At 44.0% G+C, this 115,343-nt stretch carries 104 protein-coding genes and 1 riboswitch (2 of these 105 cut by a window edge); of the genes, 67 read left to right on the top strand and 37 right to left on the bottom strand.

Going from position 1 to position 115,343, the window contains the following annotated elements; genetic code table 11:
• Both CWI32_RS03210 and CWI32_RS03205 read left to right on the top strand, forming a co-directional pair.
• Window positions 1-22 carry the final stretch of a TatD family hydrolase gene (locus CWI32_RS03210; RefSeq protein ID WP_100357524.1) on the top strand. Its footprint begins 803 nt before the window's first position, so the window shows 22 of its 825 coding nt (coding positions 804-825); its start codon lies beyond the left edge, outside the window; the stop codon is at window positions 20-22.
• A 127-nt stretch (window positions 23-149) separates the two neighbouring features.
• Complete coding sequence (locus CWI32_RS03205) at window positions 150-956, top strand: enoyl-ACP reductase FabI (protein ID WP_005095616.1); 807 nt, start codon at window positions 150-152, stop codon at window positions 954-956.
• A gap of 212 nt (window positions 957-1,168) precedes the next feature.
• Here the strand turns inward: CWI32_RS03205 and secB are convergent, their stop codons facing one another.
• The 4 genes from secB to rsgA form a co-directional block, all read right to left on the bottom strand.
• Window positions 1,169-1,627, bottom strand: coding sequence for a protein-export chaperone SecB (gene secB / locus CWI32_RS03200; RefSeq protein WP_100534613.1), 459 nt, complete (start codon window positions 1,625-1,627; stop codon window positions 1,169-1,171).
• 38 nt (window positions 1,628-1,665) lie between these two features.
• Window positions 1,666-1,923, bottom strand: a complete 258-nt coding sequence (gene grxC / locus CWI32_RS03195; RefSeq protein WP_100534758.1) for a glutaredoxin 3 — start codon at window positions 1,921-1,923, stop codon at window positions 1,666-1,668.
• 18 nt (window positions 1,924-1,941) lie between these two features.
• Window positions 1,942-2,349: a rhodanese-like domain-containing protein gene (locus tag CWI32_RS03190; protein ID WP_005095619.1), complete on the bottom strand. Its 408-nt coding sequence runs from the start codon at window positions 2,347-2,349 to the stop codon at window positions 1,942-1,944.
• 93 nt (window positions 2,350-2,442) lie between these two features.
• The gene (gene rsgA, locus CWI32_RS03185; RefSeq protein ID WP_005095621.1) at window positions 2,443-3,501 is read right to left on the bottom strand and encodes a ribosome small subunit-dependent GTPase A; all 1,059 of its coding nucleotides are present in this window, start codon (window positions 3,499-3,501) and stop codon (window positions 2,443-2,445) included.
• A 124-nt stretch (window positions 3,502-3,625) separates the two neighbouring features.
• On the opposite strand from rsgA, the gene orn reads away from it, so the two are divergent.
• The 3 genes from orn to CWI32_RS03165 all read left to right on the top strand — a co-directional run bounded on the left by orn (window position 3,626) and on the right by CWI32_RS03165 (window position 7,344).
• A complete protein-coding gene (gene orn, locus CWI32_RS03180) occupies window positions 3,626-4,183 on the top strand; it encodes an oligoribonuclease (RefSeq protein ID WP_004278381.1) in 558 nt (185 codons plus the stop codon).
• Between the two features lie 456 nt (window positions 4,184-4,639).
• On the top strand, window positions 4,640-5,410 hold the full coding sequence (locus CWI32_RS03170; protein WP_005172727.1) for a tRNA threonylcarbamoyladenosine dehydratase: 771 nt from the start codon (window positions 4,640-4,642) through the stop codon (window positions 5,408-5,410).
• Between the two features lie 98 nt (window positions 5,411-5,508).
• A complete protein-coding gene (locus CWI32_RS03165; protein ID WP_100534612.1) occupies window positions 5,509-7,344 on the top strand; it encodes a tetratricopeptide repeat protein in 1,836 nt (611 codons plus the stop codon).
• Between the two features lie 67 nt (window positions 7,345-7,411).
• Here CWI32_RS03165 and CWI32_RS03160 read toward each other — a convergent pair whose 3' ends face one another.
• Genes CWI32_RS03160 through CWI32_RS03150 form a run of 3 tightly spaced genes read right to left on the bottom strand, consistent with a single transcriptional unit; the run spans window position 7,412 to window position 12,184 of the window.
• On the bottom strand, window positions 7,412-8,830 hold the full coding sequence (locus CWI32_RS03160) for an efflux transporter outer membrane subunit (RefSeq protein ID WP_005172720.1): 1,419 nt from the start codon (window positions 8,828-8,830) through the stop codon (window positions 7,412-7,414).
• Window positions 8,831-8,840: 10 nt separating this feature from the next.
• Complete coding sequence (locus CWI32_RS03155; RefSeq protein ID WP_005095636.1) at window positions 8,841-10,817, bottom strand: MacB family efflux pump subunit; 1,977 nt, start codon at window positions 10,815-10,817, stop codon at window positions 8,841-8,843.
• Between the two features lie 2 nt (window positions 10,818-10,819).
• On the bottom strand, window positions 10,820-12,184 hold the full coding sequence (locus CWI32_RS03150) for a MacA family efflux pump subunit (RefSeq protein WP_100534611.1): 1,365 nt from the start codon (window positions 12,182-12,184) through the stop codon (window positions 10,820-10,822).
• A gap of 578 nt (window positions 12,185-12,762) precedes the next feature.
• Here CWI32_RS03150 and CWI32_RS03140 point away from each other — a divergent pair.
• Window positions 12,763-13,212 (top strand): bacteriohemerythrin, encoded by a 450-nt coding sequence (locus CWI32_RS03140; RefSeq protein ID WP_005172715.1) that lies wholly within the window; start codon window positions 12,763-12,765, stop codon window positions 13,210-13,212.
• On the opposite strand, the gene holA is transcribed toward CWI32_RS03140, so the two are convergent.
• The 4 genes from holA to CWI32_RS03120 form a co-directional block, all read right to left on the bottom strand.
• Entirely contained in the window at window positions 13,209-14,207 is a 999-nt protein-coding gene (gene holA, locus CWI32_RS03135; protein ID WP_005095645.1) for a DNA polymerase III subunit delta, read from the bottom strand. The two genes, CWI32_RS03140 and holA, sit on opposite strands and share 4 nt — an antisense overlap.
• Before the next feature lie 9 nt (window positions 14,208-14,216).
• On the bottom strand, window positions 14,217-14,750 hold the full coding sequence (locus CWI32_RS03130; RefSeq protein WP_100534609.1) for an LPS-assembly lipoprotein LptE: 534 nt from the start codon (window positions 14,748-14,750) through the stop codon (window positions 14,217-14,219).
• 274 nt (window positions 14,751-15,024) lie between these two features.
• The gene (gene leuS / locus CWI32_RS03125) at window positions 15,025-17,646 is read right to left on the bottom strand and encodes a leucine--tRNA ligase (protein ID WP_100534608.1); all 2,622 of its coding nucleotides are present in this window, start codon (window positions 17,644-17,646) and stop codon (window positions 15,025-15,027) included.
• Between the two features lie 122 nt (window positions 17,647-17,768).
• Window positions 17,769-18,122: a DUF4124 domain-containing protein gene (locus CWI32_RS03120; RefSeq protein ID WP_100534607.1), complete on the bottom strand. Its 354-nt coding sequence runs from the start codon at window positions 18,120-18,122 to the stop codon at window positions 17,769-17,771.
• A gap of 688 nt (window positions 18,123-18,810) precedes the next feature.
• On the opposite strand from CWI32_RS03120, the gene CWI32_RS03115 reads away from it, so the two are divergent.
• From CWI32_RS03115 to der, 15 genes are all read left to right on the top strand, one after another.
• The gene (locus tag CWI32_RS03115) at window positions 18,811-20,538 is read left to right on the top strand and encodes an acetolactate synthase 3 large subunit (protein ID WP_100534606.1); all 1,728 of its coding nucleotides are present in this window, start codon (window positions 18,811-18,813) and stop codon (window positions 20,536-20,538) included.
• Window positions 20,535-21,026: an acetolactate synthase small subunit gene (gene ilvN / locus CWI32_RS03110; RefSeq protein ID WP_004278369.1), complete on the top strand. Its 492-nt coding sequence runs from the start codon at window positions 20,535-20,537 to the stop codon at window positions 21,024-21,026. The genes CWI32_RS03115 and ilvN overlap by 4 nt, the downstream gene beginning before the upstream one ends.
• Before the next feature lie 103 nt (window positions 21,027-21,129).
• Window positions 21,130-22,146 (top strand): ketol-acid reductoisomerase, encoded by a 1,017-nt coding sequence (ilvC, locus tag CWI32_RS03105; protein ID WP_005172704.1) that lies wholly within the window; start codon window positions 21,130-21,132, stop codon window positions 22,144-22,146.
• A 652-nt stretch (window positions 22,147-22,798) separates the two neighbouring features.
• Complete coding sequence (locus CWI32_RS03100; protein WP_100357514.1) at window positions 22,799-24,070, top strand: glycosyltransferase family 4 protein; 1,272 nt, start codon at window positions 22,799-22,801, stop codon at window positions 24,068-24,070.
• A 30-nt stretch (window positions 24,071-24,100) separates the two neighbouring features.
• On the top strand, window positions 24,101-24,652 hold the full coding sequence (locus tag CWI32_RS03095; RefSeq protein WP_005095663.1) for a phosphatase PAP2 family protein: 552 nt from the start codon (window positions 24,101-24,103) through the stop codon (window positions 24,650-24,652).
• 87 nt (window positions 24,653-24,739) lie between these two features.
• The gene (iscX, locus tag CWI32_RS03090) at window positions 24,740-24,940 is read left to right on the top strand and encodes a Fe-S cluster assembly protein IscX (RefSeq protein ID WP_005172695.1); all 201 of its coding nucleotides are present in this window, start codon (window positions 24,740-24,742) and stop codon (window positions 24,938-24,940) included.
• Between the two features lie 110 nt (window positions 24,941-25,050).
• Complete coding sequence (gene ndk, locus CWI32_RS03085) at window positions 25,051-25,482, top strand: nucleoside-diphosphate kinase (protein WP_004647460.1); 432 nt, start codon at window positions 25,051-25,053, stop codon at window positions 25,480-25,482.
• Between the two features lie 122 nt (window positions 25,483-25,604).
• Complete coding sequence (gene rlmN / locus CWI32_RS03080) at window positions 25,605-26,840, top strand: dual-specificity RNA methyltransferase RlmN (protein WP_100534605.1); 1,236 nt, start codon at window positions 25,605-25,607, stop codon at window positions 26,838-26,840.
• Window positions 26,841-26,854: 14 nt separating this feature from the next.
• A complete protein-coding gene (gene pilW / locus CWI32_RS03075) occupies window positions 26,855-27,655 on the top strand; it encodes a type IV pilus biogenesis/stability protein PilW (RefSeq protein ID WP_005172689.1) in 801 nt (266 codons plus the stop codon).
• Window positions 27,646-28,437, top strand: coding sequence for a helix-turn-helix domain-containing protein (locus tag CWI32_RS03070; RefSeq protein ID WP_074384029.1), 792 nt, complete (start codon window positions 27,646-27,648; stop codon window positions 28,435-28,437). The genes pilW and CWI32_RS03070 overlap by 10 nt, the downstream gene beginning before the upstream one ends.
• Window positions 28,438-28,460: 23 nt before the next feature.
• Entirely contained in the window at window positions 28,461-29,582 is a 1,122-nt protein-coding gene (gene ispG, locus CWI32_RS03065; RefSeq protein ID WP_100534604.1) for a flavodoxin-dependent (E)-4-hydroxy-3-methylbut-2-enyl-diphosphate synthase, read from the top strand.
• A gap of 3 nt (window positions 29,583-29,585) precedes the next feature.
• Window positions 29,586-30,881, top strand: a complete 1,296-nt coding sequence (gene hisS, locus CWI32_RS03060) for a histidine--tRNA ligase (protein ID WP_005095678.1) — start codon at window positions 29,586-29,588, stop codon at window positions 30,879-30,881.
• Window positions 30,882-30,911: 30 nt separating this feature from the next.
• Complete coding sequence (locus CWI32_RS03055; protein ID WP_005095680.1) at window positions 30,912-31,607, top strand: YfgM family protein; 696 nt, start codon at window positions 30,912-30,914, stop codon at window positions 31,605-31,607.
• Window positions 31,604-32,752: an outer membrane protein assembly factor BamB gene (gene bamB / locus CWI32_RS03050; protein WP_005095682.1), complete on the top strand. Its 1,149-nt coding sequence runs from the start codon at window positions 31,604-31,606 to the stop codon at window positions 32,750-32,752. The genes CWI32_RS03055 and bamB overlap by 4 nt, the downstream gene beginning before the upstream one ends.
• A 171-nt stretch (window positions 32,753-32,923) precedes the next feature.
• A complete protein-coding gene (der, locus tag CWI32_RS03045; protein WP_005095683.1) occupies window positions 32,924-34,333 on the top strand; it encodes a ribosome biogenesis GTPase Der in 1,410 nt (469 codons plus the stop codon).
• A 59-nt stretch (window positions 34,334-34,392) separates the two neighbouring features.
• Here der and CWI32_RS03040 read toward each other — a convergent pair whose 3' ends face one another.
• Window positions 34,393-34,962: a hypothetical protein gene (locus CWI32_RS03040; RefSeq protein ID WP_005095685.1), complete on the bottom strand. Its 570-nt coding sequence runs from the start codon at window positions 34,960-34,962 to the stop codon at window positions 34,393-34,395.
• 325 nt (window positions 34,963-35,287) lie between these two features.
• Between CWI32_RS03040 and CWI32_RS03035 the strand changes: the two genes are divergently transcribed.
• Window positions 35,288-35,881 carry a 4'-phosphopantetheinyl transferase family protein gene (locus CWI32_RS03035; protein WP_370982283.1) on the top strand — a complete coding sequence of 198 codons (594 nt, stop codon included), beginning with the start codon at window positions 35,288-35,290 and terminating at the stop codon, window positions 35,879-35,881.
• A gap of 22 nt (window positions 35,882-35,903) precedes the next feature.
• On the opposite strand, the gene CWI32_RS03030 is transcribed toward CWI32_RS03035, so the two are convergent.
• Window positions 35,904-36,674: an SDR family oxidoreductase gene (locus CWI32_RS03030; protein ID WP_100534603.1), complete on the bottom strand. Its 771-nt coding sequence runs from the start codon at window positions 36,672-36,674 to the stop codon at window positions 35,904-35,906.
• A 90-nt stretch (window positions 36,675-36,764) separates the two neighbouring features.
• Here CWI32_RS03030 and mazG point away from each other — a divergent pair, with 90 nt between their 5' ends.
• The 16 genes from mazG to CWI32_RS02950 all read left to right on the top strand — a co-directional run bounded on the left by mazG (window position 36,765) and on the right by CWI32_RS02950 (window position 53,925).
• Window positions 36,765-37,577, top strand: coding sequence for a nucleoside triphosphate pyrophosphohydrolase (gene mazG, locus CWI32_RS03025; RefSeq protein ID WP_100534602.1), 813 nt, complete (start codon window positions 36,765-36,767; stop codon window positions 37,575-37,577).
• Window positions 37,537-37,950 (top strand): ComEA family DNA-binding protein, encoded by a 414-nt coding sequence (locus tag CWI32_RS03020; RefSeq protein WP_005172659.1) that lies wholly within the window; start codon window positions 37,537-37,539, stop codon window positions 37,948-37,950. Before mazG ends, CWI32_RS03020 begins: the two co-directional genes overlap by 41 nt.
• Window positions 37,951-38,086: 136 nt before the next feature.
• A complete protein-coding gene (gene pcnB, locus CWI32_RS03015) occupies window positions 38,087-39,559 on the top strand; it encodes a polynucleotide adenylyltransferase PcnB (RefSeq protein ID WP_100534601.1) in 1,473 nt (490 codons plus the stop codon).
• Complete coding sequence (folK, locus tag CWI32_RS03010) at window positions 39,556-40,041, top strand: 2-amino-4-hydroxy-6-hydroxymethyldihydropteridine diphosphokinase (protein WP_100534600.1); 486 nt, start codon at window positions 39,556-39,558, stop codon at window positions 40,039-40,041. Before pcnB ends, folK begins: the two co-directional genes overlap by 4 nt.
• 53 nt (window positions 40,042-40,094) lie before the next feature.
• Complete coding sequence (panB, locus tag CWI32_RS03005) at window positions 40,095-40,904, top strand: 3-methyl-2-oxobutanoate hydroxymethyltransferase (protein WP_074384037.1); 810 nt, start codon at window positions 40,095-40,097, stop codon at window positions 40,902-40,904.
• Window position 40,905: 1 nt separating this feature from the next.
• Window positions 40,906-41,754: a pantoate--beta-alanine ligase gene (gene panC, locus CWI32_RS03000; protein ID WP_100329221.1), complete on the top strand. Its 849-nt coding sequence runs from the start codon at window positions 40,906-40,908 to the stop codon at window positions 41,752-41,754.
• 18 nt (window positions 41,755-41,772) lie between these two features.
• The gene (rapZ, locus tag CWI32_RS02995; RefSeq protein WP_005172647.1) at window positions 41,773-42,624 is read left to right on the top strand and encodes an RNase adapter RapZ; all 852 of its coding nucleotides are present in this window, start codon (window positions 41,773-41,775) and stop codon (window positions 42,622-42,624) included.
• Window positions 42,621-42,890: an HPr family phosphocarrier protein gene (locus tag CWI32_RS02990; protein ID WP_034608740.1), complete on the top strand. Its 270-nt coding sequence runs from the start codon at window positions 42,621-42,623 to the stop codon at window positions 42,888-42,890. Before rapZ ends, CWI32_RS02990 begins: the two co-directional genes overlap by 4 nt.
• A gap of 2 nt (window positions 42,891-42,892) precedes the next feature.
• Window positions 42,893-43,426, top strand: coding sequence for a ribosome biogenesis factor YjgA (gene yjgA / locus CWI32_RS02985; RefSeq protein WP_005172645.1), 534 nt, complete (start codon window positions 42,893-42,895; stop codon window positions 43,424-43,426).
• Window positions 43,427-44,130: 704 nt separating this feature from the next.
• A complete protein-coding gene (locus tag CWI32_RS02980) occupies window positions 44,131-45,399 on the top strand; it encodes a sensor histidine kinase (RefSeq protein ID WP_100534599.1) in 1,269 nt (422 codons plus the stop codon).
• An 84-nt stretch (window positions 45,400-45,483) separates the two neighbouring features.
• On the top strand, window positions 45,484-48,234 hold the full coding sequence (gene glnE / locus CWI32_RS02975; RefSeq protein WP_100534598.1) for a bifunctional [glutamate--ammonia ligase]-adenylyl-L-tyrosine phosphorylase/[glutamate--ammonia-ligase] adenylyltransferase: 2,751 nt from the start codon (window positions 45,484-45,486) through the stop codon (window positions 48,232-48,234).
• Window positions 48,235-48,258: 24 nt separating this feature from the next.
• A complete protein-coding gene (locus CWI32_RS02970) occupies window positions 48,259-49,185 on the top strand; it encodes a branched-chain amino acid transaminase (protein ID WP_074384043.1) in 927 nt (308 codons plus the stop codon).
• A 128-nt stretch (window positions 49,186-49,313) separates the two neighbouring features.
• Entirely contained in the window at window positions 49,314-50,036 is a 723-nt protein-coding gene (locus tag CWI32_RS02965; RefSeq protein ID WP_074384044.1) for a glycosyltransferase, read from the top strand.
• An 11-nt stretch (window positions 50,037-50,047) separates the two neighbouring features.
• Window positions 50,048-51,658, top strand: coding sequence for a glycosyltransferase family 2 protein (locus CWI32_RS02960; RefSeq protein ID WP_171304327.1), 1,611 nt, complete (start codon window positions 50,048-50,050; stop codon window positions 51,656-51,658).
• A gap of 23 nt (window positions 51,659-51,681) precedes the next feature.
• Entirely contained in the window at window positions 51,682-53,094 is a 1,413-nt protein-coding gene (locus tag CWI32_RS02955; RefSeq protein WP_100534597.1) for a mannose-1-phosphate guanylyltransferase/mannose-6-phosphate isomerase, read from the top strand.
• Window positions 53,095-53,097: 3 nt separating this feature from the next.
• Complete coding sequence (locus CWI32_RS02950) at window positions 53,098-53,925, top strand: glycosyltransferase family 32 protein (protein ID WP_100534596.1); 828 nt, start codon at window positions 53,098-53,100, stop codon at window positions 53,923-53,925.
• Between the two features lie 2 nt (window positions 53,926-53,927).
• On the opposite strand, the gene CWI32_RS02945 is transcribed toward CWI32_RS02950, so the two are convergent.
• From CWI32_RS02945 to CWI32_RS02930, 4 genes are all read right to left on the bottom strand, one after another.
• On the bottom strand, window positions 53,928-54,794 hold the full coding sequence (locus CWI32_RS02945) for a lysophospholipid acyltransferase family protein (RefSeq protein ID WP_100534595.1): 867 nt from the start codon (window positions 54,792-54,794) through the stop codon (window positions 53,928-53,930).
• 18 nt (window positions 54,795-54,812) lie between these two features.
• Window positions 54,813-55,034: a hypothetical protein gene (locus CWI32_RS02940; protein WP_004733007.1), complete on the bottom strand. Its 222-nt coding sequence runs from the start codon at window positions 55,032-55,034 to the stop codon at window positions 54,813-54,815.
• Between the two features lie 114 nt (window positions 55,035-55,148).
• On the bottom strand, window positions 55,149-56,933 hold the full coding sequence (aspS, locus tag CWI32_RS02935; protein WP_100534594.1) for an aspartate--tRNA ligase: 1,785 nt from the start codon (window positions 56,931-56,933) through the stop codon (window positions 55,149-55,151).
• Window positions 56,934-57,095: 162 nt separating this feature from the next.
• Window positions 57,096-57,860 carry a DUF4184 family protein gene (locus CWI32_RS02930; RefSeq protein WP_100534756.1) on the bottom strand — a complete coding sequence of 255 codons (765 nt, stop codon included), beginning with the start codon at window positions 57,858-57,860 and terminating at the stop codon, window positions 57,096-57,098.
• A gap of 137 nt (window positions 57,861-57,997) precedes the next feature.
• On the opposite strand from CWI32_RS02930, the gene znuD reads away from it, so the two are divergent.
• Window positions 57,998-60,127 carry a zinc piracy TonB-dependent receptor ZnuD gene (gene znuD / locus CWI32_RS02925; RefSeq protein ID WP_100534593.1) on the top strand — a complete coding sequence of 710 codons (2,130 nt, stop codon included), beginning with the start codon at window positions 57,998-58,000 and terminating at the stop codon, window positions 60,125-60,127.
• Window positions 60,128-60,232: 105 nt separating this feature from the next.
• Window positions 60,233-61,696 carry a phospholipase D-like domain-containing protein gene (locus CWI32_RS02920; RefSeq protein WP_074384052.1) on the top strand — a complete coding sequence of 488 codons (1,464 nt, stop codon included), beginning with the start codon at window positions 60,233-60,235 and terminating at the stop codon, window positions 61,694-61,696.
• An 83-nt stretch (window positions 61,697-61,779) separates the two neighbouring features.
• On the opposite strand, the gene CWI32_RS02915 is transcribed toward CWI32_RS02920, so the two are convergent.
• Window positions 61,780-62,232, bottom strand: coding sequence for a hypothetical protein (locus CWI32_RS02915; RefSeq protein WP_005095738.1), 453 nt, complete (start codon window positions 62,230-62,232; stop codon window positions 61,780-61,782).
• A 179-nt stretch (window positions 62,233-62,411) separates the two neighbouring features.
• On the opposite strand from CWI32_RS02915, the gene CWI32_RS02910 reads away from it, so the two are divergent.
• On the top strand, window positions 62,412-62,867 hold the full coding sequence (locus tag CWI32_RS02910; RefSeq protein WP_005095740.1) for an RcnB family protein: 456 nt from the start codon (window positions 62,412-62,414) through the stop codon (window positions 62,865-62,867).
• A 38-nt stretch (window positions 62,868-62,905) separates the two neighbouring features.
• Here the strand turns inward: CWI32_RS02910 and CWI32_RS02905 are convergent, their stop codons facing one another.
• Window positions 62,906-63,403: a phosphate-starvation-inducible protein PsiE gene (locus tag CWI32_RS02905; protein ID WP_005172599.1), complete on the bottom strand. Its 498-nt coding sequence runs from the start codon at window positions 63,401-63,403 to the stop codon at window positions 62,906-62,908.
• Window positions 63,404-63,576: 173 nt separating this feature from the next.
• Here CWI32_RS02905 and CWI32_RS02900 point away from each other — a divergent pair, with 173 nt between their 5' ends.
• Window positions 63,577-63,783: a hypothetical protein gene (locus tag CWI32_RS02900; RefSeq protein ID WP_005095746.1), complete on the top strand. Its 207-nt coding sequence runs from the start codon at window positions 63,577-63,579 to the stop codon at window positions 63,781-63,783.
• A 62-nt stretch (window positions 63,784-63,845) separates the two neighbouring features.
• On the opposite strand, the gene CWI32_RS02895 is transcribed toward CWI32_RS02900, so the two are convergent.
• From CWI32_RS02895 to CWI32_RS02885, 3 genes are all read right to left on the bottom strand, one after another.
• A complete protein-coding gene (locus tag CWI32_RS02895) occupies window positions 63,846-65,627 on the bottom strand; it encodes an acyl-CoA dehydrogenase C-terminal domain-containing protein (protein ID WP_100534592.1) in 1,782 nt (593 codons plus the stop codon).
• Window positions 65,628-65,795: 168 nt separating this feature from the next.
• Window positions 65,796-67,598: an acyl-CoA dehydrogenase C-terminal domain-containing protein gene (locus tag CWI32_RS02890; protein WP_005095752.1), complete on the bottom strand. Its 1,803-nt coding sequence runs from the start codon at window positions 67,596-67,598 to the stop codon at window positions 65,796-65,798.
• Between the two features lie 303 nt (window positions 67,599-67,901).
• Window positions 67,902-68,513: a hypothetical protein gene (locus CWI32_RS02885; RefSeq protein WP_100534591.1), complete on the bottom strand. Its 612-nt coding sequence runs from the start codon at window positions 68,511-68,513 to the stop codon at window positions 67,902-67,904.
• Window positions 68,514-68,648: 135 nt separating this feature from the next.
• Here CWI32_RS02885 and baeS point away from each other — a divergent pair, with 135 nt between their 5' ends.
• The 4 genes from baeS to CWI32_RS15220 all read left to right on the top strand — a co-directional run bounded on the left by baeS (window position 68,649) and on the right by CWI32_RS15220 (window position 73,632).
• Entirely contained in the window at window positions 68,649-70,301 is a 1,653-nt protein-coding gene (gene baeS, locus CWI32_RS02880) for a sensor histidine kinase efflux regulator BaeS (RefSeq protein ID WP_100534590.1), read from the top strand.
• A 13-nt stretch (window positions 70,302-70,314) separates the two neighbouring features.
• On the top strand, window positions 70,315-71,001 hold the full coding sequence (locus CWI32_RS02875; protein WP_004278304.1) for a response regulator: 687 nt from the start codon (window positions 70,315-70,317) through the stop codon (window positions 70,999-71,001).
• A gap of 93 nt (window positions 71,002-71,094) precedes the next feature.
• Window positions 71,095-72,501: a hypothetical protein gene (locus CWI32_RS02870; RefSeq protein ID WP_227554897.1), complete on the top strand. Its 1,407-nt coding sequence runs from the start codon at window positions 71,095-71,097 to the stop codon at window positions 72,499-72,501.
• A gap of 54 nt (window positions 72,502-72,555) precedes the next feature.
• Entirely contained in the window at window positions 72,556-73,632 is a 1,077-nt protein-coding gene (locus CWI32_RS15220) for a DUF5723 family protein (RefSeq protein WP_171304322.1), read from the top strand.
• Window positions 73,633-73,687: 55 nt separating this feature from the next.
• Here the strand turns inward: CWI32_RS15220 and CWI32_RS02860 are convergent, their stop codons facing one another.
• From CWI32_RS02860 to CWI32_RS02840, 5 genes are all read right to left on the bottom strand, one after another.
• On the bottom strand, window positions 73,688-75,133 hold the full coding sequence (locus tag CWI32_RS02860) for a protein adenylyltransferase SelO (RefSeq protein ID WP_100534589.1): 1,446 nt from the start codon (window positions 75,131-75,133) through the stop codon (window positions 73,688-73,690).
• Between the two features lie 135 nt (window positions 75,134-75,268).
• Window positions 75,269-76,432, bottom strand: coding sequence for an acyl-CoA desaturase (locus tag CWI32_RS02855; RefSeq protein WP_100534588.1), 1,164 nt, complete (start codon window positions 76,430-76,432; stop codon window positions 75,269-75,271).
• 441 nt (window positions 76,433-76,873) lie between these two features.
• Window positions 76,874-77,587 (bottom strand): glycerophosphodiester phosphodiesterase, encoded by a 714-nt coding sequence (locus tag CWI32_RS02850; protein WP_005095772.1) that lies wholly within the window; start codon window positions 77,585-77,587, stop codon window positions 76,874-76,876.
• A gap of 142 nt (window positions 77,588-77,729) precedes the next feature.
• On the bottom strand, window positions 77,730-78,314 hold the full coding sequence (locus tag CWI32_RS02845) for a cob(I)yrinic acid a,c-diamide adenosyltransferase (RefSeq protein WP_100534587.1): 585 nt from the start codon (window positions 78,312-78,314) through the stop codon (window positions 77,730-77,732).
• Window positions 78,315-78,405: 91 nt separating this feature from the next.
• A complete protein-coding gene (locus tag CWI32_RS02840) occupies window positions 78,406-80,229 on the bottom strand; it encodes a TonB-dependent receptor plug domain-containing protein (RefSeq protein WP_100534586.1) in 1,824 nt (607 codons plus the stop codon).
• Window positions 80,230-80,266: 37 nt separating this feature from the next.
• Window positions 80,267-80,478, bottom strand: a riboswitch (cobalamin riboswitch).
• A 144-nt stretch (window positions 80,479-80,622) separates the two neighbouring features.
• Between CWI32_RS02840 and CWI32_RS02835 the strand changes: the two genes are divergently transcribed.
• Entirely contained in the window at window positions 80,623-81,267 is a 645-nt protein-coding gene (locus tag CWI32_RS02835) for a phosphoribosylanthranilate isomerase (RefSeq protein WP_100355724.1), read from the top strand.
• Window positions 81,248-82,492 carry a tryptophan synthase subunit beta gene (gene trpB / locus CWI32_RS02830; protein WP_005095779.1) on the top strand — a complete coding sequence of 415 codons (1,245 nt, stop codon included), beginning with the start codon at window positions 81,248-81,250 and terminating at the stop codon, window positions 82,490-82,492. Before CWI32_RS02835 ends, trpB begins: the two co-directional genes overlap by 20 nt.
• A gap of 123 nt (window positions 82,493-82,615) precedes the next feature.
• Here trpB and CWI32_RS02825 read toward each other — a convergent pair whose 3' ends face one another.
• On the bottom strand, window positions 82,616-84,256 hold the full coding sequence (locus CWI32_RS02825) for an acyl-CoA synthetase (protein ID WP_100534585.1): 1,641 nt from the start codon (window positions 84,254-84,256) through the stop codon (window positions 82,616-82,618).
• Between the two features lie 233 nt (window positions 84,257-84,489).
• Between CWI32_RS02825 and CWI32_RS02820 the strand changes: the two genes are divergently transcribed.
• The 4 genes from CWI32_RS02820 to infC all read left to right on the top strand — a co-directional run bounded on the left by CWI32_RS02820 (window position 84,490) and on the right by infC (window position 89,656).
• A complete protein-coding gene (locus CWI32_RS02820; RefSeq protein ID WP_100534584.1) occupies window positions 84,490-85,773 on the top strand; it encodes a D-arabinono-1,4-lactone oxidase in 1,284 nt (427 codons plus the stop codon).
• A gap of 12 nt (window positions 85,774-85,785) precedes the next feature.
• On the top strand, window positions 85,786-86,952 hold the full coding sequence (locus tag CWI32_RS02815) for an alanine racemase (protein WP_100534583.1): 1,167 nt from the start codon (window positions 85,786-85,788) through the stop codon (window positions 86,950-86,952).
• 224 nt (window positions 86,953-87,176) lie between these two features.
• Complete coding sequence (gene thrS, locus CWI32_RS02810; RefSeq protein ID WP_005095787.1) at window positions 87,177-89,099, top strand: threonine--tRNA ligase; 1,923 nt, start codon at window positions 87,177-87,179, stop codon at window positions 89,097-89,099.
• A gap of 5 nt (window positions 89,100-89,104) precedes the next feature.
• Window positions 89,105-89,656 (top strand): translation initiation factor IF-3, encoded by a 552-nt coding sequence (infC, locus tag CWI32_RS02805; protein ID WP_064094722.1) that lies wholly within the window; start codon window positions 89,105-89,107, stop codon window positions 89,654-89,656.
• Window positions 89,657-89,699: 43 nt separating this feature from the next.
• Here infC and CWI32_RS02800 read toward each other — a convergent pair whose 3' ends face one another.
• Both CWI32_RS02800 and CWI32_RS02795 read right to left on the bottom strand, forming a co-directional pair.
• Window positions 89,700-90,251 carry a hypothetical protein gene (locus tag CWI32_RS02800; RefSeq protein WP_100534582.1) on the bottom strand — a complete coding sequence of 184 codons (552 nt, stop codon included), beginning with the start codon at window positions 90,249-90,251 and terminating at the stop codon, window positions 89,700-89,702.
• 102 nt (window positions 90,252-90,353) lie between these two features.
• Complete coding sequence (locus tag CWI32_RS02795) at window positions 90,354-90,809, bottom strand: Hsp20 family protein (RefSeq protein ID WP_100534581.1); 456 nt, start codon at window positions 90,807-90,809, stop codon at window positions 90,354-90,356.
• A gap of 281 nt (window positions 90,810-91,090) precedes the next feature.
• Between CWI32_RS02795 and CWI32_RS02790 the strand changes: the two genes are divergently transcribed.
• The 5 genes from CWI32_RS02790 to rplT all read left to right on the top strand — a co-directional run bounded on the left by CWI32_RS02790 (window position 91,091) and on the right by rplT (window position 93,269).
• Window positions 91,091-91,711, top strand: coding sequence for a glutathione binding-like protein (locus CWI32_RS02790; protein ID WP_100355717.1), 621 nt, complete (start codon window positions 91,091-91,093; stop codon window positions 91,709-91,711).
• A 74-nt stretch (window positions 91,712-91,785) separates the two neighbouring features.
• The gene (locus tag CWI32_RS02785; protein ID WP_100329202.1) at window positions 91,786-92,076 is read left to right on the top strand and encodes a hypothetical protein; all 291 of its coding nucleotides are present in this window, start codon (window positions 91,786-91,788) and stop codon (window positions 92,074-92,076) included.
• Window positions 92,077-92,083: 7 nt separating this feature from the next.
• Entirely contained in the window at window positions 92,084-92,506 is a 423-nt protein-coding gene (locus tag CWI32_RS02780) for a YqaA family protein (protein WP_005095796.1), read from the top strand.
• 197 nt (window positions 92,507-92,703) lie between these two features.
• Complete coding sequence (gene rpmI, locus CWI32_RS02775; RefSeq protein WP_004278281.1) at window positions 92,704-92,898, top strand: 50S ribosomal protein L35; 195 nt, start codon at window positions 92,704-92,706, stop codon at window positions 92,896-92,898.
• 11 nt (window positions 92,899-92,909) lie between these two features.
• Window positions 92,910-93,269, top strand: a complete 360-nt coding sequence (gene rplT / locus CWI32_RS02770; protein WP_005095799.1) for a 50S ribosomal protein L20 — start codon at window positions 92,910-92,912, stop codon at window positions 93,267-93,269.
• 455 nt (window positions 93,270-93,724) lie between these two features.
• Here the strand turns inward: rplT and CWI32_RS02765 are convergent, their stop codons facing one another.
• Window positions 93,725-94,747: a hypothetical protein gene (locus CWI32_RS02765; protein ID WP_100534580.1), complete on the bottom strand. Its 1,023-nt coding sequence runs from the start codon at window positions 94,745-94,747 to the stop codon at window positions 93,725-93,727.
• A 158-nt stretch (window positions 94,748-94,905) separates the two neighbouring features.
• On the opposite strand from CWI32_RS02765, the gene pheS reads away from it, so the two are divergent.
• The 3 genes from pheS (at window position 94,906) to CWI32_RS02750 (ending at window position 98,697) form a co-directional block, all read left to right on the top strand.
• Window positions 94,906-95,886, top strand: a complete 981-nt coding sequence (pheS, locus tag CWI32_RS02760; protein ID WP_005095803.1) for a phenylalanine--tRNA ligase subunit alpha — start codon at window positions 94,906-94,908, stop codon at window positions 95,884-95,886.
• A 136-nt stretch (window positions 95,887-96,022) separates the two neighbouring features.
• Window positions 96,023-98,404, top strand: a complete 2,382-nt coding sequence (gene pheT, locus CWI32_RS02755) for a phenylalanine--tRNA ligase subunit beta (RefSeq protein WP_100534579.1) — start codon at window positions 96,023-96,025, stop codon at window positions 98,402-98,404.
• Window positions 98,401-98,697: an integration host factor subunit alpha gene (locus CWI32_RS02750; RefSeq protein WP_004783565.1), complete on the top strand. Its 297-nt coding sequence runs from the start codon at window positions 98,401-98,403 to the stop codon at window positions 98,695-98,697. The genes pheT and CWI32_RS02750 overlap by 4 nt, the downstream gene beginning before the upstream one ends.
• Window positions 98,698-98,801: 104 nt before the next feature.
• Here the strand turns inward: CWI32_RS02750 and CWI32_RS02745 are convergent, their stop codons facing one another.
• The 3 genes from CWI32_RS02745 to trxA form a co-directional block, all read right to left on the bottom strand.
• Window positions 98,802-99,089: a hypothetical protein gene (locus CWI32_RS02745; protein ID WP_100534578.1), complete on the bottom strand. Its 288-nt coding sequence runs from the start codon at window positions 99,087-99,089 to the stop codon at window positions 98,802-98,804.
• 401 nt (window positions 99,090-99,490) lie between these two features.
• Window positions 99,491-100,759, bottom strand: a complete 1,269-nt coding sequence (gene rho / locus CWI32_RS02740) for a transcription termination factor Rho (RefSeq protein WP_005095808.1) — start codon at window positions 100,757-100,759, stop codon at window positions 99,491-99,493.
• A 322-nt stretch (window positions 100,760-101,081) separates the two neighbouring features.
• On the bottom strand, window positions 101,082-101,408 hold the full coding sequence (gene trxA, locus CWI32_RS02735) for a thioredoxin (protein ID WP_004278266.1): 327 nt from the start codon (window positions 101,406-101,408) through the stop codon (window positions 101,082-101,084).
• Between the two features lie 259 nt (window positions 101,409-101,667).
• Between trxA and ppx the strand changes: the two genes are divergently transcribed.
• From ppx to CWI32_RS02710, 5 genes are read left to right on the top strand one after another with little or no spacing between them, the layout of a single operon-like run.
• Entirely contained in the window at window positions 101,668-103,188 is a 1,521-nt protein-coding gene (ppx, locus tag CWI32_RS02730; RefSeq protein ID WP_005095810.1) for an exopolyphosphatase, read from the top strand.
• A 30-nt stretch (window positions 103,189-103,218) separates the two neighbouring features.
• Complete coding sequence (locus CWI32_RS02725) at window positions 103,219-104,043, top strand: acetyl-CoA carboxylase carboxyltransferase subunit alpha (RefSeq protein WP_005095813.1); 825 nt, start codon at window positions 103,219-103,221, stop codon at window positions 104,041-104,043.
• Complete coding sequence (gene tilS / locus CWI32_RS02720; RefSeq protein ID WP_100534577.1) at window positions 103,980-105,356, top strand: tRNA lysidine(34) synthetase TilS; 1,377 nt, start codon at window positions 103,980-103,982, stop codon at window positions 105,354-105,356. Before CWI32_RS02725 ends, tilS begins: the two co-directional genes overlap by 64 nt.
• Before the next feature lie 2 nt (window positions 105,357-105,358).
• Window positions 105,359-106,198: a pyrroline-5-carboxylate reductase gene (proC, locus tag CWI32_RS02715; RefSeq protein ID WP_005095818.1), complete on the top strand. Its 840-nt coding sequence runs from the start codon at window positions 105,359-105,361 to the stop codon at window positions 106,196-106,198.
• 19 nt (window positions 106,199-106,217) lie between these two features.
• Window positions 106,218-106,787 (top strand): YggT family protein, encoded by a 570-nt coding sequence (locus tag CWI32_RS02710; RefSeq protein WP_005095820.1) that lies wholly within the window; start codon window positions 106,218-106,220, stop codon window positions 106,785-106,787.
• Window positions 106,788-107,090: 303 nt separating this feature from the next.
• On the opposite strand, the gene polA is transcribed toward CWI32_RS02710, so the two are convergent.
• The gene (polA, locus tag CWI32_RS02705; protein ID WP_100534576.1) at window positions 107,091-109,853 is read right to left on the bottom strand and encodes a DNA polymerase I; all 2,763 of its coding nucleotides are present in this window, start codon (window positions 109,851-109,853) and stop codon (window positions 107,091-107,093) included.
• A 161-nt stretch (window positions 109,854-110,014) separates the two neighbouring features.
• Here polA and CWI32_RS02700 point away from each other — a divergent pair, with 161 nt between their 5' ends.
• The gene (locus CWI32_RS02700; protein ID WP_100534575.1) at window positions 110,015-112,723 is read left to right on the top strand and encodes a DUF2339 domain-containing protein; all 2,709 of its coding nucleotides are present in this window, start codon (window positions 110,015-110,017) and stop codon (window positions 112,721-112,723) included.
• A gap of 47 nt (window positions 112,724-112,770) precedes the next feature.
• Here CWI32_RS02700 and CWI32_RS02695 read toward each other — a convergent pair whose 3' ends face one another.
• Both CWI32_RS02695 and CWI32_RS02690 read right to left on the bottom strand, forming a co-directional pair.
• A complete protein-coding gene (locus CWI32_RS02695; RefSeq protein ID WP_005095828.1) occupies window positions 112,771-113,694 on the bottom strand; it encodes a mechanosensitive ion channel family protein in 924 nt (307 codons plus the stop codon).
• A gap of 9 nt (window positions 113,695-113,703) precedes the next feature.
• Window positions 113,704-114,483, bottom strand: coding sequence for a DUF432 domain-containing protein (locus CWI32_RS02690; protein WP_167381259.1), 780 nt, complete (start codon window positions 114,481-114,483; stop codon window positions 113,704-113,706).
• 144 nt (window positions 114,484-114,627) lie between these two features.
• Between CWI32_RS02690 and gspE the strand changes: the two genes are divergently transcribed.
• A protein-coding gene (gene gspE, locus CWI32_RS02685; RefSeq protein ID WP_005172539.1) for a type II secretion system ATPase GspE crosses the window boundary here: on the top strand, window positions 114,628-115,343 show its beginning. The gene runs 772 nt beyond the window's last position; the window shows 716 of its 1,488 coding nt (coding positions 1-716); the start codon lies at window positions 114,628-114,630; its stop codon lies beyond the right edge, outside the window.

The raw sequence follows: 115,343 nt of genomic DNA, 5'->3' as shown, positions 1-115,343 counted from the left end.
TTTGAATTTGGCCGATGAATAATGCCGGTTTTTATTGCCCGGCTGTATCTGCTGTAATTTGGTATCTGTTAAAAAAAGATGCATTATGCAATTTCTAAAATGCCTCAGACTTGGCATCATGCATATATATTATTTTAGGTGAGATTCACATGGCACAAGGACTTTTGGCGGGTAAGCGCTTCTTGATCGCGGGTATTGCGAGTAAATTATCCATTGCTTTTGGTATTGCTCAGGCATTACATCGTGAAGGTGCTGAATTGGCTTTTACTTATCCAAATGAAAAGCTGAAAAAGCGGGTAGATGACTTTGCTGAACAGTTTGGTTCAAAACTGGTTTTTCCTTGTGATGTGGCGGTAGATGCTGATATTGATAATGCATTTGCTGAGCTGGCAAAACACTGGGATGGTCTGGACGGCGTAGTGCATTCTATCGGTTTTGCACCGGCACATACACTGGATGGTGACTTCACCGAGATCACGGATCGTGAAGGCTTTAATATTGCGCATGACATCAGTGCCTATAGCTTTATCGCAATGGCACGTGCGGCAAAACCTTTGCTGCAAGTCCGTCAAGGTTGTTTGCTGACATTGACCTATCAAGGTTCTGAGCGTGTAATGCCAAACTATAACGTGATGGGTATGGCCAAAGCCTCTTTAGAAGCAGGGGTACGTTATTTGGCGTCTAGCTTGGGTCAGGAAGGTATTCGTGTCAATGCCATCTCTGCAGGTCCAATCCGTACTTTGGCAGCTTCAGGTATTAAATCATTCCGTAAAATGCTCGACTTAAATGAAAAAGTTGCGCCATTAAAACGTAATGTAACGATTGAAGATGTTGGTAATGCCGCATTATTCCTGTGCTCGCCATGGGCCAATGGCATTACCGGTGAAATCCTGTATGTCGATGCCGGTTTCAATACCGTGGGTATGAGCGCTGATTTAATGGCGGATGCGGAATAAAAGTCTATTCTCTGCCGTGGGGGGGAAGAGTTCCTCCCTTTTTTAAAGGAAGGTTAGGAGGGATTATTTTTCTTTAATCTTGCTAAACCCTTTCTTTAAAAAAAGAGTAAATGAGCAAAATCCCCTCATTCCCCCTTTGATAAAGGGGGAATTCACTCAAGGCCATAAAAAAGACCGCATATGCGGTCTTTTTTAGATTTGCAGGACAGCGATTAAGCCTGACCATCTACAACGGCAGTTTGTGCACGTTGCATATTGGCTTCAAATTCAGCATCGAAGTTGATTGGGGTAAGCAGCAACTGTGGGAAGCTACCTTTAGTCACCATATCATTCACTGCTTCACGCAGGAACGGGAACAGAATGTTCGGGCAGTATGCGCCCAGGATGTATGGAAGACGCTCTTCTTCAACGCCATCTACCAAGAAGATACCGGCTTGAGTCACGTCGACGATAAAAGCAGTATCACCTTCATTGGTCGCTTGAACAACGACTTTTAAAGCCACTTCAAAATGAGTCTCATCAATTTTTTCTGCAGAAGAAGAAAGATTGATGTTGAGCTCAGGTTGCCATTGCTTGGTAAAAACTTGTGCCCCAGGAACCTCAAAAGAAATATCTTTGGTGTAAATACGCTCTAATGCCAATTGTGGTTGAGCTTGTTGTTCTTCACTCATTCTTTGATCCTTAATATAAAGTGATGATTTTAGTAGAATTAAGTCAGTAATTCATCAAGTTTGCCTTCACGCTCTAAAGCATAAAGCTGGTCGAAACCACCGATGAATTGATCCTTAATAAAAATTTGTGGCACAGTGCGGTGATTGGTACGCTGCATCAATTCAAGACGTACTTCAGGTGCTTCTTGAGATAGATTAATTTCTTTATATGCGACACCTTTACGCTCAAGCAACTGTTTTGCACGCACGCAATAAGGACACACAGTCGTTGAATAAACAATAACGTCAGCCATGATCAATCTCCTGTTCGTGGATTATTTGCTTTTCACCAAAGGTAAACCTTGGGCTTTCCAGTTGCTGATGCCGCCATCAAGACGGTATGCATCGGCATGACCCACTTGTTGTAGCGCAGTACCAGCCACCTGTCCAAGGTTGCAAATGAACACCAAAGGGCGATCAGATGCTTTCAGCTCTTCAACATGCTTTGTAATCTGGCTATATGGAATGTTACGGCTGCCGCTGATATGACCTTCACGGAAGTCTTTGGCATCCCGTAAATCAATCAGCATGGCATTTTTTGCTTTGACTAAAATTCCCAGCGACTGCGGAGAAATTTTACGACCGTTACGTTGACCTTCGATAATGAAGAACAAAACTACCAATACCGCGAGTGTTCCAAATAAGAAGGGGTGATTCCCCATAAACTCGAACCAACGTTCCACAATTCACCTAATTACAATTTTAAAATTGCCAAGAGTATAGCTCATAAATATGGTGATCAAAATCACCGCTTCAAGGGTTGAGGCACAAGAAAATTAATTTTTTTGCTGTGCTTCAGTGATTTCATCGATTAAACGCAAATAGCTGTCCAGTCGGCGCGGTAAAATTTCACCCGCACTCGCGGCCTGACGTAAAGCACATTGTTTTTCATGCTTATGCGTGCAATTCCGGAATTGACAGTGTCCGAGCAGGTTTTCAATTTCAGGAAAACCGATTTGTACCTTATCTAAAGGCAGATGCCACAGGCCAAATTCACGAATTCCCGGAGAGTCAATCAGGGCAGCGCCTTCACCAAAACCGATCAAACGGGTTGAGGTGGTGGTGTGCTGACCGAGTGCCGAGTTTTCCGAAATAATATTGGTTTTCTGGGCAGCATCCGGCACGATCGCATTGATCAGCGTGCTTTTACCGACACCCGATTGACCGACAAAGGCCACCGTTTCATTTTCCAGACGATTGGACAATACAGTCAGATCACCATCGGACTGGGTTTGCATTACTTCATAACCGAGGTCTTGATATTCTTGTAGCAGAGTCAGAATCGGATCATTTTCTTTGAGCAAATCGGCTTTATTCATCACCAGCAGTGCGGGAATATCGGCATCGGCACAGGCCACCAGATAACGGTCGATCAGGCCCGGTGCTGGCTCAGGCAATGGTGCAAACACAATCACAATCAGTGAAATATTGGCCGCTACCGGTTTAACCTTGTGATAGCGGTCAGGACGGGTCAATAAGGATTTACGTGGATGAATCGCCGTAATAATCCCCAATCCGGTATTCGGATCGGCTTGCCATTTAACCCGGTCACCCGTGACCAATAAATCCAGATTGGTTCGGGTATGACAGCGCCAGACACTGCCCAATTCAATTTCTTTCCAGAAAGGTTCAGGCTCGCCATCGGCAACCACAGGTTTTTCAGGGTGAATGTCAGGAGTAGACAAAGCTTGCACTTCAAGTTGGCGGCCGTAGTGTTGCACTACCAAACCTTCCAGATCACTGGAGGTATCGAGATCTTCTTGACGTGTTTTCTGTTGTTTCTGAATGCGGCGCTGTTGTTGCTCTGTCAGACGACGCTTACGTATTAAGGCCATTCATATCCTAAAAAACCGGGTAAATCAGATGGCAAAAATAGCATGAAGCAGCCCCCGAATGACACCCAAGATGTAATTAATTTGCTACTATAGTTGTTTTTAAACCCAATAAGATTGCACATTTATGAGCAGCACCGCTGATACCCGCCTGATTTGGATTGACCTTGAAATGACAGGTCTAGACACAGACAATGACCAAATTATTGAAATTGCGACGATTGTAACCGATGACAATTTGAATATTCTGGCAGAAGGTCCTGTGCTTGCGGTGCATCAGCCTGCACGTCTGTTAAATGCCATGGATGAGTGGAACACCCGTCAACATGGTCAATCGGGTCTGATTGAACGGGTGCGTCGCAGTAAACTGACGGCTCAGGATGCAGAACAGCAAACTATTGAATTCCTGAAGAAATGGGTCAATCCAAAATCATCCCCGATGTGTGGTAACTCGATCTGTCAGGATCGCCGTTTCTTGCATCGCCTGATGCCTGAGCTGGAGCAGTATTTCCATTACCGTAATCTGGATGTCTCTTCAGTGAAAGAGCTGGCAAAACGCTGGCGTCCAGAAATTATGAGTGGTCTCAAGAAAAATGCTTCGCATCTGGCGATGGATGACATTCGTGATTCAATTGCCGAACTGAAATACTATCGTCAATATTTCTTTATCATGAATAAAGACTAAGTTTAGATGGATTGAAAGAGGCGCAAGCCTCTTTTTTTATGAGATTGATGCTTTTTTCTTTTGATATAAACTCTCAATCAGTTCAAATATCACCCAGGATATCAGTACCAAAATCAGATGGGTCTGGGTTTCATGGCGATCTAGGATCACATATCCGAATAGGCCTAAAATCAACAAACGAATAAAAATACTCAGCGCATAGTTTTTCTGTTTTTGGCTACTGTAAAAATAAAAATGTAGAGTGATCAGTATAAAATTGAGAGCCAAAAGAGCATTGATCAGCACAGTGTTTGACTCCCATATTTAAAGTTTTATGTATGAATTTTATCCAATTATAAATGTTCCTGAATTTATCTTTCTGATTTTGCTGATAGATTTTGTATCAAAATTTTAGAAGCAGTAAAAAAATACTGACTTTGCTAAAATAAGCCGTGATTTAACAGCTATTGATGACTTATGACTGAACTGCTTCAAGACGATGAATATGAGCGCCGCTTTGCGGGTGTTGCCAAAATTTATGGAGAAGACAGCTTCAGTCATTATGAAAAAAGTCATGTGATGGTGATTGGCATCGGTGGTGTCGGTTCTTGGGCAGTAGAAGCGCTGGCACGTAGCGGTGTGGGCGAGCTGAGTTTGGTCGATATGGATGTGGTGGCGGCATCCAATATTAATCGTCAATTGCCTGCCATGAGCACGACTTTGGGCCATGAAAAAATTGCAGTGATGGCCGAGCGTTGTCATGCCATTAATCCACGGATCAAGATTAATCTGATTGATGACTATCTGACGCCGGAAAATATCAAAGAAATTTTAGCAGGTAATCCTGATTTAATTCTCGACTGTATTGACGATGTAAAGGCCAAATTTGCCTTGATGCTGCATTGTCGCTTTAACAAGATTCCCTTGATTGTGTCGGGTGGGGCAGGCGGTAAACTGGATCCACTGAAAATTCGTGTCGCAGACTTATCTAAAACCGAACAGGACCCGATGCTGGCCAAATTGCGTGCCCAGTTACGCGGCAAAGGTATTTGTAAAAAACCTAAAGAAAAATTCGGCATTACCTGTGTCTATTCAATCGATAATCCGTTCTCGAGTGCCGATGTCTGTGCCAGTGCCGGCTTGCGCTGTGGTGGTTATGGCTCTGCCGTGGTGGTGACTTCAAGCTTTGCCATGGTCGCTGTGGCAGAAGGCTTGAAGAAGCTGGATAGTAAAAGAGCAAAAGCCTGATTTACAAAATAAAAAGCACAAGATATGTGCTTTTTTTGAGACGGCGTTTAGAATGAAAGGATTCATTTGCAGAACAAAAATAATGTTTTGGAGCAGTTATGTGGTTCTTGCTGGTATTGATTTTGGGGATAGGGGCCTTGGGGATTTGGATGTGGAAACGTCCGGATCCGGTAAAACGTGATCAGGCCAAAGCTGTGCAGCATGATCTATGGATTGAGCAGCTTGATGCACAGCTCAAGCATGCGGCGCGCTTGAGTTCAGATCCTGAACATCCGAATTATGCACGCGCCTATCAGATTTACCAGAATCTTGCCCAGCAACAGGAAATTCCACAGGCTTATGTCGGCATGGGGCTGATGCATTTGCAGGGTCTGGGACATGCGCAAAATACGGAAACAGCCATCAGTTATCTCGATAAAGCCTTTCATCTGGGCAGTGATGACGCAGCTTATCATCTAGGGCAGATTCATGAGGAGCAACGCTATCAAATGGCTGACCCGGAAAAAGCGCTGTACTGGTACCGACATGCCGTAGCCCGTGGCAATCTGGATGCCCAGTACCGCATCACTGAACTTTCTTCCACTACAGAAACAAATCCAGAAGAGAAGAACGCTGAACAGCAGCGCTTGGCCTTACTCATTCAAAATGCCGGGCAGGGACATAGCAATTCGCAGTATCAACTGGCGCAGTATTATTTAACAGATTCAGCGGCTCAAGATTTGGTTCAGGGAATTCATTATCTGTTTTTAGCTGCGCAGCAAGATCATCTGGCTGCCAATCAGCAGATCGCCGATGATTATGCGCGTGGACAGAGGCTGCCCCAAGACCAGACTCAAGCCCTGCAATTTATTAAACGCTGTATCAGTCTTGGTGATCAAAAAGGTCTCTATGATTATTATGCTGGCGTACTGCAAGGCCGTATCGATACCGACCAGCGTCAGCGCGTGTTCCAGCATTTGATGCAGCAGTCCAAAGAACATGCCGATGCGCATTCCAAGACTTTAATTGGACTGGCTTATTTTCATGGCTGGTATGTCGATAAAAATGAAACCATGGCGTTTCGTTACTGGTCTGAAGCTGCCAATACTCAGCATCCGCCCGCTTTATGCATGATTGCTGCGCTGTATTTTGAACAGCATCTAGTGGCTTATGAGCCGCAAAAGGCATTTGAACTGTATCAGGCAGCATTTCAGCTTAGTCCCGATGATACTTATGCACAAATGGGTCTGGCACTGTGTTATTTAAATGGCATCGGTACTGTAAAAGACACAGCCAAAGCCACCCGCATGATTCAGGCAGTGGCCCAGCAATACTGGCAGATCGAGGCTCAGTCTGAGGCAGATTTAATTTATGTGGTCGGGCGTTTTTATAGTCTGGCGGAATATCCATTGCCGACACGCGACAAAGCCATTCAATATCTGAATCAGGCGGTTGCGAAAGGCTCCAAGGAAGCAGCCTGGTTCCTGTATCAGGCTCTGTCAGGTATTTATCCGGTCTTTATCTGTCATCCAGAGCAGGCCAATCGTTATCTGCATCAGGCTGCACAACTGGGACATGCACAGGCACAGGCAGAATTGGGCTTGGAGTATCTTAAGGGACAACAGATTGCGCAGGATATTGCCTTAGGCTTGAGCTATCTGCAAAAAGCGGCTGCTCAGCAGAATGGTGTGGCACTGAATGCGCTGGGGGAAGCGTTTGAAAATGGCATAGGCACTGAGGCAAATATTGAACAGGCGGTACAGTATTACCGTCAGGCGGCAGCGCAGGTCAATGCCGATGCCTATAGTCATCTGGGGCGCTTATATACCAAAGGCATTGGTGTAGAGCGGGATATTGGGCGCGCGCGGGACTGGCTGGAAAAAGGCAGTTTGCTCGGGCATGAGCGATCAACTGAATTATTGAAAAATGTACATGCCTATTTAGAAATGAAGTAATTCTATTGAAATAACACCATAAAAAAACCGCTGTCTGGCAGCGGTTTTTTTATGGTTCAAGCTTTGTTTAAGGTAATTGCTGGATTGGACTGCCACCTAATGCCTGCATTAAAGTCACATAGGCATTGTACTGGTTCTGTCGGGTTTGTACCAAAGACAGCCGTGCATTCCGTGTGGTTTCCTGCGCATCCAGCAGGTTCTTTAACGCCACCGCGCCATTACGATAACGTACTTCAGTCAGGCGTTCGGTACGTTCAGCCAGTTCGACATTACGTTGCTGCAAAGTGACTTGCTTACTGATTTCAGTCCGGTTCGATAAGGCATTTTCCACATCGGCAAAGGCTTCATACATGGTCTGGCGATATTGCATAATCGCTTTTTCATATTCCAGCTCATTGACTTGCAGATCACGTTTCATGTCATTCCATTGCAGGAAGGGCAAGGTCAGACCCGCACCTAAAGTCGCCACCGGATTCTTTACGGCATTTGAGAGCGAGGTACTGCTGCCAATACCTGTGGTCAAATTCCCAGTCAGACTGATTGAAGGATAATAACTGGCTTTGTTGGCATCCTTATTGGCCAGCGCTTTACGCAAACGTAGTTCAGTCGCTTGGAGGTCGGGACGACGGGACAATAAACTCGCGGGTAAGTCGGCCTGAATACTCGGTAATTGAATATTCGGTAAACGGCTTGGCTCCTGAATAGAAAGCTGTTGTACTGGCATATGCAGCAATACTGCGAGGCCGGTACGCGTTTCCACCCGTTGCTGCTCAATCTGGCTTAAGGTGGCTTGCTGGCTTTGAATCGCCTGTTCGGCCTGGGTTAAATCTAGACCGGACACCGCACCGGCACGATATTGTACCTGCACCAGATCATAGGTTTTTTGCGCTGTTGCCAGATTTTGCTGTACCACGCTATAACGCTCGTTTAAATAAGCCAATTGCCAGTAAAGCTGTGCCGTGGTGCCAATCAGGCTCTGCGCCGTCGCCTGTAAGTCCTGTGCAGATGCCAAGGCTTCCCAGCGCGCCGCTTCAGTCTGATTGGCCAGTTTGCCAAACAGATCCAGTTCATAGCTTAAGCCCGGATAGCCCAGTGAAAGACCCGTCGAAGCATTGCTGCCACCCTCCAGATCAAAACGCTGACCCGTTGAAATTCGTGCATCACCGACACGGACGCCTTGCTGGCTTTGTGCCTGTCTGGCCTGAATGCGCGCCTGCTGTAAACTGATGCCAGCCACCGCCAGATCTGTATTCTGCGCCAGCACTTGATCGACCAGACTGTTCAATTGCGGATCTTTAAATAAGGTCCACCATTGATCTGCCAGAATGTCGGCATGGATCTGCTGACTTAAAACCTTATTATTTTGAAAATTGCCAGGCATATTAATCGCAGGCTGCTCATAAGGTGTTTTTACCACTGCCGCACAACCGGTCAGCGAGCTTCCCAGCAACAGGGCACTGGCAAGCTTGGTTAAATTCATTTGCATATCAGGTTCCTTATTCGCGAGAAAGCGCATCGACTGGATTCAGACGAGCGGCATTACGTGCCGGGATAAAGCCAAACACAATTCCAATCAGGCTTGAGCAGACAAAGGCAGCCACAATCGAAGTGGTTGAATAGGCCATCTGGAAAGTACCACCAGCAAAGTGTGTAATTAGCTGGCCAATCCCGAGCGAGAGCAGCACACCCAAAATACCGCCTAAAATACACACCAGCACTGCTTCAATCAGGAATTGCTGCAAAATATCACTTTGACGTGCACCTACTGCCATACGTACCCCAATTTCCTGAGTACGTTCAGTCACGGACACCAGCATGATATTCATCACCCCGATCCCGCCGACCACCAGTGAAATCACAGCAATCGCCGAAATTAAAAGCGTCATAGTCGCTGTGGTCTGCTGAATGGTTTCACGAATACTGTCGGCATTCTGGGTAAACACATCCTGCGCACCATGGCGCTGTACCAACAGGTTTAAAATTGCATTTTCAGCCGCCGCACTTGGATATTCATCCTTAATCCGCACAATGATGCTGCGAACGTTAGATTGCCCCAGCATACGACTCATCACGGTAGAATACGGCAGGTAGACATTCAGGCTGTCATTATTGCCCATCATGCCTTTTTGCGCATCAATCACCCCGATAATCCGGCTCGGGACGCTACCCAGTAAAATCACCTGACCCACCGGATTAGTACCATCCTTAAAGAAAGTGTTTTTGGTATTGGTATCAATGACAACATCTTGTGCCTGTTGCATGACGCTACTGCGGTCAAAGGGCTGACCGGACTGGAAAGTCATGCCACGCACATAGAAGAAATCTTCACTGACGCCATTGACCGTGGTTGAGGCTTCAATTTCTTTATAACGGCCGGTAACACTGCTGTTCACAGAGGGACTGACGCCATCGACATACGGTTGTTCGGCCAGCGCATCGGCATCGGCTGGAATCAGGGTTTTGGCTTGTGAAGATCTGGAATTGTCTCCGAAGCCCCGCCCCTGAAATACGGTAATGGTATTGGTGCCCAGACTGCTGATATTTTCCAGAATCTGCTTCTGTGAACCATTCCCCAAAGCCACCACTGAAACCACCGAAGCGATACCGATAATGATCCCGAGCATGGTCAGGAAAGTCCGCATGCGATGCGCATTCATGGCCAGCAAAGCCATACGGAAGGCCTCACCGAGGCGGTCAACCGCCGAACGCCATGAAGAAATCTTCTTTTGTTGATTACGGATCAGCGGCTGCTTTTCCAGATGGTCTTCGGCTTCAGGCACATTCGGCTGATCGGAAATGATATTCCCGTCTGAAATTTCAATGATTCGTGTCGCGTTTTTTGCCACATTATGATCATGCGTAACCAGAATGATGGTATGACCCTTGGCATTCAGTTCGCGCAAAATACGCATCACCTCAATACCGCTGTTCTTATCCAAGGCACCTGTCGGCTCATCGGCCAGAATCACATCACCGCCATTCATCAGCGCACGGGCAATCGATACACGTTGCTGCTGACCGCCTGACAGTTGACTCGGACGGTTCTGGGTTTTTTCGCCCAGACCCAGATCGGTCAGAATCTTGACCGCACGCGCATGCCGTTCCGATGAATCTGCACCCGCATAAATGGCAGGGACTTCGACATTGCCTGCTGCGTTTAAATCGCCGAGCAGATGATAACGCTGAAAGATAAAGCCGAAATACTCACGGCGTAACTGCGCCAGTTCATCTGCTTCCAGTTCCCGGGTTTCACGGCCTTTGACCTTGTAGCTGCCGGTGGTCGGTTTATCCAGACAACCCAGAATATTCATCAGGGTTGATTTACCCGAACCGGACTGGCCGACAATCGCCACCAGTTCACCCGGATAAATCTCCAGATTCACCCCTTTTAAAATCTGGACTGTGCCTTCACCCGCAGGGAATTCACGTACCAGATTTTTCACCTCGAGCAGAGGCTGCTGTTGTGAATTCATGCTTACATTCTCATTGGGCCACGGCTATTACCACCGCGTTTTGCTGCATCATTGGAAGTATCAGAACCATCGGCAATCACCACCTGATCACCACGTTTTAAACCTTTCAGCACTTGTGCAGTGGCACGGTTATTCAAACCGATCAGCACAGGGGTTGGTTTTGCAGTACCATCGGCTTGCAAGACACGAACCATGGCACGTTGCGCTTTGCCTTGTTCAATCAGCGCAATTTCAGCGTCAGACAGATTTAGGCGGGCAGGGCGTTCAGCGGCAGGACGATTGCCTTGAGTTGATTCAGTTTCAGGACGTGCTGCTGGATTAGCTTCGCTACGGGAACCTTCTTCGCGAGAACCTTCACCCCGATTGGCACGTGCCGGACGATTTGAGCTCTGAATCGCAGCGGCTGGAATGGTCAGCACATTTTTAGCTTCATCCAGCACGATATAAACCTGCGCCGTCATATCAATACGCAGTTTGCCGTCTTCATTTGGCACATCAAATAAAGCGTTGTAATACACCGCAGAACTTGACGATGAACCAGATGTATTTGAATCGGTATTAATCGAATTGGGTGCAGGTTCAACCTGACGCAGTTTGGCGTAAATCTTTTTCTCGTTATTGCCCAGCGTGGTGAAATAAACGGTTTGGCCTTCTTCCACTTTCATCACATCTGCTTCAGAAATTTCAGCTTTGATGGTCATAGTGTCGAGCTTGGCCAGTTTCACAATGGTCGGTGCACTTTGATTGGCATTCACGGTTTGACCTTCTTCGGTCACAATCGCCACAATCGTGCCATCCATCGGTGCCACAATCTGGGTATAACCCAAGTCTTCTTTGGCAGTTGCCAAGGTCAGGCGCGACTGTTCGATCTGTGCATTGATTGCCGTGATATCGGCCTGAGCCGTTTTATAACTGGCAAATGCAGATTCCAGCTCTGAACGGGAAGTCGCATCCTGTGCATACATGGCTTTCTGACGATTGTATTCAGCTTCAACTTTGGCCAGATTCGCCTGTCTCACCGCAAGCTGTGCCATCTGGTTTTTAATGCTGGCTTCAGCAGTTTTTAAATCATTTTCCTGACGAACAGAATCAATTCGTGCAATCAGCTGACCCTGTTTAACCTGATCACCGAGTTCCACATACATTTGTCTCACTTGGCCAGAAACCTGGGCACCTACGCTGACCATTTTGGTGGCTTCTAAAATACCGGTCGCCAGTACAGAACTTTCAATATCACCCTGCGTCACTTCAGCAGTAATATACTGTGGCGGCTGTTCTTTAGGTTTGAGGAAATACCACCCCGCAACGATTAACACAATGGCAATCACGGCGGCCATAATTAGTTTCGTCGGTTTTATTTTTGGCATATTGAGTACGAATTCGGATCAAAGATAGGGATTGATTATAAAAGCGAAATTGGGATAAATCGTGAATTTTTTGAATTATAATGAGAATTATTTTCTATTGGCTGATTTCTGAAAATATCGTCCATACAGACCATTTTAAAATGCTCCATGAATTGCTTGTTCTGACATTCATAACAAGACTTTGATCCTCTCTAGATAACATCGATCCTGTTTAAAAGATCATCAGGTGACTCTTGAATAAAATGATCACTGTCCCCAACAGTATTTTTTCAATCAAAGCGCTGCACAAATAAAATCGAGTGTGAATCAATAAAGACATAAGACCAAACATACTAGATTTGTTGTGTGATATTTGTTTTAAGGCTGTTTCTGGCTTAATTTTCCTCCCTTTAGTCCCAATAGCAAAAACCAGTTGAAAATTAAGTAGAAAAAAAATTAAAAACCCATGTTTTATATATGGATTTAAATAAATAAAGCTTGTAAGATTTAATTCCATAAAAAAATTATGGTTTTACCGCTTAACAAGAAAATGCACATTTATTGTGCAAAAATAATACAACTTTGATGAGGGTTTAACGATGGAATGGAATGAAAGCTATAATATTGGAATCGACGTAATCGATAATCAGCACCGTCAAATTTTAGATTATATCAATGCTTTGGAGCAGGTAAAAAGCACAGGAGATCGCGATCGAATCAAAGAGGTCTTGGAGGATTTAATCGATTATACCCAGTCACATTTCAGCTTTGAAGAAAACCTGCTGGAACAGGTCAGTTATCAATACCTACCTTCGCATCGCGGTATACATGAATTATTTGTGAAACGACTCAATGATTATCGTCTCAAGTTCGAGAAGGGAGAATCGATTGAAAATGATTTATATCGTTTATTGTCCAAATGGCTGATCAATCATATTCAACATGATGATCAGGACTATGTCGATGCAGTGCGCGATAATATGTTGAGTTATTTACGTGCTCAGGAAAGCAAAAAAGGCAAGGGCTGGTTTGCACGTTTCTTTGGTTAAGCACTCGGCGCTAAAAATAAGCGTTGACCGCACATTTCAGCAATGGCCTGTAAGATGAGATGTTCAGGGTTCTCTTTGGACATTCCTTTAATGGCTGCATCAATACGGATTAACAGCTGGGGCCAGCTCAAAAAGCGTTGGGGGCTGAGACGGCGTAAAGCTTGCTGATATAGCCCGACTTTGGTTTTCCAGATTCCAATTTGCAAGGCATTTTGCGGCTGTTCAAACAGTTGCATCAACAGACGCATTTCCTTGCTCAGGCTCCATAAGATCAGGCTCATCGGTTCACCTGAAGCGACCAGATACTGGAAAATCTTGATCGATTGCGAGAGATTGCCTTGCAGCAGGGCATCACTCAAATCATAGGTGCTATAGCGTGATTGATCCTGTAAGCAGGCATATAAATGATCAATCTGAATCACATCAACTTCAGCAAAGGTGTCACTGACCCGCATCAGGCTGTTTTTGGCTGCCAGCAAGTTGTGCTCATGATGCTGTTCCAGCCATTGCCAGGCATCATGGGCCAGTTTAATCCCCAGTTTCTCTGCTTCAACTGCCAAAATTTGCTGACGATCGCGTGGATAATTTGCAGTAAGCGCAACGCAGACACCATTGGCCTCAACCGTCTGGAAGAAGCTGGATTTGAGGCTGCTCGCATCTTGCTTGGGCATAACGACCAATAGCAGATTATCACTGTCTTGTTGTAAATAGCTTTTCAGCAGTTTGAGGCTACTGGCATCTGGTTTGATATTGCCATGCACTTCAACTGCCAGTTGGGTTGAGAACAATGACAAACTGTTCAATGCATTAAAGACATTTTTCCACTCAGAAACTGAACTGACATCATAACGTTGACGTTCGATGTCTTTGGCTTGCCAATGTGCGCGAAAGGCATCGATCAGGTTTTGTTCTAGCAAAGGCTCTTGACCATGCAAGACCCAGGCACCGCGAGCTTCATCGACACGTTTTAGGGCTTGCAGATAGTCAAGTTTCATAAGGTGTTCTTATTGAGCAGGTTGCGCTGGGGTATTTTGTTTGGCCAAGGGTAGGCGGTTCGATGAAATCTGACGCGCGATCTGCTGTGCCACATCATCAATAATCACCTGATTGAGAAACTTTTGTTCCTGGTCATCAGTGTTGACTGTTTCAATGTCATATTGATAAGTACGCGTTGCCACCACAGTGCGTGGTTTAGTGATCGGATTGCCTTGCGCATCTTCAATGCGGAAGGTTACATTTAAACGCAGCAAGGTTTCTACCAGCTTGCCGTTTAATTCTAAGCGGCGCGGCGTGTAATCGAGAACACGTAAAACATAAGCTTCTGGTGCATTACTGAGTTGTACGCCCGCAGCACCTAAATAAACCGCCAGCTTTTCTTGTAATTCTTCAGTATTGGGGGGTAAAGAAAGGCTCATAACAGAATAGGCCACAGGTGCCGAGCTTGGGTTGGTGCCTTTCAAATGGAAGCCACAACCGACTAAGCCTGCACTTAGACCACAAGTTAAAACAATTGCTGCTAAACGTTTGCCTAAATGCATGAGTATCCTCTTTTTCCCTCAGGGAAATATTTGAAATCCTGAACCGGATTGTAAAGTCAAAGCCCGCTGGCTGGCAACGGGCTTTGTGTTTTTTAAGCCTCCCTTTGGCAAAGGGAAGTTTGGAGGGATTATTTCTTAAAGTCCTTCTCCTGAGTGAGGTTTTAAAGCAGCGCTTTTAAAACTGAACGCAAGTGAGGGTTAGGGAGAGGTGAATTATTCGCCCTCATCCCCTTGCAGAATTGTTTAAAGCAGTGCTTAAACAATTCCTCAGGATTTAAACCACCAAATTCACCAATTTATTCGGTACCACAATTTCTTTCTTGGTTGGACCAGTCAGGAATTGTTGAACTTCAGGCAATGCTTTGGCTTGAGCCAAGATGTCATCTTTAGAAGCATCTACAGATACTTCAAGCTTGCCACGAAGTTTACCGTTGACTTGAACCACGATGGTTTGCGTATTACGTGTCAGCGCAGATTCATCTACTGCAGGGAATAAAGTTGAATTCAATTCAATCCCAAATTCAGCCAATAAAGTCTGGCTTAAATGCGGTGCAAATGGTGCAAGTAAAGTTAATAGCGTTGTAATCGACTCACGTGCAACAGCAACGTCATTGTCATCTCGGGCTTCAAACTTGTTGTTCGCGTTTAGAAGTTCCATCAATGCAGCAATTGCAGTGTTAAATGCATGACGACGTTCGATGTCATCACCGACTTTTTGGATGGTTTCATGAGTTTTACGACGTAGGTCTTGTGCAGCCGTAGACAGTGCCGCTTTGTCGATGTTTGATGCACCGTTACCTTTTTCAAGGAAGCCTGTTGCTAAACGCCATACACGTTTCAGGAAGCGGTTTGCACCCTCAACACCGGCGTCAGACCATTCTAGTGATTGATCTGGTGGAGCTGCAAACATCATGAACACACGTGCCGTATCTGCGCCGTACTGGTCAATAATTGATTGCGGGTCGATACCGTTATTTTTCGATTTCGACATTTTTTCCTGACCACCAACAATTACGTCCTGACCATCACCTTGGTATTTCGCAGACAGAATACGCCCTTTTTCATCACGTTCGAGGTCGATATCTGCAGGGTTAAACCAGGTTTTCTTGCCTGATTCAGCTTCACGGTAATAAGTATCTGCCAAAACCATACCTTGAGTTAACAGGTTGGTAAATGGTTCATTACCTTGTACTACACCTTCATCACGCATCAATTTGTGGAAGAAGCGTGCATAAAGTAAGTGCAGAATCGCGTGTTCAACACCACCGATGTATTGATTTACTGGAAGCCATGTTTGAGCAGCTTCAGGTTTAACTAAACCATTAGTAAAATCAGGAGATGCATAACGTGCATAGTACCAAGATGACTCTACAAAGGTATCCAGCGTATCTGTTTCACGACGCGCATCACCACCACAGCTTGGGCAAGTGGTTTGATAAAACTCAGGCATCTTGTTCAATGGATTACCTGAACCGTCTGGAACCACGTCAGTCGGAAGTACAACAGGAAGTTGCTCTTCAGGCACCGGCACTTGACCACATGATGGACAGTTAATCATTGGAATTGGACAACCCCAATAACGCTGACGGGAAACACCCCAGTCACGTAAACGGAATTGAACTTTAGAGCTTGCCAGACCTGTTGCTTCTAGTTTAGCTAGGAATGCATCGTATGCACCCTGAAAATCTAGACCATCAAACTCGCCTGAATTCACTAGTTTGCCTTCTTTCGAACCGTACCATTCTTGCCATTCTGTTGCAGAAAAGTCGCTATCGTCAGCGCCTTTGGCATCAATGACTTGTTTGATGCTTAAGCCATATTTATTGGCAAATTCGAAGTCACGCTCATCGTGTGAAGGCACCGCCATCACCGCACCTGAACCGTAAGACATCAACACATAGTTGGCGATCCAGACCGGAACTTCTTCACCAGTCACAGGATGCTTAACAGACAGGCCTGTTGCCATACCTTTCTTCTCGGCAGTCGCAAGATCCGCTTCAGCAACTGAACCCATACGACATTCTTCAATGAATGCAGCCAATTCTGGGTTTGTTTCAGCCGCTTTCAGCGCCATCGGGTGTTCTGCTGCAACTGCAACATAGGTCACGCCCATCAAGGTATCGGCACGGGTAGTGAATACCGTTAAACCGTCTGCATAGATTTCTGGATTTGCTGAAGGGAAGGTGATGTCCATCCCTTGTGAGCGGCCAATCCAGTTACGCTGCATGGTCAGGACCTGTTGTGGCCAGCCATCTTTAAGCGTGTCTAGGTCGTCAAGTAACTCTTGCGCATAATCGGTAATGCGGAAGTAGTACATTGGAATATCACGTTTTTCTACCAATGCACCTGAACGCCAGCCGCGACCATTTTCAACCTGTTCGTTGGCAAGCACAGTCTGATCAACTGGATCCCAGTTCACGGTTGAAAGCTTACGGTAGATCAGACCTTTTTTATAAAGCTGAACAAATAACCATTGTTCCCAGCGATAGTATTCTGGGGTACAGGTCGCAAATTCGCGATCCCAATCGACAGCTAGACCAAGTTTTTTCAACTGGTCACGCATGTAGGCAATATTTTCAAAAGTCCATTTTGCCGGAGCCACCTGGTGGGCAATCGCTGCGTTTTCAGCAGGCAGACCAAACGCATCCCAACCCATCGGTTGCAGGACAGTTTCACCCTTTAAACGGTGGAAACGGCTGATCACGTCACCAATGGTATAGTTACGCACATGACCCATATGCAGCTTGCCACTTGGGTAGGGGAACATCGAGAGAATATAACGACGTGGACCTTCTACTTTGTCGGCAACTTTAAAGGCTTTGCGAGATTCCCAATCCTGTTGGACTTGAGGCTCAATCGCACTGGCTTGATATTCGGAATCAATGTGAGTAGTCATAAACGTATCAGTGAATTACGGTGAAAAAGTCTGTTGCACAGCATAGCGCAAAATGCACCTAAAAGTGAATTTTGCGCCGGCATTTCCCGAAGAAAAAACACGCTGTTCTATATAGAGGTGTCTTATAAAGCAACTGCACGATTTTTAGATTGCTGCAAGGCTTCGTTGGCTTCACGTTGTTGCTGGTCCTGATTCGCAGGAACTTGAGGGGCTTGTTGCTGTTGTTCTTGAGGTGTGTTCTCGGTTTGAACTTCAGTTTCAGCTGTTCTTGGAGATGCCGGTGCTGAATTTTTCCAGCCATAAGTATCCACTGTGGTGGCTTTTTTCGCAGATTTCGGGGGCGGTGTTTTCGTATAGTGCGTGGTGCCCTTGGCATCGACCCATTTATAATACTGGATTGCTGAAGCACTGCTGCTACAGGTGCCCAGAGAAATTGCACAACTCAGACTTAAGGCAGTTAAAAAAGATATTTTCATTGTTTTTGAGCCTCTGTGTTCTAGCCATAAAATACTACAAAACATTGTAGTGATTTTCACAGTAAAAATAATGAATTTTTTATCCGCTCTATTCATGATTAAGGGTCGAACAGCTTCTGCATCTCGTTTGTAGAAGTGGTGAGCGAATTTTCAGACACAAAATTTATTGATAAACAACTTCACTGGATTTATTAAAAATTCATTCATTTTTTTTATATAAGACATACTAAAAATTTATAAAATTAAATATATAAGTTTATGAATTTTATTGGATTAAATATTATTAGATTAATTCTTTATTACTGTCCTTGCTCTAGATTGCTGTTAAAAACAGCAAATCAGGTATTTTAAAGCGCATATTGCCTGTTTTTTAAACTTGACTTTAAAGCCTGAAAACACAAGAATGCTGCAATAGTTTTATATGCCTTAATCGATCACCCTTCGACTAAGTGTCATTTCATGCAGTGGGCGATTTCTCTAGCCGAGAAATTGAACAAAGCTAAGCAAAATATGTTTATCCCAACATGTTTTAGGTCTTGTATTGCTCGAACAGCCAAGAGATCAGATTTTTTTCCTATTGCTATGAAAACTATGAAATTTGTGTGCTATAACAGTGCAGACAGTTAACAAATGAAACACTGCAAATGCCTCCCATTTGTGCAGTGTCATAATATTAGGGTGAATCACGTTGGAACTTCTATCTGGTGGTGAAATGCTTGTTCGCGCATTAGCGGACGAAGGCGTTGAACATGTTTTTGGATATCCAGGCGGCGCAGTTCTTCATATTTATGATGCGCTATTTCAACAAGACAAAATCAATCATTACCTCGTACGTCACGAACAAGCTGCCGGTCACATGGCGGATGCTTACTCACGCGTCACAGGTAAGACCGGTGTGGTGCTGGTGACCTCAGGTCCGGGTGCAACCAATACGGTAACGCCAATTGCAACGGCCTATATGGACTCAATCCCGATGGTGATTTTGTCAGGTCAGGTTGCGAGTCATCTGATTGGTGAAGATGCATTCCAGGAAACCGATATGGTCGGCATTTCACGTCCAATCGTGAAGCATAGTTTCCAGGTGCGTCATGCCAGCGAAATTCCTGCAATCATCAAAAAAGCATTCTATATCGCGTCATCTGGTCGTCCAGGCCCTGTCGTAATTGATATTCCTAAAGATGCGACCAATCCTGCAGAAAAATTTGCTTACGAATACCCGGAAAAAGTGAAGATGCGTTCGTATCAGCCACCGTTTCGTGGTCACTCAGGTCAAATTCGTAAAGCGATTGAAGAATTAGTCAATGCTAAGCGCCCAGTAATTTATTCGGGTGGTGGTGTGGTTCAAGGCAATGCATCTGCACAATTGACAGAGCTTGCGCATCTATTGGGCTATCCGGTAACCAATACCTTAATGGGCTTGGGCGCATTCCCGGGTGATGATGAACAGTTCATCGGTATGCTCGGTATGCACGGTACTTATGAAGCCAACATGACCATGCACAATGCAGATGTGATTCTGTGTGTAGGCGCGCGCTTCGATGACCGTGTCACCAACAATCCGGCAAAATTCTGTCCGAATGCCAAAGTGATTCATATTGACATCGACCCGGCGACGATTTCAAAAACCATTATGGCGCACATTCCAATTGTCGGTGCGGTAGAGCCGGTATTGACTGAAATGTTGAACCAGTTGAAACAGCTCAATGTTTCCAAGCCAAATCCTGAAGTGATTGCGGCATGGTGGTCTCAGATTAATGAATGGCGCAAAGTGCATGGCGGTCGTTATGCAGCAGGTGTTGATGGTGTGATGAAGCCACAACAAGTGGTTCAGGTATTGGATAAAGTGACCAATGGCGAAGCGATCATTACTTCGGACGTAGGCCAGCATCAAATGTTTGGTGCGATGTATTACAAATACAAGCGTCCGCGTCAATGGATCAACTCAGGTGGCCTAGGCACTATGGGTGTAGGTCTGCCATATGCGATGGCGGCGAAGCTTGCCTTCCCGGAACAGCAGGTGGTGTGTATTACTGGTGAAGCATCGATTCAGATGTGTATCCAGGAACTTTCGACCTGTAAGCAATATGGCCTGAACGTCAAAATCCTGTGCCTGAATAACCAGTCTTTAGGGATGGTGAAACAGTGGCAAGATATGAACTATGAAGGACGTCATTCAAGTTCTTACGTGGATTCATTGCCTGATTTTGCCAAATTGATGGAAGCTTATGGTCATGTAGGCATTCAGATTGACCATGCCGATGAGCTTGAATCCAAGCTTGAAGAAGCGATGGAAATTAATGACAAATGCGTATTTATTAACGTAATGGTTGACAAAACCGAACACGTATATCCGATGTTGGTCGCAGGTCAATCGATGCAGGATATGTGGTTGGCAAAAGGGGAGCGCACGGAATGAGACATATTATCTCTGTACTCGTAGAGAACGAATCAGGCGCACTTTCCCGTTTAGTCGGCTTGTTCTCACAGCGTGGCTATAACATCGAAACATTAAACGTTGCGCCAACTGAAGATCCAACACTTTCTCGTTTGACTTTGACCACTTATGGCGATGATCACAAGATTGAGCAAATCACCAAGCAACTCAACAAGCTTGTTGAAGTGGTGAAAGTGGTTGACCTGTCTGAAGGTGCGCACATTGAGCGTGAACTGATGCTGATCAAAGTCAAAGCATTGGGTTCATCTCGCGACGAAATTAAGCGTACCGCAGATATTTTCCGTGGTCAGATTGTCGATGTAACGCCGACAACCTATACCATTCAAATTGCAGGTACGACTGAAAAAGTTGATGCATTTATTGATGCACTTGCAGAACACACCATTTTAGAAGTGGTTCGTTCAGGTGTTTCAGGTATCGCGCGCGGCGAAAAAGTTTTAACCATCTAATTTAAATATTTCCTCATCCTAATAAGAAGGGGGTATCAGGCAATGTAAATACAAGGGTCATTGCCTGATTTAACGGACAAACAAGCATTAAGCGGAGACAGCAATGCAAATTTTTTACGATAAAGACACTGACTTATCTATCATCCAATCTAAGAAAGTAGCGATCATTGGTTACGGTTCACAAGGTCACGCGCATGCGCTTAACCTGAAAGATTCTGGCGTTGATGTCACTGTAGGTTTACGTGCGAACTCTACTTCTTGGAAAAAAGCTGAAAATTCAGGTCTTAAAGTTGCTGAAGTTGCTGCTGCTGTAGCGCAAGCGGATGTAGTCATGATCTTGACGCCTGACGAATTCCAATCTCAACTTTATCGTGACGAGATTGAGCCAAACATCAAGCAAGGTGCTACTTTAGCGTTTGCTCACGGTTTCTCGATTCTTTACAACCAAGTTGTTCCACGTGCTGACCTTGACGTAATCATGGTTGCGCCTAAAGCACCTGGTCACACAGTACGTTCTGAATACCAGCGTGGTTCAGGTGTTCCTGACCTAATCGCAATTCACCAGGATGCGTCTGGTAACGCGCGTAACGTTGCACTTTCTTATGCTTCAGGCGTAGGTGGCGGCCGTACTGGTATTATCGAAACTTCATTCCGTGAAGAAACTGAAACTGACCTTTTTGGTGAGCAAGCAGTTCTTTGTGGTGGTGCAGTTGAGCTGGTTAAAATGGGCTTCGAAACTTTGGTTGAAGCTGGTTATGCGCCTGAAATGGCGTACTTCGAATGTCTACACGAACTTAAATTGATCGTTGACTTGATGTTCGAAGGCGGTATCGCGGACATGAACTACTCTGTATCGAACAATGCGGAATATGGTGAATATGTAACGGGTACTGAAGTAATTAACGAGCAGTCTCGTGAAGCGATGCGTAATGCGCTTAAACGTATTCAGTCTGGTGAATACGCGAAGATGTTCATTCAAGAAGGTGCGTTGAACTACCCATCTATGACTGCTCGTCGTCGTCAAAACGCTGCTCACGGTATCGAAGTAACGGGTAACAAACTTCGCGCGATGATGCCTTGGATTCAAGCGAATAAGATTGTAGATAAAGAAAAGAACTAAGTTACGTGCCTCAAGAAAAGTAAAGCCATGCTTTAATTTTCTTTCGTACCTTGGATTCAAGCAAACAAAATCGTAGACAAAGAAAAGAACTAAGTTCTAATGTCTAAGTCAAAAAGCCCCTGTTTTTAACAGGGGCTTTTTGTGTGTGATAATGATGTTAGTATTAACGTTAAGTGCCTCAAGAAGAATAAAGCAGTGCTTTATTTTTTTCGTACCGTGGATTCAAGTAAACAAAATCGTTGATAAGGAAAAGAATTAATACTCCTTTTGGTTGAATTTTATGCTATAAAGGCCTCGTTATTATGGGGTTTTTTATTGGAAAATGCATGAAAGTTAAATGCTTAGGATTTGAGATTAGTACAGAAAAGAATCTAATAAATATTAATGATTTTATTGAGAGCAATTTAGTTTTTTGAGATAAAAGATATTTTTAAGCGTGATGTATTTATTGATTGTAATGACCCTAATTACTACAAAGGATTAATTCTAACTATTAAAGATCAAAAAGCTTTTACAGCCAAAATGATATTCAATTCAGAAGGCTTATTTTGGGTTGCATAGCACCCATTATTAAGTTTTTGCTACTTCATCAAACAGTCACACAGAACACCTATGCTTTGCTTAAAACATAAATAAGTAAGATAGGTGCGACATGAATCAGCCCTACAGCCAAGCCTTAACAAAACAACAAGCACTCCTTGATGGCTTTCAATTTGACTTAAAACAGCAACGTCTGAAAAGTCCTCAAAAATCATCTGCGCTTGCAGATTTGGTACGCCCCCGCTTAAAAATTGCCATAGTGACCGAAACATGGCCACCTGAAATTAATGGGGTAGCAAATTCATTGTTACAACTCTGCAAAGGGCTGAAAAAACAGGGGCATAAAATTTTATTGATTCGACCCGAGCAAAAAGGCATCTGTGCTGAATTTCAACCCTATCGGGAATGTTTGGTTAAAGCACAGCGTATTCCCAAATATTCAGGCTTACAGTTCGGTTGGCCGCAGTTTCTAAAGGTTCGCCATGCGGTAGAAGCCTTTGCACCCGATGTAGTGCATATCGTCACAGAAGGCCCATTAGGGCTTGCCGCGCAGCAAACTGCAAGATTCCTTGAAATTCCTGTATCGAGCGGTTTTCATTCACCATTTCAGGAATTTAGCCGTTTCTTTGATTTGGCATTTTTGGTTAAACCTATTCAGCATTATCTCAAATGGTTTCATAATCATACCGCAATTACCTGTGTACCGAGTCGTGAGACTGCCGAAGCACTCCGCAAATTTGGAGTGACGTGTCCACTGGTTGTGGTGGGACGAGGGGTAGATACACAAGCCTTTTCACCTAAATGGCGTTCTGATTCCCTACGCCAGAGCTGGGGAGCTTCCAAAGAGACCCGTGTCATGTTGTATGTCGGGCGTTTATCGCCTGAAAAAGAAATACCAGTGGTGATTCAGGCATATTTCACATTGCGTCATATGCATTGTCAGGATGTGCGTCTGGTGGTGGTCGGAGATGGTCCAGACCGACAGCGCTTAGAGCAGTTGAATCATGATGCTTCGATTGTGTTTACCGGGAGTTTGCGTGGTCAACAGCTTGCTGAAGCCTATGCCAGTGCCGATGTGTTTTGCTTTGCGAGTCAGGTTGAAACCTTTGGCAATGTGGTATTGGAGGCGATGGCCAGTGGACTACCGGTTATTGCTTATGATTATGCTTGTGCACATCTACATGTACAACACGACCGAACAGGCTGGCTCAGCTCACTGGGTCTGCAAGAAGATTTAACAGCCAATATCTTAAAGTTACCAGATTATCACACACTTAGAAGAATGGGTGTGTATGCTTCACACTGTGCACAGAAGGTCGGATGGCAACATCCTGTAGAGCAGTTTGAACAGGTTCTGTACTCAATCACAAGGCAAAATAAATGACCTAATTAAAACAAGAGCGGGAGCAACATGATGAAAATCCACAATGCCAAACTCAAATTTTTAGAAATAGATTTAAAAGGCTGTGTCTACCTCAATCATCTCTCCCACTCAAATCGAATCGCTGCTTTTTTTAAAATCATTAGCCGTTTGGGGGATGGCGTGTTTTGGTATGTGATGTGTTTTGCTGCATGGGGACTTCGTGGCTTGGAGTATGGGCTACAGATGCTCTATATCATTTTGGGCGGAACGTTCGGTACGCTGATTTATAAAATTCTCAAAACAAAAACTGTACGTCCAAGACCTTATCAGGTGCATCAGGTGATTCGACTGGGTGAGCGGCCGCTGGATCATTTTAGTTTTCCGTCTGGACATACCTTGCATGCGGTAATGGCAACCACGGTCTTGGGTTATGTTGCACCGCTATTATTGCTGTTGATGCTCCCTTTTACGCTGCTGGTGGCTTTATCGCGCATGATTCTGGGGTTGCATTATCCAAGTGATGTCGCAGTTGGGGCAATGATCGGAGGTATGATGGCCGTGGTCATTGTGCTGAGCGCACCTTATCTCAATATTATGTTGTAAAAATAAGTGAAAACTGAGGCGAAAGCTCGCAGATTTTTATAAATTTGCTAAAGTACAGCATTAAAGCAAATATGGTGAGAAATAGAGATGGGTTTACGTTGGACTGATACCCTCGATATCGCGATTGAACTCTACGAAGCGCATCCAGATGTGGATCCGCAGTGGATTCGTTTTACTGATTTACACGCCTGGGTATGTGCCTTGCCTGAGTTTGCAGATGACCCGACTAAATCCACAGAAGGTCTGCTGGAAGCGATTCAAATGGCATGGATTGACGAAGCGCGTTAAGTGCCCGATTGAAAAAAGCATATTTTTACAGTGTAAAAGCAGAAAAGTGCGCATTATCTCGGTATAATGCGCCAAATTTTCATGTCAACAATTGACTTAAGGAGCCTATCATGGCTATCGAACGTACTTTATCTATCGTAAAACCAGACGCAGTTGCTAAAAACCACATCGGCGACATCTTTGCTCGTTTCGAGAAAGCTGGTCTTCAAATCGTTGCAACTAAAATGAAACACTTGACTCAAGCTGAAGCTGAAGGCTTCTACGCTGAGCACAAAGAACGTGGTTTCTTTGCTGACCTCGTTGCTTTCATGACTTCTGGTCCAGTGGTTGTTTCAGTTCTTGAAGGCGAAAACGCTGTTCTTGCTCACCGTGATATCCTTGGCGCGACGAATCCTAAAGAAGCTGCTCCTGGTACAATCCGTGCAGATTTCGCTGTAAGCATCGACGAAAATGCTGCTCACGGTTCTGATTCTGTAGCATCAGCTGACCGTGAAGTTAACTACTTCTTCGCTCAAACTGAGATTGCTCCACGTACTCGTTAATTCGCAGTATTCAAACCAGATAAGTGTTATTATACTTATCTGGTTTTTTTATTCTTTGAATAATTCTTTGCTCACATATTGAGCTTCTCCTTTGATCTTTAGACATGGTTTAGGTAATACACATGAGTACTGAAGTCGTCGCTGTATCTGCAGTTTCAGCTGCACAGCAACCATCTCCGTCCACTCCCACACAGCAGAATGCTGTGGAAAAAGTGAACCTACTCGGCATGTCTCGTCCGCAAATGGAGAAATTCTTTGAGGATATGGGGGAGAAGAAGTTTCGTGCCGGGCAGGTAATGAAATGGATTCACCAATTTTTCGTGACTGATTTTGCCGAGATGACCAATATTTCAGGCAAATTACGTGAAAAATTGGAAAAAATTGCTGAAATTAAAGCGCCCGAAGTGGTGCATAAAAATTATTCTAAAGACGGTACCCGGAAATGGGTCTTCCGTGTCGGTGATGGTGACGGCTCACTCGTCGAAACTGTGTTGATTCCTGCTGAACATCGTAGTGGCCTACGTCGTACCTTGTGTATTTCGTCTCAAGTGGGCTGCGCACTGGACTGTTCATTCTGTTCAACCGGTAAACAGGGTTTTCAGCGCGATTTAGATCAGTCAGAAATCATTGGTCAGTTGTGGGTGGCGAACTATTCCTATATGGAAGATGTGCCTGTGGCAGATCGTGAACGTTCAGTCACGAATGTGGTCATGATGGGCATGGGCGAACCACTGCTTAACTACGATGCCGTACTCAATTCAATGCGCATTATGCTGGACGACTTTGCTTATGGCATGTCGAAACGTCGCGTGACCTTATCGACATCAGGTGTGGTGCCGAAAATTGATCAAATGGTCAAAGACATTGATGTGGCACTGGCCATTTCATTGCACGCACCAAATGACGAACTGCGTAATGAACTGGTGCCAATCAACAAGAAATATCCGTTAGAACAACTGATTGCAGCGTGTCAGCGTTATATCGCCAAAGATGGTAATGAAAGTTCACGTAAACACGTCACCATTGAATATGTGATGCTGGATGGTGTGAATGATCATCCTGAACATGCACAGCAAATGATTAAGCTGCTGAAGAACTTGCCTAGCAAGATTAATTTGATTCCATTCAACCCTTTCCCGCACGCGCCTTATGGGCGTTCAAGCCGTAACCGCATTATTTCTTTCCAAAAAACTTTGTCTGATGCCGGTTTTGTGTGTACGATTCGTCAGACACGCGGTGATGATATTGATGCGGCGTGTGGACAGCTTGTAGGTCAAGTGGCTGATCGTACCCGTCGTGCGGAACAGTGGAAAAAGAAAATTGCGCAGTCAAATGAGATTATGCGTTCACAAGGATAATAAGAGGTCGCCAGTTGAGAAATCTAACATCTAAAATTGCTTTGATTTCAACAGTATGTGTGTCTTTAGCTTTGGTTGCATGTCAAACGCCAGATTTAGGTCAGAAAGATCCTGAAAAAGCCACCAAAGTCCGTACCCAATTGGCGGCAGAATATTTAAGAACAGGTGACCTAGATGCAGCCAAACGTGCGCTGGATCAGGCACTCGAAACGACTCCGCGTGATTCGCAAGCGAATATGATGATGGGCGTGCTATTGCAACAGGAAGGTAGTCAGCTCAATCTTGAGAAAGCAGATGCTTATTTCAAGCGTGCAATTTCGGCAGATCCGAAAAATGCACAGGCACGCAACAACTATGGCACGTATTTATATCAGCTAGAACGCTATAATGATGCGATCGAGCAGTTTAACATTGCCGGTGCAACTTTAGGTTATGATCAGCGTTTCCGTGCGCTGGAAAATATGGGACGTATTTACCTGAAAATGGGCGATGTGGTGAATGCTGAAAAATCATTCAAACAGGCGCTTCAGGCGAATCGCGATTCATATATATCAATGTTAGAGTTGTCAGAAATTTTTTATTTAAACCAGCAGTTCCCGGCAGCGACACAACTGTATCAACAGTTTGCGCGTGGTGTGGGACAGAAAAATCAGGGTGCCCGTGCGCTCTGGGTTGGCATTCGCACTGCGCGTGCCAGTGGTGATCAGTTGGGGATGCAGGTATTGGTGAACCAGTTACGTGCATTGTTTCCTGAAAGCCAGGAATACCAACGTTATTTGCAATTACAGTACAGTACTGAGGCCGTATGGAAGTAAATCCTAATTCACCTTCGAATCATTCGAGCGTAGCTCCAAATGCGTTAGGAAATATTCAACGTCCGGGCGAGTACTTGCGCCAGATTCGTCTCAATCAGCAACGTGATCTGGAAAATGTGGCCAAAGAGCTGAATATTCCGGTCAAAACCCTGACTGCACTTGAGCAGGATGAATATAAGTCTTTGCCTGAGGCGACTTTTATCAAAGGCTATTACCGGATCTATGCCAAACTTTTGGGTGTAGATGCGTCGACTATTATTCAGCGTTTTGATGAAATTTATACCAATGATACGGGTTTGTTGCCCAATCATGCGCTGAATAATTCCCCCATCAAAATTATGGGGAAATTGCCAGGTTCCAAGCGTGACCGTAACCGTAAATGGTTAAAGCGCATTTTTATTACGCTGGTCTTGCTGCTAATTTTGGGCGCACTGTTTGCCATGATTCAAAACTGGTCGAGCAGTAATTCGCAAAATAGCAGTGAAGTTTCTGGAGTCGGTGCTTCCAATATCGAGATTCTGAATCTGGATGCAGGCGCCGCACTGTCTGGCGACCAGCTAAAACTCGATTTTAACCGTCCGACCTCTGTGCATATCGTCGATTCAGCCGGTAACGTTTTAGCGACTGGCCGTCAGGCATCGAGTTTGCAACTCAATGGTGAAGCACCATTCCAGATTCGTCTTGATGATGCGGCAGCTGTATCACTCAGCCTGAATAATGAAAATATTTCATTGTCACCTTATACCGTAAACGGAAAAGCAGAATTCCGTTTGTCACCTTAACAGATCAAGAGTAGAGCAAAACCATGATCGTAAATCCAATTAAACGTCGTCCAACACGTAAAATTCGTGTCGGTTCAGTTTATGTGGGTGGTGATGCACCAATCAGTATCCAGTCTATGACCAATACTGAAACCTGTGATGTGGCAGCCACGGTTGCACAGATCCAGCGCTGTGTCGATGCCGGTGCAGACATCATGCGGGTTTCTGTGCCTACGATGGAAGCGGCGGCAGCATTTGGTGAAATTCGTAAGCAGGTGAATGTGCCTTTGGTGGCCGATATTCACTTCGACTATAAAATTGCTTTGGCAGTTGCGGACTTCGGTGCAGACTGTTTGCGGATTAACCCGGGCAATATCGGCTCAGAAGCAAAGATTCGTGAAGTGGTGGCAGCAGCACGTCATAATGATATTTCAATGCGGATCGGTGTCAATGCCGGTTCACTCGAAAAAGACATTCAAAAGAAATATGGCGAGCCGACAGGCGCAGCATTGCTTGAATCTGCGATGCGTCATATCGACATTTTAGACCGTCTGGATTTTCAGGAATTTAAAATTTCAGTTAAAGCATCCAATGTGTTCCTGACCATGGATGCGTACCGTTTGCTGTCACAGCAAATTGATAATCCGCTGCATTTGGGTGTAACCGAAGCCGGTATTTACCGTACAGGTTCGATTAAATCTGCAATCGCTCTGGGTGGTTTGCTGATGGAAGGCATTGGCGATACCATGCGTATTTCGCTTGCTGCCGAGCCTGAAGAAGAAATTAAAATCGGTTTTGATATTCTAAAATCGCTGGGTCTGCGTTCCAACGGCATTAACTTCATTGCCTGCCCAAGCTGTTCACGTCAGGAATTTAATGTGATTTCAGTGATGCAACAACTGGAAGAGCGTCTGGAAGATATCCGTACCCCGATGGATGTCTCGGTGATTGGCTGTAAAGTAAATGGGCCGGGCGAGGCTAAAGAAGCCGATATCGGTGTCGTAGGTGCAGCGCCACGTTCACTGGTGTATCGTAATGGTGAAAAGAGCCATCTAATTGATACCAATCAACTGGTTGATGAGATCGAAAATATGGTTCGTCAACGTGTTACCGAGCTTGAAGAAGCTAAATCTAAAGAAATTATTCGTACAAGTTTTTCTGAGTAGATCATGAGTTCAATCGTCGCAATCAAAGGTTTTAATGACATTCTCCCAACGCAAAGCCCAGCTTGGAGACGTCTTGAACAACATCTGTCGGGTTTGATGGATGCTTATGGCTATCAACAAATCCGTTTGCCTATCGTTGAACAGACCAATCTGTTCAAACGTTCGATCGGTGATGCCACCGATATCGTTGAAAAAGAAATGTATACCTTTCTGGACAAAGGTAATCCGCCTGAGTCTCTGACACTACGCCCTGAAGGAACTGCAGGCTGTGTACGTGCCATGCTGGAGCATAATCTGCTTCGTGGTGCAACTCCTCGCGTCTGGTATATCGGGCCAATGTTCCGTTATGAAAAACCACAGAAAGGCCGTTACCGTCAGTTCCACCAGTTTGGTGTAGAAACCTTTGGTGTGGCGACTCCGGACATGGATGCAGAGCTGATTTTGATGACTGCACGTCTGTGGAAACGTATGGGCGTAGCGGACAAGGTTCAACTTGAATTAAATACTTTAGGCGAATCGGATGAACGTGCAGCCTATCGTGCAGCCTTGGTTGAATTTTTAGAGTCACATAAAGCCGATCTGGACGAAGATTCTCAGCGCCGTCTGACCACAAATCCACTGCGTATTCTGGATTCTAAAGATGCCAAAACCCAAAGCATCCTAGAAAATGCACCGAAACTGCATGACTTTATGGGTGAAGAAACTCTGGCGCATTTTGCCCAGTTACAACAGTACCTGACTGATGCCGGCGTGAGTTTTGTGATCAACCAAAAACTGGTACGTGGCTTAGACTACTACAACAAAACTGTGTTTGAATGGACCACAACACATTTAGGTTCACAAGGAACCGTGTGTGCCGGTGGCCGTTATGACGGTCTTGTTGGTCAATTGAAGGGCAAGCCTGATCAGTCTGTACCTGCGGTTGGTTTTGCCATGGGTATCGAACGTTTATTGCTTCTGCTTGAACAGGTTGAAGACAATACACCAACGCGTGATTGTGAGGTATTCCTGGTGGCTGAACCGGCTTCTCAAGGTCAAGCCTTGGTCATTGCTGAACAGATCCGTGATCAGCTTGAAGCAGCGGGGAGTCAGGTGCGTTTGAAAGTGGGCTCTCAAGGTTCAATGAAGTCGCAAATGAAAAAGGCCGATCAGGCCGGTGCTTTGTTTGCTGCGATTTTAGGTGAGCGTGAACTTGAAGCGCAGACTTTTACGGTGAAAGAACTGGCAACCGCAGAGCAATCGAATGTGCCATTTACGGACTTCGTTGCATTTTTTAGTGCTAAAATTTCTTTAAAATAATCGATAAAACATCAGGAAAAGGGTAGTCTCATGAGCGCAGTGGGTGATGAACAGTTTGAAAGCTTAAAATCCTTTACGAAGAAATATGGTTCTTCGATCATTACAGGGATTTTGATTGCGCTGATTGCCTTTTTTGGATGGGAATATTGGCAGAAGAAAAACCTGGCAGAGTCGCAAATGCACACTGCCAAGGTTCAGCAGTTGATGGATGATGCACAGGCGACGCAGGGCGATGCCTTTGCCAAGCTGTCTGAAACTGCGGACAAAATTGTCAAAGAAGCACCAGATTCAGCTCAGGCCATTCAGACTCAGCTGGTCATGGCGAAACTGGCCTATGACAAAGAAGATTATGCTGCGGCTGAGAAAGCGCTACAAAAAGTTGAAAACTCGACACTAGACGATAAAGGTCTGGTTCAGGTGGTCAAACTTCGTCTGGCTTATGCGCAACTGGCACAGAAAAAATATGATGCTGCATTGAAAACTTTAGAAGCAGTGACTGAACCTGCGTTTAAAGCAACTGCCGATGAAGCACGTGGCGATATCTATGTTGCCAAAAATGATATTGAAAATGCGAAAAAAGTATATCAAAGTGCATGGGATGCCTTGATTGAACGTAAAGAAGAACGTCAGATTTTACAAATTAAGCTCGAAAGCGTAGGCGTGTTGGTCGATGATCCAGAAATCGAACGCCCAATTATAGAAACACAAGCGGAAGAAGCTGCATGAATAGAAAATACAAAATTACCTGTGCCTTGACTGTTTTAACGCTTGCACTGGCTGGCTGTGCAGGTAAAACAAATAAAGTTCCAGAAGTAAAACCGAACCCACTTCCAAAACTGACCCAAGCCAAAACACTGGTTCCTGTATTTTCCACCAGTGTATCTGCGACAGATGCTGCCGATCCATTGCGTTTACGTCTGGATGCAGACAATGGTGTGGTTTTTGCGATTGATCCAAAAGGTGAGGTGTCTGCATTTAAGGGCAAACAGCGTCTTTGGCAGAAAAAAGTCAGCAAAGATAATCTAAGTTCTGGTGTTGAAGCGGCCGAGGGTCTGGTTGTTGTGGGTAGCCAGAAGGGCCAACTGTTTGCACTCGATCAGCAAACCGGTGAGCAAAAATGGACTGCACAATTGACGGGTGCTTTACTGGCGCCTTCACTGATTCATGCAGGTCGTGTGATTAGTGTGAGCAATGACGGTATGGTCTATGCGCATGAAGTGGCAAGCGGTGCACAAGTTTGGACTTATAACCTGCCTAATGTACAATTCAGCCTGCGTGGTATGGCGGCTCCTGTGCCATTAGATGCGCGTAATGTGCTGATTGCATCTTCAAATGCGTATATTTATGCACTGGATGCCTTAAGTGGCGTACCAAAGTTACAGCGTCGTGTCGCCGTGTCGGATGGCCGTTCTGATATTCAGCGTCTGGTCGATATCGACGGTGAGCCGGTCGTTGCAGGTCAGTTTGTGGTGACGACCAGTTATCAAGGTCAGGTGACTGTACTGGACTTGGCTTCACAGCAAGTCATCTGGAGTGAAGATGCCAGCAGCATCCAGCGTCCAGAAGTTGTCGGAAATGGCGTATTCGTGGCGCAAACTGATGGCAAAATTAAAGCTTTTGAGATTAGCTCGGGTCAACCGCTTTGGGAAAATGATCAATTGCTGAATCGTCAGCTCAGTAATCCAGTGATGTTAGGCACGGATTTGGTGGTCGGTGATCTGGATGGTGTGTTGCACCTGATTGACCCGCGTACCGGACAAATTACTGGTCGTTCGAAAACCTCCGGTGAAGTGCGTAACTTACGCGTGATCGACAACCAGCTTTATGTTTCTACACGCAAGGGCGCATTAAGCATTTGGCAGAACCGTTAATTTTAACGAGCCTTATGTTAAACTAGCCGCAACCGTATTTTTGTGAACGCGGGGTGATTGAAAAATCAATGCCCCGTGTTTTTATTTAGGGTATTTTTCCCCTTATATCTTCCTATACTTTCTGATGTTCAGGCCACTTTGACTGCCTGATTATTGAATAAAGGTTACTCTATGAAACCCGTAATTGCGCTCATTGGTCGTCCGAACGTCGGAAAATCAACTCTGTTCAATCAGATTACCAAGAGCCGTGACGCATTGGTGGCAGACTTTGCTGGTCTGACACGCGACCGTAAATATGGCGATGCAACCTATCAAAATAAATCTTTCATTGTGGTTGATACCGGTGGTATTGGTGAAAATGAAGGCGGTATTGACTCGTACATGGCAGAGCAATCTAAAACTGCCATTCATGAAGCCGATATTATCATTTTTGTGGTCGATGCGCGTGCTGGACTACTGGCTTCCGATGAGCAGATTGCACGTGAACTGCGTACTTTAGGCAAAAAGGTCTTTCTGGCGGCCAATAAAGTCGATGGCGTACATGCTGAAGCTGCCCTGGTTGAGTTCTACAAACTGGGCATGGGCGAGCCGCTACAAGTCGCTGCCAGCCATGGTCGTGGTGTTCAGCAAATGCTGGAAGACGTGCTTGCCGATGTACCGGAAGATGAAAACCCGGAAGAGCATGATAAAAACACTGGTCTGCGTTTAGCGATTATTGGTCGTCCAAACGTGGGTAAATCTACGCTGGTGAACCGTTTGCTCGGCGAAGAGCGTGTGGTGGCATTTGACCAGCCGGGTACAACACGTGACTCGATTTATATTCCATTCGAGCGTGATGGCCGTCAATATACCCTGATTGATACTGCAGGGGTGCGTCGTAAAGGTAAAGTGGATGAAATGATTGAGAAATTCTCGATTGTTAAAACTTTACAGGCGATGAAAGATGCCAACGTGATTGTGGTTGTGGTCGATGCACGTGATGGTATCGTTGAGCAAGATTTGCATCTGATTGGCTATGCGCTTGAAGCGGGTCGTGCCATGGTCATTGCTGTCAACAAATGGGATAACATGACTGAATATGATCGCAAGCAATGTAAGCTCGATGTAGAGCGTCGCTTCGATTTCATTCCATGGGCAAAAGTGCATTTGATTTCTGCATTGCATGGAACGGGGGTGGGTGAGCTTTATCCTTCGATTCACCGGGCCTATGATTCATCTCGTTTGAAAGTATCACCGGCAAAAATCACCCAGATTTTAAATGATGCAACAGATGCCCACCAACCACCTATGGTTCAGGGGCGTCGTATTAAAATGCGTTATGCGCATATGGGTGGACAAAATCCACCAACCATCGTGATCCATGGTAACAAGGTCGATAAAACCCCTGCAGATTACCGTCGTTACTTGGAAAACGTGTTCCGTAAAGTATACAAGCTGGAAGGTACGCCGATTAAAATCGAGTTTAAAACCTCTGAAAACCCGTTTGAAGGGCGTAAGACGGTGATGGATGAGCGTATTGCAGCGCGTAAACGTCGTTATGTACAGAAGTTCAAGAAAGCCGAGAAGAAATTTAAGCGTTAATTTTTTGTGTTAAGTTTTCGATAAAAAGCCTGCTGATGCAGGCTTTTTATCGGCTACATTTAGATAGTGCATTTTTTTGCTTTTTGATAAATACGGATATTTTCAAGATTAGCTAAAGCAACATCTGCATCGGCTTGAGAAGCGGCTAAATTATTTTGATTATTATTGCCAGAAAAGGCATTCGTAATTTCACTTGCACGTGCAACTGTTTGTGATTGACCTGCAAAAGCAGACAATGCACCACTTGCAATACCAGCTAATTTTGAAACAGGATTATTGGCTTGAGCATTTGCCTGGTTTTGTGCATTTTGACTGGCTTCTAGAGTGCGTTCAAAGCTGCGTGCTTCTACAGCTAAATCAGTACAATCTAAACCTTTTAAGTATGCGGTTGAGTAGACGCTATTATTCTGCTGTGAAGCATTATTATAGTTAAAAGCATATGTGCGGTCTGCTCGTGCCACAGCAGCATTCGCCTGTGCACGGCTACGCTCCATATTAGCTTCGGCCTGATCCATAATCGCGCCATTTTTTGCTCCCATCACCGCTGTTGCAGCTTCTAACCAAGAGGCGGCCTGTATTGAAAATGATGATACTGCAAGAGTAGTGCTGAGTATGATTTGTTTAAACATGTGACCCTCTGTTTTTGTATGTGTGAAATTGTAATTGAATTGTAACTAATGTTTGTATAAATTTTAAATGACATTTAATAACAGTATTTTAATTTTAATTTTAATTTTAATTTTAATTTTTTAAATAATTTTAATAAGCATTGATTTTTGTGTGGGAGATTAACAGATGCTTGAACAATACTTAGGATTAGATAATGCGACGTCAGATACAGCTATCTAGGAAATTTTATGTTAGAAATAAGCTTTGTAATAAGCCTGTAGGCATTTAATATTGAAACGAAATATCAATATTCATTGGACTCCTCTAGAGCCTTTATTGGCAAATTTGATCCAAAATAATCGTAAAGACTATATTCAACAGCGTAAAAATATTATTTATGCCCATCGTAACCAATTGCTTTCAGATCAACTTAATTATCTTATCCAGTCTTCAGATTTTAGCATTACTGAATTCGGCAAACCCTATCTCCACACTCATCCAGACTTCAACTTTAACCATAGCCATAGTCAAAATTTCTATGCTCTGGCAACGAGCAATAATGTCCAAAATTTGGGAATTGATATTGAAGAGCTGAGCCGTAAGGTTCGATTTGAAGCCATGGCACAACATGCCTTTCATCCTGAAGAGCTTAAACAGTGGCAGGCACTGGACTATGATTCCGAATACTGGTTTAAGGTCTGGACCACCAAGGAAGCTGTATTAAAGGCCTCAGGACTGGGCATACGCATCAACCTGAATGAGTTAAATACCCAGATTCATCCAGATCAGAATGGTGGAAGATGTGAACATCCAGAGATCGGCGTCTATGCCTATCAAAATTATAATATGGCAGGATGTATGCTCACCGTGGCCTGGCAAAGTGAGCATTCATGCAAGGGTTTCAGATTTCCGCTAATCCAGATTCACCAATCTGTTTAAAGCAGCAGAGTAGAAATAGACTCTATTGTCTGGCAATCAACAGGTTGCTGATTCGGTTCACAAACTGTGGACTCATACGTGATAGATGAAATAAAAATTTACTTTTTAATCCAACCGGATGGTGCGTAGCGTGCCAGATAGAGTCTTTAAGCTGTACCAGTTTCAGAATATCTTGTGCGACATCCTCTGCTTTCAAATGTACGCCCATTTTTTTAATACTTTCTGCCTGCATATCTTTCACCATGGCTGTACCGACGAAAAGTGGCATCACATCAAGCACCCGAATCCCATAGGGTTGCCATTCAATATCCAGACTTTCAGTCAGACCGCGCACGGCAAATTTACTGGTCGCATAAGAGGCTAAATCGGCCTGTCCATAAATGGCGGATGCCGAAGATAAATTAATGACACGAGCAAATGAAGATTCTTTTAAATAAGAGAAAGTGGCATGACAACCATTGAGGAGGCCTTTAACATTAATATCCAGCGTGCGATGATGCGCTACAATTGTGGTGTCTTCAAAAGGCCCTGAATATAAAATTCCGGCATTATTTACCAGAATGTTGATTTCACCGGCCCAGGCTGAAAACTCCGCCAAAGCTGTTTCCCAGGAAGCATAGTCTGCCACATCCAGAAAGCCTGCTTTGGCATGTTCGCCCAGTTGCTGGGCCAGCTGTTCGGCCTGTACCACATTGATATCATAAATACCGACTTTATAGCCGTGCTGGTAAAATAGCATGGCTGTCGCTGCGCCAATTCCTTGTGCTGCCCCACTAATCAATATACTGTGCATGTGCTTGATCTCCTTATTGTCTTTTTTTCTTGAGCATAACAAGAAACAGGCAGCTTGACGCGACTATTTGGTAAAGAAGAGGTTTTAAAAGTGGAACAATTGCTTAATATCATGCGTGAATTACGTGAAAAATGTCCATGGGATCAGCAGCAGACTCCCGAATCTCTGACCCAATATGCGATTGAAGAAGCTTATGAAGTAGAAGCTGCGGTACGTTCTGGAAATGTTGATGAGATTCGCGATGAACTGGGCGATCTGCTGTTACAGGTGGTGTTCCAGTCGCAAATGTACAGCGAGCAGGGCGCTTTTGATTTTCAGGATGTGGTGCAGGCCATTAGCGACAAGCTTATCCGCCGTCATCCGCATGTATTTCAGGCTGAACAGTTTGTAAAATTGAGCCCGGAAGATGTCTCTCAGCTCTGGCAAGAAATTAAACAGCAAGAAAAGCAGGGCAAGCCAAGTTCCCGTTTAGATGAAATCAAGCATGCACCGGCCTTGGTACAGGCAGATGAAATCCAGAAAAATGTCGCAAAAATCGGCTTTGATTTTCCCGATGTCACTGGGGCATATGACAAAGTAGAAGAAGAGCTGGCCGAGTTAAAAGAAGCTTTGGCAAGCCAGAATTCCGATGAAATACAGGAAGAATTTGGTGACTGCTTATTTTCTCTGGTCAATGTTGGCCGTAAACTTGGAATCTCGAGTGAAATGGCATTATTAGGCACGATCCATAAGTTTCGTACTCGATTTGCCTTGATGGAACATCAGGCGGAAAAACAACAACTCAATATAGACCGCTTGTCACTGGCTGAATTGGATCAGCTCTGGGAACAGGCCAAATTAGAATTAAAACAAAGAGCGGCGCATGAACAAACAACAACATCGAACAAGTCCGGCGTGGATTAATCTTCTTCTGGGTTTATGGCTAGGCTATATTGCTATTGGAACTGCACATGCAACTGCGACCGATTATATGGAATGGAAGACCAGACAACAGCAACATGATGCGCGGCTCAAACAACAGAATGCATCGACTAAAGCAGATCACTATCTGGCAAAACCGGCACTTTCGGTACAAGCGACAGGTGATAGAATTAGTTTAAATAGTGCAAATATTGAACAATTGCAACAGTTGCATGGCGTGGGACAAAAGAAAGCCCAAGCCATTGTTGAGTATCGGCAGAAAAATGGGAAATTTAAAAGCATTGAAGATATTCAGCTGGTCAAAGGCATTGGGCCGGCATTATTTGCCAAAAACAAGGCCAGACTCGCGTTGTGAATAGACGGAATTGATGCTGAATACAGAATCAATCTGAGCTGCAGGATTGACATAATCAAATTGCCCTTTAGTCGTGTAAGCGATATGATTAGCGTCATCTTAGAATTTTACGTTCAGACGTAGGAGACAGCGTCTTTTGCAAACTTTGCGCGCGTCAAAATGTGGTTTATCAACCGCTCAATTACCTTCTTATATTCTCGATGTGATTGATGCCTTAAACAAGGCAGGCTATGAAGCTTATATCGTGGGTGGTGGTGTTCGAGATCTGATGTTAGGTTTGAATCCTAAAGATTTCGATGCAGTCACCAATGCAACCCCGGCTCAGGTCAAGGAAGTATTCGGACGACGTTGTCGAATTATCGGACGGCGTTTTGAACTGGCGCATGTCTATTCAGGGCGGGAACTGGTCGAAGTGGCCACCTTCCGTGCACCTCCAAAAAAAGCAGTCACCTCGGCAGCGGGGATGATTCTGCGTGATAATAACTGGGGCAGCATCGAGCAGGATTTTGCCCGTCGCGACTTCTCGATCAATGCAATGTATTACCAGCCGCGTAAAGCGATTGTGCTGGATTTCTGCAATGCTGTAGATGATATTCACAGCAAAACTTTACGTTTGCTCGGTGATCCGGCCTTAAGATTTGAAGAAGATCCGGTGCGGATGTTACGTACTTTACGTTTTGCTGCCAAGCTGAATTTCAGTATTGATGAAGCCATTCTGGATATTTTCACGCCGGAAATGACCCAGCTGCTGCGTGATGTCTCTCCGCATCGACTCTATGATGAATCACAAAAGTTATTCACCATGGGGCATCTAAATCGTGTGTTGCCCATGCTGATTGATTTCGGAATCTGGCATCAGCTGTTCGCCGATATCAAAGCTGAAATCACGCCGTTTATGGAGCGTGCCGCGAAAAATACCGATCAGCGTATTTCGATTGGCAAGACCATCAATCCTGCATTTTTCTACGCGGTACTATTATGGCAGCCATTCCTCGAGCGTTGTGAGTTTTATCTGAATAAAGGCGTGGTCGCAGCAGAAGCACGTGCCCAAGCGGGTCTGGATGTTTTGAAACGTCAGGCAACCCGAACCATTATTCCTCGCTTCGCCGAGACTTTCATTCGTGAAGTCTGGGAAATGCAGACCCGTTTACTGAATCCAAAACCGCAACAAATTGAGGCCTTGTCTAGTCATGCGCGTTTCCGTGCCGGATTTGACTTTTTGCTGTTGCGCGAAAAATCAGGCGATGCAACGGCGCAAGGCATGGGCAGTTGGTGGGATGCTTACCAGCAAATGAGCGGTGATGAGAAAGAACGGGCGATTAGCCAGTACAACCGTCAGCGTGCCAAGAACCGTCGTAAGGCGAGTCAAGAAGAACATCTGGAACAGAAACTGACGGCACAACAGGATCTCGCCGAGATTGAGCCTTTAGTCAATGAACCTGAACCACGTAACCGCCGGGTGCGTAAAGCCAAGTTTGAAGACAAGGCGAAAACTCTGTCACATGTGGCAGCCAGTGCCAGTGGTGAAATTGGCGCAGATCATCCGATTATGAAACGTAAGCGGGTGCAACGTGATTTAAGCCAGGTGGTGTTTGGGCCAACACAATGATCGTGACGTATATTGGCTTGGGCAGTAACCTGGGTGATTCACGCCAGATTTTGGCAGAAGCTGTACAGAAACTGGCGACATTGGGTCAAGTAAAAACCTCGCATCTGTATCAAAGTCCACCGATGGGGCCACAGGATCAGCCAAATTATCTGAATGCTGTGGTGCAGTTGAATACTGATCTGGCAGCTTTAAGCTTGCTGGATTATTTGCAAGCCTTCGAGCAGGAAGCCGGTCGGGTACGTTTGCGTCATTGGGGCGAGCGTACGCTGGATCTGGACTTGCTGATCTACGGAGATGAACAGATACAGAATCAACGCCTGACTGTACCGCATGTCGGCGTGTTAGAGCGTGACTTCGTACTCATTCCGTTGCTGGACATTGATGCTGAAATACAGGTTCATGCTACATCCTTAAAAGACCTGGACATCGTCAAGCAATCGACCTTAACGGTACTCGATGACACAAACTGGGCAAATATTTAATTTTTGAGTTATGGGTATGTTCGCGAGAACTTCAATCATAGAGGAACATCTTCATGGTCAGTCTGAGTGACTTAAGACGCTTCAAAGCAGATGGACGCAAATTTTCATGTCTGACTTGCTATGATGCCAGTATGGCCAAAGCCATGGAAATTGCAGAAGTAGACAGTATTCTGATTGGCGACTCTTTGGGAATGTCAATTCAGGGCCGCGATTCGACTTTGCCAGTGACTGTTGCAGATATGGCCTATCATACCGCTGCGGTACGCCGTGGTAACCAGCATGCCTTTATCATGACTGACTTGCCGTTTATGAGTTATGCCACCTTAAATGATGCCTTGCAAAGTTCGAAAACCGTGATGCAGGCCGGTGCGCAAATGGTGAAAATGGAAGGCGGTGCATGGCTGGCAGAAACCGTGCAGGTGCTGACTCGTAACGGTATTCCAGTCTGTGTGCACTTGGGATTGACGCCACAATCGGTACATGTCTTTGGCGGTTATAAGCTGCAAGCTCGTACCCGTGAAGCAGCGGATCAACTGATTGCAGACTGTAAAGCAGTGGTTGATGCAGGTGCTGCACTGTTACTGCTGGAATGTGTACCGGCACAATTGGGTCAGGAAATCACAGAACTGTTTCCACAAATTCCGGTGATTGGTATCGGTGCAGGCGCAGCCACTGATGGTCAGGTCTTGGTAGTACAAGACATGCTGGGTTTAACCTTTGGCCATACTGCAAAATTTGTCCGTAATTTTATGCAGGAACAATCGGGTGCTACTGCCATTCTGGATGCTTTTAAAGCTTATCATGCTGCAGTTTTAGATGGATCTTTCCCGGCACCCGCACAAACTTTTCAGGTTGAATTGTAAGATGAAAACAGAAACCACCATTCAGGGATTAGCGGCCTCACTTAATCCGGCACGTGCCAACCGCAAGATTATTGGTTTTGTACCCACCATGGGCAATCTGCATCAGGGTCATTTAAATCTGGTACGTGAAGCGCGTAAGCTGTGTGATGTGGTGGTGGTCAGTATCTTTGTCAATCCGATCCAGTTTGGACCCAATGAAGATTTTGATAACTACCCGCGTACGCTGGAGCAGGACCAGCAGCTTTTGGCAGACGTCGGTTGTGATATCGTCTTCGCGCCAACGGTTGAGCAAATGTATGGCAAAAAACCGCGTCTGACTAATATCAGTGTCTCTGACATTACTGATGACTTGTGTGGTTTGCAGCGCCCCGGCCATTTTGATGGTGTAGCGGTGGTGGTGACCAAATTGTTTAACATTGTTCAGCCAAACTATGCTTTCTTTGGGCAAAAAGATTATCAGCAGTTGGCAGTGATTCGCCAGTTTGTACAAGACCTGAATATTCCATTAGAAGTGATTGGTGTGCCGATTGCGCGTGCAGAAGATGGTTTAGCCTTAAGTTCTCGAAATGGTTACTTAAGCCAAGAGCATCGTGCAATCGCACCGGTCATTTATCAAAGCTTACAAAAGGCTGAACAGCAGCTCCATGCTGCGATTGAACTGGATACGGTATTGGCCGAGCTTCGCCAGACTTTAACAGATGTCGGGTTTGTCGTAGACTATGTTGAAGCACGAACGCCAGAATTACAAAAAATTCATACGTTTAATCAAGATGTTGTGTTATTTGTAGCTGCAAAGATAGGTAATACACGTCTGATCGATAACCTGCAGGTCAAATACACTGCCGGATAGGATGAAAGGGTAGCATGTATGAAGCGCATTTTAATTGTCACGGGACAATCTGGTTCAGGTAAATCATCTGCATTGCAGGTGCTTGAGGATCTGGGTTATTACTGTATTGATAATCTGCCTTTGGCATTGCTTCCCGAAATCGTGGCGAAACTGCACAGTGAGAACAATCTGGAGCAGTTGGCCTTGGGTGTTGATGTACGCAGTACCCGTGCCGATTTGCAGGAATTTGATCATGTGTTCGAGCAGTTGCAACAGCATGGCTCGGTTGATATTATCTATCTGACCACGCAGGATCAGGAACTGATTGCGCGCTTTAGTGCCTCGCGTCGGCCGCATCCTCTAGCCTCGCGCTTTAAGAGTCTGAACGAGTGCATTCAGGAAGAAAAAATCCTGCTAATGCCCATCCAGCTGCGTTCTACCGTGCACATCGATACTACAGATAAAAGCGTGCATGACCTGAAACATACCTTATTGACCAAGTTGGGACAGACCGATAACCTGATCCTGATTTTGCAGTCTTTTGGTTATAAGCATGGCATTCCACTGGATGCCGATTATGTCTTTGATGTCCGGCATTTGCCGAATCCGCATTGGGAACTGGAATTACGCAAATTTTCAGGACTCGATCAACCGGTGCAGGAGTTTTTGCAAAAGAGCGATCAGGTCGAAGATATGTTTAATGATATTTACCATTTTCTGGACAAATGGTTGCCAACCTTTTCTGAAGGGCATCGTCATTATATGACTGTGTCAATTGGCTGTACCGGTGGCCAGCATCGTTCTGTTTACATTGTGGATAGACTAAAAAAAGCCCTTGAGGCAAAATGGTCTATTCAAGTCCTCCATCGAGAAATGAAGCACTGGTCATGATTGATACCACTGTTGACGTAATTAATAAACTGGGTTTACATGCACGCGCATCTGGTAAACTTATAGAAGTGACTACCAAATTTCGTTCCAGTATCCAGATTGGGAAAACGGACAAACTGGTAGATGCAAAAAATATCATGTCCTTGCTGATGCTCGGTGCGGGCAAAGGAACAACTTTACGCTTGGTGATTGAAGGAGCGGATGAGGACAAAGCCTTATCTGAAATTCAGGCACTATTTGCAGCAAAATTTTATGAGGCAGATTAATCGTGGCACGTCGACCGAACAGTTTAACTGAAGAAGATTTCGATTCTTTAGAGGGACGCGCAAGTAAAACCGAACAGAAAAAAGCAGTCCAGCGTATGGCGGCTTTGGGTGCACAGCTGGCTGAGTTGAGTGCTAAACAAATTAAAAACTTGCCTGTTGAAGAGCGTTTGATTGAAGCATTGCTCGATGTACAGGAATTTACCTCACATGAAGCACGTCGCCGTCAATTTTCACGTATTGGTAAATTACTGCGCAATGAAAATGAAACGGTGATTTTATCTTATTTAACACCAAAACAAGGTCTTAAAAAGACAGCCCAATTACAGCGTTGGGTCGATCGAATTGTCAAAGATGGTGACCCGGCCATTAATGAATTTACCAAAACCTATAATGCCACAGAACGTCATACCTTGCGTCAGCATTATCTTCGCGTACATCGTGATTTAAAGAATCAGGCACCTGAAGCAGAGGTCAATGCGTCTAAGTTAAAGTTATTTAACTATGTACAGCAAGTGGCGTTAATTTCAGACAATTAATTCTTCGTTAAAAAGCGGTCTTTTTAGGCTGCTTTTTTTTGTCTTTACCTTAAGTGCACTGTTTCTTGTGTAAAAAATACCCTGAATTGGATTCATTCTTCCTCAGCATGAAATTTCCATTTTTAATGTAAGCTTGAGTGATAAAAAATCACAAAATTTTCGCAATTAATTTGTTAAAGACTGTAATTTCTTTACAATTCAAAGGCTATCTTTCAGACAGTTTTTTTGAGACTTTAAGTTGAGACTCAAGATCATTGTTAAGTATTTTTTAAAAATAAAAAATGAATTTTGAGCGTTATTAGAGAGTGAAGCCAATCTAATTTATTTTTTTAAACGAAATTTAAATCTATATAGTTGAAAAACCATTAACTTTTATTTAAAAGGGGATAAAAATCGATGCTGAGTATTTTTTGGTCAAGAGTATGTTAAAGTAAATACAAATAAACATGCTTAATTTTAGCTTAGATATTGAGTTTCAAATACTTAAGCAGACTTTTTTTGAAGATTAAATTTTCAAGTTATTCTTAATTAATTAAATATCAGTGCCTTGCGGTTATGAGTGTATTTGGATAGAAACAGATTAACAAATCCTTTAACCTATAGGTGAGTTTTCAGCGTTCAGTAAATATAGAATCTTTGTTATTGATTGTATAAATTTGGTCGACAGTGTTTTCTATATTCCATACATATTCAGAGAGGCAGACATGGAACTAAAACTGCTAGAGGTCGGTCAGAATACGGAGCTTTTAAGCTCATGTCGTATATCTCTCATTTTAGGCGTCTATACCTCCAATAATTTACTAGACACCTTCTGTAAGGTTGCCCGTAAAGTCCTAGGCGTTAAAACCAGTATTATTGGATTCCATATGGAGCCGTATATCTGGTACAGCTGTCCGCACGGTTTTCGGGCCTTGCATGCTCCGCAGGAAATTGCCATCCCTACATATCTGCAACAGGCAGATGTCATCGACCAGACTCATCCTGCTTATGCAGAATTGTCGAATTATGTGAAAGAGCTGGGTGTGGCGCATCACCGACTGGTCGCATTTAATTTAAAAGCGAATGCTGGTCAGCCGCTAGGTCAGGTGATTTTTTTTGATGATCAAACTGACATGTTTGATCAGGATGATATTGAGACCGTTAAGCAATTTGCTGAAAGTTTAGTAATTCGAATCCAACTCAATGAAGAACATACTGAGCTGAAAGAGCTATACGAACAGCAATGTGCACAAAACTTTAGTACAACCAAATTTTTCCAAATCATCGCACATGATCTGCGTGCGCCATTTCATGGACTGCTGGGCTTTTCCGAAGTTCTGGCGCAGGAACGCGATACCTTGGATGAGTCCAGTATTCAGAGTATCGCGGATTATTTATATGATAATGCACAATCGACTTATAACTTGCTGGAAAGCTTGCTGACCTGGGCCATGGCCGAGGGCGGACGCTTTGTATATCATCCGATTAATTATGAACTCAAGCAATCCAGTAAAATTGTCTGCAGTGTATTGCACAGTCTGGCGTTGAATAAAAAAATTGAATTAATCGACAATATTCCCGAAGACATTAAAGTCCATGCGGATATCAATATGATTACTTCAGTGTTGCAGAATCTGGTTTCCAATGCGCTGAAATTCACCCCGGTTAATCAAGGCGGTAAAGTCATTTTAGAGGCAGAAATGGACGGTGAGCAGGTTAAAATCACCATTCAGGATACCGGTCTGGGCATGACTGAAGAGCAGATACAGAATCTGTTCAAGCCGACGTTGATGGTGAGTGTCCGAGGTACCGCTGAAGAGAAAGGTGCTGGTTTAGGTTTGGTATTGTGCAAGCGCTTTATTGATCTGAATCATGGTCAAATCGCGGTGGATTCAAAAGAAGGTCGAGGTACGACCTTTACGGTGCGTTTGCCAATGGTCACCAATGATCATCAGGCACTGGTGCTTGAAGATCTGCATGCTGAGAAATCCTAAAAGATAATTTCAAACTAAAACCCTCCCCCTGAGACAAAACTCCTGCTATAACTAGGCAGAATGTTTCAGGGGAAGAGTTGAGTGATGAATGCGGCACAATTGCAGAAAACCTTAAGAGCCAGCCAATATGCCGAACAGGTATTGGCCAATCACCAGAGTTTACTGGAACAGGATTATGCAATTGACCAGTTTCAAGGCTCACTCAGTCGGGAATATATTGATCAGCTGGTGCAGCATTGCATCCTGAATATAAGCGATGAAGCAACGTGGATGCGCGCAATGCGTATTCTGCGGGCTCGTTTGATGTTTCGCTGGATCTGGCAGGATGCCAATCAACTCACCGATGTCATTACTCTCACCCAAGAGCTCTCCGATTTTGCCGATGCCTGCATCTGTGCGGCGAAAGATTTTGCCCGTATTCCAGTGGCTGCCAAGTATGGCCAGCCAATTGGCTATAACGGAAAAGTCCAGGATCTGATTGTCATTGCCATGGGGAAACTCGGCGCCCAAGAACTCAATCTTTCTAGTGATATCGACCTGATTTTTGCCTTCGATGAGCAGGGTGAAACCGATGGACGCAAATGTATTGATGTGCAGCAGTTTTGCATCCTTTGGGGACAAAAATTGATTCATTTGCTGGATCAGATCACGGCGGATGGTTTTGTATTCCGGGTGGATATGCGCCTGCGTCCCTGGGGCGATGGTTCAGCGCTGGCCATTAGCCACGCGGCCTTGGAAAAATATCTGAGCCAGCATGGGCGTGAATGGGAGCGTTATGCCTGGATTAAAGCACGGATTGTCAATCCAAGCCTGGAAGGCGATGAGCTGATGGAGATGACTCGTCCATTTGTATTCCGCAAGTACGTCGATTACAGCGCTTTTGAAGCCATGCGCGAAATGAAAGCCATGATCGAGCGTGAAGTACAACGCCGGAATATAGAAGATGATATCAAGCTCGGAGCTGGCGGCATTCGCGAGGTTGAATTTATCGTGCAGGTGTTTCAGCTGATTTATGGTGGAGCCAAGCTTGAATTGCAGGATCGCCAGTGTCTGGTGAATCTGAATCATCTGGATGATGCCGAGTTACTGGATGAACAGGCGGTGCAGGATCTGGAAGATGCCTATCTGTTCCTGCGCCGGGTGGAACATGCGATTCAGGCCTTAAGCGATCAACAAACCCAATCTTTACCGACTGAGCCTGATTTACGCCAGCGAATGGTAGAGACCTTAGGTTTTGCAGACTGGTCAGAGTTTATGACTGTCCTGAACCAGAAGCGAGCCAAAGTCATTTATCAGTTTGAGCATCTGATTAAGGAAAATGAACCGGAAGCCCAGGTCGAAAGTTTTGTCCAGCTGGAAAAGAAGCTCAACGATGTTCTGGATGATGCCGCCAAGAATCTGGTTCATGAATTCTGGCATGGTCATGCATTGAAAAAGTTGCCAGCCAAGGCGATTCAACGTTTAAAAACCTTTTGGCCTTATCTGATTGAAGCGATTCTGGAGTCTGCCAAGCCGCAAATGGCGTTGTTGCGTCTCATGCCCTTGGTTGAGTCGGTGATGCGCCGTACTGTCTATCTGGTCATGCTGATTGAAAGTAAAGGCGCACTGCAACGACTGGTGAAAATGGCCACGGTGAGTCCCTGGATTTGTGAAGAACTCTCACAATATCCGGTATTGCTAGATGAGTTTCTGTCGATGGATTTTGAGTTACCGAAACGACAGGATCTGGAAGATTCTTTACGCCAGCAACTACTCCGTATTGAGATTGATCAGGTTGAAGATCAGATGCGGGTATTGCGCCTGTTTAAAAAATCCAATGTCTTGGCCGTCGCAGCCAGTGATGTTCTGGCTGAAAGTCCTTTGATGAAAGTTTCTGATGCCTTAACCGATATTGCTGAAGTATCTGTCAATGCAGCCCTGCATTTGGCCTATCAGATGGTGGCCAAAAGACATGGTTTTCCACTGGATGCCGAAGGCAAGCGCTGTTCAATCGAGCATACTGCCTTTGCGGTCATTGGTTATGGCAAGGTCGGTGGCATTGAACTGGGTTATGGCTCGGACTTGGATTTAGTGTTTATTCATTTTATGGGGGAACAGGCCGATACGGATGGACTCAAGCCGATTAGTGGTTTTGAGTTTGCCATGCGTGTAGCACAAAAATTCATGTCATTGATGACCACGCAAACCCTGGATGGGCGGGTCTATGAAGTCGATACCCGTTTACGTCCTTCAGGTGAAGCAGGCCTTTTGGTCACCAGTCTGAAAGCCTTTGAACAATATCAGCTTAAGAGTGCCTGGTTATGGGAGCATCAAGCCTTGGTGCGCGCGCGTCCAATTGCGGGTGAGTTAAGCCTAAGACAAAAATTTGAAATCTTACGCCGTAATATTTTGATTCAGCCTCGTGATGAAAATTATGTGCGGGCAGAAGTGCTGAAAATGCGTCAGAAAATGAAGGATCATCTGGGCTCCTCCAAAGCGCAGAAAAAAGATGGAATTTTTCATTTAAAACAAGATACAGGTGGTATCGTAGACATCGAATTTATGGCACAGTATGCGGTGTTGGCCTGGAGTGGGACGAATAAAGATCTCGCCCATTTCTCCGACAATGTAAGAATTCTTGAGGATACCGCAAAATCAGGTTGCTTATCCAGCGACGATGCGACTGCTCTGATTCAAGCTTATCTCAGTGAACGCGCCGAGAGCCACCGCTTAGCCCTTGCAAATCAATCCATGCAAGTGTCTGCAAGCGACTGGCACGATACCCGAATGACCGTTTGCAAGTTATGGCAAAGACTAATTGATCCAAGTGCAAGCTTTGCGCTGGATAGTGAATAATTGTGAAAAATTGGAGTTTGTGGCATGAATTTGGCTGATCGTGATGGTTTTATTTGGCAAGATGGACAACTGGTTGACTGGCGTGAGGCGAAAACCCACGTATTAACCCATACTTTGCATTACAGCATGGGTGTGTTTGAAGGCGTCCGAGCTTATGAAACTCCGAATGGAACGGCTATTTTCCGTCTAAAAGAACATACCAAGCGTTTGTTGAATTCTGCAAAAATTTATCAAATGAAAGTTCCATTTGATCATGCAACATTAGAACAAGCGCAAATTGATGTGGTGCGTGAAAATAAACTGGCATCTTGCTATTTACGTCCAATCCTTTTTATTGGTTCTGAAAAACTGGGTATTGCTGCAACTGATAACACGATTCATGCTGTGGTTGCGGCATGGAGCTGGGGTGCTTACTTGGGTGAAGAAGCCATGGCGAAGGGTATTCGCGTGAAAACTTCATCATTTACCCACCATCATCCAAACGTGACCATGTGTAAAGCCAAAGCATCTGGGAACTACACGCTGTCGATTCTGGCGCATCAGGAAGTCGCGCATTCGGGTTATGATGAAGCCATGTTGCTCGATCCACAAGGCTATGTATGCCAGGGGTCAGGCGAAAACGTATTCCTGGTGACTGACGGTGTAATTCATACCCCTGATATTGCCGGTGGTGCGCTGGATGGTATTACCCGTCAAACCATTATTACCATTGCCAAAGACTTGGGTTATGACGTGGTTGAACGCCGTATTACCCGTGATGAATTCTATATTGCCGATGAAGCGTTCTTTACCGGTACTGCTGCGGAAGTGACACCAATCCGTGAATATGATGACCGTCAAATTGGTGAAGGTGTCCGTGGCCCAATCACGACGCAAATCCAAAAAGCTTATTTTGATGCAGTTCAGGGTAAAGATCCTAAATATGCACATTGGCTAACTTACGTGAAATAAGTAATAATTTACTGATTGAAAAAACCTCTCATTTGAGAGGTTTTTTTTAAGGGATATACTTATTCTGCCGAACTTATGTCATCATATTCGGTATCCAGAAGATTTTAAGATGAGCTTAGGCATACGCAATGAGTAACATCGTTATTTGTATGAAATGGGGAACCAAATACGGTTCTGAATACGTCAATCGTTTATACAACATGGTTAAACGACATACGACAGTCGATTTCAAAATGGTCTGTCTGACGGATCGTACGGAAGGAATTAATCCTGAAGTACAATGTTTCCCAATTCCACCTTTGGCATTGCCTGAAGGTGCGCCTGAACGTGGCTGGAATAAGCTGTCCACTTTTGAACCTGATCTGTATGGTTTAGAGGGCAATGCGCTATTTCTCGATCTTGATGTGGTGATTGTCGATAACATCGATGAGTTCTTTAGCTATCCGGGTGATTTTCTGATTATCCATGACTGGAAACGTCCTTGGCGGATTACCGGCAACAGTTCGGTGTATCGTTTTAAACTGGGTGCATTTCCGGGACTTTTACCGTATTTCCGTGAAAATTTTGATGAAATCCGTCAGAAATTCCGTAATGAGCAGGCTTATTTGTCTTGGTATGTAGATAAAGAGGGCAAGCAGACTTATTGGCCAGAAAGCTGGTGTAAGAGTTATAAATATCATTGCCTGCAAAAAATTCCGATGGCTTATTTCAAGCCCCCAGTGAAGCCTGAAGGTGCCAAAATTATTGTGTTTCATGGTGAGATTAATCCACCTGATGCAGTGAATGGTGGTGGTGGGAAATGGTACCGTTATGTATTGCCATCGCAGTGGATTAAGGATGCTTGGCAGTAATCATGGATAAACTGAATACATTAGAACGACCGTATCGTTTATCTGTGGTAATGATGGTTAAGAGTGAAGCTAAAAATCTTGCGATTACTTTACCAGCGTTAAAAGGATGGATTGACGAGCTTATTGTTTTGGACTCGGGTAGTACAGACCAGAGTCAACAATTAGTGGAAGAAGCAGGTGGTCAATGGTATGTAAATACAGAATGGCCAGGCTTTGGTAAACAACGTCAACTTGCTCAAAGTTATGCGACAGGTGATTGGATTCTCGCCTTAGATGCAGATGAAGAAATTACTGAAGAACTCAAAACAAGCATTCTTCAGGTGATTCAGGCTAAACCTGAAAATACAGTCTATGGAATTAAGCGAATCGATTGTATTTTTGGACATGAAATTGACAATCAATATTGGGCCGTTAAAGCACATTGGCGCCTGTACCCAAAGACGTTTCAGTATAATGACAATTTAGTACATGAATCTGTCCTGATTGAAGGTGCTCAAAAAGAAACGTTAAAAGGTTTTATGCTGCACCATACAGCAGATACACCTGAGTTTTGGTTAAGTAAGCGTTTGCAATATGCACATGCCTGGGCAGTAGATCGTTATCAGCGTGGTAAAACCGTCTCGATACCGTCGGTTATCTTACATGCTTGGTGGGCATTCTTTAAGCAATACGTGGTAGATGGCCGATTTTTAAAAGGTACGTATGGCTTTATTTATTCATTATTGTTTACCCAATATACCTTTAATAAATATGCCATTTTGTACGATTTACACCATAATGAAGCTGAAAAAACATTCTTAGAGTACAAAGCTCATAATGCTGAGCTCAAACCTATTGTATTTAAAAATAAACAAGCCAGTCTGTCGCTTGTGATTATTTTAAAAAATGAATCTCGTCATTTGGCAGATTGTTTAGATACGGTTCATGACCTTGTTGATGAGATTGTTATTCTTGACTCTGGAAGTGCCGATAATAGCAAAGAAATTGCAGACCGTTACGGTGCAAAATGGTTTGTAAATACAGATTGGCAAGGCTTTGGTAAGCAACGCCAACTTGCTCAAACCTATGCAACAAAAGATTATGTTTTGGTCATGGATCCAGATGAGCGTCTAGAGCAGCCTTTGCGTGAGTCAATTGCGCAAATTCTAGAACAACCATTACAAACAGATAAGGTTTTTGGTTTAGCCCGAGTGAATTTATTCTGTGGTATCGAAGTGCAAAAACGTTTCTTCTATACAGATAAATTGGCACGCTTATATTCAAGAGCACATTATCAGTATTCGGCATTAGAAGTACATGAATCTTTGGATCAAAAGAATGCGCCAATGCAGAAGCTAGAGGGCTTTTTGCCACATTTAACCAATGATGATTTGCATCATTTCTTGCTTAAAAATGTCCGTTATAGCCATGATTGGGCAAAAGATAAATTCAAACACGGCAAAAGCGTTTCATTGATCGCATTATTATTCCGTTCGATATTTTCTTTTATTCGTGAATATATCATTCGTGGTGACTTTGCTGGTGGAGCTTATGGTCTGTTCTTAGCATTGGCATCAATGGGTTATACATTTGATAAATATTTGATGCTTTGGCAGATGAATAAACAAAATAAAGATCTTTAAAATTTAGCAAAATGGTGCTTTAAATGTCAAAAAAAATTAGACCAGTAATTCTTGCGGGTGGAAGTGGAACTCGTCTTTGGCCATTATCTAGAAAACAAAGTCCTAAGCAATTTTTAAAACTTGGCTCAACGAATTACACATTATTGCAGAATACGGTATTACGTTTAAAAAATTTAGAATGTGATCAGCCAATTCTAATATGTAATGAAGAGCATCGTTTTATCGCTGCAGAGCAAATGCGTGAGATAGGGATCGATGCAACAATAATTTTGGAACCAGAAGGTAAAAATACAGCGCCAGCAATTGCCTTAGCTGCATTATTATTAGAGAAAACTGAGCCAAATCAAATACTGTTGATTTTAGCTGCTGATCATTTGATAAAAGATACTGCAGTATTTGAAAATGCAGTTTTAGATGCGGTGTCTTTAGCAGAAAAGAATAAATTGGTGACTTTTGGAATTGTTCCTTTGCAGCCTGAAACAGGGTATGGATATATTGAAAAAGGTACACAATTTGAGCGTGGTTTTAAAATACAGCAATTTGTAGAAAAGCCGAATAGAGAGACAGCTGAGTTGTACTTAGAATCCAAAAAATACTTGTGGAATAGTGGGATGTTCGTTTTTAAAGCGAACCATTATTTGAATGAGTTGGAGCAGTATGGCACTGATATATTAGATAACTGCCGACTATCAATGATTAAAACTGAATATGATAAAGATTTTATTAGAATAGATCACGATCAATTTAAAAATTGCAGGTCAGAATCAATTGATTATGCTGTGATGGAGAAAACAAGTAATGCTGTTGTAGTTGAACTTGATGCAGGGTGGAGTGATATTGGTTCATGGTCTGCCTTATGGGAGGTTTCAGAGCAAGATCATCAAGGTAACGTTTATCAAGGTGATGTTATTTCACATAAATCTAGTGAGAATTATTGCTACAGTGAAAAGCGCTTGGTTTCTTTGCTTGGTGTAAATAATATGGTCATTATTGATACGCAGGATGCAATATTAATTGCTGCAAAGGACCAAGTTCAAGAAATTAAAGCGATTGTTGATGATTTAAAATCACAAGATCGAGGTGAAATATCATCGCATCGTGAAGTTTATCGTCCATGGGGTAAATATGATTGTATTGATCAATCTGAACGCTATCAGGTCAAGCGTATTACTGTAAAGCCGGGTCAAAAGCTTTCTACGCAGATGCATCATCACCGTGCTGAACATTGGATTGTTGTTAGTGGTACAGCAAAAGTATCTAAGGGTGCAGAGACATTTTTATTAACTGAAAATCAGTCAGTGTATATCCCTGTGGGTGAAGTTCATGCACTCGAAAACCCAGGTAAATTACCTTTAGAATTAATTGAAGTTCAATCAGGTAGTTACCTTGGGGAAGATGATATTATTAGATTTGATGATATTTATGGAAGAGTATAAATAATGGCTATACCTAAAATTATTCATCAAACTTACAGAACTGAAAAGTTACCAACAGAAATTGCTGAAATTGTAGGTCAATTAAAAACTAGAAATACAGATTGGGAATATCGATTCTATACAGATGATGATATTTATAAATATATTCAATCTAATTTTGATGAGCGTACATTACAAGCCTATTTGAAAATTAATCCTGTTTATGGTGCTGCTAAAGCAGATTTATTTAGATACTTAGTTTTATATAAAGAAGGTGGAGTGTACTTGGATATTAAAAGTACATGTGTTTATCCTCTAAATGAAGTTATTAAACCTAATGAACATTTTATTATTACACAATGGCAGAATGAAGAAGGGGAAGTAAATGAAGGGGCTGGATTGTTTGAAGAGTTAACACATAAATTAGGTATTAAAAATGGTGAGTATCAGCAATGGTTTATTATTTCTGAGGCTAATTCTCCTTTCTTGAAGGAAGTGGTAAATACAGTAGTAAATAATATCTTGAGTTATCGACCATGGCATTATAAATTACATAGCTATGGGAAAAGAGGTGTGCTATTTGTAACTGGGCCTGTGGCATATACTAAAGCTATTCATAGTGTTATGGATAAATATCCTCATAGATTTGAACGTTATGATAGAGACCTAGGTTTTGTTTATAATGCTTTAGTTGATCAATCTCATACTAAGGTGCTTTCTAATCATTATGCTAGTTATAAAGGGCCTATTGTTAGGAAAAATAATATATCGAATTTAATATTTAATGCTTATATATTAGGTGTACGTTTGGTTAAAAATACTTTAAAAACTTTTGGTTTGTGGAGAAATTAACGTTATATTTCATAATAATTTTTATTACCAATAATCTTCCTAAACCGTTTATATCCCCATAAATACTGTTCTGGAGCGACATTAATCATGCGCTCCATTTCTTTATTTAAAGTATCCACGGAAAGCTGTAAATCCTTCGATAAAATATCATCTGATAACTTAGTGACGTAAATATCATAACCAGATAAATCATCACGTCTTAAGCAACTCAGTCCAATCACAGCACATTGGGTTTTAGCTGCCAGCTTAGAAAGCAGCGTAGAAGACAGGGCATTCTGGCCATAAAAATAAGAGTAAATTCCACCAGACTCTTTAGGAACATGATCTGGTAAAATCGCAGAAAACCCACCTTGCTTAAGATGCTTAAATAAAGCACGTACCCCAGAATCATCTGTCGGAACCAGTGTGGCATTCAGGCGTTGCCGAGCTTCCAGCATAAAGCGATCGACATCTTCATTTTTGCTGGGCTTATACATAATCACAGGGGAGGTATGTTGATTGACCCAGACATTCAACAGCTCCCAAGTACCAAAATGAGGCACTACCGCCAAGCAGCCATGCGGGTTTTTTAAAGCCTGAATAAATAAATCTGCACCATGTACATCTCGAATCAAAGACAGCGCATAATCTGGTGATGAACCCCAAATCTTGACCGATTCCGCATAGGTCATACACTGACTTTTCAGGCTGCGTTTACTTAAATCAGCGCGTTCAGATTCCGAAAGTTCAGGATAGGCAGAGGCCAGATTAATCTCAGTTACTCGGCGTGCAGAAGAATGGCTGAGATACAAAAGAGATCCAGCCAGTTGCGCAAGATTTTGAATAAATCTTAATGGAAATTTGGAGAAATTTTTGAGTAAGGTGTACATGCTATCCAGAGCGTCAGATTATAGGTCTTTATCTGGATTGCCCTTCAGCACCATATAAATCAAACCGACGAAAATCAGTAAGGCACCTAAAATACTGCTCAGGCAGAAATATACAATACGTTCATTGGTATCGAGGTTGAACAGGTTGTTGGCAAGGATATAACGCATGAACAGCCATTGAACCACTGAAAATACAATAAGCATAATGCTGCGATTACGAACTGCAGGACGCATAGCCATTGCGAATTACCTTAGATTAAAAACTATCGCTATTATGCCACTGTTCCAGAGTCGACTCAATCACACAAAAAAAGCCCCGCGCAAGGCAGGGCTTTTCACTTAAATCTTCAAGAATTATTCTTGAGATTCAGCTTTTGGTTTTTCACGTAAGCGAATGCCAAGGTCACGCAGTTGGTTTGATTCAACTGGTGCCGGTGCTTGCGTCAATGGACATTCCGCAGTTTTGGTTTTCGGGAATGCGATCACGTCACGGATTGAAGATGCACCAGTCATCAACATTACCAGACGGTCAAGACCGAATGCCAAGCCACCATGTGGAGGCGCGCCATAACGTAAAGCATTGAGCAAGAAGCTGAATTTCTCTTCCGCTTCTTCTTCATCAATGCCTAAAGCTTCAAAAATCGCTTTTTGCATTTCAAGGTTATGAATACGCAGCGAACCACCACCCACTTCAGTACCGTTCAATACCATATCGTAAGCAACAGAAAGTGCAGCACCTGGATTGTTCTTCACCTCTTCAACGCTTGATTTCGGTAGCGTGAATGGGTGATGCACAGAGGTCCATTTGCCATCGTCAGTTTCTTCGAACATCGGGAAGTCAACGACCCAAAGCGGCGCCCACTCACATGTTGCCAATTTCATGTCATGGCCGACTTTAATACGTAAAGCACCCATCGCATCGTTTACGATTTTGGCTTTGTCCGCACCGAAGAATACGATGTCGCCATTTTCAGCACCCACACGTTTCAACAGATCCAGCACGATTGGCTCGATGAATTTCACGATTGGAGACTGAAGACCTTCGATACCTTTTTCAAGTTCGTTGACTTTGATGTAAGCCAAACCTTTCGCGCCATAGATGCCTACAAATTTAGTGTATTCATCAATTTGGCTACGCGGAAGCGAGCCTGCACCCGGTACGCGAAGTGCAACAATACGACCTTTAGGATCTTTTGCCGGACCTGCGAATACTTTGAACTCAACGTCTTGCATCATGTCTGCAACGTCAACAAGTTTCAAAGGAATACGCATATCTGGTTTGTCAGATGCATAGTCACGCATTGCATCTGCATAGGTCATACGTGGGAATTTGTCGAATTCAACATTAAGAAGTTCTTTGAACATCTTCACTGTTAAAGTTTCCATCAAATCCATGATGTCATCGTCACTCATGAACGATGTTTCAACGTCGATTTGGGTGAATTCAGGCTGACGGTCAGCACGTAAGTCTTCATCACGGAAACATTTCGCGATTTGATAGTAACGATCGATACCGCCCACCATCAGCAACTGTTTAAACAATTGTGGTGATTGTGGAAGTGCGTAGAAGCTACCGTTTGATACACGACTAGGGACTAAGTAGTCACGCGCACCTTCTGGTGTTGCACGTGTCAAAATCGGTGTTTCAACGTCTAGGAAGCCATTTTCTTCGAAATAGTTACGAATCAAGTTGGTCAATTTAGAACGGAAACGTAAACGATCGATCATTTCAGGACGACGAATATCAAGGAAGCGATATTTCAAACGTACTTCTTCAGAAATATTGGTGTTTTCGTCATTCAAAGGGAATGGCGGAGTGTCTGACTGAGCAAGAACTTCAATTTCTTTACCCAAGACTTCGATCTGACCGCTCACCATATTGGCATTTTCTGTGCCTTCATAACGGCGACGTACACGGCCTGTAATTTTTAATACGAATTCTGAACGTACTTTGTCCGCAGTTGCGAATGCTTCAGGGGTATCCGGGTCAATAACCACTTGAACAAGACCGTCACGGTCACGCATATCAAGGAAAATCACACCACCGTGGTCACGGCGACGGTGAACCCAGCCGCATAATGTTACAGTCTGGTCAATTTGAGTTTCGGTTAAAGAACCGCAGTAATGAGTTCGCATCATAGCGTTAGAAATCCAACTATATGGGTTAAGGTCAGCGAATACGTAAACAGCGTACCGCTTTGAGTAGAGGTAGGATTATGCCTCTTTGGGCATGTTGTCACAAGAACTTGGGTCAAAAACAATATCATTTTAAAGTGAATGAGATAAAAGCCAGCACTTTGCTTAGCCCATCCGGCGATCGCGATCTAAAAATAAAAACAGCAAACAGCCCAGACTAAAGGTGATCAGAAAACCCTGACTGAATTGATTGATGGAACGGCCGGTAAAATAGTACAGATCGTATTGCCAGACTTCTGTAGAGATATAACGTGCATAATCCCAGACTGAAAATAGGCCAGTGAATATCGAAAACAGCAATAATCCGCAGGCATAAGCTTTGATTTTCAGGTTCACTGCCAGATATTGCTGATGTTTTTTATAGTAATGCACGCTCATCCACAGCATAAACGGTAAGGCCAGAAAGGAAGTGCCGATTTGTAAAATTCGATGCAGCGGATAACTGTGTCCAAAAAGCTGAAATGGTCGTGCTAGAAAATCATGAAAAGCAAAAGTACGAAAGTCTACATGAGTCAAACCATCCCAGATTAAATGCGTGGCAGTACCGATGATCACCGCCAGACAAACTGCCAGAAAAAACTTGAATGCTGAAATGAGAGTGTGAATATTTAGATCATGCTGAATTCCGACAAAGCGGTAAATGGCTGGCCGATATAGAGCATACCAGATTGCACAAAAGCCCAACCCGATCCACAGGTCTGGATGAATCAGCGAGGACCATAAATGCGTAACATTCGAATTGCTGGAACTAAACAGACGATGTAAATCGGGCACCATACAGCCAATCGCCAATGCAGCAATCGGAAGCCGGTTTCCGCTTAAACGTGAAAGAGGTGGCGCAAGTACAGCATGAGACAGGGTAAAGGGCATAAAAGTTTTTTTAAAGATGAAAATAACCAGAAAACACATTTTAATAAAATATGCGAAGGATTATCGTAAAGGATTGCAAAAACAATGAAATGTTATATTATAACATTCATCCAAAATGGTGAATTTGAGCTTCAGTCATGTCCTTCCCTAAGAATCTAATAACACTTTCAATTTTTGCTGTAGCTGCCCCTACAGTTTTTGCAGAACAGACCTCATCTTCCATTCCCGTGCAGACCATGGACACCATTCAGGTGCAAGCTCATCCACTGGTGCAGACTGCAGCGGACTTTGCGGTAGCGGATCATGTTGTAGATCAGAAAGCCTTGTCTGAACGTGCAACCACCATTGGAGATGCATTGGCAGATGAACTGGGCGTATATTCTAACCAGTTTGGTACGGGGGCCAGCCGTCCGGTGATTCGTGGTCAAGATGGGCCACGTGTCAAAGTCTTGCAACATGCTTCAGAAACGGCTGATGTCTCTACGCTATCTCCAGACCATGCCGTAACAGTCGATCCAATTTTAGCGAAACAGGTGGAAGTGATTCGTGGACCATCTACTTTGCTCTATGGTGCAGGGACAGTAGGTGGTCTGGTCAATGTCACCGATCAAAAAATTCCAACGCAAATGCCTGAAGATGGTCTGGAAGGTACAGCAGGTCTACGCTATAACACGGGCAGTGATGAAAAACTGGCAAGTGCGGGTATCACTGCAGGAATTGGTGAGAACTTCGCCTTACGTGTAGAGGGTTCAAAGCGTAAAGCCAATGATTATATTGCCCCGGATTATTGGGTTGAGCATCATGATGATGAATTAGAAAAAGCCCGCCGTGTAGACAATACCTTTGTAGAAGGACAAACGGTGAATATTGGCGGTTCATGGATTCATGACCGTGGTTTTGTTGGTTTGTCTTATAGCAATCGTCAGGATCAGTATGGCTTGCCCGGCCATAGCCATGAATATCATGGCTGTGAAATTCATGGCGACCATTTTCACTGTCCAAAACCGGGCGAAGATGAGCATGATCATGAAGAAACAGCGGGGCCGTGGGTAGATTTAAACTCTGAGCGTTATGATGTTCGTACCGAGCTAGAACAACCTTTTGCCGGTTTTGACAAGTTGCGTGCGTATGCCAGCTTTACCGATTATGAACATGATGAACTGGAAGAAAATGCAGTCATCAGCAACTTTAAAAGTAAGGGTTATGATGCACGTCTAGAACTGGTGCATGTTCCTGTTGCAGGTTGGGAAGGTGTCATTGGCACCCAGCTTTCACAGCAGAAAATTAATTTATCGGCTCCAGAATCGCATAGTCATGCAGAACACGATCATGAAGGACATGAACACGATCATAGTGAGCATGCGGATCATAATCATGATGTGTTGATGGCAGATACCAAAACCCAAAAATACAGCCTTTTTGCTTTAGAACATAAGCAGTTCGGCGATGTTCATGTTGAACTTGGAGCACGTGTCGATCATCAAAAAGTAAAAGTGGATTCGGAGCAAAAAGATTATTCCGGTACGGGTGTTTCTGCCTCTGCCGCTGCGAATTGGGAGTTTGCACCGAATTACAAACTGTCTGTAGTGGGATCACATCAACAGCGTTTGCCTCTAGCGCAAGAGCTGTATGCTGATGGTCTGCATTTTGCGACCAATACCTATGAAGTGGGGAATCCTGATCTTGATAAAGAAAGGTCAAATAATCTTGAATTAGGTCTGCACTATGCAGGGGATAAACTGGATTACCATGTGCATGTCTATCACAACTGGTTTGATGATTATATTTATGGCGAAACGGTAGCGCAGAAAGGTAATTTGCGCGGCGTGCAATATACCCAAGACCAGGCCAGATTCTATGGCACTGAGGCTCAAGCCGGTTATCAGATCAATGATATGTACAAGCTGAGTGTCTTTGGCGATTATGTGCGTGGCAAAATTGAAGCTGAGAATGCACCACGTATTCCTGCCGGTCGCTTAGGCAGCAAAGTGGAAGCAGATTTTGCCGATGGCTGGTCAGGTCTGGCTGAATATTATCATGTCTTCAATCAGGACAAGATTGCCAGCTATGAAGAGGAAACCCAAGGCTACAACATGGTCAATGTGGGCTTAAGCTATACCAATACCCTTGCAGATAAAAATGCTTATCGGGTGTATTTCAAGGCCAATAACCTGCTCGATGATCAGGTCTATTCCCATACTTCATTCCTGTCGAATATTCCGCAAGTCGGTCGTAACTTTAGCGTCGGTGTGCAGTATGATTTCTAAAGTAGTGATGAAATAACTGACCAAATCAAAGAGATGTCACTGAAATTGACTTGAAAAATCATCTGATAAAACCTAGCCTGAGCATATTGGGTTAGGTTTTTTCTTATGCGTATCTTTCAACGAATTCACAATAAACTGAACTGGTCAAATCGCCGTTATGCGGCATTGATTATCAGTCTACTGGCGGTCAGTTATCTGGCATCTGCTGTTTATCATACTTATAAGCCTTTACCAGAAGGTCTGAATTACACCGGCAAGCTGCGCCATGCCGAAGTCAAGTTTCTGGCCGATCGGACTTATCTGGATGCCGAAGGAAAACAGCACTTAGATCATCGTATTTTTAATGAAATGCTGAAGATGATTGAAGAGGCCAAATCACTGATTGTACTGGATCTGTTTTTATTTAATCAGCAAACCGGTGCCTCGACACAGGAACATCAGGCATTGAGTCAACAGTTGAGCGATGCCTTAATCAGTAAACGCCTGTTGCAACCGCAAGTTGAAATCAAGTTCATTACCGATCCGATCAATTCAGTCTATGGCGGAATTCAGTCCGAGCAGTATCGCAAGTTACGTCAGCATGGTATCGATGTGATTGAAACCAATCTGATCCCTTTGCGGGCGTCCAATCCGAGCTGGTCGGGGTTCTGGTATTTATGTTGCCAGGGCATTGGTAATAATCCGGAAAAAGGCTGGTTACCGAATCCATTTGGCCCAGAAAAAATTACCCTGCGCAGTTATTTTGATTTATTTAACTTTAAAGCCAATCATCGTAAAACTTTGGTGGTAGACACCGATCAGGGCTGGAAAGCGCTGGTCACCTCCATGAATCCGCATGATGGGAGTTCGCGGCATTCCAATATCGGTTTATTGGTCTGGGGAACCACAGCCGTGGATATTCTGAGAACAGAACAATCGGTCGGCATCATGTCACAGGCCAATATGCCAGCCATTATCGCGGGCGATTTTCAGGCAGAAAATACCCAGCCACAAGTTCAGGTACTGACGGAAAAAGCCATTTATGATGCGACTTTAAATCTGATTCAGACGGCGAAAGAAAATGAACAGATTGATCTGGCCATGTTTTATCTGTCCGAGCGCAAGATTATTAAAAGTCTGATTGCGGCGCATGAACGCGGGGTTAAGGTTCGGGTTTTACTCGATCCCAATAAAGATGCCTTTGGCCGTGAGAAAAACGGGATTCCAAACCGACAGGTGGCTTCGGAACTGCACAAGGCAGGCATTGATGTACGCTGGTGCAATACCCAGGGTGAGCAATGTCATAGCAAAATATTGATGAAGCGTAATGCTCAGCAGGCTGAAATGATTTTAGGCTCGGCCAATTTCACCGCACGCAATCTGAAAAACTATAATCTGGAAACCAATATGCGCGTGCTGGGTCAGCATCAGGCAGAAGTGTTTAAAGATGCCCAACAATATTTTGATGGTGCATGGTCAAATCTGAATGGCCGTGTGATGAGTGTGGACTATAGACAATATGAAGACAATTCATGGTCTAAATATTGGCTGTACCGCTTTATGGAATGGAGCGGCTGGTCGACGTTTTAGCATCTCTAATAATCTCCCTAAATCCCTCTTTTGAAAAGAGGGACTTTACCTCCCTTTTTTAAAGGGAGGGTAGGAGGGATTTTTTAAGGCTCCGGATTCGGTGGAACCAGTTCATCCAGTTCTTTATCGGACAATGCTTCAAGTTCAGCAAGATCCGTTTTAATTTTCCATTGCTCTTCATGGTCGACCGGATTGGGTAAACGCGCTTCTAGCCAGTCACAGACTACATCTGGCGGGAAATTGGCATGATTACATTGAATCACCCAAGACAAGAAATCTTTGGCGACACCATTCATATACGGTGGTGGCGATACTGGCAGGAACTGAGTCGGAAGACGTTCATTTTTAGAAATATAATTCAGGACATGACCTAGTTCCTGTACGGTCTGCCAAGCCAACGGATGATCTACATTGATCTGAAATTTAAACCACCATGCCTGTTTACCATCTGAACCATAGCTATCAATCCGTTCTTTTTGAACACTCGGCACTTTAGAAAAATATTCATGTAAACGATCGAAATTTAAATCAGACACAGTATTCAACTCGAAACATTAAAAAAGTGATTTTAGCATAAAGCAGTCGCCTGCCGATGGGCCTGCTAGATTGAAAATACGCAGGCACATTACAAAAAATTGCAGGGTCAGTAAGCGTATTCATATTTTCTGCATTTATTTTGTTTAAAATATAAACGAGTGATTGAGAGGAAGCCCAAATGAAAATAGTGTTATTGAGTGCAATATTTGCTGCATTGCTATTGGGGGCTTCTGCACAGACGATGGCCGGAAACGCTTGGGGCGGATATACAGGGGTTGAACGTTCTAAGCCGAATTACCGCGCTGCACCATCACGCTCTTATGATCCACCACGGCACTCTTATCCGCAGCGTCCGATGCCACCTAGACCACATTACCCGCAACGACCGACCCATTGGGGTTATCCGCCGGCTCAAAGTCAAAGTGGTCTCAATATCCAGTATCAGGCACCGACCACGATTTATCAAAATTCCAATAGCTATAGCTGGGTGAATGGCGATCCGAATGTGGCTCGAATTGAAAGTTCAAGATATAGCGTTATCAGTGACTGGCAGCGTCTGGGCTTACCTGCACCACCGCGTGGCAGTTACTGGATTTATGAAAATGGACGTTATGTGCTGGTGCCGAATCGTTAAGTTAAAAATCCCCCTTTATTCAAGGGGGATTTTTTATATCAAGCCAACTCATCATCTTCCGGACGAGGCGTTTTGCCTTGTGGCACTGGTTTCTCGCTGTGTTTGTCACGAATCACCGATGGGTAGGTCCATGACGCATAGCGCACCACTAAAATGGCAAATGCCATAATCAGGATCGAACCGGTAATAATCACCAGATCCATACTGGCTTTATGCGTGTGCTGAATGTCCGCAATGAGCAAGCGGGTCAGTGCGGTAATGGCAATATAAATCAGGAAGCGTACCGGCATATGATTGGTTTTAAAATAGATCCCAACCATGGCACCGAGTTCGAGATAGATGAACAGTAAAAGAATATCGTCAATGGTGGCGAACTGTTTAACGGTTAGAATGTCGACGACGGTATGACCGGCAGACCAGATCACCATACAGCCAATTACAAACAGGGCAATATAATGAAAACTTTCTACAGCAAGATTACCAAAACGGTCGAGGAGGGCTTCAAGTTTTTCAACTTTGGGATGGGGTTTCGGCATAAGATCTTCCTGATTTTTATTTGATATAAACGATACTTAGAGAATAACCTGCAAAAATTATGCACAGAATGATTGGATGAAAAATAAAGATTAAATTATTTGAACTTTTGCGCTTTTTTTAGACTAAATTGCTATATTGTATGGGTGGTACATTGAATAAATAGGAGAAAAAAGTGTTAGATAAAATTCAAACAAAAATTGACCAATTAGAAGCCGGAAAAAAATTAATCCTCGGCGTAGGCATTAAGGCTGAAGATATGCAAAAGGTGGTGGAACTCTGCGAGTCTTTAGAGTCAGAGGGGAATATCAAAATTGTGAATAAACATCTGAATCCGAAAAGCAATAATCAACCGGATTCTTTAATGATTCAGAAAGTTTAAGTTTCGAATTGTAATAAAAACGCCTGCATCAAGCAGGCGTTTTTGATTATGGCTGTTTCAGCTTAAGCTTGAGTCGTGAAGTAATCTTCAGAGAAGTTCATGATCAGGTCAGAACCTGATTTTACTTTGGTGATGCGTAGAGCCAGCTCAGGCAGAATGCGTTGCACAAAATAATTCGCCAAAGCCAGTTTGTTTTGATAGAACTCGCCTTCTTTATTTTTCGCAGCATTGGCAATACGTGCGAACATATACGAGAAGCTGAGCAGACCGACAGCGTGCAGATAGTCGACCGCGGTCGAGTTCGGGAAATCATGACTTTCTCTTGCTGCTTCCAGAATAAACTGAGTCACCGATTCGACTTCAGTTGCTGCATCCAAAGTGGCGTCTTTAATGAAGTTTAGGTCTGCATCCAGACTGTTGGCAAAGTCACGGATTTCAGAGATATATTCAGAGATATATTCACCGCCACATTTAATGGTTTTACGACCGATTAAATCTTGTGACTGTACGCCGTTGGTGCCTTCATAGATCTGGGAAATACGCAGGTCACGGATACATTGTTCCACGCCCCATTCACGGATATAGCCATGACCACCAAACACCATTTGCGCATCTAATGTTGCCTGGAAGGCAGTATCGGTTAAATAGGCTTTTGCGATTGGTGTTAATAGCGCAACGCGGTCATTGGCTTTTTTCACCGCTTCAGGATCAGTAGAGAATTTGGTGATATCCAGTTGCTGACCTACATAAACTGCAAAGGCACGCGAAGCTTCGTTATTGGCACGTACATTCAGCAGCATACGGCGTACATCACCATGCACCAGAATGCTATCCGCAGGTTTGCTTGGCGACTGAACGCCAGCCGCGCTGCGACCTTGTAAACGGTCTGTGGCATATTGCGCAGCGTTTTGATAAGCGAATTCAGAAGCACCTAGGCCTTGGATACCCATCGACAGACGTTCGTAGTTCATCATCACGAACATCGCCGCCAGACCTTCGTTTTCTTTACCCACCAGATAACCTTTGGCACCGTCAAAATTCATGACACAGGTCGCAGAAGCTTTAATGCCCATTTTGTGTTCGATAGAACCTGGCCCTACAGGATTGCGTTCGCCAACAGAACCATCTTCATTGACCAGGAATTTCGGTACGATGAACAGGGAAATACCACGTGAACCCGCAGGTGCATCTGGTGTTTTGGCCAGAACTAAATGAATGATGTTTTCCGCCAGGTCGTGGTCACCACCAGTGATGAAAATCTTGGTGCCGGTGATGCTATAGCTACCATCCTCATTGCGTTCAGCTTTAGTCTTGATAATCCCCAGATCAGTACCGGCATGTGGCTCGGTTAAGCACATGGTGCCCGACCATTCACCCGAATAAATTTTAGGTAAATAGGTTTCTTTTTGCGCTTGTGAAGCATAGCTATTTAAGGCCATACCTGCACCGACAGACAGCAGCGGATACAGCATGAAAGACGGGTTGGTGGCAAACAGCATTTCATCAGAAAGTACCGTTAGCATTTTCGGCATTTCCTGGCCGCCCCATTCGGTATCTGCGCCCAGCCCGATCCAGCCGCCTTCGGCATATTGTTTAAAGGCTTCTTTAAAGCCAGCAGGGGTAGTCACATTGCCATTTTCATATTTTGCGCCTTCTTCATCACCGCTACGGTTGAGTGGCAGGGTCACGTTTTGCGCAAATTTCGCCATTTCTTCCAGAATGGCTTCTGCTGTTGCAGCATCGAGGTGCGCTAAATTTTCATTGGCTTGCCAGAATTGTTCTGCATTAAAGACATCGTTGAGGATGAATTTCATATCGGCAAGTGGCGCGTTATAAATTGGCATGGTGTGTCACCTGTTTATTGTTTGATTAAATAAGTTTTAATCAGTCTAAAACACTCAAAATCTGAATGTTAGACGACTAAAGGTTAATTCTGTAACTCGTTATAAAGAAAAAGGACTGTCTGTTCATTGACCGTCCTTTTTCTGTGATGCGATTAGTCTGATTCTAACTTAGAATGCGAAATGTTCTGCATCCAGGTTCATCAATGGCTCTACACCTGTTGCGATCACGTCAACATGTGAACGAACGCGTGGCAGGATTTTCTTGAAGTAGAAGCGTGCAGTGGTCACTTTGGCATTGTAGAAGTCAACTTCAGTGGTGCCAGCAGCCAGTTGCTCTTGAGCAACCAGTGCCATACGTGCCCATAGGTAAGCCAGGGTGACATAACCAGAGAAGTACAGGTAATCGACCGCAGCTGCACCGACTTCTTCAGGGTTTTGCATCGCACGCATACCAATTTGCATGGTCAGGTCGCCCCATTCCTTGTTCAAGGCAGCCAATGGCTCAACGAATTCTTTCATTGCAGCATTGTCTTTGTGCGCTTCAGCAAATTTGTGGATCATCTTGGTGAAGTCTTTCAACATCGCACCTTGAGTACCCAACACTTTACGACCTAACAAGTCCAGCGCCTGAATTTCAGTGGTACCTTCGTACAAACAGGCAATACGTGTATCACGTACGATTTGCTCCATGCCATGCTCAGAAATGAAGCCATGACCACCGAAGACCTGCACACCGTGTTTCGCAGCTTCAGAACCGGTTTCAGTCAGGAATGCTTTTGCGATTGGGGTAAGTAGAGACAGGATATTGTCTGCAAATTTACGATCGGCTTCTTCTACAGCATGTTCAACCACGTCCGCATATTGCGCCAACAGGTAAACCAGTGCACGACCTGCTTCTGCATATGCTTTTTGGGTTAGCAGCATGTTACGTACAGCTGGATGCACAATGATTGGATCTGCTTCTTTTTCCGGGTTTTTAGGGCCAGACAGTGAACGCATCGCCAGACGGTCTTTTGCGTAGGCAAGTGCACCCTGGAAAGAACCTTCAGACGCTGCCAGACCTTGTACTGCCGTACCGATACGTGCAGTGTTCATGAAGGTGAACATGCAGTTCAGACCACGGTTTTCAGGGCCAATCAGGAAGCCTTTCGCGTTATCGAAGTTGATCACACAGGTTGCGTTACCGTGGATCCCCATTTTATGTTCGATTGAACCACAACGTACGCCATTGCGATCGGCAATAGAGCCATCGGCATTCAGGTTGAACTTCGGTACGATGAATAATGAAATACCTTTGGTGCCTTTCGGTGCGCCCGGTAAACGTGCCAGTACGATATGGATGATGTTTTCAGCCATGTCGTGTTCACCCGCAGAGATGAAGATTTTCTCGCCAGAAATGGCGTAGCTGCCATCTGCTTGTGGCTCGGCTTTGGTACGGATAATACCCAGGTCAGAACCTGCATGCGATTCGGTCAGGCACATGGTACCCGTCCACTCACCTGAAACCAGTTTAGGCAGGTAAGCATCTTTTTGTTCAGCTGAACCGTGGTGTTCTAAAGTACGAACCGCACCGTGAGACAGGCCAGGGTACATGCCCCATGCCCAGTTCGCAGTACCGACCATTTCAGAGATGGTAATCCCTAAAGAGTTCGGTAAGCCTTGACCGCCATACTGTTCTTCAGCAGAAAGTGAAGGGAAGCCCAGCTCGATGTATTTTTGATACGCTTCTTTAAAGCCTGTTGGTGTAGTCACCACGCCGTCATTCCAGGTACAACCTTCACGGTCGCCCGCCTGGTTAATCGGAGAGAGTTCATTTTCACAGAAATCAGCCGCAGCTTCTAAATACTGATCTACCAGTTCACGGCTTACGTTTTCTTGGAATGCAGGGAGATTTGCATAGTGTTGTTCAGCATTTAATAATTCATGCAACACAAATTGCATATCACGTAAAGGCGCTTTGTATTGTGGCATATCGGTTTCCTCAATACTGGTTTAACCAGCGTTATAATCTTAGATGAACTAAAAACGTATCTTCACTGACACGGTTTGGAATGATTCTAATCCTGCAACATCTTCCCCTGCGGTACAAGCTTTTCAGGGGGATTTCTTGGTGACTGTAAAGTCAAAGATTAATATGCACGACGTATTAAACATATTGAGTATAAAGGCTTTAGTCATATTTTGTATGATACGAATAGTCAACTATCCAGGGTAAATAGCACGCAATAAAAAAGCACCCGAAGGTGCTTGTCGTGAATCATTGATTCCTATGCATTAATAGGCAGATGTTTTGGGCTGGAAACGAACATGACATTGACCATTCACTGTTTGTTCACCTGCTTTGATCTGTGCAGCAGTACCATCTTTCTTGCCTTGACAGGCTTGCAGCATCGCTTGTTGTTGTGCCTGACGCTGAGCCAGACGTTGATCAAACTGTTTGGTCAATTCTGCACGTTTTGCATCAGTTAATGCTTCACCGCGCATCATGCCGCCACGGACATCGGCACGCATCGGGCGATGTTCACCTTTCATGCCGCGGTGTTCGCCGCGCTGGCCTTGCATGTTTTTACGATCGGCTTTAAAAACGATAGTACAGCTGCCATCAATGGTTTTATCACCGGCCTTGATTTGAACCGCTGAACCTACGGCTTTATTGTCACAGGCCTGTTGCAGCTGTTTGGCAAATTGCAGACGTTCCGCACGCTTTGCCTTAAACTGCTCGCGCTGTTCAGGCGAAAGATGATGCTGTTTTTTACCCTCATGATGATGTTTCATCATTTGGCGATGCTCATTGTTCGGTACATTACTGGTAGATTGACAGGCAGTCAAAGCACCCATAGAAAGAACACTGGCACTGATTAAGGCTATTTTTGTCATGGCTTGCATTGTATTTATTCCCGTCAAGAACCTGATTTTATGTCAGGTAAAGATTAAACAATAAAGATGAAGAAACAATGAAGAGTTTTTTGATGCCATGTTCGCTACAATAATGAATATAGAAGAAAAATTGAGATTTCTGTTTTGAACATTCGCCGTATTCCGATTGCATTACGTCTATTTTTGACTGTACTGTTGACCACGCTGGTTATTACCACAGTGAGTCTGGGTGTACTGCATCTGAATATGCAGCGTAATTTCGCCCGCTATGTGGCTGATGTCGAAATGCAGAAACTGGATTATGTGATTAAAAATCTGGCGGATGTCTATGCGGTGTATCAGGACTGGGGCAATGCGATTCAGGCCCAGATTCTACAAATGGAAGGGGAGGCTGCGCCAGATGATTATGACCGTTTATCACGCTGGTGGCTACGCCGTCAGTATGATATTGCCTTGCAGCAGCGCTATTTTCAGGAACAGACCCTGGTTCAAGTCGCACCCAGTATGGTCGATCCGGCTTTGCCACCGCGTCAGGTCAATGAAGAAGAATTACGTTTATTAGCATCTAATTTGCCCTCCCAGTTTCAGCCTTTTGAAGGCCTGAAATTCCCGCTCAGTTCCAATCAAAATCTGTTTAGAACTGATCGCAAAAATGGTGAGCAGCCAGCACAGCAACCGACTGGCAAAAAACAGTTTATCCAGATGCCGGACCGTCTCGGCCTCAGTTCACGTCTCTCCCTGTATGATGCAAAACGTCGTTTTGTAGTCGGTGAAGCTTCGGATGAGCAGATTTCTTATCGTCCGATTATGGTGAATAATCAGATTGTCGGCTATTTGGGCTTAAAACCGGTTCTGGATCAGGATGATGCGCTCAGTATTAATTTCTTCAGTAACCAAAAGCGTTATTTATTTCTGGTTTATGCACTCAGTATTTTGGCGAGTCTGATAGCTTCCCTGTTATTGGCGACTTATTTCAAAAAACCGATTCAACGTTTGCTCAATGGTACGCGTGCCTTGACTCAGGGAAATTATCAATATCAGGTTAAAGTGAACCGGAATGATGAATTAGGTGATTTATCCAATGAATTAAATGCATTGGCGGTGATTCTGGATCAGCATGAAACCTCACGCCGTCAGTGGGTGGCAGATACCTCACATGAGTTAAAAACGCCACTAGCAGTCTTACAGGCACAGATTGAAGCGATGCAGGACGGAATCCGTAAACCAACGCCTGAACATTTTGCTTCCATGCTGGCTCAGGTGAACAGTCTGAAAAAACTGACCCAAGATCTGGCCGCATTGGCACAGGTCGATGCCCAGCAATTGCAATTCTATTTCTCGACGGTGAATCCGTGGGAGGTTGTGCAGCAGGAACTCATTAACTTCCAGCCGAACTTTGAACAGGCTGAATTAGTGGTTACTGCAGATGGCGAAGGGACTGATTTAAATCTGGATCTAGATCGTTTTAAACAGATTGTGGCGAACTTGCTGAGTAACAGTATTCGCTATACTGAAGCAGGCGGGCAAGTGCATATTCACACCACGCAAGATGATAAAGAATGGACCTTATATGTCGATGATAGTCCGTTTGGCCTGACTGATGAACAACTGACGCGTATTGGTGAGCGTTTCTACCGTGTCGATGATTCGCGTACCCGGGCGACTGGCGGAACCGGACTGGGTTTGGCATTATCATGTAAAATTACACAGGCGCTGGGCGGCAGCTTAAGCTTTGCACATTCACCACTGGGTGGTTTACGATGCAAGCTGAGCTTTCCTAAACAAGTGAAACCATAAAGGAAATATATTGATGAAACATGTCATGCTGGTTGAAGATGAAATCGAACTTGCACAGTTGGTGCGAGACTATCTGGAAGCTGCTGGTTTTGAGGTCAGTATGTTTCATGATGGGCAGGAAGCATATAACAGTTTTACCCAGCGTAAACCGAGTCTGATGATTTTGGACTTGATGGTGCCGCGTATGGATGGTCTGACCATTTGCCGTAAAGTCCGTGAACAGTCGGATTTGCCAATTATCATGGTGACCGCGCGTACTGAAGAAATTGACCGTGTGTTGGGTCTGAATATGGGTGCAGATGATTATCTCTGTAAACCATTTAGTCCGAAAGAACTGGTCGCGCGTGTACAGGCTGTGTTACGTCGTCTGGACCGTAAATCAGAACCGGAAAGCAATGATTTATTCCGTATGGACAAATCACAACAGCGCATCTGGTATCAACAAAAAGCCTTGAATTTAACGCCGACCGAATTCCGTTTACTGGAGTTATTCCTGGAACATGTCGGGCAGGTATATTCACGTGCGCAATTGCTGGATCATATTAATCCGGACAGTTTTGATGTGGCTGACCGTGTCATTGACAGTCATATCAAGAATTTGCGCCGCAAGATTTCAGATGCAGCTGAAACCGGCAACCGTCATGAGTGGATTCAGGCGGTGTATGGGGTCGGTTACCGTTTTGAATATCCTGAAGATTGAATAAATAAATATTTTTTTAGCATTGTAAAGCTCCTTTAAAATGGTTATTTTTTAGGAGCTTTTTATTTATAATTTTTAGAGGGTTGGGGTAAAATGATTTTAAAAAAAACATTACTAGTACTAAGTTGCTCTGTGTTTTTAGTGGCTTGTGGTGGAGGTGGGAGTGGAAGCGAATCATCTTCACCTAGCGGAGCAAATGGGGGAGAGGTAACGACACCTGCTTCGGATTTAGAAAAAGCAAAACAACTTGTTAAAACCACCAATGCTATCATTTCTTATTATGATGGTTTTCAAAATATTGCTGATCAATATAAAGTTCCTGCAGAAGTAATAAATAACACATCTTCAGATTTGAGCCGTGCAACAAACTTATTATTAGTGATTGCAGAGGTTGTTACTGAGAATGCACAGGGGCAGACCAAGACTTATACAGCACAACAAATTCAGGATTTAATTAATCAGGATGATGCATATAATTTTAAATTTAAGAGCAATACTTTAAAGGCTAATGTTACGGGTACTTCTATTACTATTTCAGGTGATGCTAGTGTCCAATATTGGCAAGATTTTGATTGGGATAAAGTTACAGCGGACAATGCTTGGAATAATGCAAATTGGTATAACGATCCTGCATATTCAATTTATGGTGATGATGCTGAAGTTACAGTATCAAATTTGGTCTTAGAAGCACCGTTTATTGATACTGCACGTACAACTTATAATTATAAGATTCAGAATAATGGAAAAATTTCTACCAAGAATCTTAAAAATCAAACTGCGAGTTTTAGTTTCACTGCAGATAGTACAGCATCTATGGTTTATGCTACCGCAGATACAATGGAAAACCGTGAAGATATTCCGAATCAAGCCACAATGAATTTAAAAGGACTTTTGTTTGAAAGTGCAGATGTGAAAGCCAATTTAGCAGAAGTTTCTTTAATTGCACGCAAAGCTAAATTTGATAATGGTGTTGAAACTTTAGAACAATTGATTCCATCTGAGTTGGTGCTGAAAGGTCTTGTAAGTTATCAGCAGGAATCGTTGAATTTAGAAGCTAAATTCAATTTGAATAATGATTTATCTAAAGCTATTGATGTGAGTGCTGGGCAGGAAACATCGACTAATTTCATCAATGCGAATTTAAATGTCAAATTAAGCGGTAACTTAAAAGGTGCTAATGCAGTACCTACACCATTTAGCATTGATATTACTGCAAAACGTGCTGAATTTACCAAAGGCACAGCTACTGTTGCCGTTGTCGTTGATAAAAATGCATTGGATATTGAGTTAACTGCAAAAGACTTAGATCAAGAATATCAAGTTATTGCGGGTGTAATTAAGCATAAAAATGGAGCATCCATCAGTATTGCAGATGTACAGGGTTTTACTTCAGCGAATATTATGGTTGCAGGAAAAAGTTACGGGGACCTCACTAAAAACTCATCTGGGCAATATGTGGTGAAATTTAATGATGGCACAATAATTTATATCGCTCCTTAATCTAAAACTTAACTTTGAGAAGAAGGCAGCATTTGCTGTCTTCTTTTATATCTAATGAAAAAAAATTTATTCATATTGGCCGTAAGTTTGCCATGCTCTGCTTATGCGGAAAAAACGATTCAATACAGTATAAATGCTGATATTTATAGTGAGCCTGTTAGTGTACATGCCTTTTTAAATGGTTGGGAAACCCCTAATTTTAAAAAAGGCAATAATGCCTTTGCACATGGGAAAATGAAATTAGAAACCAAACAGGATAATTGGACTGTAGGTTGGGTTTGGGCTTATGACTATCAGATTCATTTTAGTGATGATATGGCAAAGTTATATTATCAAATTGAAAATGATCAGTTAATTGATGCAAATAAACATAATCAATTGGAATTAGAAGCTCAGCATGTCGAAACGGTGGGAACTCGTTTTGCCTATGATTGGAAAGTTCATCCTGATTGGACAATTGTGACAGGGGCAACGGCTCTCATCGGCCGTCATTATGTGGATGGTAAATTTCAAGCAACAGGACAAACAACCAATTTGACTGAATTGATGGATCGAGTAGCTTGGTTAAATGGTTCATTGGATTATAGTTATGACCGTCCTGCTTTAAAAGAAGAAGAATTAGGTTGGGATGGAAGAACCAGTAAAGGTTATGGCTATGGCCTAGATTTTGGTTTACATGGGCAAATCAAAAAAGATTGGAATATTAATCTTCAGGTCGATGATTTACTCGGTTACTTATATTGGGATAAGGCTCCATTTACACGCTACAATCTTTATTACGATCAAAATCAGCGTCCTCGAATGGATCTAAGTGGACAATTAAGTAAGAGCAAACAGTATCGTCAAAAACTGCCTTTTAAATTAAGTTCGGAAATTAGCTATGATGTTCAAACTAAGCCTTGGAGTGCGAGCATTAGTAGTTTTTCAAATGAATATATAACATTAGCTCAACTCAATGCCTTTTGGAAAATGGAACAATTAAAATATGGACTGCATATAGAGCCGCAAACACAAGCTTGGGGATTATCAATACAGCATAAAAATTTTGGTGCTAAATATATGACTGACAATTTAGAGAGTAATCAGGCACATCGTTTTAGTGCCTCTTTATATGCTCAATATTACTGGTAAAATCTTTCAACATTAAAATTTTCTAATAAAAACGGAGCGATATGCTTCGTTTTTATTAAGAAGAACAACTCACCATGACTTCAGGCACATCACTTGGCAATGGTGCTAAATCTTCAGCATGTTCCAGATCTGGCTGTTTCAGATAAGGCTGGCTGAGCAATTTAAACAAACGATCGACTTCGGAAAAATCATCACGCTCTGCCCGTTCAATGGCTTTCTGTGCCATGTGATTGCGCAGAATGTAATGCGGATTGGCTTGCTTCATGGCGGCATCCAGTTCTTCAATATCCTGATGTGCACGAATAGTTTCATATTGTGTCAGGAAAGCTTCAAACTGACGGCGATCCAGACAATCATCTTTAATAGCGTCATAGTCTTTATTTTGCAGGCGGATAAAACTCTGGGTGTAATCCAGTTGCTCACTTTGCAAGATTCGTAAAAATGCCATCGCACAGTCAAAACTGTCTTTATGGAAACCTGGTAAACCCATTTTCTGGTTTAAACCGTGTTTGTAATGTTCCAAGAATGTCGGCTCATAATGTTCCAGACAGCCGGCCAGATCCTGTTTCCATTGTTCTTTGTCATAATTCACAGGGCAGAGGGGAACCAGATTGTTTAACCATTGCCACAAGTTCCAGTGCCCGATACTTGGTTGTTGCTGATAGGTATAACGCCCCTGATAATCCGAATGGTTATTGATCCAGTTCGGACGGAAGCGTTCCATAAAGCCATAAGGACCAAAGTCCAAAGTCGAGCCGGTAATATTCAGATTGTCAGTATTCATCACGCCATGTGCAAAACCAACCAGTTGCCATTTGGCAATCATGACGGCAGTGCGCTGAATAACTTTGGTGGCAAAGCTCAGAATCGGCTGTTCGGCTTGCAGGCATTCCGGATAATGCCATTCAATACATTTCTGGGTAAATTCAGCCAGCAGATCCGACTGATACTGATTGATCCATTCAAAATGCCCGAAACGAATATGACAGTCTGAGGTACGTAACATCATTGCACCGGGTTCGAGCTTTTCGCGTTGAATGCCTTGCGTTGAGGAAGTAAAGCCAACCGCATTGCTCGACGCTACACCCAAAGCATTTAATGCATGACCCGCCAGATATTCACGAATCACCGAACGCAGTACTGCACGCCCATCACCCATACGCGAATAGGGCGTTGCACCCGCACCTTTTAAATGCAGGTCAATAGTCTGACCTTCCTGATCAAGGATCTGTGCAATTAACAGGCCGCGACCATCTCCCAATTGTCCAGCCCATTGACCAAACTGATGACCTGCGTAGACCATGGCCAAGGGTTGAAACTCAGCAAAGACTTTCTGACCACTACACATCTCGACCCATTGCGCTTTGTCTTCATCTGACCATTGCAGTTGTTCTGCCAAAGCTACGTTAAAATGCCCGGCTTTTGCGCCTTTCAACGGTAGCGGAACTTGATGGTGGTAAAGGGCAGCAGGAAGGGTTTGATAACGAGAGTTAAAATACATGGCACTCAGTACAGGCTTGGAATACCTTGACTATAACAAAGTTGCCTGTAGAAAACTGTTGTATAAACGAGAGTTCAAGTTATCTTTCAGACATAAAAAAAGCCCCGATTGGGGCTTTTTTGTGAGCAGTTTTTATTAAGATACTGCTGATTTTTTCAAATTACGAACCAGTAGATTTAAGGTTGCCCGGTGATGGGATAAACGCTGTTCAACCAGCTGGAATTCAACTTTCAGTTTGTCATCCATCTGGTGAATTTTTTCTGCCATAGAAGCCTTTTTCACCTGAATTTCTTGCTCTTTCAGTTTGGCCCAGTCATTTAAAGTTTGGGTAAAGGCATCATATTCCTGTGCAATCTTGGTTTTCACAGTAATGATGTCTTCAGAAACATCATGGCCATACACCGCAAGATCCTGTTCAGCATATTTAAACTTCATTGCCAGTTCCGCTTTTTTGATATTAAAGCTAGGAATACGACGTAAGTTTTTGGCTAAACCCAGTTTGGAGCAGGTCCAGATCAACCATTTGGTTGGATCGTATTGCCACCATTTCACGCCATTACGGTAATCGTACTGGAAAATGTGGTGATAGTTATGATAACCCTCACCCCAGGTGGCAATCGCAAGTACGAAGTTGTCACGTGCAGTGTTTTCGTCGGTATAAGGACGATTACCCCACATGTGACACAGCGAGTTGATGAAGAAAGTCACATGATGGCTCAGGATTAAACGCACTAATCCACCCAGCAGCAAGACTCCCCACACATCGCCGACTGCCCAGCCAATTGGAAGCAAAATAGCAGCATGAACGGCAATCACTAATGGAATATAGTATTTGTCCTGAAACATGACGACTTTGTCTTTTAACAGATCTGGCGCATTTTTATAGTTTGCCACACCTGATGGATAATCACGTAACATCCAGCCGATATGTGCATACCAGAAACCTTTGTTGATCGAGTACGGATCTTGATCCACATCATCGACATGACGATGATGAGTACGGTGACCAGATGCCCAGAACAAGATACTATTCTGTACAGCAAATGTACCCATAATCATTAAGATGATTTTTAATGGTAGAGTGGCTTCATAAGCACGATGTGCCCACAGGCGATGGTATCCTGCTGTAATGCCAAGGCTGCTTACGCCCAGTAAAACAAACATGCTGATCCAAGCGGCGGCGCTAAAATCATGGTGATACGCATATAACGGAATTGCAATCAGGGTGACAATGGGTAATAACACCAATGCAAACACCGCAATCCAGTTAATGGGGGCTTTGGGTAAGGGAGCATTCATCTCCAACAGCACTCCTAGAACCTCGGAAGGTTTAACAAAAAGCAGAAACCGCTGTTGGTTTTAACAGCAGCCTATCTTGTTTATATTAGCATGTGACCTATGGCATCACTAGCATTATTGTACGGTTGTATTGTACTTGTCAGTAACAGGATAAGTAGGGCAAAAACGACCATTTTGCCAGTCTAGACGGGGCTTGATTTCCGACTAAGTGACTGAGGATTATCGGTCTTTTAGACTATTTAATTTGGCTAATATTAAGTGATTTAACTGTTCATCATTTCTACAATATTGCCAGAAAATTTGCAGAATATATCTCATAGAAAATTAATTTAACATTCAAGTCGAATCAATCTAAAACTCAGACACACTTTAATAGCTTGACAATGGAATCGAGCTGTCTTAAATAAAACGATTTGAACTGATCAATAATCAGGCTGTTTTTTAGAGTTGCTGCAGCATCAGTTTTGGGTAATCGGTAATCAGTCCTTGAATTCCCCAATCACGCAGCTCTTTGGCTCGGCTCACATCATTGACCGTCCAGACACTGATATTCAATTCAGCAGCCTGGGTGGCCTGAATCAGGTCTTTGCTGGCCAGCTCATTCATCCAGCCAATATGACAGCAATCCAGTTCTAGTGCCTGATCAATCGCTTGATATTTTAGGTCGGTTTCGATGAGTAAACCGCGTTTTAGCCGGGAGTTTTGCTGTTTGAAGGCTTGCAGGACTTTGGCATCAAAACTGGTAATGATGGCCGCCTGCTCATAGCCTTGCAGTTGCTGTGCAACGCCCAGTGCAATTTTCTCAGCCGCAGCTTCGGAATCGACACTTTTGATTTCGACTTCAATATGCTCAAAGTCTCGAATGACATTTAAGGTCTGATTTAAAAGGGGAGTGGCTTCGACTTTATTCCAGTCTGACCAGGTCACAGCATGATTATAGTGTGCAAGATCTTGACGATTGCATTCATATAAATGCTTTTGCAAACCTGTGGTTCGCACAAAGTCGTCATCATGCATGATGATTAGGGCATTGTCTTTGAGCTGACGCACATCAAACTCAACGGCGCGAATACCGATGTCTTGAATATATTGAAAACCGCCTAGGGTATTTTCAGGGGCTTCGCCACGTGCACCACGATGACCAATTATGCGCATAGACTGCCCATAAATTGAGAAGTTGATTTCATTGTATGCGTGCTATGTGACAAAAAGATGATAAGGCTTATTGTCGTCAGATGCACTGTAAAATCAAGATACATCTGACGCGTATTTTTAGATTTAGAATCAAGAAATAATTCTAGTTTTCGATGCTGTCATTGATGTTTTTTTGCCACAGCACTTCTGAACCGCCCTCGCTGCGTTGCAAGGTGCGCGATGCTACAAATAGCCAGTCTGATAAACGGTTCAGCAGTTGTAGCGACGCTGCCTGAATATTCTGGTCGCGAGAGTGGACAGACATCACGCTACGTTCTGCACGGCGGCAGACTGCGCGTGCCTGATGGGCAAAACTACAGACTAAAGTGCCAGCAGGCAGAATAAAGTCTTTGAGCATTGGCAAGGCTTCATTCATCCCGTCGATATCATTTTCTAGAAAATCAATCGACACAGGTTGTACCAGATTAAAACCCGGAATACACACTTCACCACCGAGATCAAATAACCAGTGTTGAATCAGGCTTAAAGATTTGTCCCAAGTGGCTTTATCTTCAATCGTGCTTGCTGAAATCTGTGCACGTAGTACACCAATCACGGCATTGAGTTCATCCACATCACCGAGCGCATCAATACGTAAATCATCTTTGGCAACGCGTGAACCATCGCCCAAACCTGTGGTGCCTGAATCGCCTGTGCGGGTATAAATCTTACTTAAACGGTGACCCATGTGATTTCCTTGATTTTTAAATGCTGTAAATAAAAAGCATCATGCCATAGGCATGACATGATGCTCAAAAGTATTTATTGAAACGCTGAACTTAATATGTAAAGGTTACACCGGCAGAAGCGAGGCGGCCTTCATCAATATAATAATTATTCCAGTTGTATTCGATCTTATGACGGACATCACCGACATTTTCTATGTTGGTAAAGACTTTGACATGTGGATTGATATTCCAGTAGGCATTTAAATCGACGGTCGCATAGCCCGGATTATGGTCTGAATCACTCCAGCTTTTTGACTTGGAACGAGCAATAAGAGAAGCACTCATTCCATAAACTTCATTTTCCAGGCCTGTAGTCAGAGTGAGGGTCTGACGTGGTCGTTTAGCTAAAGCAACATCCGCTTTGCTATCTTTAGCTTGCACATATGCAAAAGCAGCATCAATGAACCAATCGTTTTTTTTCCAGTTCCATGCAAGCTCGCCACCACGAAGTGTCGCTTCGTTGATATTATTTAACTTGCCATCTACTTTTTGGATCATGTGATCTATATCATTTTGATATACAGAAATTGCAACAGATGAGTTTTGAGTGAGAGCATGGTCTAAGCCGATTTCATAAGACAGGCTTTCTTCGGCTTTTAGGTCTGGATTTGCAGATTCGCCACTGTACAGCTCATTCAGATTCGGTGAACGGAAAGCAGAGCCGATATTCGTATAGACGCTGAGTTGAGGTGATATTGCATAACGTGCAGCGGCTTGGCCTACCGTATGGGTGCCATATTTTTCGTTGTCTTCAACACGGATGCCAAGTTGCGTATTAAGTTTGTCTGATTGATATTGATGTTGTGCATAATAGCCTTGTGATGAAACATCACCTTGATAGGCTATTCCATAGGACAGCACATCGCCATCAAGCTTGCTGTAAGTTGTGCCTAATAAAAAATGATGCTGATCATTTAAATTGAGTTTGGCATACATTTCAGCTTCTTGAGTGGTGCTATATGAATAATCGACCTGACCCAGATAATTCGCAGCATTTTGATCGAGTTGATCATCAAACTGCGATAAGCGAGCATTGAGTTCTAATTGTGAACCTAGGTTAATGCGCCCTTTCAGGTTAAACATTTCATTTTCAAAATCTTGTGAAGTAAGGCTACCTGCGTTGTAATCACTTGTGCCTTTATTTTGGCTGTAATCAAGAGATAACGCATATTGGTCTTTGTCGACACCAAATTTGGTGCTGAAACCTTTTTGGTCAAAGGAATAGTTTTCATCCTCATTATCTAGAACAGATTTTCCATCAGTTTCTAGACGTTGACCACGGATTTGCGCATAAAAACCATCTTCAGCTAAATCGGCACCCACAAGTGATTTGTAGGTTTTATTCTCGCCAATTTCACCAGTCATAAATGCAGATGTTTTTTCAGGTGTTTTAGACACGAGTTGTACCACACCACCAATCGCATCTGTGCCATATAGAACGGATGCAGGGCCTTTTAAAATTTCAATTTGCTTGAGATCAGTCGTATCAATAAAAGGTAAGGAAGCTGAACTGCTTAATGCTGTATTCAATCGCATGCCATCACGAAGAACGAGTGTATGTGAAGAGCTTGTACCTCGCATAAAAATAGAGGACTGTTGTCCATAACCGCCGAGCTGAGCGACGTTTAAAGCAGCCTCTTTTTTCAATAAGTTTGGTAATGAAGCAATAGGAGATTGCTCAAGAGTCGCAGCTTCAATAATTGAAATACGCGCGGGTACATCTTTGATATTTTGTTCACTACGAGAAGCAGTCACCACAATGGTATCCAAAGATGCTTTTGCAATTTTTTGCTCGGTAGCAAAAACAGGTGAAGTGATACCCAACGCAAGTGCGATCGCACCTACCAAGGCAGTAGGTTGAAATTGAATAGACATGAAATGCTCCATACATTCACTTCCCCGTGAATGATTGGGTGATAGAACACAACAAGCAGGTTTCCGGACTTAAATGTGCAAAGTACAGGCTTTGCTGTCTATCCACCTTCCCACATCAAGATGCAGTGGTGTAAACCGAAGCGGTTTATTTGATAGACGTTTCATTTTTACCGTTGCGGGGGCAGTGCTGGATTTACACCAGCTTCCCTAAAGCAGGAGGCTGCTTTGGCTTGTTGCAAGATGGGCGCAGTATAAAGTTTGTATGCCTTATACACAATCTGCAGCAAGAATAATCCGGATGAACTTTACGCAAGCCGGAAAAATTGCATTACAATGATTTGCCCCAATCTTATAGATTGTTCAAGACATTGGTAGATCTAGAGCCAGAATAATATGCGAACCCGTGCCAAAATTTGTGGAATCACCCGAGTCGAAGATGTTCATGCTGTGGTGAACGCAGGTGCAGATGCGATAGGATTCGTATTTTATCCACCGAGTCCCCGAGCTGTTACAGCAGAGCAAGCTGCTCAACTGGTTCAAGCCATTGCACCTTATGTGCAAGTGGTTGGACTGTTTGTGAATCATTCAGCTAATGAGATTCAGGATATCTTGCAAACGGTTCATCTTGATATTGTGCAATTCCATGGTGATGAAACGCCGGAACAATGTCAGACAATCGCTCAACAGGTCGGACGCCGCTGGTACAAGGCCATTCAGGTCAAACCTGATCTTGACGTAGTTACAGAAATTCAAGGTTATCAAGATGCTGGCGCGAGTGCAGTGTTGTTAGACGCATGGCATCCTGATCTGAAAGGTGGTACGGGCCACAGCTTCGATTGGGAGACATTTCCCAAACTTGATATTCCCTTGATCTTGGCAGGCGGTTTAAATCCTGACAATATCGAACAGGCAATTCTCACCACACAGGCCTATGCCGTAGATGTGAGTGGCGGTGTCGAGTCCGCAAAAGGTATTAAAGACCAACAACTCATAGAACGCTTTATGCAAGGAGTCCATCGTGGATCAGCAAAGTACTAGCCAGAACAGTCAGGCAGTTGACTATACCCAATTCCCAGATGAACGCGGGCATTTCGGTATTCATGGCGGACGTTTTGTGTCAGAAACACTCATGGCGGCTTTAGAAGACTTGGAAAAGCTCTACTTCCGTATGAAAGATGATGCACAGTTTTTGGCAGAATTTGACCGTGATCTGGCGTTTTACGTCGGTCGTCCGAGTCCTTTATATCATGCTGAACGATGGTCAAAAGAGTTGGGTGGTGCGCAAATTTATCTGAAACGTGAAGACCTGAACCATACCGGTTCGCATAAGGTCAACAACACTATTGGTCAGGCCTTGCTTGCAAAATTGTCAGGTAAAAAACGTATTATTGCCGAAACAGGTGCCGGTCAGCATGGTGTAGCAACCGCCACAATTGCAGCACGTTTAGGTCTTGAATGCGTTGTATTTATGGGCGCTGAAGATGTCAAACGTCAGGCCATGAACGTGTACCGTATGCGTTTGCTCGGTGCGACAGTTGTGCCTGTACAAAGTGGCTCTAAAACCTTGAAAGATGCCATGAACGAAGCCATGCGTGACTGGGTAACCAATGTCGATTCAACTTACTATGTGATTGGTACCGTGGCAGGCCCACATCCATATCCGCAGCTGGTACGTGATTTCCAGTCGATTATTGGCCGTGAAGCACGCCGTCAGATTCAGGAGCAAGCTGGTCGTCTGCCTGATGCCTTGGTAGCCTGTGTTGGTGGTGGTTCCAATGCAATGGGCTTGTTCTATCCATTCCTGAACGATCAAGATGTGCAAATGTACGGTGTAGAAGCCGCGGGTTTGGGTATTGAAAGCGGTAAACATTCAGCGCCATTGAATGCCGGTCATGTCGGTGTACTGCATGGAAACCGAACTTACCTGATGTCTGATAAAGAAGGTCAGATCATTGAAACGCATTCAATTTCTGCCGGTCTGGATTATCCGGGTGTGGGGCCAGAACATAGCTTCCTGAAAGATATGGAACGTGTGAACTATGTACCGATCACGGACAATGAAGCCCTACAGGGTTTCCGTGATTTAACCAAGATTGAAGGCATTATTCCGGCGCTGGAAAGCGCACATGCCATGGCTTATGTGTCTAAACTTGCACCGACCATGGACAAGGATCAAATCATTATTGCGACGGTTTCAGGTCGTGGTGATAAAGACTTGATGACTGTGGCACGTATTGATGGCGTGGAAATGGTTGAGATGTAACTGTTCTGATCAGCCTCTTCCTATGGGATAGGTTTGGAGAGGGTAAGTTAAAAAAAATCGTGCTAAGAAAACTTGGCACGATTTTTTATTGAGTAGATTTTGAAAAAACACACTGGTATGGAATTAAGAAAACTCACCTTCAGCGCGTTCTTTGGCCCATTCGCGTAAAACAAATTTCTGCAATTTTCCGGTCGAGGTTTTTGGAATTTCGGTAATCACAACATCTTTAGGCACTTTAAAACGTGCCAGATGCTGTTTGCAGAATTCCATAATCTCTTCCGCTGTTGCAGTTTGTCCTGCTTTGAGTTCTACAAAGGCACATGGTACTTCCTGCCAGCGTGGATCCGGCTTGGCCACAACAGCTGCCGTTAAAATGGCAGGATGCTGATACAGCACTTCTTCGACTTCTAGCGAGGAAATATTTTCCCCTCCGGAAATAATCACGTCTTTAGATCGGTCAGTGATTTTGGCATAGCCATCAGGCTGACACACGGCCAGATCGCCGGTATGGAACCAGCCACCGGCAAAGGCTTCTGCGGTCGCTTCCAGATTTTTCAGATAACCTTTCATTACGATATTGCCACGGAACATGATCTCGCCCATGGTCTGACCATCATGCGGAACTTCCTGCATGGTGTCAGGATCAAGCACTTTCATACCATCTTGTAGCGGATATGGCACACCCTGACGTGAATGCAATTGCGCCTGTTCCTGAATAGACAAATCACTCCAGCCGGCCTGTGATGCACAGAGCGCAGAAGGGCCGTAGGTTTCAGTCAAGCCATAGACATGTGTGACGTTAATTCCGATATTACGCATGCCTTCAATAATTGCAGCCGGCGGGGCAGCACCCGCCACCATGACTTCGACACGATGGTCAATTTTGGTCTTTTTCTCTTCAGGCGTATTGATCAGCATCGACAGGACAATCGGTGCGCCACAGAAGTAATCGACTTTATGTTCAGCAATTAGTTTGAAAATCAGTTCGGCATCGACTTTACGCAGGCAGACGTTGGTTCCGCCGTTGGCCGCCATAGTCCATGCAAAGCACCAGCCATTACAGTGGAACAGTGGCAGTGTCCATAAATAGGTCGCGCGAGGCATCATGCCACAAGCAATGATATTACTGGCTGCATTAATGTAGGCACCGCGGTGATGATAAACCACACCTTTCGGATTACCCGTGGTGCCAGAGGTGTAACTTAAGCTAATCGCATCCCATTCATCTTGAGGCAAATGCCAGTCAAAATTTGCATCGCCTTGGGCAATCCAGTCTTCATATTCGATTTGACCAATACGGCTGTCTTCACCTTCAAACTCTGCATCGGCCACATCAATCACATAGATCTCTTGTGAAACCAGCGCCAGTGCTTCGGTCGCAAGCGCTGTAAATTCAGGGTCGACCAATAAGACTTTGCTTTCAGCATGTTCCAGCATAAAGGCGAGCGTCTTGGCATCCAGACGGGTATTTAAGGTATTGAGTACCGCACCTGCCATTGGCACAGCAAAGTGCGCTTCAATCATGGCAGGGACGTTAGGCAGCAGGACAGACACGGTATCATTTTTACCGATGCCTAATTTTTGGAGTTGGTTGGCAAACTGACGGCAGCGATTGTATTTTTCACGCCAGGTAATGCGGCGCTGACCATGAATAATCGCATTTTGATTCGGATAGATATAAGCTGCACGATCTAGATAGCGTAAAGGTGACAAGGCTACAAAATTTGCGGGGGTACGCGGTAATTCATCGTATGCGCTAACCATGGTAAAACTCCGTTGTATCGTTATTTTCATATCCTTTTGAAAAGATATGCACTTCTTCGAAATCTTGCATTTATGCTTTAGTCGAGTAAATTAATATAAATTTTAAGTCATTGAATATTAATTAAAATATTTAGCCCTATTTGATTTTTTTGAACCCGTGGGTTCCCATATTTGATTTTTTAGGTATTTTACTCTAATTGAGTCAGTAAAATAATATGAGCCAAGGAATAATAATGAAAATACAACAGGCGAATGCAGTCTGGCGAAACTGGTCAGGGAGTCAGCACAGCGCTCCTCAAGTTTTTCAGCCCAGAAAAATAAGCGAATTACAAGGTTTGGTGAAGTCACAGGCAAAGATTCGTCCAGTAGGTGCGGGGCATTCATTTAGTGCTTTGGCTAAAACCAATGATGTGCTGCTTCATCTCGATCATTTAAAAGGTGTGGTGGCTTTGGATGAGGCAAAAGTTCAATGTACCGTGCACGCTGGTACGCGTTTATATGATTTAGGTGAATATCTTGCCCCGATCAATCAAGCTTTACCCAATCAGGGTGATATTGATCAGCAAAGTCTGGCGGGAGCGATTTCCACGGGAACGCATGGCACCGGCATCGATTTACCCTGTTTATCTGCTTTTGTGGACGGTTTTGAATTGCTGACTGCAGATGGAGAGCTGTTGCAATGTGATCGTCAGCAAAATGCGGACATCTTCCAAGCGGGGCGTGTGGCGTTAGGTAGTCTGGGGATATTGACCAAAATTACCCTGCAAAATCGTCCGCGCTATAAATTAAAAGAACAGATTCGGCTGTGTCCATTAAAAGAAGTATTTGCGCATATCGATCAATGGAAACATCAGCACCGGCATATTGAATTTTGGGTTTTTCTTCATTCTGATCAGGTCATGCTAAAAACCCTGGATGAAACGAATGATGAAATTCAGCCAAGGCAGGAGAACTGGCCATCTGAAGATGCGTTATTGACTTTGTGTTCTGAATTGACCCGATTTATTCCTGCATCTAATCCTTATCTGCAAAAATTATTGGGTGTTTTTGTTAAACCGAGTTGTTATGTGGATTGGTCATCCCGGATTTTTCCGACTCCGCGTCAGACCAGATTTAATGAAATGGAATATCAGCTTCCGGTCGATTCCGGCTTGCAGTGTCTGGACGAGGTTCTGCGTGTTTTACGCAAACATCGAGTGCCAATGTTCTTTCCAGTCGAATTCCGTTATGTCAAAGCCGATGAGATCTGGCTGAGTCCTTTTTATCAGCGTGATTCGGTTTCGATTTCCATTCATCAGTTTTATAAACAGGATTGCCGAGTTATTTTCGATCTGGTCGAACCGATTTTGCAGAAATATCAGGGACGGCCACATTGGGGAAAGTTGCACAGCATGACAGCCGCTTCGCTGTGTGATCTCTACCCAAAATGGGATGATTTTATGAGATTGCGCCAGCAACTGGATCCGCAGAAAAAATGGCTTAATCCGCATTTACAGCAGTTATTTTTGTCTGAATAGCAGGAGCGAATTATGCAATCGAAGTATTTTCAGCAACTGACCCGAGATTTGCAGCAGCAGGGAACTGGTACACCGCAACTGATTCTGGATCTGGCTCAATATCAGCAGAATCTGGAGATTGTACAGGCAAAAATCCCTGCGCAGCTCAAGCCGCGTCTGGTGGTGAAGTCTCTAGCCAGTATCCCGCTACTCAAACTGGCCAGTGAAAAGCTGAATACCCGACGATTTATGGTATTTCATTTACCCCATCTTTTAGAAATGATGAGAGCATTTGAACAGGCCGATATCTTGCTAGGTAAGCCAATGCCGATTCATGCGGTACAAGGTTTTTATCAAAACGTTCCTGAACAAAATAAAGCAAATGATCAAAGCAATATTCAATGGCTGGTCGATGACATAAAACGCTTGAAGCAATATCTGCAATTCGCTCAAGAATCTAATCTTCAGTTAAATATCAATATTGAAATTGATGTCGGCTTACATCGTGGTGGGGTGAGTAGCCAGCAACAAATAGCCTTACTCAAACTCATTCAGCAACATCCCGACGCTCTCAGGCTTTCGGGGTTGATGGGCTATGATGCACATGTCGCCAAATTGCCGAATATTTTGAAAAGCCCCGAAAAAAGTTATCAGCAATCGCAGCAGATTTATCAACAATATAAAAATACTATTCAGCAGCAATTCCCCGATTTATGGCGGGCAGATTTGTGTTTTAACGGTGGTGGCAGTCCGACCTTTATGCAGCACTGCCAGCAGAGTGTCTGTAATGATCTGGCTTTTGGCTCGATGCTGCTCAAACCCAGTGACTTCGATCTGGACAATTTATCCGTTTTAAAATGTGCGCTCTGGATTGCCACACCGATTTTAAAGGTATTGTCTTATAGCCAGATTCCGGGTCTGGAAATGCTGAATCATTTGCCGCATCGGCATAAAGCACTGTTTATCTATGGTGGCTATTGGCAGGCAGATTATATTTATCCTGAAAAAAGCCAGCCGCATCTGTTGTATGGTCGCAGTAGTAATCAGGAAATGCTTCAGGTACCTAGGCAATGCGATATTCATGTCGATGATTATGTGTTTTTAAGGCCGACACAAAGTGAAGCCATCATTCCACAATTTGCCCAGCTCTATGTTTATCGTGAGAGAACATTTATTGAGTGGCAGACTTTCCGGGAATAACCACATTTTGAATTAAAAGATGAGCCTAAGTCTTTAAAGATCAGGGAAAGATTTGGGAGTAAATCTGATTTTTATTGGGGAAAAGGTTTAATCATGCGGCCAAGCCGTGTAAAATTCGAATCGATTTTATTTATCCACCGTTTTTATCTTTTGAGGTTTTCCTCGATCATAATCTCGCGGTGACATGCTCCATGGTACGGGGCATCACTCCTTAAGGATTTCTTATGCCAATTATCACTTTGCCAAATGGCGATCAAAAACAGTTTGATCAAGCCGTATCTGTGATGGACGTTGCACTCAGCATTGGTCCTGGTCTTGCAAAAAATACCGTTGCTGGTCGTGTAAACGACCGTTTAGTGGATGCGTCTGATCTCATCACTGAAGATGCAACCTTACAAATTATTACGCCTAAAGACGAAGCCGGTGTCGAAATTATTCGTCACTCTTGCGCGCATTTGGTGGGTCATGCGGTTAAGCAACTGTTCCCAGAAGCAAAGATGGTCATTGGTCCGGTCATTGAAGAAGGTTTCTACTATGACATTTGGATGCCACGTCCATTCACATTAGACGACATGGCAGCCATCGAAGAGCGTATGAAAAAGCTCATCGATCAAGACTATGATGTTGTGAAAAAAATGACCCCGCGTGACGAAGTGATTGCAGAATTCACAGCGCGTGGCGAAGAATACAAATTACGCTTGATCAACGACATGCCTGAAGAAACACAAATGGGCTTGTACTACCATCAAGATTACTTGGATATGTGCCGTGGTCCGCACGTACCAAATACCAAATTCTTAAAATCGTTCAAGCTGACTAAAATCTCTGGTGCTTACTGGCGCGGTGATGCGAAAAACGAACAGTTACAACGTATTTATGGTACAGCATGGGCAGACAAGAAACAGCTTGCAGCTTATGTAAAACGTATTGAAGAAGCAGAAAAACGCGATCACCGTAAAATTGGTAAAGCGCTTGATTTGTTCCATATGCAAGAAGAAGCACCGGGTATGGTGTTCTGGCATCCGAACGGCTGGACCATTTACCAGGTACTTGAACAATACATGCGTAAAGTTCAGCAAGACAACGGCTATGAAGAAATCCGTACCCCGCAAGTGGTTGATTTCACGCTGTGGGAAAAATCAGGACATGCTGCCAACTATGCAGACAACATGTTCACCACGCATTCTGAAAACCGTAACTACGCGGTTAAACCAATGAACTGTCCTTGTCACGTACAAGTGTTCAACCAGGGTTTAAAATCATACCGTGATCTTCCGGTACGTCTGGCAGAATTTGGTTCATGTCACCGTAACGAGCCATCAGGTTCTTTACACGGCATTATGCGTGTACGTGGCTTTACTCAAGATGATGCGCATATCTTCTGTACCAAAGAACAGATTGGGCCTGAAGTTGCAGACTTTATCAAATTGACACTCGACGTATACAAAGATTTTGGCTTCGAAGAAGTACAAATGAAATTATCAACGCGTCCTGAAAAACGTGTCGGTGATGACAAACTTTGGGATATGGCTGAAAAATCTTTAGCAGATGCTTTAGATGCTGCGGGTCTTGAATGGGAGCTTCAGCCGGGCGAGGGTGCATTCTATGGTCCGAAGATTGAATTCTCTCTGAAAGACTGTCTGGGTCGTGTCTGGCAGTGTGGTACCATTCAGTGTGACTTTAACTTGCCAGAACGTTTAGATGCGTCTTATGTCACAGAAGATAACGACCGCGATCAGCCAGTAATGTTACATCGTGCAATTCTTGGCAGTTTTGAGCGTTTTATTGGTATACTGATTGAACACTACGCAGGCTTCATGCCACCTTGGTTGGCGCCGATGCAAGCGTGTGTGATGAATATTACCGATTCTCAGGCAGAAGCATGTGAGTCAGTGGTCGCAAAACTTAAAGAAAACGGTATTCGTGCAATTTCTGACTTGAGAAATGAGAAAATCGGCTTTAAGATTCGTGAACGTACATTAGAGCGTATTCCTTACTTACTGGTACTTGGGGACCGGGAAGTTGAAGAAGGTACAGTAAACGTCCGTACCCGCTCAGGAAAAAATTTGGGTACTATGTCAATCGATGCTTTCGTTGACCTAGTAAAAGCAGCCGTTGCCGAACGCGGCCGGTACATTGTGGAGTAACAGCGATTAAACAGCCTGACCGTAATCAACAGGGCGGTAACAAATCAAACCGTCCTGCCTTGAATGATGAAATTCGTGCGAAAGAAGTCCGTCTTGTAGACGAAAATGGTGAGCAAAAAGGGATTGTAAGCTTAGCTGAAGCCCTGCGCGCAGCAGAAAGTGTGGAACTTGATCTTGTCGAGATCGTAGCCAATGCTGAGCCACCAGTATGTAAGATCATGGACTTCAACAAGCATTTGTTTGATCTTAAGCAAAAGCAGAAAGAAGCGAAGAAAAAACAACATCAAGTCCAGGTGAAAGAAATCAAGCTACGCCCGGGTACTGATGTTGGTGATTACAACGTAAAACTACGTGCAATCATCAAGTTCCTTGAAGAAGGTAACAAGGTGAAAATCACCCTTCGTTTCCGTGGCCGTGAAATGGCGCACCAACAGTTGGGTCTGGCTCAATTGCAAAAAATTGAAGCTGACGTGGCTGAATTCGGTACTGTTGAACAGATGCCGAAAATGGAAGGCCGTCAAATGGGTATGCTGCTTGGTCCTAAAAAGAAAAAGTAAGCACTCATGAAGCGAAAAAAGCCCTGCAGATGCAGGGCTTTTTTTATGCCCTAAAATTCCAAGCAGTTTGTATGGCCTGCATAATCTGTTGAGCCTGTTGCCGGGAAAACATTGACAATTGAATCCGGAAAAATCCGAGACAGATTTGATTGATCAGATCAGGCTGGCATAATCTAAAATCTAGCGTGCCATCGCGTTGACTGATGAGATGCGCTGGAGTTCTACTCAGCCAGCGCTTGAGATGGGCTTTGAGAGAATCGTATCGCGGATTCAGAAAGCTATAGTGTACCGAGTGTCGTTTTAAGCAGAGGCTGATCCGGAAACCGGCCAAAGTATAATAAATTGCCTGAGACGTTATTTTTAGTTTGGTTCCCAGCATGAGCAGCAAAAGACCAAGAAAGCCGCCGATATAAACATAAAAGCCAGGCGACTCCTGCCATAAAAATAACAATCCTTGCAGAAAGCTGGAATTGCTACGCAGACTGCTTAAATAAAAAATGCTGAATATGCCAACCGGATAACAGAGTAGTAAATATCCGATAGCGCGCATGATCGGACTACTCTGATGAAACAAGATTTTTTCTGACGCGTTCATAGCTTATTTTTATGATCATAAAGCGTATTATTTTAATGAGCTTAGAGAATCTGGAGTTAAAAAGAAAGGCCCTTTTGGGCCTTCTTTTAAGTCAAATCCAGCTTATTCAACTGATTTTTCACCATTTTCAATCAGCAGTTTATTGCCAATCGGAATTTGGCGCGGCAATTTCTCTTCTGGAATGATACGTTGCAAGTCAATGATCAATACACCATTTTCATAATCTGCCTGTTGTACTTCAATATATTCATCCAGGCGTAAAGACAATTTAAATGTACGTCGTGCAATGCCTTTGTGCAAGAATTCGGTATGGTCATTGTTCTGGTTTTCAGGCTTACCTAAAATGGTCAGTAACTTATTTTCCAGACGAATGTCGAGTTCTTCTTGACGGAAACCCGCAGTTGCGACCACAATCCGATAATTATTTTCGCCATGCTTTTCGATATTATACGGGGGATAATTCGGCGCATCACTTTGCATGGCATAGTCAATAAAGTCATTCAAGCGATCAAAACCGATACTACGACGAAACAGAGGATGAAGATTTAAGTTGCTCATGATTAGAACCTTCTCGATTAAGCAAAGTTATAAAAACAAGAAAATAAGATCTGTCATGTCAGACATCGACAGTACATAAGATTGACGCAATCCTTATGCACAAATAAATATGTGTCTGCTGTAAAAATTTTCAAGATAAAAAATAAAAAAATACATGAATTTTTATTAAGATAATGATATTTATATAAAAATATTTTTGAAATACAGACTTGTTGTTTCTGGCTGAATCCTCTATGTTGAATGCATCATGGCATAGATAAAGTGCAGGGAGTATTAAAAAAATGATCGATTTATATTATTGGGGCACCCCCAATGGCCATAAAATTAGCATTGCTTTGGAAGAAATGGGACTGAAGTATCAAATTTTTCCGATTAATATTCTGGAAAATGACCAGTTCCAGTCTGACTTTCTGGCTATTTCTCCTAACAATAAAATTCCGGCGATGGTCGATCAGGAAGGGCCAGATGGCCAGCCGATTTCAATCTTTGAATCGGGTGCGATTTTGCAGTATTTAGGTCGTAAAACCGGCATGTTCTATCCGACAGATGAAATCAAACGTATTCAGGTAGAACAATGGCTGATGTGGCAAATGGGTGGACTAGGCCCGATGCTTGGGCAAAATCATCACTTTAGCCGTTTTGCGCCTGAGCGTATCGCCTATGCCACCGAGCGTTATGTCAATGAAAGCAAACGTCTGTATGGCGTGCTAAACAAGCAGCTGGTCGGGCAGGATTATGTGGCTGGTGAATACTCGATTGCCGATATGGCGATATTCCCGTGGTTGTTGCGACACGACTGGCAGCAGATTAACCTGGCAGATTATCCTGAAGTGGCTAAATATATCGATCGCTTGAATGCACGTCCTGCAGTTCAGAAAGCGCTTGCTATACAGGTCAGTTAAGCTGCAGCCTTTATGCTAAAATAGCCTTAAATAAATAAAGCCACCCTTAAGGTGGTTTTTTATTGGATGGATATATGAACGATTTTCTTCTGAATTTTACCAAGATTGTTGAAAGCAATACCCGAATTTACTGGAGTATTCTCTTCGGTATTGCTGCATGTTTAGTACTTTATATTGCTGAAATTGTACATATTGATCAGGTAATTGCTGCTCTCAATACCAAAGATCAGCAGATTTTGCGTGCAGCGATTGAACCCATTACCCAGCAGTATAAATGGGGACGGATCATGGCAATGGTGGCAGCAGTACTGTGGTCCAGCTGGGAATATAGCAAAGCCAAGAAAAAACTGCGTTTAAGCCGTTAATACTGGCATGAGCCTGTTTCTGCTCTTTCTATCAGCCTTCGGTGCAGCGACATTACTGCCTTTACAGTCTGAAGCTGTGCTGCTTGGTCTTTTGGTACAGGCAAGCCATAGTGTGGCACTGTTAATTGCGGTGGCCAGTCTGGGGAATATTCTGGGTTCCTGTGTCAACTGGTATCTGGGGCTCAAAATCGAGCATTATAAAAATAAAAAATGGTTTCCGGTGTCAGAAGACAAGATGCTCAAGGCACAAATGATATATCAGAAATATGGCTATTGGTCTTTGCTGCTGAGCTGGGTGCCTATTATTGGAGATCCCATTACTTTAATTGCAGGACTACTGAAAGAAAACTTTGCCCGATTTTTACTCATTGTCAGCCTGGCGAAAATTGGACGTTATCTGTTTATTTATGCGGCTTTTGCCCTGTTCTAAACCTGAAGCGATTTTTCTGATTCTGTTTTGCGCACTATTTTTAATAGTGAAATCATAAAACCATCCTGTTTAAATTCGCTTATTGGATGAAGATGCTTTTGTTTTAAACAAAGATGCTTTAGAATACTCGCTCCCTTACCTGCAGGTCGTTTTGTAATGGTGCAAACGAGCCGAACAGGTGTTCAAAAGAGGTTGTTATGCCTAAGATGAAAACTCGCCGTGGTGCAGCTAAACGCTTTAAAGCGACTGCTAACGGTTTTAAGCGTAAACAAGCGTTCAAACGCCACATTTTGACCAAAAAATCTGCTAAGCGTATTCGTCAATTGCGCGGCTGTGTAATGGTTCACGTAAGTGACGTTGCTTCAGTTCGTCGTATGTGCCCGTACATCTAAGGAGATTATAAATGGCTCGTGTAAAACGTGGTGTACAGGCTCATCGCCGTCACAAAAAAATTCTTGCTCGCGCTAAAGGTTACTATGGTGCTCGTTCACGCGTTTACCGCGTAGCGTTCCAGGCGGTAATCAAAGCTGGTCAATATGCATACCGTGACCGTCGTCAGAAGAAACGTCAATTCCGCGCTTTGTGGATTGCACGTATCAATGCTGGTGCACGTCAAAACGGTTTGTCATACAGCCGCATGATTTCTGGCTTGAAAAAAGCTCAAGTAATCATTGACCGTCGCGTTCTTGCTGACATCGCTATGCATGACGCAGTTGCGTTTGCTGCGATTGCTCAAAAAGCAAAAGATGCGTTGGCTGCATAAGTCTTTATGACTTGAAAAAAGACCGCCATTTGGCGGTCTTTTTTTGCCTGAAAAATGGGAAATAGCTAATGCGCGATTTTCGTGAAATATGGTCGCCCATCGATCAGACTAAAAAAAGTTAAGTTTGCGAATAACGACACCGATACTATTTCAGAAAAATGGGCTGAAACTAATACTGTAATCTGCTTGAATTTAACCTTTTATTCCCATCTTTACTGAGCAATAAAAAGAGCATTATCTCGAGCGCTGAGTAAAAAATAATTGCGGTTAAATTCAAATAATCGAAAAAATATCAAACCCTGGTTGAGTTGAGATTCAATTGTTTGATGAATGATCAAAACTCATCGCGAAAACCGACAGCATTATTTCAAGCTCATCTCTGCTGTCGAATATCAATATATCAACTGGATTCGGCTAAGTTTTATCCAAGAAGTTAATATTTTCTTGCTGAAATCTTAAAGACCAAAATAGTAGCCAATCAGACAGATAATCACGGTAATCACAATCAAGGTCAGTACATTTGCAGAATTAGATTTGCCCGGATCTTGAGGTTTTTCCGCTTTAGATATTTTGGGCGAACGGTGTTCGGTACTCATACCCACAAATGGGTCAGGCGCAACTTTTGGGGTGAGCTGTGCAGTTTTATAGTGGTTGGCAACTTTGCTGATGAATTTGGCACTTAAATCATCAATTTTTTGTGAAAAGTGGCGTAAATTGAGCTGCTGATCTGGGCTCAGGACTTCACCATCTGACGTATAGGGATGTTGAATTTTAGTTTGAATAAACTCATTTAAGGCATCTAGCCGGTATAAAGTCTGATGCGCATAATCAGCTGAATAGTCGGTTGGAATCAGGGCCAAATGACTTTCTGTATCTGCCTGAATTGCAGGTATCGTGCCGTAGTATGGAAGATTGGTATATGCCGGTTCTATAAAATCTTGAGCTAGGCTGCTTTCAAATAACTCATAATTGGTATAAGCCTGGATATCATCCCAGTTCGGTGCTTCCAGATCTGTGTCAATACGCTTGGCCAGTTTGGGATTCAGCTCATAACACCAGAATGTTTCATGACGTAAAGGGGACTGCTGCGATTTAGGCGCTTCGTAATCATTGTCCGCGCTATACCATTCCGGCAATTCTTTGCCAATAATCCAGGCAGTTTTGGCTTTGGCACCATGGCTGACGATAAAATGCGCCAGAGGTAGCAGCTCGACATTGGCATTCGGATTTTTTTCATCAACCAGTAAATCCGAGCGATGCAAGCTCAGTCGGCGAACCCCTTGTTTTTTCAGTCCTTCCAGCCAAATCTGAAAATGCTGGGCCAATAGGTGCTGTGACATCAGATCCCGGAAGGCAAACTGATGCTGATTAAAAATGGAATGTTGAATCCAACGATTGAAACTCAGGTCCTGAGTCAGATACTCATTGCCATAAGTGACCAAGGTCAGCTGCTGTTTCCAAATTTGATCGAGTGCCATAGTGATTTGATCTGATTGATATTGTGTTTATCTTATACTTTTTATATTTAATCATGCCAATCTAATTTTCCTTAAAACGTATCTTCATCAAAGTGTCTAAAAACTGTTAGAATGTGGGGTTTTAAAATATTTTTTAACCTGTTGCTTTGAGAGTTACTATGTCACTGGAAGCCCTGACCACTGAAGCGCTCGCTGCGATTGCAGCAGCAGAAGACCTTGCTGCACTTGATCAAGTACGAGTGCAATTTACGGGGAAAAAAAGCCAGCTCGCGGAACAATCTAAGTCGCTTGGTAAAATGGATCCTGAACAACGTAAAGTCTTCGGTGCACAAATCCATGCTGTGCGTGAAGCCATTACCGCTGCATTAACATCACGTCAAGCTGAACTGCATAAAGCGGCGTTAGAACAAAAATTGGCAAGCGAAACCATTGATATTACCTTGCCCGGTCGTGGTCAACAGGTGGGCAGTATCCACCCTGTGACCCAGGTACAAGAGCGTATTTGTCAGTTCTTTACCAAAGCCGGTTTTACGGTAGCGACTGGTCCTGAAGTTGAAGATGACTATCATAACTTTGAAGCGCTGAATATTCCGGGGCATCACCCGGCGCGTGCCATGCATGACACCTTTTACTTCGATGTAAATCATTTGCTACGTACGCATACGTCTGGTGTACAGATCCGCACGATGGAAACACAACAGCCACCGATCCAGATCGTGTGTCCGGGTCGTGTCTATCGTTGTGACTCGGATCAAACCCATTCGCCAATGTTCCATCAGATCGAAGGTTTGTATGTGGCTGAAAATACCAGCTTCGCAGAACTGAAAGGTTTGTTGATTAACCTGCTGAATGAATTCTTCGAAAAAGATTTGAAAGTACGCTTCCGTCCATCTTATTTCCCGTTCACTGAGCCGAGTGCTGAAGTGGATATCATGGATGAACGCGGTCGCTGGTTAGAAGTTTTGGGCTGCGGTATGGTGCATCCAAATGTGCTACAAGCTGCCGGCATTGACCCTGAGAAATACAAAGGCTTTGCTTTCGGACTGGGCGTAGAACGTTTTGCGATGTTGCGCTACGGTGTGAACGACCTACGTATGTTCTTCCAGAATGATGTGCGTTTCTTACGCCAGTTTGCTTAAAACTTTTTATTTAATCCTCTCCTAACCTCTCCTTTAAGAAAGGAGAGGGACTCCACGAAATAAATGGGGTTCTCCCCCTTAGAAAAGGGGGAGTCAGAGGGGGATTCTAGAGATTTGAATTACAGGTTTTATATCAATGAAAATTAGCGAAAATTGGCTACGCACATGGGTCAACCCAGCCATCGATAGCGACAAACTTTCTGATCAATTGACCATGTTGGGTCTTGAAGTCGATGAACTTGCACCTGCAGCAAAAGCATTTACAGGCGTAGTGGTTGGTGAAGTTCTGACAGTAGAACAACATCCAGATGCAGACCGTTTACGTGTGACCACTGTGAATATCGGTACAGCTGAGCCATTACAAATCGTCTGTGGCGCGCCAAACGTACGTGTAGGCATGAAAGCGCCTGTAGCAACCATTGGTGCGGTATTGCCGGGTGATTTCAAAATCAAGAAAGGCAAGCTACGTGGTATTGAGTCTCAAGGGATGCTGTGCGGCGCTTCTGAGATTGATCTCGAAGATAAAATTGACGGTCTGTTAGAGCTACCAGACGACGCAGCTGTGGGTGTCAACATTCGTGAATATCTGGATCTTGATGACAATGTGATTGACATCAGTATCACGCCGAACCGTGGTGACTGTTTCAGCATTCGCGGGATCGCACGTGAAATTGGTGTGATTAACCAATTGCCAGTGACTGCGCCTGAAATTAAAAAAGTGACTGCAACCATTGCTGATGAAAAGCAGGTTGTAGTCAGCACTGAAGGCTGTCCACGTTACTTAGGTCGTGTGATCAAAAACGTCAATACCAAGGCAGCGACTCCTGTATGGATGGAACGCGCATTAGCACGTTCAGGTATTCGTCAGCACAGTATTCTGGTCGATATTACCAACTATGTATTAATCGAGCTTGGTCAACCGCTACACGCATTTGATGGCGGTAAAGTTCAAGGTGCGGTACATGTACGTCAAGCGACGGAAGCTGAAAAGTTAGTTTTGCTCAATGAACAAGAAGTTGAACTCAACGAAAAAGTGATGGTGATTGCAGATGATGAGAAAGCATTGGCCATTGCCGGTATTATGGGCGGCTTGTCTTCAGCAGTCAGCGATACAACCACTGAAATTTTCCTGGAATCTGCATTCTTCGCGCCACTGCATATTGCCGGTCGTGCACGTAGCTTTGGCTTGCATACCGATGCTTCTCAGCGTTATGAACGTGGTGTCGATTTTGAATTGCCATTAATCGCTATGCACCGCGCATCACAATTGATTGCGGAACTTGCCGGCGGTGAGTTCGGGCCAATTACAGTTGCCGAAAATGCAGCCCTATTGCCAACACGCGATGCAATTGAGTTGAATCAAGCCCAAGTCGATCAACTGCTAGGTTATAGTGTTGACTCAGCTTTCATTACTGATGCTTTGACCCGTTTAGGTTGTGAAGTTACAGTAAAAGCAGAAGGTGAGTGGTCCATAGTGCCACCATCACATCGTTATGATATGGTGATTTACCAAGACTTGATTGAAGAAGTGGCACGTATTCACGGTTATGACAATATTCAAATCAGTTTGCCTGTAATTGATGTGAAGCTGGCTAAATACCAAGATCAATTCGAATTGGGCCAACTTCGTCAAACCGCGGTGACTTTGGGTTACCAAGAAGCGATCAGCTTTAGCTTCGCAGACCTAAAACTTGAAAAGCAACTTAATTCCAGTGTGAATCCATTAGCATTAGCCAATCCAATTTCAAGTGATTTGGCTGTGATGCGTTCAACCTTGCTGTCTAGCCTGATTCCTTGTGTTCAGTACAATGTCAACCGCCAGCAAAGCCGTGTACGTTTCTTTGAGCTCGGTCTGCGTTTCGACTATCAGGAAGCCAGCAGCATCCACGATTTAAAACAGATTCCAACTTTTGCATTGATTGCGACTGGTTCACGTCATGCTGAGTCTTGGCATGCGAAACCCGCTGCAATGGACTTCTTTGACTTTAAAGGTGATGTGGAGGAAATTCTGGCTGCTGGTCGTGTCAAAGTAGAATATGTGCGTTCAGAGCGTAGCTGGTTGCATCCAGGGCAATCCGCAGAAATTCTCGTGAATGGTCAATCAATTGGTTACTTGGGGCGTTTACATCCATCACTTGAAGACGAACTTGATCTGGCAACCACATGGGTGGCAGAATTGGATCAAGCGGCTGTTTTGCAAACTTATGTATCTAATTTTACAGAATTATCACGTTTTCCATCGGTTCGACGTGATATTGCGCTTTTAATTAGTGATAAGATTAATGTTAGCGAAATTCAGGGACTTATCGAAAAAACAGGCGGAGAGCTTTTAGACTCAACTTGGTTGTTCGATGTGTACACTGGACAAGGAGTAGAAGAAGGGAAACGCTCACTGGCATTTGCACTTCTCTGGCAGCATCCAAGCCGTACACTGGAAGATGCTGAAATTAAATCAGGTATGGATAATATCCTTCAAGTGTTAGAAAACACTTACCAAGCGACATTGAGGGCTTCATGACAGCACTAACTAAAGCAGAAATGGCTGATCATTTAAGTGAGCTCACGAGTTTAAACCGTCGTGAAGCAAAACAAATGGTTGAGTTGTTCTTCGATGAGATTAGCCAGGCGCTCATCTCAGGCGAGCAAGTAAAACTTTCGGGTTTTGGTAACTTCGAGTTGCGTGACAAGCGTCAACGTCCAGGCCGTAACCCGAAAACGGGTGAAGAGATTCCGATTTCTGCACGCCGTGTAGTAACCTTCCGTGCGGGACAGAAGTTCCGTCAACGTGTGGGAAATGAGCAGATCAACTGATCTGCTTTTTTAAAAGCTGAAATCTAATATTTTTAAATTTCAGTTTTTAAAATAAAAAAAGAGAGCCAAAGGCTCTCTTTTTTTGTACTGAATAATCTAAAAGATTATTGAGCAGCAGCTTCAGAAGCAGCAGTAGCGTCAGCAGCAGCTTCAGTAGCAACTGCAGCAGCAGCTTCAGCTTCAGATGCAGCGTCAACTTCAGCAGCAACTTCAACGTCAGTAGCTTCTACAGCAGCAGCGTCAGCAGCAGCTTCAGCTTCAGAAGCAGCTTCTACAGCTTCAGAAGCAGCTTGGTTAGCGTCAGCAGCAGCGTCGTCAGCTTTTTTAGCACAACCAACGAAAGCTAAAGTAGTAGCAACTGCAGCAGCAATAGCGATTTTTTTGAATAACATGGCATCACTCTCTAAAAATTGAGATTAAAAAAAACCAAAGTTAGTCTGTTAAGTGCTTTTATTGTTCCTAATTGTGTTAGGGACTAACAACGCAGGAGCAGTCTAACTGGTCTGCAAATATGCTATCACTGCGCATTTTTAATTGCTACTGGCAATGATCAAAAAAGTACGGAAAAACGATAAAAAATAAGAAGTTTTTAACAGAAAATAACAATGGAATGAAACATTTAGATTGGAGAAAGGCTTGTTAAACACTTAAAAGTTATACAATTTTTAATCTGAATATTTTATTAATCAAAAACTTAAAAATAAGTTTACATAAATCAGGCTTGATTGTTTCATTCTGTAATTTATGTCAACCTAAAAAAGGCCACCGCTTAGGTGACCTTTCATTTGAAATTTTAATTTGAAGCTTTGCGTTTCATCTGATCAAAGAAATCATCATTGGTCTTGGTTTCTTTCATACGATCCAGTAAGAACTCCATCGCTGCCAATTCATCTTGAGTATGCAGCAGCTTACGCAGAATCCAGACTTTGCGCAGATTGTCTTCTGACATCAGGCGTTCTTCACGGCGAGTACCAGATTTCTTGATATTCATCGCAGGGAAGACACGTTTTTCAGCAATACGGCGATCCAGAGTAATTTCCTGGTTGCCTGTACCTTTGAATTCTTCGTAGATCACTTCATCCATCTTGCTGCCTGTTTCAATCAGGGCAGTAGAGATAATGGTGAGTGAACCACCTTCTTCAATATTACGTGCAGCACCGAAGAAACGTTTAGGACGTTCTAATGCATGCGCATCTACACCACCGGTCAAAACCTTGCCTGATGAAGGAATCACCGTGTTATACGCACGTGCCAGACGGGTAATCGAATCCAGTAGAATCACCACATCTTTTTTGTGCTCAACCAGACGTTTGGCTTTTTCAATTACCATTTCAGCGACTTGAACATGACGTGCTGGTGATTCATCAAAGGTCGACGCAACCACTTCACCGCGAACGGTACGTTCCATTTCGGTGACTTCTTCTGGACGTTCATCAATGAGAAGAACAATCAGAATAGCTTCTGGGTTATTACGAACAATCGATTGCGCAATACTTTGCAGCAACATGGTTTTACCGGCTTTTGGCGGTGCCACAATGATTGAACGTTGACCTTTACCAATCGGTGCCACCAAGTCGATCACACGTGTGGTTAAATCTTCAGTGGTACCATTACCGAGTTCCATCACCAGCTGTTCAGTCGGGAACAATGGGGTCAAGTTTTCGAATAAGATTTTATTACGTGAATTTTCAGGGGTGTCGTAGTTAATCTGATTAACTTTAAGTAAGGCAAAATAACGTTCGCCTTCTTTTGGTGGACGAATAGTGCCAGTAATGGTGTCGCCAGTACGTAGGTTAAAACGACGAATTTGAGAAGGACTGACATAGATATCGTCAGGGCCTGCTAAATAAGAACCTGCGGCTGAGCGTAAAAAGCCAAAACCATCTGACAAAATTTCTAGAACGCCATCACCAAAAATCTCTTCGCCATTCATTGCATGACGTTTTAAGATGGCAAAAATAATGTCTTGCTTACGGTTACGAGCCATACCTTCAAGGCCCATAAACTCGGCAATCTTGATGAGTTCGCCAATCGGTTTTTTCTTGAGTTCGGTTAAATTCATAGGTGGTCAGATAGAATCAAAGTTCTGAGGTACAGGTTAGAAAGGGAGTAACACTCGGCCGCATACAAGCATTCAAACGAAAGCAATTGAATTTGCAAAAGAACAATTCAGAGATCTGTTTGAGTGTTTCAAAGAAAAATGTGAAAAACAATTTCTATTGCCGAGCGGCATCTTATGTAATGTGTCTTGTAAGAAATTGGCAGGATTTAAGATCCTTTATCTCTTGAGTAGCAAATATAAGAGAAAATGTCGGCTTTGTCAATTTATAGCCGAAAAAAATACGCGATTGTCAGTCGCGTATTTTTTACTGAAAATGCTGGGCTTAGATATTGTCATCAATAAACGCAGTCAGTTTAGATTTTGGCGCAGCACCCACTTGAGTTGCAACAACTTCACCATTTTTGAACATCAACAAAGCCGGGATATTACGGATGTTGAAATTTACGGCAGTTTGTTCGCAAGAAGTTACGTCAACTTTCACGATTTTAACTTTGCCCTGGTATTCATCAGCAAGCACTTCTAGTACGGGTGCAATTGCTTTACATGGTGCACACCAGCCCGCCCAGAAGTCGACCAGTACAGGTACGTCTGATTGAAGAACGTCTGCTTCGAAGTTTGCGTCAGTAGTGTTTACGATGTTGCCAGACATGGAATGTGCTCCAGATTAATATTTTAAAGATAACTAATTATTAGTATTACATAGCCATCTTTAACAATGTAGGGGAATCTGTAAATTTTCAATGCTTAATGTTATTTTGTCTAATGGATGATCACGATAGTGATGATCGTGTCCTACTATTGTTCCCGATATAAAAAGAATCATGCATCAAATTGTCGCTACAAATGGCTTTTAAATTGCATGCATGTGAATTACTCTAAGCACAATTCGTTAAAGGTTTATTTCCGGAATGTCTGACTTTTTGATTGATGAAGAATTACTTGCCGCCATCGATATGGGATCAAATAGCTTTCATTTGGCCATCGCACGTGTAGATCATGGCGAAGTTAAAAAAGTGGCATCAATGTCAGAAAAAGTTCAGCTTGCCGCCGGACTCGATGAAAATAAAAATTTAACCGAAGCTGCACAGCAACGGGGTTTGGCCTGTCTGGCACGTTTTGTCGGACGTTTAGGTGCAGTTCAGCCAAATCGTTTACGGATTGTGGCGACCAATGCCTTGCGTCAAGCCAAAAATGGGCATGAATTTATTCAAAAAGCTGCAGAAATTCTACCCAAGCCAATCGAAATTATTGCCGGCCGTGAAGAAGCCCGTCTGATTTATCTCGGGGTTTCGCATACCATGGCCAACAGTGGTCGTCGTCTGGTGGTTGACATCGGTGGCGGTTCGACTGAGCTGATTATTGGTGAAGAGTTCGAGCCGATTCATACTGAATCGGTGCAGATGGGCTGTGTCGCCTTTACCAAGGCTTATTTTCAGGATGGTGAGATCAGTGCCAAAGCTTTTGATAAAGCGGTTACTGCGGCGCGTAAAGAAATCTCCGGAATTGCCAATACCTATAAAGAAGCCGGCTGGGATGCGGTGGTCGGTTCCAGTGGCACGATCAAGGCCTGTCGTCAGATTTGTATCAATATGGGCTGGAGCAATGACAAAGAACAGCTCACCCGTGAAGGCCTGGAAAAACTCAAAGACAAACTGCTCAAATATAAATATGTCTCGGATATGGAATTCGAAGGTCTCAAAGAAGACCGCCGCGCGGTATTGCCGGCTGGGATTGCCATTCTCTATGCTGTGTTTGATGTGCTCGGAATTAATCATCTGGTTTATTCGGATGGTGCGCTGCGTGAAGGCGTGATGTATGACTTGCTTGGCCGTTTCAAGCATGAAGATATCCGTGATCGTTCCGTACATGCCCTGATTGGTCGTTATAATGCCGATGCCAAACAGGCCGAGCGTGTGGTCCAGACTGCACAAAAACTGTTTAATGACGTGGAACATGAACTGGGCCTGACGATAGAGGATAGCGATCTGTTACGTCGTGCTGCCTATCTGCATGAGATTGGTTTGGCGATCAGCCATAGTGGTTATCATCGTCATGGTGCCTATTTATTACAACACTCGGATATTGCCGGTTTCTCACAAGTCGACCAAAATCATTTGTCACATTTGGTCGCACACCATCGCCGCAAATTGCGCGTTGATGCCAAGCATGATGTGATGAAAGTCGGTGGATCGAAACTTTTATGGTTATGTTTGCTGCTTCGTCTGTCGGTTTTGGTCAATCACAGTCGTAGTGATGAGATGCTTCCTGCCATTGAACTTAAGGTTGAAAATGCGCAACAATGGCAGCTCAGCGTGTCTGGTGATGCCAAACAATGGCCATTGCTGGTGGCTGAACTGCATGATGAACAGCAGCAATTTAAAAATTGGGAGATTGAACTCTCGATTCAATCCGAACAGTTTGTTAATTAATACCTTTATAGGGATGAAAACGGTTAACCTATGAAAAATAAAGCGACTCCATCAAAAGCATGGGCGACAGTGCAGATTGCACGTCATCCGGAACGTCCACAATTTCTGGACTATGTGGGTGAAATATTCACTGAATTTGATGCTTTACATGGTGACCGCCTATATGGTGATGATGGTGCGATGATCGGTGGTCTGGCTCGTTTTGATGGTCAACCGGTGATGATCGTCGGTCAGCATCGTGGTCGTAGTACCCGTGAAAAATTACAGCATAATTTTGGCATGAGTAACCCTGAGGGTTATCGTAAGGCGCAGCGTCTGTTAGATATGGCTGAACGTTTTAATCTGCCAGTCTTCACCTTTATTGATACCATGGGTGCTTATCCGGGAGTTGGTGCAGAAGAACGTGGTCAGGCTGAAGCCATTGCCACCAGTCTGGCGCAGCTTTCCAATTTGAAAGTACCGGTGATTGCAACTGTACTCGGTGAAGGCGGTTCAGGTGGCGCACTGGGTATTGGTGTGGCAGACCGTGTGGTGATGCTGTCTCACAGTATCTATTCAGTGATTTCACCTGAAGGCTGTGCATCGATTCTTTGGAAAACTGCCGAAAAAGCCGAACAGGCCAGTGAAGCCTTGGCGCTGACTGCAGAAAAATTGCAGAAAATGGGCATTGTAGAATATGTGGTGGATGAAGGTGAGGGCGCTCATTTAAATCCGGATCATGTCATGAACAGCTTGAAAGCAGTGTTGAAAGAAGCTTTGAATGAACTGCAACCAATGGAAGCGCAAGCACGATGCGAAGCACGTTACCAACGTTTAATGAAGTTTGGCAGCGACAATTTAGGTCTGGTTTCTTAAAACAGCTGCAGGGCTTTCCTGCAGAGACAAAATTTCTCATCGGGTGCAGTGGCGGCGTAGATTCTATGCTGCTACTGCATCTGATGTTTTTTTTATGCCCGGAAAAAGTTCGGGCGATTTATGTCGATCATCAATTACAAGTTTTCAGTGCAGATTGGGGTAAGTTTGTGGCTGATCGATGCCAGCAACTGAGTATTCCCTGCATCATCCAGCCGGTTCGGGTCGAAAATGGCAATCTGGAACAGCAAGCGCGTCATTGCCGTTATCAGGCTTATTTACAACATTTGCAAACGGATGAAATTCTGGTGTTGGCGCATCATCAACAGGATCAGGCAGAAACCTTAATGCTACGTTTATTGTCTGGTGCTGGCGTGGATGGTTTGGCGGCCATGAAACAGGTTGATGTACGTGAAAATCTCACCATTTGGCGGCCACTGCTGGATATTTCCCGTGAGCAGATTTGCCAATGGGCAAAACACTTAAATATTCAAAATATTGAAGATCCGAGCAATGCTGATACCCATTATGACCGGGCCTGGGCACGCCAGACCTTGTGGCCAGTTTTGAGTGAACGTTATCCGAAAATGCAGTCTGCGCTGGTACGCACCAGTGAACTGATGCAAGATGCCCAGGAAATTTTGCAAGAAGTATTACAACAAGATTTACAGGCGTGTGGAACCGATACGCAACTTGATTTGTCTAAACTTCTACAACTGTCAAGATCACGGCAACGCCAGTTACTCTCCGCCTGGATGAAAGGCGAAGCGCAGTATCGCCCCTCTTTAGATATGGTCGAGCGTCTGCAACGCGAGGTAATTCATGCCAAACCCGATGCGCAGGCGGCCTTACACTGGAAAGATTATTACTATGTACGCTATCAGCAGCAACTATATCGTTTGACAGAAGAGGTTTATTTGGCCGAGCAGCAACAGCTTCAAACTGGCCTAAAAACCTTGAAAATTGCGTTAAAAGATCATGTGCAGGTCTTGTCCGGAAAATATGTCATTGAATCTGCAAAGGTGGGTTTATCCACAGCATTATTGCAGCAGCCCTTATACTTGCAGCAGCGTCAGGGGGGTGAAAAGATCCATCTCTATGGTCGTGTTGGCGCCTGGCCGCTGAAAAAAGCCATTCAGGAAGCGCAAATATTTCCTTGGGTTCGGCATACTATTCAAATATTAAGCACAGATAATGTTATGCTAGGCGTGTTTACCCCTAAAGGATTTTGGTTGGCCCAATCTGCATATTGTGAAGCAGGGGGATGGCTGCCGATTTCGGTTTCTTCAACTTTAGAACTCAACAACGAGCATTAAACATGAGTGCAGCTTTAAATTGTAATATTAGTTTTATTGGTGGCGGTAATATGGCCCAAGCCTTAATTGGCGGCCTGATTTCGCGTGGTTTGCCAACAACACGTATTACAGTTTCTGATCCGGTCGAACAAGTCCGTGCCTTACTGGCGGAAAAAGAAATCAATGTGACCGATGATAATAGCGCTGCAATTCAGGATGCAGATATTGTGGTGTTTGCGGTAAAGCCTCAAGTTTTGGCACAAGTGTTACAGCCTTTAAAAGGTCTGGTCAATGATAAGCTGATTATTTCCATTGTTGCCGGTGCGGAAATAGCGACATTGGCAAGCTTATTGGGGACAGCGCGTATTGTACGGGTCATGCCGAATACGCCAGCCTTGGTACAAACCGGGGCGCATGGTCTATACGCCCATGAAGATGTAGAAAATAGTGACCGTGATTTGGCCAGTCAGGTTTTAGCCTCTACGGGCTTGACCATTTGGGTGAATTCAGAAGCGCAAATTGATGCGGTGACTGCTGTATCGGGTTCGGGGCCGGCTTACTTTTTCTATATGATGGAAAGTATGATTCGTGCGGGCAAAAATTTAGGGCTGGATGAAAAAGTGGCTACGGCGCTGACCTTGCAAACGGCTTTAGGTGCGGCACAAATGGCGATCACCAGTTCGAACACCCCAGCCGAGCTGCGTAAAAATGTGACCTCTCCAAATGGAACGACACAGGCAGCCCTTGAAGTCTTTGATCGCGCCCAGATTTCTCAAAATATTCAGGCCGCACTTGCCGCTGCACAAAAACGCAGTCAAGAACTGGCACAAGAGCTCAGTGAAAGCAGCAAATCTTCAGTTTAATTTTTAGGAACGTTCAAGTATGGGTGCAAATTCTGCGCTAATTTTTGGCATTATCATTAACGTCGCGATTTTGCTCGTATTCTTCCGATTTTTAATGCAATTGGCTGCTGTCAGCCCCTACAATCCCGTGGTTCTTTCGACTGTAAAAGCCACTAAAATTGTAGATGTGTTTGGTCGAATTTTCCCAACTTTGGCCAAAGGCCGTGTCAATACTGCCGCTTTGGCATTATTGGTGGTACTGTATTTGCTGAAAATTTTCGGCATGATGTATCTCTCTGGTGGCATGCCGAATGGTCCTGTGCATTTACTGATTTTGACCTTTGTCACCATGATGCAGGACTTGATCCGTTTCTGTCGTTATTTGATTTTCGCTACGATTATCTTAAGTTGGGTGGTGATGTTTACTCAGTCTCGTTCACCGTATATTGAAGTGGTTCAGGAGTTGGCTGAACCATTGCTGGCACCTTTCCGTAAGATTATGCCAAATATGGGGATGATTGATCTCTCTCCAATTTTTGCTATTTTAACCTTGATCATCATTGAAATGATCATGAACCAGGTGGCAATTGTATTGTTGACCGGTCTTTAATTGGATTCAAATAAAAAGGACGCTGAGGCGTCCTTTTTATTTGCGCCTCCTTTTTCTAAAGGGAGGTTGGGAAGGATTTAAATCTCCCCAAACCCCTCTTTTTCAAAGAGGGGCTTTACCTTACATCTTCCAACTCAAAATTATGGACTTCAAGAAAGGCATAGGAATAAGTAAATGAAAGTTCCTCTTCCTTTGGGATGGGGAGCATTGCTTCGTAAGGGAAGAGGGGATTAAAACTAACCTGCATCCCCTTGCCGAATATATGCCTCATCTCCTGTAGGGAGGAAGGGGCTTAGAGACACATTAATGCGCCTCATCCCAGTTTTTACCTTTACCGACTTCAACCACCAACGGTACAGAAATCTGCAATACCGATTGCATGACTTCAGCCAGTTTCGGTGCCAATTCATCGGCAATAGCTTCATCGACTTCAAACACCAGTTCATCGTGGACTTGCAACAGCATTTTGGCCTGATCTTTTGGCAACATCTTGTCGACTTCAATCATTGCCATTTTAATGATATCTGCAGCCGAACCCTGTAGCGGGGCATTAATTGCAGCACGTTCTGCCGCTTTACGCACCATCATATTACGAGCATCAATATCCGGTGTATATAAACGACGACCAGAAACGGTTTCGACAAAACCTTGATCGAGTGCCACCTGACGGGTGCGTTGCATATATTCATAAATCCCCGGATAACGATGGAAATACTGTTTAATGTATTCTTGTGACTCTTGACGAGTAAAGCCCAACTGACGGGTTAGACCGAATTCAGACATGCCATAGAGCAGACCAAAATTCACGGCTTTGGCTTGGCGACGTTGATCATTTGTCACCTCTTCAAAAGCGATGCCCAAAACTTCTGCTGCAGTACGACGATGCACGTCCTGACCGTGATTAAAGGCATGTACCAAGGCTTCGTCTTGGGAAAAATGCGCCATGAGGCGTAATTCAATTTGTGAATAATCGGCAGCGAGTAGCACACGACCTTTCGGTGCTACAAAAGCTTTACGAATTTGACGGCCAATTTTCTCGCGAATAGGAATATTTTGTAAATTTGGATCTGTTGAAGATAGACGACCCGTTGCAGTCAGCGCTTGATGATAACTGGTGTGTACGCGGCCACTGTCATTATTGGCTTGTTTGCATAAACCATCGGTATAGGTGCTTTTCAGTTTAGACAGGCCACGATATTCCAAAATCAATGCGGCAATCGGATGATCCAGTTTTTCTAAAATACTTTCACTGGTGCTGTATTGGCCAGTCGAGGTTTTCTTGCCGCCTTTGAGGCCCAGCTTATCAAACAAAATTTCACCGACTTGTTTTGGTGAGCTGACATTAAAACTTTGGCCTGCTAATTCAATAATCTGGTTTTCCAGATTCTGAATGGTTTGTGCAAATTCTTCACTGAGCTGGTCAAGGAAATGCACATCTAACTGAATGCCATTTTCTTCCATTTTCGTTAATACACGTGCCACCGGCATTTCAATGCGATGCAAAAGCTGACTTAATTCAGGATGGACTTTGAGTTTTTCATCCAAAACTTCATAAAGACGATAAGTGACATGAGCATCTTCAGCAGCATAATGTGCAGCGGTTTCCAGCGGAATCTGGTTAAAGGTTTTCTGTTTGGCTCCTTTACCGGCAACTTGTTCATAGGTCGTGGTCAGATGGCTCAAATACAGACGCGCCACATCATCCATACCATGACGGGTTGCCACAGAATTCAGCACATACGATGCCAGCATGGTATCAAAATACCAGCCTGCCAAATGAATACCATGGTTTTCCAGTACATGCGCATCATATTTCAGATGATGACCAATTTTCTGTACACTGTCATCTTCCAGAATCGGCTTGATCTGTGCCAAGATGACTTCACGATTGAGCTGTTCCGGTGCGCCTTCATAATCATGGGCCAAAGGAACATAGTAGGCATCGTTGGCATCAAAGGCGACCGAGAAGCCGACAATCTGCGCGATACGATAATCCAGACTGGTGGTTTCAGTATCAAAGGCAAAACGTTTTTCGCTACTTAAGCGCGCAAACAGCTTGTCCCAGTCCTGCTGGTTTAACACACTATGATAGGTTGCTTGACCTAGCTGATCATCGCCACTGGTCACAGAAGCATGATCTTCTGTGGTGTCTGGCAGAGTTGCTGGTTTGGCGGTAATGGATCTTGCCGCCTGTTTATAATTTGAATGATTCGGGTTGTTTGGGTGATCTAAGGATTGTAGCTGATTACGAAATTCCAGCTCGGTGTACAAATGACGTAAGGTCTCGACATTCGGCTCACCCAGTTTTAAATCGTCATAACCAAAGTTAAGATCCAGATCGATCACAATACTGGCCAGTTGATGGTCCAGTGCAATGCCATCCACATGCTCTTTAATATTTTGACCAACTTTGCCTTTGATCTTGTCGACATTTTCTAAAATGCCGCCAATCGAACCATATTCGGTTAGCAGTTTTGCCGCGGTTTTGGCACCGACACCCGGCACGCCCATGATGCCATCAGAAGCATCGCCCATCAGGGTCAGGTAATCAATAATCTGATTTGGCCATACGCCAAACTTTTCAAACACGCCATCGACATCCAGCGGCTTTTCTTTAAAGCTGTCTTCCAGGGTCACTTTGTCTGTGACCAATTGCGCCATATCTTTATCACCAGTCGAAATCAGCACCTGATGTCCCAAGGCTTCGGCACGTTTGGCCAATGTTCCGATAATGTCATCGGCTTCGGCACCCGGCAAGGTATGCAGGGGAATACCCAGTGCACGAATCAAGGCATGCAAATAAGGAATCTGTTCGGATAATTCCGTCGGCATGCTCGGGCGGTCACCTTTATAAATCGGTGAAAGCTCATGCCGGAACGTCGGTTCTGGCGTATCGAAAATCACCGCCATATGGGTCGGTTGGATCCGGCGCATCAGTTTTTGAATAGCAGAAATCGCACCACGAATTGCATTGGTATGTAAACCGGTTGACGTGGTTAATGGTGGCAGTGCGTGAAAGGCACGAAATAAAAAGTAAGAGCCATCGACCAAGACAAATGGTGGCATGTAATCAATTCCTTATTCAAAATACAGCGCTATTGTACGTGATTTTTACTACGCTCGCTGAGGCGAGTCTGAGTTTACAGCTTAGCGAATATCGGCTGAAGATGAAATAAGCAGCACAAGCTGTTGTATGATGGAATGATTCAGGAAAGAGAAATATAAGAATGGCTGCAGGACGCAATGAGTTACGCATGATCTGGCTGATTACTCTGCTAATTGTTGGGATCAGTGCTTGGTATCTGGATTATCAGATTGTGACTTATCTGTGTGGTGTGGGTTTTCTCTTCAGTGTGATGCAATATGTCAGCGCAGTAGAAGCCCCGCTACAGCAACTGGCTGCACAGCAGCAGAGGTCTCTGGAACGCAATTCGAAAGTTCCTTTATATGTCTCTTCAATTATTGCCATTGTCGGTGGGCTGGCCGAGCTTGACTGGTTGATGGGCATCGGGATTACCGCCTGGGTGTTCTTTTTACTCCGATGGCTGCAACGTCTGGAAGGGCGCTTGATACAGTTACAGTCGCAATCTTATTCTGCCGATCCACCACCCTCGACACCACCGAACTGGTCTGATGCTGCACCTGTGACTGCTCAACCGGCTCTAAATTCTCAGTCCACGCCTAATCTCATCGATCAAGTGCAGCGCTGGATCTTTCAGGGCAATCCGGTCTTAAAAGTCGCCATTAGTATTTTAGTGATCGGGATTATTTTGTTGCTGCGTTTTGCCACCGAGCACTGGCAGCTGAGTCTGGCTGCTAAATTAGGTCTGGTTGCGCTGGCCAGTTTGTTTGTAACAGGACTGGGCTATCGGCTGATTCCTAAAAACCGCAGTTTTGCTCTGGCGCTGGAAGGATTAGGTTTAGGGAGTTTGTTTCTGACATTATTCTTTGCCTATTACAATATGGTGATTCCAACACTACCGCTGGCAGCATGTGTATTTATCATCATTTTGGCAATGACGCTGTATTTAAGTCTGAAACAGGAAAGTATCGAACTGGCCTTGATGGCTTTGCTGATTGCTTATCTGGCGCCGTTTACCTTGCCAATCCGAGATGCTTCCGCTGTTGAGCTGATCAGTTATTACTTGCTGATTAATGTCGGGGTGGCAGTGCTGAGCAGCTTCCGCCCCTGGAAAATTCTCAATCAGATTGCCTTTTTAATTACGGCGATTGTCGGTGGAATGTATAGCCTGATTCATGGTGATACTCATGAGCGTTATGCCATGACTGCGCTGATTCTGGCGCATAGTGCGCTGTTTATCTGGCTGGGTTTTCGTTTTAGCCAGTTGCTGGCACGACAGGATTTGTCCCGTTTTCAGCTAAAACCGGTACTCGACTTGGCCTTGATTTTTGCCGCACCGATTACTGCTTATATTTTTCTGTATCTGATTCACTTTAATCAGCCCGATCAAAAACTCTGGCAAGCCGGTCTAAGTCTGTTGTTCGCAGGGGTCTTTGCCACTTGTTGGACTTTATTGCGCCAAAAACAAACGATTCAGCTTATTTCACAAAGTTATCTGAGTCTGATGCTGATTTTTCTGGCACTGGTGCCACCGATCTTATTGACCGAACAATGGAGTGTGGTTGGTTGGGCTGTGGAAGGGGTACTAATTTATCTGTGGGCCTTGGAAAAAAATGTCCGGGTAGCACACTATCTGAGCATGGGCTTATTGTTGATGGCCGGATTTAGCAGCCTGTATTATCTGGTCGAAATCAATCCCACACCGCGGATGATTTTCTGGATTTTGAGTCTGTGTTATGTGGCAGTGGTGGCGATCAGTCAGCTCAAAGAAAAATACCAGCAGCAACTGGATAGTCTGAGTATCAGTTTTTTAAGTAGTTTAAGTGTTGCAGCCAGTTTAATGCTCTTTACCTTGCTGGAAGATGAATTTTCGAGTCAGCATGCCTATGTGCTGAGTTTATTCATCATCACACTGGGCTATGTGCTGTTGAATGAAATGATTCTGCGCAAAAATCAGCAATGGTCCTGGTTGCTACCGAAGTGGAGTGGTATCTCACCCTTGCTGGTCATTGCAGTGATTTTGACACTGGATCGCAGTCAAAATGCGGTGATTGTCTGGGATAGCGGTCTGGAGCGCGGGGTTTTTGCCCTTTCAGCTATATTACTGGCCATGCTGTGGCTCAGACCGCTGGCTGGTTTGCAGCTATCCAAAGAATGGATGAGTTTGGGCGTTTTTAGCAGTTTGGCTTTGGCCAGTCTGTGTCTGATCCCGAGCATGCCTTATTTCAGTATGGTGATCTTACCTTTATTGTTTTGCCTGTGGTGCTATCGACAGGACCTGCAATCAGGCTGGCAGCAGCTTTGGCAAACCAAGTGTTGTTTATTGCTGATGGCCACTTGGCTGGTATGTTCACAGTTATTTAGTCAGCAAGCATTCCAGTATTACTGGTTGCCGATTCTGAATCCTTTTGACCTGATCAGTATCGCCATGTTTGCCAGTTTTATCTGGATGCTGTTGCAACAGATTAAGGTTGGCCGTGATAAAGGCATGATGGCAGTCTTGATGGTGTTGAGCCTGTTATGGCTTTCCAGTTATATGGTTTTAAGAGCTTTACATGTGTATTTACACACGCCGTTTAATGATCTGGAGCTATGGAGTAATGCGACGGTGCAACTCAGCTTGACTGTACTTTGGGTATTGCTGGCCTGGATCACCATGTGGACGGCGACCTTAAAAAACCTGAAGCCGATGTGGATTTTAGGCGGTAGTATTCTGGTGGTTGTGACCTTAAAATTGGTGCTCTTTGATCTGTCGCATATTGGCACCCTGACGCGAGTCATTTCCTTCTTGCTGGCAGGTGGGGTGATGCTGCTGATTGCCTATATTGCGCCGATGCCAGAGAAAACTGATTGAATCCTCTCCCTAAGCCTCTCCTTTAAAAAGGAGAGGGAATCGAAGGGTTATTTTAGATCAGGCTCTCTTTTGAGGGCCTTGTCATTGGCGTATTGGTCAATATCAACATTCTCTAAGGGGCGAGATAATGGATGGTCGACAAAGCCCATTTTCGGCACTGGAATTTCAATCTGGTTATCGACAAAGCCATTACGAATCCGTTCCTGCATTTCATCACGTACTTTCAGATAATTTTCCTGCTGGCACCAGATCGCAAACAGCAACTCGATGGATGATTCACGAAAGGCGGTAACGGTAACTGCAGGTTTCGGGTCAGCTAGCACCAGTGGATATTTATTGGCGACATCCAGCAGCACTTCTCGTACTTTAATAATATCTTCGTGGAAATTGATCGCCAGCGTAATCGGAATACGCCGTATCGGAAATTTTGACAGGTTCTGTACCGGCGCCCGAATCAGCTGTTCATTCGGCAAACGTACATAGATATTATCCTGCGTGAGGAGTTTGACTGAAAGCAGGTCAATCGAAATCACTTCACCTTCAATGGTATGCCCACGAATCAAGGTGATTTGAATAGTATCACCGACTTCGAAAGAACCCTCACCAATCAGGAACAGACCGCTGATCAGGTTGGATGCCGAGGTTTGTGACGCAAAACCCAAGGCTACGGTGAGAATCCCGGCGGCGCCAAGGAAGACACTCAGTTTAAAACCGGCTTCTTTCAGGCTGGCCATTACAAACAGCAGAAAAATAAAATAGAAAATCCCGCGGCGCCAGACCAGCTTCTGATGGGCATTAAAACGTACCCCAATGGTTCGAATAAAGGTATTTGAAATAAAGCGCGCAATCAGGAAACCAATAAAACATAACACCACCGCGACCAAAATTTCGGTTAAACGGTCGGTATTGATATTGGTAAATACTCCCTTCAGGCTGTTGGTGACTTCGGTCGGAATATTTGAACTTGGCATCAGACGCCCTTAGAAAAATGAATCAAACATATTAAATAAAGCGCCCGCCGGATCACGCGGTGGATGCAGATAGGCGACTTCACCGGCATTTGGCGGGGTACGGTTCTCCACCCGAATACGCGGTGGGCGGTCCGAACCTTCATGCAAGACCCGGATTTGCGAGGTCCATAAGCGCCCGGTACTTTCACTGTAAAATAACGGCAGGGCAGGCACCGGGACATTCATCCGGTCAAAGCGCAATTGCTGGTTACTGGTATTGTGAAATTCAATCGGTGTAACCGCACGAAAAGCGCGTGGATGCAATTGTTTCAGTTCAGTTCTGCCATCGACTGCAGTGGCATAGCAGATTTCACCTGAGCGATGATTCGGCCCAAACCAGGTGTCTTTTGGCAAGATCACCGGGAGATCAAAAATTGGTTCGCGCTGCCCCTCGACAAAACCGGCAATCCATAAGGGCGTGCTGATATAAAGCGTACCACGTTGTCCGGCAGGAATATAAATCGGATCAACCGGCTTGATCACCACCGAACGGTTTGCCAAACGTGGCATCAACTGTAATTTATTTTGGGTGGATTTGAACATATAACGTTCAATGTGCACCGGCGCTGGAAAGGCAAAGTTCGGATCATCAATCTGATGCCATTGCTGCTCATAATCATATTGCACCACAGGACGATAGTATTCCAGTCGCCATTCCTGAATGCCTCGAGTCAGACGAAACAGCAAGGAACCAAACTGCCAGGCTTTGGATTGATTTATTTCAAAAATCTGTTCTCCCCACCAGCGCATTTTCGCTGTATTCGGGATTAATTCATCTTTATCTTGCGGCAATGTTGGCACCCTTTCTTGCTAAATCTTTGAAAACATACTTCACGCTGTCATATGCTTAGAGTACACTCAATTTAAATTTTTTCATCATTATTATAATCCGCGATGCAAGTACTTAAACAATTACAAATCCCATATAGCTTCGCCAAGCGCCATGGTGTGCTGTTGCGTTATGAGGGAGATCAGGCCTTTATTCTGCGTCGTGACAATACCTCGATGCTTGCATTGCAGGAAGCGCGCCGTCTGCTCGGTTATCCGGCTCATTTTCAGCTGTGCAGCGAACAGGAATTTAACCAGTTACTCAGCTCCAGTTTTGCCGGAGATAGCGGCGAATCACAACAGGTGGCTGCGGGTCTGGAAGATCATCCGGATTTACTCAGTCTGGCCGATTCCGTACCTGAAGCTGAAGATCTGATGGATCAGGAAGATGATGCGCCGATTGTACGACTGATCAATGCATTATTGTCTGAAGCGATTCGGGTCGGGGCTTCCGATATTCATATTGAATCTTTTGAGAAAAAACTGTCGGTACGTTTACGGGTCGATGGCCAGCTCCGTGAAATTGTCCAGCCACGCCGTGAACTTGCGCCGCTTTTGGTCTCGCGGATTAAAGTCATGGCCAAACTGGATATTGCGGAAAAGCGCATTCCACAAGATGGTCGTATTTCCTTGCGTCTGGCCGGACGTGAAGTCGATGTCCGTGTATCTACTTTGCCATCCTCTCATGGTGAGCGTGTGGTGATGCGTCTGCTGGACAAGCAGGCCGGTCGTTTAAATATGACCCATTTGGGCTTGATGAATAATGACTATGATCGACTGAA

Source organism: Acinetobacter pseudolwoffii, assembly GCF_002803605.1.
Classification (GTDB): domain Bacteria; phylum Pseudomonadota; class Gammaproteobacteria; order Pseudomonadales; family Moraxellaceae; genus Acinetobacter; species Acinetobacter pseudolwoffii.
The sequence above is the reverse complement of the archived record's forward strand: the minus strand, read 5'-3'. Positions and strand labels throughout refer to the sequence as shown.

Coding starts and splice junctions, on each gene's coding strand:
- CWI32_RS03205 (WP_005095616.1), top strand. CDS start 150: ATGGCACAAGGACTTTTGGCGGGTAAGCGCTTCTTGATCGCGGGTATT.
- secB (WP_100534613.1), bottom strand. CDS start 1,627: ATGAGTGAAGAACAACAAGCTCAACCACAATTGGCATTAGAGCGTATT.
- rsgA (WP_005095621.1), bottom strand. CDS start 3,501: ATGGCCTTAATACGTAAGCGTCGTCTGACAGAGCAACAACAGCGCCGC.
- orn (WP_004278381.1), top strand. CDS start 3,626: ATGAGCAGCACCGCTGATACCCGCCTGATTTGGATTGACCTTGAAATG.
- CWI32_RS03170 (WP_005172727.1), top strand. CDS start 4,640: ATGACTGAACTGCTTCAAGACGATGAATATGAGCGCCGCTTTGCGGGT.
- CWI32_RS03165 (WP_100534612.1), top strand. CDS start 5,509: ATGTGGTTCTTGCTGGTATTGATTTTGGGGATAGGGGCCTTGGGGATT.
- CWI32_RS03160 (WP_005172720.1), bottom strand. CDS start 8,830: ATGCAAATGAATTTAACCAAGCTTGCCAGTGCCCTGTTGCTGGGAAGC.
- CWI32_RS03155 (WP_005095636.1), bottom strand. CDS start 10,817: ATGAATTCACAACAGCAGCCTCTGCTCGAGGTGAAAAATCTGGTACGT.
- CWI32_RS03150 (WP_100534611.1), bottom strand. CDS start 12,184: ATGCCAAAAATAAAACCGACGAAACTAATTATGGCCGCCGTGATTGCC.
- CWI32_RS03140 (WP_005172715.1), top strand. CDS start 12,763: ATGGAATGGAATGAAAGCTATAATATTGGAATCGACGTAATCGATAAT.
- holA (WP_005095645.1), bottom strand. CDS start 14,207: ATGAAACTTGACTATCTGCAAGCCCTAAAACGTGTCGATGAAGCTCGC.
- CWI32_RS03130 (WP_100534609.1), bottom strand. CDS start 14,750: ATGCATTTAGGCAAACGTTTAGCAGCAATTGTTTTAACTTGTGGTCTA.
- leuS (WP_100534608.1), bottom strand. CDS start 17,646: ATGACTACTCACATTGATTCCGAATATCAAGCCAGTGCGATTGAGCCT.
- CWI32_RS03120 (WP_100534607.1), bottom strand. CDS start 18,122: ATGAAAATATCTTTTTTAACTGCCTTAAGTCTGAGTTGTGCAATTTCT.
- ilvN (WP_004278369.1), top strand. CDS start 20,535: ATGAGACATATTATCTCTGTACTCGTAGAGAACGAATCAGGCGCACTT.
- ilvC (WP_005172704.1), top strand. CDS start 21,130: ATGCAAATTTTTTACGATAAAGACACTGACTTATCTATCATCCAATCT.
- CWI32_RS03100 (WP_100357514.1), top strand. CDS start 22,799: ATGAATCAGCCCTACAGCCAAGCCTTAACAAAACAACAAGCACTCCTT.
- CWI32_RS03095 (WP_005095663.1), top strand. CDS start 24,101: ATGAAAATCCACAATGCCAAACTCAAATTTTTAGAAATAGATTTAAAA.
- iscX (WP_005172695.1), top strand. CDS start 24,740: ATGGGTTTACGTTGGACTGATACCCTCGATATCGCGATTGAACTCTAC.
- ndk (WP_004647460.1), top strand. CDS start 25,051: ATGGCTATCGAACGTACTTTATCTATCGTAAAACCAGACGCAGTTGCT.
- rlmN (WP_100534605.1), top strand. CDS start 25,605: ATGAGTACTGAAGTCGTCGCTGTATCTGCAGTTTCAGCTGCACAGCAA.
- CWI32_RS03070 (WP_074384029.1), top strand. CDS start 27,646: ATGGAAGTAAATCCTAATTCACCTTCGAATCATTCGAGCGTAGCTCCA.
- ispG (WP_100534604.1), top strand. CDS start 28,461: ATGATCGTAAATCCAATTAAACGTCGTCCAACACGTAAAATTCGTGTC.
- hisS (WP_005095678.1), top strand. CDS start 29,586: ATGAGTTCAATCGTCGCAATCAAAGGTTTTAATGACATTCTCCCAACG.
- CWI32_RS03055 (WP_005095680.1), top strand. CDS start 30,912: ATGAGCGCAGTGGGTGATGAACAGTTTGAAAGCTTAAAATCCTTTACG.
- bamB (WP_005095682.1), top strand. CDS start 31,604: ATGAATAGAAAATACAAAATTACCTGTGCCTTGACTGTTTTAACGCTT.
- der (WP_005095683.1), top strand. CDS start 32,924: ATGAAACCCGTAATTGCGCTCATTGGTCGTCCGAACGTCGGAAAATCA.
- CWI32_RS03040 (WP_005095685.1), bottom strand. CDS start 34,962: ATGTTTAAACAAATCATACTCAGCACTACTCTTGCAGTATCATCATTT.
- CWI32_RS03030 (WP_100534603.1), bottom strand. CDS start 36,674: ATGCACAGTATATTGATTAGTGGGGCAGCACAAGGAATTGGCGCAGCG.
- CWI32_RS03020 (WP_005172659.1), top strand. CDS start 37,537: ATGAACAAACAACAACATCGAACAAGTCCGGCGTGGATTAATCTTCTT.
- folK (WP_100534600.1), top strand. CDS start 39,556: ATGATCGTGACGTATATTGGCTTGGGCAGTAACCTGGGTGATTCACGC.
- panB (WP_074384037.1), top strand. CDS start 40,095: ATGGTCAGTCTGAGTGACTTAAGACGCTTCAAAGCAGATGGACGCAAA.
- panC (WP_100329221.1), top strand. CDS start 40,906: ATGAAAACAGAAACCACCATTCAGGGATTAGCGGCCTCACTTAATCCG.
- rapZ (WP_005172647.1), top strand. CDS start 41,773: ATGAAGCGCATTTTAATTGTCACGGGACAATCTGGTTCAGGTAAATCA.
- CWI32_RS02990 (WP_034608740.1), top strand. CDS start 42,621: ATGATTGATACCACTGTTGACGTAATTAATAAACTGGGTTTACATGCA.
- CWI32_RS02980 (WP_100534599.1), top strand. CDS start 44,131: ATGGAACTAAAACTGCTAGAGGTCGGTCAGAATACGGAGCTTTTAAGC.
- glnE (WP_100534598.1), top strand. CDS start 45,484: ATGAATGCGGCACAATTGCAGAAAACCTTAAGAGCCAGCCAATATGCC.
- CWI32_RS02970 (WP_074384043.1), top strand. CDS start 48,259: ATGAATTTGGCTGATCGTGATGGTTTTATTTGGCAAGATGGACAACTG.
- CWI32_RS02965 (WP_074384044.1), top strand. CDS start 49,314: ATGAGTAACATCGTTATTTGTATGAAATGGGGAACCAAATACGGTTCT.
- CWI32_RS02955 (WP_100534597.1), top strand. CDS start 51,682: ATGTCAAAAAAAATTAGACCAGTAATTCTTGCGGGTGGAAGTGGAACT.
- CWI32_RS02950 (WP_100534596.1), top strand. CDS start 53,098: ATGGCTATACCTAAAATTATTCATCAAACTTACAGAACTGAAAAGTTA.
- CWI32_RS02945 (WP_100534595.1), bottom strand. CDS start 54,794: ATGTACACCTTACTCAAAAATTTCTCCAAATTTCCATTAAGATTTATT.
- CWI32_RS02940 (WP_004733007.1), bottom strand. CDS start 55,034: ATGGCTATGCGTCCTGCAGTTCGTAATCGCAGCATTATGCTTATTGTA.
- aspS (WP_100534594.1), bottom strand. CDS start 56,933: ATGATGCGAACTCATTACTGCGGTTCTTTAACCGAAACTCAAATTGAC.
- CWI32_RS02930 (WP_100534756.1), bottom strand. CDS start 57,860: ATGCCCTTTACCCTGTCTCATGCTGTACTTGCGCCACCTCTTTCACGT.
- znuD (WP_100534593.1), top strand. CDS start 57,998: ATGTCCTTCCCTAAGAATCTAATAACACTTTCAATTTTTGCTGTAGCT.
- CWI32_RS02920 (WP_074384052.1), top strand. CDS start 60,233: ATGCGTATCTTTCAACGAATTCACAATAAACTGAACTGGTCAAATCGC.
- CWI32_RS02910 (WP_005095740.1), top strand. CDS start 62,412: ATGAAAATAGTGTTATTGAGTGCAATATTTGCTGCATTGCTATTGGGG.
- CWI32_RS02905 (WP_005172599.1), bottom strand. CDS start 63,403: ATGCCGAAACCCCATCCCAAAGTTGAAAAACTTGAAGCCCTCCTCGAC.
- CWI32_RS02895 (WP_100534592.1), bottom strand. CDS start 65,627: ATGCCAATTTATAACGCGCCACTTGCCGATATGAAATTCATCCTCAAC.
- CWI32_RS02890 (WP_005095752.1), bottom strand. CDS start 67,598: ATGCCACAATACAAAGCGCCTTTACGTGATATGCAATTTGTGTTGCAT.
- CWI32_RS02885 (WP_100534591.1), bottom strand. CDS start 68,513: ATGCAAGCCATGACAAAAATAGCCTTAATCAGTGCCAGTGTTCTTTCT.
- CWI32_RS02875 (WP_004278304.1), top strand. CDS start 70,315: ATGAAACATGTCATGCTGGTTGAAGATGAAATCGAACTTGCACAGTTG.
- CWI32_RS02870 (WP_227554897.1), top strand. CDS start 71,095: ATGATTTTAAAAAAAACATTACTAGTACTAAGTTGCTCTGTGTTTTTA.
- CWI32_RS15220 (WP_171304322.1), top strand. CDS start 72,556: ATGAAAAAAAATTTATTCATATTGGCCGTAAGTTTGCCATGCTCTGCT.
- CWI32_RS02860 (WP_100534589.1), bottom strand. CDS start 75,133: ATGTATTTTAACTCTCGTTATCAAACCCTTCCTGCTGCCCTTTACCAC.
- CWI32_RS02855 (WP_100534588.1), bottom strand. CDS start 76,432: ATGAATGCTCCCTTACCCAAAGCCCCCATTAACTGGATTGCGGTGTTT.
- CWI32_RS02850 (WP_005095772.1), bottom strand. CDS start 77,587: ATGCGCATAATTGGTCATCGTGGTGCACGTGGCGAAGCCCCTGAAAAT.
- CWI32_RS02845 (WP_100534587.1), bottom strand. CDS start 78,314: ATGGGTCACCGTTTAAGTAAGATTTATACCCGCACAGGCGATTCAGGC.
- CWI32_RS02840 (WP_100534586.1), bottom strand. CDS start 80,229: ATGTCTATTCAATTTCAACCTACTGCCTTGGTAGGTGCGATCGCACTT.
- CWI32_RS02835 (WP_100355724.1), top strand. CDS start 80,623: ATGCGAACCCGTGCCAAAATTTGTGGAATCACCCGAGTCGAAGATGTT.
- CWI32_RS02825 (WP_100534585.1), bottom strand. CDS start 84,256: ATGGTTAGCGCATACGATGAATTACCGCGTACCCCCGCAAATTTTGTA.
- CWI32_RS02820 (WP_100534584.1), top strand. CDS start 84,490: ATGAAAATACAACAGGCGAATGCAGTCTGGCGAAACTGGTCAGGGAGT.
- CWI32_RS02815 (WP_100534583.1), top strand. CDS start 85,786: ATGCAATCGAAGTATTTTCAGCAACTGACCCGAGATTTGCAGCAGCAG.
- thrS (WP_005095787.1), top strand. CDS start 87,177: ATGCCAATTATCACTTTGCCAAATGGCGATCAAAAACAGTTTGATCAA.
- CWI32_RS02800 (WP_100534582.1), bottom strand. CDS start 90,251: ATGAACGCGTCAGAAAAAATCTTGTTTCATCAGAGTAGTCCGATCATG.
- CWI32_RS02795 (WP_100534581.1), bottom strand. CDS start 90,809: ATGAGCAACTTAAATCTTCATCCTCTGTTTCGTCGTAGTATCGGTTTT.
- CWI32_RS02790 (WP_100355717.1), top strand. CDS start 91,091: ATGATCGATTTATATTATTGGGGCACCCCCAATGGCCATAAAATTAGC.
- CWI32_RS02785 (WP_100329202.1), top strand. CDS start 91,786: ATGAACGATTTTCTTCTGAATTTTACCAAGATTGTTGAAAGCAATACC.
- CWI32_RS02780 (WP_005095796.1), top strand. CDS start 92,084: ATGAGCCTGTTTCTGCTCTTTCTATCAGCCTTCGGTGCAGCGACATTA.
- rpmI (WP_004278281.1), top strand. CDS start 92,704: ATGCCTAAGATGAAAACTCGCCGTGGTGCAGCTAAACGCTTTAAAGCG.
- rplT (WP_005095799.1), top strand. CDS start 92,910: ATGGCTCGTGTAAAACGTGGTGTACAGGCTCATCGCCGTCACAAAAAA.
- CWI32_RS02765 (WP_100534580.1), bottom strand. CDS start 94,747: ATGGCACTCGATCAAATTTGGAAACAGCAGCTGACCTTGGTCACTTAT.
- pheS (WP_005095803.1), top strand. CDS start 94,906: ATGTCACTGGAAGCCCTGACCACTGAAGCGCTCGCTGCGATTGCAGCA.
- pheT (WP_100534579.1), top strand. CDS start 96,023: ATGAAAATTAGCGAAAATTGGCTACGCACATGGGTCAACCCAGCCATC.
- CWI32_RS02750 (WP_004783565.1), top strand. CDS start 98,401: ATGACAGCACTAACTAAAGCAGAAATGGCTGATCATTTAAGTGAGCTC.
- CWI32_RS02745 (WP_100534578.1), bottom strand. CDS start 99,089: ATGTTATTCAAAAAAATCGCTATTGCTGCTGCAGTTGCTACTACTTTA.
- rho (WP_005095808.1), bottom strand. CDS start 100,759: ATGAATTTAACCGAACTCAAGAAAAAACCGATTGGCGAACTCATCAAG.
- trxA (WP_004278266.1), bottom strand. CDS start 101,408: ATGTCTGGCAACATCGTAAACACTACTGACGCAAACTTCGAAGCAGAC.
- ppx (WP_005095810.1), top strand. CDS start 101,668: ATGTCTGACTTTTTGATTGATGAAGAATTACTTGCCGCCATCGATATG.
- CWI32_RS02725 (WP_005095813.1), top strand. CDS start 103,219: ATGAAAAATAAAGCGACTCCATCAAAAGCATGGGCGACAGTGCAGATT.
- tilS (WP_100534577.1), top strand. CDS start 103,980: ATGCGAAGCACGTTACCAACGTTTAATGAAGTTTGGCAGCGACAATTT.
- proC (WP_005095818.1), top strand. CDS start 105,359: ATGAGTGCAGCTTTAAATTGTAATATTAGTTTTATTGGTGGCGGTAAT.
- CWI32_RS02710 (WP_005095820.1), top strand. CDS start 106,218: ATGGGTGCAAATTCTGCGCTAATTTTTGGCATTATCATTAACGTCGCG.
- polA (WP_100534576.1), bottom strand. CDS start 109,853: ATGCCACCATTTGTCTTGGTCGATGGCTCTTACTTTTTATTTCGTGCC.
- CWI32_RS02700 (WP_100534575.1), top strand. CDS start 110,015: ATGGCTGCAGGACGCAATGAGTTACGCATGATCTGGCTGATTACTCTG.
- CWI32_RS02695 (WP_005095828.1), bottom strand. CDS start 113,694: ATGCCAAGTTCAAATATTCCGACCGAAGTCACCAACAGCCTGAAGGGA.
- CWI32_RS02690 (WP_167381259.1), bottom strand. CDS start 114,483: ATGCGCTGGTGGGGAGAACAGATTTTTGAAATAAATCAATCCAAAGCC.